The sequence below is a fragment of the Arthrobacter sp. sptzw32 genome (genome assembly GCF_059089735.1).
In genome coordinates, this window is record NZ_JBNHEZ010000006.1 from 230,687 (window position 1) to 313,347 (window position 82,661).

The 82,661-nt window shown below is 63.8% G+C and carries 76 protein-coding genes and 3 pseudogenes (1 of these 79 cut by a window edge); 31 read left to right on the plus strand and 48 right to left on the minus strand.

Going from position 1 to position 82,661, the window contains the following annotated elements:
- On the plus strand, window positions 1-386 hold the 3' portion of the coding sequence (locus AC5RVN_RS13470; protein ID WP_494138282.1) for a hypothetical protein. The gene continues 97 nt to the left of window position 1, outside the view; only the last 386 of its 483 coding nucleotides appear in the window; the start codon falls outside the window, past its left edge; its stop codon occupies window positions 384-386.
- Between the two features lie 1,059 nt (window positions 387-1,445).
- Window positions 1,446-2,507, plus strand: a complete 1,062-nt coding sequence (locus AC5RVN_RS13475) for a serine hydrolase domain-containing protein (RefSeq protein ID WP_494138283.1) — start codon at window positions 1,446-1,448, stop codon at window positions 2,505-2,507.
- A 144-nt stretch (window positions 2,508-2,651) separates the two neighbouring features.
- On the opposite strand, the pseudogene AC5RVN_RS13480 reads toward AC5RVN_RS13475, so the two are convergent.
- Both AC5RVN_RS13480 and AC5RVN_RS13485 read right to left on the minus strand, forming a co-directional pair.
- Window positions 2,652-3,721 (minus strand): annotated as a pseudogene (locus tag AC5RVN_RS13480) (IS110 family RNA-guided transposase).
- An 834-nt stretch (window positions 3,722-4,555) separates the two neighbouring features.
- Window positions 4,556-5,254, minus strand: a complete 699-nt coding sequence (locus AC5RVN_RS13485) for a TetR/AcrR family transcriptional regulator C-terminal domain-containing protein (protein ID WP_494040225.1) — start codon at window positions 5,252-5,254, stop codon at window positions 4,556-4,558.
- A 179-nt stretch (window positions 5,255-5,433) separates the two neighbouring features.
- On the opposite strand from AC5RVN_RS13485, the gene AC5RVN_RS13490 reads away from it, so the two are divergent.
- The 5 genes from AC5RVN_RS13490 (at window position 5,434) to AC5RVN_RS13510 (ending at window position 8,263) form a co-directional block, all read left to right on the plus strand.
- Window positions 5,434-5,709: a hypothetical protein gene (locus AC5RVN_RS13490; protein ID WP_494040226.1), complete on the plus strand. Its 276-nt coding sequence runs from the start codon at window positions 5,434-5,436 to the stop codon at window positions 5,707-5,709.
- 227 nt (window positions 5,710-5,936) lie between these two features.
- Window positions 5,937-6,188, plus strand: a complete 252-nt coding sequence (locus AC5RVN_RS13495; protein ID WP_494106218.1) for a hypothetical protein — start codon at window positions 5,937-5,939, stop codon at window positions 6,186-6,188.
- A gap of 4 nt (window positions 6,189-6,192) precedes the next feature.
- Window positions 6,193-6,405, plus strand: coding sequence for a hypothetical protein (locus AC5RVN_RS13500; protein WP_494106217.1), 213 nt, complete (start codon window positions 6,193-6,195; stop codon window positions 6,403-6,405).
- A 91-nt stretch (window positions 6,406-6,496) separates the two neighbouring features.
- Window positions 6,497-7,396: a diacylglycerol/lipid kinase family protein gene (locus AC5RVN_RS13505; RefSeq protein ID WP_494106216.1), complete on the plus strand. Its 900-nt coding sequence runs from the start codon at window positions 6,497-6,499 to the stop codon at window positions 7,394-7,396.
- Between the two features lie 96 nt (window positions 7,397-7,492).
- Entirely contained in the window at window positions 7,493-8,263 is a 771-nt protein-coding gene (locus AC5RVN_RS13510) for an alpha/beta fold hydrolase (RefSeq protein ID WP_494138284.1), read from the plus strand.
- 767 nt (window positions 8,264-9,030) lie between these two features.
- Here AC5RVN_RS13510 and AC5RVN_RS13515 read toward each other — a convergent pair.
- Entirely contained in the window at window positions 9,031-10,449 is a 1,419-nt protein-coding gene (locus AC5RVN_RS13515) for an amino acid permease (RefSeq protein WP_494138285.1), read from the minus strand.
- Between the two features lie 1,083 nt (window positions 10,450-11,532).
- Window positions 11,533-11,784, minus strand: a pseudogene (locus AC5RVN_RS13520) (transposase); the annotation flags it as partial.
- Window positions 11,785-11,970: 186 nt separating this feature from the next.
- On the opposite strand from AC5RVN_RS13520, the gene AC5RVN_RS13525 reads away from it, so the two are divergent.
- Window positions 11,971-12,795 (plus strand): alpha/beta fold hydrolase, encoded by an 825-nt coding sequence (locus AC5RVN_RS13525; protein WP_494106506.1) that lies wholly within the window; start codon window positions 11,971-11,973, stop codon window positions 12,793-12,795.
- Window positions 12,796-12,965: 170 nt separating this feature from the next.
- On the opposite strand, the gene AC5RVN_RS13530 is transcribed toward AC5RVN_RS13525, so the two are convergent.
- Window positions 12,966-14,885: a fibronectin type III domain-containing protein gene (locus AC5RVN_RS13530; RefSeq protein WP_494138286.1), complete on the minus strand. Its 1,920-nt coding sequence runs from the start codon at window positions 14,883-14,885 to the stop codon at window positions 12,966-12,968.
- A gap of 472 nt (window positions 14,886-15,357) precedes the next feature.
- On the opposite strand from AC5RVN_RS13530, the gene AC5RVN_RS13535 reads away from it, so the two are divergent.
- Window positions 15,358-16,533, plus strand: coding sequence for an aminotransferase class V-fold PLP-dependent enzyme (locus tag AC5RVN_RS13535; RefSeq protein WP_494138287.1), 1,176 nt, complete (start codon window positions 15,358-15,360; stop codon window positions 16,531-16,533).
- A 73-nt stretch (window positions 16,534-16,606) separates the two neighbouring features.
- Here AC5RVN_RS13535 and AC5RVN_RS13540 read toward each other — a convergent pair whose 3' ends face one another.
- Window positions 16,607-17,818: an NAD-dependent epimerase/dehydratase family protein gene (locus AC5RVN_RS13540; protein ID WP_494138288.1), complete on the minus strand. Its 1,212-nt coding sequence runs from the start codon at window positions 17,816-17,818 to the stop codon at window positions 16,607-16,609.
- Between the two features lie 210 nt (window positions 17,819-18,028).
- Entirely contained in the window at window positions 18,029-18,709 is a 681-nt protein-coding gene (locus AC5RVN_RS13545; RefSeq protein WP_494138289.1) for a TetR/AcrR family transcriptional regulator, read from the minus strand.
- Between the two features lie 138 nt (window positions 18,710-18,847).
- Between AC5RVN_RS13545 and AC5RVN_RS13550 the strand changes: the two genes are divergently transcribed.
- The gene (locus tag AC5RVN_RS13550) at window positions 18,848-20,233 is read left to right on the plus strand and encodes a flavin monoamine oxidase family protein (protein ID WP_494138290.1); all 1,386 of its coding nucleotides are present in this window, start codon (window positions 18,848-18,850) and stop codon (window positions 20,231-20,233) included.
- 107 nt (window positions 20,234-20,340) lie between these two features.
- Window positions 20,341-20,823, plus strand: coding sequence for a pyridoxamine 5'-phosphate oxidase family protein (locus AC5RVN_RS13555; RefSeq protein WP_494138291.1), 483 nt, complete (start codon window positions 20,341-20,343; stop codon window positions 20,821-20,823).
- On the opposite strand, the gene AC5RVN_RS13560 is transcribed toward AC5RVN_RS13555, so the two are convergent.
- Window positions 20,824-21,423 carry a DUF6919 domain-containing protein gene (locus AC5RVN_RS13560; protein ID WP_494138292.1) on the minus strand — a complete coding sequence of 200 codons (600 nt, stop codon included), beginning with the start codon at window positions 21,421-21,423 and terminating at the stop codon, window positions 20,824-20,826.
- 73 nt (window positions 21,424-21,496) lie between these two features.
- Window positions 21,497-22,096, minus strand: coding sequence for a hypothetical protein (locus AC5RVN_RS13565; protein ID WP_494138293.1), 600 nt, complete (start codon window positions 22,094-22,096; stop codon window positions 21,497-21,499).
- 153 nt (window positions 22,097-22,249) lie between these two features.
- Between AC5RVN_RS13565 and AC5RVN_RS13570 the strand changes: the two genes are divergently transcribed.
- Complete coding sequence (locus AC5RVN_RS13570) at window positions 22,250-22,630, plus strand: VOC family protein (protein ID WP_494138294.1); 381 nt, start codon at window positions 22,250-22,252, stop codon at window positions 22,628-22,630.
- 12 nt (window positions 22,631-22,642) lie between these two features.
- Here the strand turns inward: AC5RVN_RS13570 and AC5RVN_RS13575 are convergent, their stop codons facing one another.
- Window positions 22,643-23,047 (minus strand): DUF5997 family protein, encoded by a 405-nt coding sequence (locus AC5RVN_RS13575; RefSeq protein ID WP_494138295.1) that lies wholly within the window; start codon window positions 23,045-23,047, stop codon window positions 22,643-22,645.
- On the opposite strand from AC5RVN_RS13575, the gene AC5RVN_RS13580 reads away from it, so the two are divergent.
- Window positions 23,010-23,846, plus strand: coding sequence for a LysR substrate-binding domain-containing protein (locus AC5RVN_RS13580; protein ID WP_494138296.1), 837 nt, complete (start codon window positions 23,010-23,012; stop codon window positions 23,844-23,846). The two genes, AC5RVN_RS13575 and AC5RVN_RS13580, sit on opposite strands and share 38 nt — an antisense overlap.
- Before the next feature lie 67 nt (window positions 23,847-23,913).
- On the opposite strand, the gene AC5RVN_RS13585 is transcribed toward AC5RVN_RS13580, so the two are convergent.
- Genes AC5RVN_RS13585 through AC5RVN_RS13595 form a run of 3 tightly spaced genes read right to left on the minus strand, consistent with a single transcriptional unit; the run spans window position 23,914 to window position 25,867 of the window.
- Complete coding sequence (locus AC5RVN_RS13585) at window positions 23,914-24,621, minus strand: DUF3618 domain-containing protein (protein WP_494138297.1); 708 nt, start codon at window positions 24,619-24,621, stop codon at window positions 23,914-23,916.
- Entirely contained in the window at window positions 24,618-25,049 is a 432-nt protein-coding gene (locus AC5RVN_RS13590) for a phage holin family protein (RefSeq protein WP_494138298.1), read from the minus strand. The genes AC5RVN_RS13585 and AC5RVN_RS13590 overlap by 4 nt, the downstream gene beginning before the upstream one ends.
- Window positions 25,046-25,867, minus strand: a complete 822-nt coding sequence (locus AC5RVN_RS13595; protein ID WP_494138299.1) for a hypothetical protein — start codon at window positions 25,865-25,867, stop codon at window positions 25,046-25,048. Before AC5RVN_RS13595 ends, AC5RVN_RS13590 begins: the two co-directional genes overlap by 4 nt.
- Window positions 25,868-26,137: 270 nt before the next feature.
- On the opposite strand from AC5RVN_RS13595, the gene AC5RVN_RS13600 reads away from it, so the two are divergent.
- A complete protein-coding gene (locus tag AC5RVN_RS13600) occupies window positions 26,138-26,668 on the plus strand; it encodes a MarR family winged helix-turn-helix transcriptional regulator (protein WP_494040247.1) in 531 nt (176 codons plus the stop codon).
- Window positions 26,669-27,051: 383 nt separating this feature from the next.
- Here AC5RVN_RS13600 and AC5RVN_RS13605 read toward each other — a convergent pair whose 3' ends face one another.
- Window positions 27,052-28,188 carry a baeRF2 domain-containing protein gene (locus tag AC5RVN_RS13605; protein WP_494138300.1) on the minus strand — a complete coding sequence of 379 codons (1,137 nt, stop codon included), beginning with the start codon at window positions 28,186-28,188 and terminating at the stop codon, window positions 27,052-27,054.
- A gap of 187 nt (window positions 28,189-28,375) precedes the next feature.
- Window positions 28,376-28,711 (minus strand): hypothetical protein, encoded by a 336-nt coding sequence (locus tag AC5RVN_RS13610; protein ID WP_494138301.1) that lies wholly within the window; start codon window positions 28,709-28,711, stop codon window positions 28,376-28,378.
- 53 nt (window positions 28,712-28,764) lie between these two features.
- Between AC5RVN_RS13610 and AC5RVN_RS13615 the strand changes: the two genes are divergently transcribed.
- Together AC5RVN_RS13615 and AC5RVN_RS13620 are read left to right on the plus strand one after the other, a co-directional pair.
- On the plus strand, window positions 28,765-30,426 hold the full coding sequence (locus tag AC5RVN_RS13615) for a 5-oxoprolinase subunit B/C family protein (RefSeq protein ID WP_494138302.1): 1,662 nt from the start codon (window positions 28,765-28,767) through the stop codon (window positions 30,424-30,426).
- 34 nt (window positions 30,427-30,460) lie between these two features.
- The gene (locus AC5RVN_RS13620) at window positions 30,461-31,297 is read left to right on the plus strand and encodes an alpha/beta fold hydrolase (protein WP_494040252.1); all 837 of its coding nucleotides are present in this window, start codon (window positions 30,461-30,463) and stop codon (window positions 31,295-31,297) included.
- A gap of 49 nt (window positions 31,298-31,346) precedes the next feature.
- Here AC5RVN_RS13620 and AC5RVN_RS13625 read toward each other — a convergent pair whose 3' ends face one another.
- Window positions 31,347-32,603 (minus strand): D-arabinono-1,4-lactone oxidase, encoded by a 1,257-nt coding sequence (locus AC5RVN_RS13625; protein ID WP_494138303.1) that lies wholly within the window; start codon window positions 32,601-32,603, stop codon window positions 31,347-31,349.
- A gap of 373 nt (window positions 32,604-32,976) precedes the next feature.
- Between AC5RVN_RS13625 and treS the strand changes: the two genes are divergently transcribed.
- Complete coding sequence (gene treS, locus AC5RVN_RS13630) at window positions 32,977-35,175, plus strand: maltose alpha-D-glucosyltransferase (RefSeq protein WP_494138329.1); 2,199 nt, start codon at window positions 32,977-32,979, stop codon at window positions 35,173-35,175.
- Window positions 35,176-35,250: 75 nt separating this feature from the next.
- Here the strand turns inward: treS and AC5RVN_RS13635 are convergent, their stop codons facing one another.
- The 3 genes from AC5RVN_RS13635 to AC5RVN_RS13645 form a co-directional block, all read right to left on the minus strand.
- Window positions 35,251-36,549, minus strand: coding sequence for a Y-family DNA polymerase (locus AC5RVN_RS13635; protein ID WP_494040254.1), 1,299 nt, complete (start codon window positions 36,547-36,549; stop codon window positions 35,251-35,253).
- Window positions 36,550-36,558: 9 nt separating this feature from the next.
- Complete coding sequence (locus AC5RVN_RS13640; protein ID WP_494138304.1) at window positions 36,559-36,990, minus strand: LexA family protein; 432 nt, start codon at window positions 36,988-36,990, stop codon at window positions 36,559-36,561.
- A gap of 73 nt (window positions 36,991-37,063) precedes the next feature.
- Window positions 37,064-37,768 (minus strand): alpha/beta fold hydrolase, encoded by a 705-nt coding sequence (locus tag AC5RVN_RS13645; RefSeq protein WP_494040256.1) that lies wholly within the window; start codon window positions 37,766-37,768, stop codon window positions 37,064-37,066.
- A 160-nt stretch (window positions 37,769-37,928) separates the two neighbouring features.
- On the opposite strand from AC5RVN_RS13645, the gene AC5RVN_RS13650 reads away from it, so the two are divergent.
- Window positions 37,929-39,497 carry a sodium-dependent transporter gene (locus tag AC5RVN_RS13650; protein WP_494040257.1) on the plus strand — a complete coding sequence of 523 codons (1,569 nt, stop codon included), beginning with the start codon at window positions 37,929-37,931 and terminating at the stop codon, window positions 39,495-39,497.
- Window positions 39,494-39,631, plus strand: a complete 138-nt coding sequence (locus AC5RVN_RS13655) for a methionine/alanine import family NSS transporter small subunit (protein ID WP_494040258.1) — start codon at window positions 39,494-39,496, stop codon at window positions 39,629-39,631. The genes AC5RVN_RS13650 and AC5RVN_RS13655 overlap by 4 nt, the downstream gene beginning before the upstream one ends.
- A gap of 34 nt (window positions 39,632-39,665) precedes the next feature.
- On the opposite strand, the gene rsgA is transcribed toward AC5RVN_RS13655, so the two are convergent.
- Both rsgA and AC5RVN_RS13665 read right to left on the minus strand, forming a co-directional pair.
- A complete protein-coding gene (rsgA, locus tag AC5RVN_RS13660; protein ID WP_494040259.1) occupies window positions 39,666-40,805 on the minus strand; it encodes a ribosome small subunit-dependent GTPase A in 1,140 nt (379 codons plus the stop codon).
- Between the two features lie 364 nt (window positions 40,806-41,169).
- On the minus strand, window positions 41,170-41,406 hold the full coding sequence (locus AC5RVN_RS13665; protein ID WP_494040260.1) for a zinc-ribbon domain-containing protein: 237 nt from the start codon (window positions 41,404-41,406) through the stop codon (window positions 41,170-41,172).
- Window positions 41,407-41,549: 143 nt separating this feature from the next.
- On the opposite strand from AC5RVN_RS13665, the gene AC5RVN_RS13670 reads away from it, so the two are divergent.
- Window positions 41,550-42,701 (plus strand): GGDEF domain-containing protein, encoded by a 1,152-nt coding sequence (locus AC5RVN_RS13670; protein WP_494040261.1) that lies wholly within the window; start codon window positions 41,550-41,552, stop codon window positions 42,699-42,701.
- 23 nt (window positions 42,702-42,724) lie between these two features.
- On the opposite strand, the gene AC5RVN_RS13675 is transcribed toward AC5RVN_RS13670, so the two are convergent.
- Window positions 42,725-44,257 carry a SulP family inorganic anion transporter gene (locus tag AC5RVN_RS13675; protein ID WP_494040262.1) on the minus strand — a complete coding sequence of 511 codons (1,533 nt, stop codon included), beginning with the start codon at window positions 44,255-44,257 and terminating at the stop codon, window positions 42,725-42,727.
- 319 nt (window positions 44,258-44,576) lie between these two features.
- Here AC5RVN_RS13675 and mptB point away from each other — a divergent pair, with 319 nt between their 5' ends.
- Window positions 44,577-46,199 (plus strand): polyprenol phosphomannose-dependent alpha 1,6 mannosyltransferase MptB, encoded by a 1,623-nt coding sequence (gene mptB, locus AC5RVN_RS13680; protein WP_494040263.1) that lies wholly within the window; start codon window positions 44,577-44,579, stop codon window positions 46,197-46,199.
- Window positions 46,200-46,212: 13 nt separating this feature from the next.
- Here mptB and AC5RVN_RS13685 read toward each other — a convergent pair whose 3' ends face one another.
- Both AC5RVN_RS13685 and AC5RVN_RS13690 read right to left on the minus strand, forming a co-directional pair.
- Complete coding sequence (locus tag AC5RVN_RS13685) at window positions 46,213-47,436, minus strand: glycosyltransferase 87 family protein (protein ID WP_494138305.1); 1,224 nt, start codon at window positions 47,434-47,436, stop codon at window positions 46,213-46,215.
- Window positions 47,437-47,497: 61 nt separating this feature from the next.
- The gene (locus tag AC5RVN_RS13690; RefSeq protein WP_494138306.1) at window positions 47,498-48,832 is read right to left on the minus strand and encodes a glycosyltransferase 87 family protein; all 1,335 of its coding nucleotides are present in this window, start codon (window positions 48,830-48,832) and stop codon (window positions 47,498-47,500) included.
- A 305-nt stretch (window positions 48,833-49,137) separates the two neighbouring features.
- Here AC5RVN_RS13690 and AC5RVN_RS13695 point away from each other — a divergent pair, with 305 nt between their 5' ends.
- Window positions 49,138-49,350: a hypothetical protein gene (locus AC5RVN_RS13695; RefSeq protein ID WP_494040266.1), complete on the plus strand. Its 213-nt coding sequence runs from the start codon at window positions 49,138-49,140 to the stop codon at window positions 49,348-49,350.
- 51 nt (window positions 49,351-49,401) lie between these two features.
- Here AC5RVN_RS13695 and AC5RVN_RS13700 read toward each other — a convergent pair whose 3' ends face one another.
- The 3 genes from AC5RVN_RS13700 to AC5RVN_RS13710 all read right to left on the minus strand — a co-directional run bounded on the left by AC5RVN_RS13700 (window position 49,402) and on the right by AC5RVN_RS13710 (window position 51,063).
- Window positions 49,402-49,659: a DUF3072 domain-containing protein gene (locus AC5RVN_RS13700; protein ID WP_494040267.1), complete on the minus strand. Its 258-nt coding sequence runs from the start codon at window positions 49,657-49,659 to the stop codon at window positions 49,402-49,404.
- Between the two features lie 233 nt (window positions 49,660-49,892).
- Window positions 49,893-50,297, minus strand: coding sequence for a VOC family protein (locus AC5RVN_RS13705; RefSeq protein WP_494040269.1), 405 nt, complete (start codon window positions 50,295-50,297; stop codon window positions 49,893-49,895).
- 118 nt (window positions 50,298-50,415) lie between these two features.
- Window positions 50,416-51,063 (minus strand): class I SAM-dependent methyltransferase, encoded by a 648-nt coding sequence (locus tag AC5RVN_RS13710; RefSeq protein WP_494040270.1) that lies wholly within the window; start codon window positions 51,061-51,063, stop codon window positions 50,416-50,418.
- Between the two features lie 118 nt (window positions 51,064-51,181).
- Here AC5RVN_RS13710 and AC5RVN_RS13715 point away from each other — a divergent pair, with 118 nt between their 5' ends.
- Window positions 51,182-51,670 (plus strand): hypothetical protein, encoded by a 489-nt coding sequence (locus AC5RVN_RS13715; RefSeq protein ID WP_494040271.1) that lies wholly within the window; start codon window positions 51,182-51,184, stop codon window positions 51,668-51,670.
- Between the two features lie 71 nt (window positions 51,671-51,741).
- Here the strand turns inward: AC5RVN_RS13715 and AC5RVN_RS13720 are convergent, their stop codons facing one another.
- From AC5RVN_RS13720 to AC5RVN_RS13790, 15 genes are all read right to left on the minus strand, one after another.
- Window positions 51,742-52,314 (minus strand): MOSC domain-containing protein, encoded by a 573-nt coding sequence (locus AC5RVN_RS13720; protein ID WP_494040272.1) that lies wholly within the window; start codon window positions 52,312-52,314, stop codon window positions 51,742-51,744.
- A gap of 24 nt (window positions 52,315-52,338) precedes the next feature.
- The gene (locus AC5RVN_RS13725) at window positions 52,339-54,741 is read right to left on the minus strand and encodes an ATP-binding cassette domain-containing protein (RefSeq protein ID WP_494138307.1); all 2,403 of its coding nucleotides are present in this window, start codon (window positions 54,739-54,741) and stop codon (window positions 52,339-52,341) included.
- 82 nt (window positions 54,742-54,823) lie between these two features.
- Entirely contained in the window at window positions 54,824-55,243 is a 420-nt protein-coding gene (locus AC5RVN_RS13730) for a VOC family protein (protein ID WP_494138308.1), read from the minus strand.
- Window positions 55,240-55,689, minus strand: coding sequence for a helix-turn-helix transcriptional regulator (locus tag AC5RVN_RS13735; RefSeq protein ID WP_494106534.1), 450 nt, complete (start codon window positions 55,687-55,689; stop codon window positions 55,240-55,242). The genes AC5RVN_RS13730 and AC5RVN_RS13735 overlap by 4 nt, the downstream gene beginning before the upstream one ends.
- Window positions 55,690-55,767: 78 nt before the next feature.
- Entirely contained in the window at window positions 55,768-56,760 is a 993-nt protein-coding gene (locus tag AC5RVN_RS13740; protein WP_494106535.1) for a 3-hydroxyacyl-CoA dehydrogenase family protein, read from the minus strand.
- Window positions 56,757-57,251 (minus strand): ribose-5-phosphate isomerase, encoded by a 495-nt coding sequence (locus tag AC5RVN_RS13745; RefSeq protein WP_494106536.1) that lies wholly within the window; start codon window positions 57,249-57,251, stop codon window positions 56,757-56,759. The genes AC5RVN_RS13740 and AC5RVN_RS13745 overlap by 4 nt, the downstream gene beginning before the upstream one ends.
- Window positions 57,248-59,032, minus strand: coding sequence for a dihydroxyacetone kinase family protein (locus tag AC5RVN_RS13750; RefSeq protein WP_494106537.1), 1,785 nt, complete (start codon window positions 59,030-59,032; stop codon window positions 57,248-57,250). Before AC5RVN_RS13750 ends, AC5RVN_RS13745 begins: the two co-directional genes overlap by 4 nt.
- Before the next feature lie 80 nt (window positions 59,033-59,112).
- Window positions 59,113-60,114 carry a sugar phosphate isomerase/epimerase family protein gene (locus AC5RVN_RS13755; protein WP_494138309.1) on the minus strand — a complete coding sequence of 334 codons (1,002 nt, stop codon included), beginning with the start codon at window positions 60,112-60,114 and terminating at the stop codon, window positions 59,113-59,115.
- A 45-nt stretch (window positions 60,115-60,159) separates the two neighbouring features.
- Window positions 60,160-61,287, minus strand: coding sequence for a Gfo/Idh/MocA family protein (locus tag AC5RVN_RS13760; protein WP_494138310.1), 1,128 nt, complete (start codon window positions 61,285-61,287; stop codon window positions 60,160-60,162).
- Window positions 61,272-61,970, minus strand: coding sequence for a ThuA domain-containing protein (locus tag AC5RVN_RS13765; RefSeq protein WP_494138311.1), 699 nt, complete (start codon window positions 61,968-61,970; stop codon window positions 61,272-61,274). The genes AC5RVN_RS13760 and AC5RVN_RS13765 overlap by 16 nt, the downstream gene beginning before the upstream one ends.
- A 52-nt stretch (window positions 61,971-62,022) precedes the next feature.
- On the minus strand, window positions 62,023-63,027 hold the full coding sequence (locus tag AC5RVN_RS13770) for a sugar phosphate isomerase/epimerase family protein (protein WP_494106541.1): 1,005 nt from the start codon (window positions 63,025-63,027) through the stop codon (window positions 62,023-62,025).
- A 28-nt stretch (window positions 63,028-63,055) separates the two neighbouring features.
- A complete protein-coding gene (locus tag AC5RVN_RS13775; protein ID WP_494040283.1) occupies window positions 63,056-64,249 on the minus strand; it encodes a Gfo/Idh/MocA family protein in 1,194 nt (397 codons plus the stop codon).
- Between the two features lie 29 nt (window positions 64,250-64,278).
- Window positions 64,279-65,184 (minus strand): carbohydrate ABC transporter permease, encoded by a 906-nt coding sequence (locus AC5RVN_RS13780; protein ID WP_494138312.1) that lies wholly within the window; start codon window positions 65,182-65,184, stop codon window positions 64,279-64,281.
- Window position 65,185: 1 nt separating this feature from the next.
- Window positions 65,186-66,124 (minus strand): carbohydrate ABC transporter permease, encoded by a 939-nt coding sequence (locus AC5RVN_RS13785; RefSeq protein WP_494138313.1) that lies wholly within the window; start codon window positions 66,122-66,124, stop codon window positions 65,186-65,188.
- The gene (locus AC5RVN_RS13790) at window positions 66,121-67,449 is read right to left on the minus strand and encodes an extracellular solute-binding protein (protein ID WP_494040286.1); all 1,329 of its coding nucleotides are present in this window, start codon (window positions 67,447-67,449) and stop codon (window positions 66,121-66,123) included. Before AC5RVN_RS13790 ends, AC5RVN_RS13785 begins: the two co-directional genes overlap by 4 nt.
- 244 nt (window positions 67,450-67,693) lie before the next feature.
- On the opposite strand from AC5RVN_RS13790, the gene AC5RVN_RS13795 reads away from it, so the two are divergent.
- From AC5RVN_RS13795 to AC5RVN_RS13805, 3 genes are all read left to right on the plus strand, one after another.
- On the plus strand, window positions 67,694-68,749 hold the full coding sequence (locus AC5RVN_RS13795; protein WP_494040287.1) for a LacI family DNA-binding transcriptional regulator: 1,056 nt from the start codon (window positions 67,694-67,696) through the stop codon (window positions 68,747-68,749).
- 10 nt (window positions 68,750-68,759) lie between these two features.
- Entirely contained in the window at window positions 68,760-69,947 is a 1,188-nt protein-coding gene (locus AC5RVN_RS13800; protein ID WP_494040288.1) for a mandelate racemase/muconate lactonizing enzyme family protein, read from the plus strand.
- Between the two features lie 121 nt (window positions 69,948-70,068).
- Entirely contained in the window at window positions 70,069-71,280 is a 1,212-nt protein-coding gene (locus tag AC5RVN_RS13805; protein WP_494138314.1) for a fumarylacetoacetate hydrolase family protein, read from the plus strand.
- On the opposite strand, the gene AC5RVN_RS13810 is transcribed toward AC5RVN_RS13805, so the two are convergent.
- The 5 genes from AC5RVN_RS13810 to AC5RVN_RS13830 all read right to left on the minus strand — a co-directional run bounded on the left by AC5RVN_RS13810 (window position 71,253) and on the right by AC5RVN_RS13830 (window position 76,963).
- Window positions 71,253-71,456, minus strand: coding sequence for a hypothetical protein (locus AC5RVN_RS13810; protein ID WP_494138315.1), 204 nt, complete (start codon window positions 71,454-71,456; stop codon window positions 71,253-71,255). The two genes, AC5RVN_RS13805 and AC5RVN_RS13810, sit on opposite strands and share 28 nt — an antisense overlap.
- A gap of 63 nt (window positions 71,457-71,519) precedes the next feature.
- Window positions 71,520-73,883, minus strand: coding sequence for a beta-xylosidase/alpha-l-arabinosidase (locus AC5RVN_RS13815; RefSeq protein ID WP_494138316.1), 2,364 nt, complete (start codon window positions 73,881-73,883; stop codon window positions 71,520-71,522).
- 2 nt (window positions 73,884-73,885) lie between these two features.
- Entirely contained in the window at window positions 73,886-74,704 is an 819-nt protein-coding gene (locus AC5RVN_RS13820) for a carbohydrate ABC transporter permease (protein ID WP_494040292.1), read from the minus strand.
- Window positions 74,705-75,658 carry a carbohydrate ABC transporter permease gene (locus AC5RVN_RS13825; protein ID WP_494040293.1) on the minus strand — a complete coding sequence of 318 codons (954 nt, stop codon included), beginning with the start codon at window positions 75,656-75,658 and terminating at the stop codon, window positions 74,705-74,707.
- 6 nt (window positions 75,659-75,664) lie between these two features.
- Window positions 75,665-76,963, minus strand: coding sequence for an extracellular solute-binding protein (locus AC5RVN_RS13830; protein WP_494040294.1), 1,299 nt, complete (start codon window positions 76,961-76,963; stop codon window positions 75,665-75,667).
- Between the two features lie 141 nt (window positions 76,964-77,104).
- On the opposite strand from AC5RVN_RS13830, the gene AC5RVN_RS13835 reads away from it, so the two are divergent.
- Both AC5RVN_RS13835 and AC5RVN_RS13840 read left to right on the plus strand, forming a co-directional pair.
- Window positions 77,105-78,127, plus strand: coding sequence for a LacI family DNA-binding transcriptional regulator (locus tag AC5RVN_RS13835; protein ID WP_494040295.1), 1,023 nt, complete (start codon window positions 77,105-77,107; stop codon window positions 78,125-78,127).
- A gap of 31 nt (window positions 78,128-78,158) precedes the next feature.
- A complete protein-coding gene (locus AC5RVN_RS13840; protein ID WP_494138317.1) occupies window positions 78,159-79,070 on the plus strand; it encodes an aldose-1-epimerase in 912 nt (303 codons plus the stop codon).
- A 66-nt stretch (window positions 79,071-79,136) separates the two neighbouring features.
- Here the strand turns inward: AC5RVN_RS13840 and AC5RVN_RS13845 are convergent, their stop codons facing one another.
- Window positions 79,137-80,303 carry an endo-1,4-beta-xylanase gene (locus AC5RVN_RS13845; RefSeq protein ID WP_494138318.1) on the minus strand — a complete coding sequence of 389 codons (1,167 nt, stop codon included), beginning with the start codon at window positions 80,301-80,303 and terminating at the stop codon, window positions 79,137-79,139.
- A gap of 186 nt (window positions 80,304-80,489) precedes the next feature.
- Here AC5RVN_RS13845 and AC5RVN_RS13850 point away from each other — a divergent pair, with 186 nt between their 5' ends.
- The 3 genes and pseudogenes from AC5RVN_RS13850 to AC5RVN_RS13860 form a co-directional block, all read left to right on the plus strand.
- Window positions 80,490-81,518: a LacI family DNA-binding transcriptional regulator gene (locus AC5RVN_RS13850; protein ID WP_494138319.1), complete on the plus strand. Its 1,029-nt coding sequence runs from the start codon at window positions 80,490-80,492 to the stop codon at window positions 81,516-81,518.
- Between the two features lie 109 nt (window positions 81,519-81,627).
- A complete protein-coding gene (locus tag AC5RVN_RS13855; RefSeq protein ID WP_494138320.1) occupies window positions 81,628-82,359 on the plus strand; it encodes a polysaccharide deacetylase family protein in 732 nt (243 codons plus the stop codon).
- A gap of 118 nt (window positions 82,360-82,477) precedes the next feature.
- Window positions 82,478-82,661: pseudogene (locus tag AC5RVN_RS13860) on the plus strand (xylose isomerase); the annotation flags it as partial.

An 82,661-nucleotide genomic window follows, 5' to 3' on the forward strand; every position in this document is an offset into this window, starting at 1 on the left:
CCAGCATCGGCGAGCTGCACAGCTACCCCGCAGATGAGATCGGGTTTACTCCCGGACGTGGCCAGGTTCAGGTCAGCACCTGGTGGGGCATGGGAATTCTCGCAGTTGTTGCCGCATTCTTGACTGCCCTTTCGGTGCTGATCTTGCTGGCCCCGCTGGGACAGGGCGAAGGTCCGTTCTGGGGTGCGCTGTTCCTCACGGCTCTGTCCGGGGGCTTCACCTTCTATGCATTCATACTGGCCCGAGACGAATACCGCGCGAAGCAGCTGCGCAAGCTGCGCGGCTCCCCGAAGCCGGGCACTTCCGGCGTAGTGGACATCAATCTCCTGGAGCTGGGACAGGAACGTCCCGACCGGCCCGACTCGTCCCGACAGGATCCGCTCTGATGTTCGACCAGGACATGGTCGCCCGGCGGCTGCCTGGAACCTGTCCTTCGCTCTGGCCAAAGTCTTCGGTGCCGCCCGGCTTCGCTGCATGGATCTTTTCTACGACAGTTAGCAATATCTGTCGTAGAAAAGATCCGATTTAAGCACCCCGAGCCTCAGCGGCTGCGCCCGCCGACGTCGTCGTCGTCGGTCGTCGTCGGTGATAATGACGATCACGACGACAACGGCCAGGACGGCCGGCAGTGACGAAGACGGCAAGCGGCGGCGTGGTGCTGACTATGCCATCTCTTCGGATGCTGGTACCGAGAAGGTCAGCCTCTTCTAAGTATTAGTATTCTTACATCAGCCGTGTTGCCTGACATAACATAATTATCGGCGTTTGAAAAACGCCGGGGGAGTGCCTGTAAAGGGCTGTCTCCTGCCGTCAGTTCGAGGGATTTCTGCCCGATTCGAAGTCACAACTGCCCAGCCAGCGCAAAAGTCGTTACCCGTAGAAGCTTCGCCCGAGCCAGCGCGAGCAGCTGATCCACGGAGCAATCCTCTTCAGGCCTGTCGCCACTCAAGTGAATCTTGGACGGCAGGACCGTGCCCTGGCTACGCGAGACGTTGACGTCTTCGTGGTGCCTATCGTCAAGGAAAAGAAGTTAAGCAGCCCGAGGACGGGTCTGCTTAAAGAGCGTTAATCGCGGATGTAAAAGTCAACTGTTGGTTGCCTTGAACAACAGCTTTACTTAACATCGGTTATCGGCTCTTTAAAACGGGCGGGAGAGTGCTTGGAAAGGGGCTGTCCCCCGCAGGAGCGCGAGAACCCGGAGCTATTGTGCAGTTGGGCGGGTGGAGTTGAAGGCTGAAGTGTGGCTGTGATAACGAAGACGGCGAGCAGGACAATTTTGATGCTGCCGGCATAGTTGATGGCATGGAACAAGGTGAGGCTCTGGCGGCCTGTTCTGGTGCTGGCATTCTGCGTTGCGGCAATACCTACCTGCGCCAGGGACACTGCTGCAGCGCCGAGTCCTGAAGCTGCAGAGGCGACCGACCTGGCCTGTCATACTGGTCAACATGGGTGGGGACCGTAAAAGCGAGGCGCTGAACAATCGACACGATGCTCGTTTTTATGGCGACGAGGCAGCCGGGGAGGCTTTGGGGTGGAGTCTGAGGCGCTCCAAATCCTGGCCGCGAACGGGCGCGTCTGCTGTTGCTTTAGTGCAGGACGGTGTGCTGGCAACGGCAAGCGTAGGCGCCCCGCTGGAAGCGGACTACGAAATCGGGTCGGTCTCGAAGGGCATCACCGGGCTCCTCTATGCCGATGCCCTCCAACGTGGGGAGCTCGACGGCGGAACCACTCTAGGCGACCTGCTGCCCCTTGAGGGCTCCGAACCGGCCATGGTTTCGCTGGAATCCATAACCCGGCACGCTTCCGGATTACCGCGTCTGCCCTCATCCCAGGCCACCTTCCGTCAGTCGGTAGCCCTATGGCGCCGCGGGACCAACCCGTACGGCGAGACGCTTGAGGAACTGCTAGCCCAGGCCCGGCAAACGCGGTTACTGTCCCCCAAGCCCCGCTACTCAAATCTCGGCTTCGAACTACTCGGCCACGCCATCGCCGCTGGAGCCCGAACAACGTACCGGGACCTCATGACCCAGCGGATCGCCGGGCCCCTGGGGCTGCATTCACTGTATGCGCCTTCTTTCCCTGACGAACTCCGGCAGACGGCACTGCCGGGCAAGAGCCGGGCCGGACGCACCATGGAGCCATGGACTGGAGAAGCCCTGGCTCCGGCTGGAGGCTGGCGCGCCAGCATTCAGGACATGGGCATCTTAGCCCTGGCACTTCTGCAGGGGAACGCGCCAGGGAGCGCAGCTCTGGACCCGGTGGTACAATTTGCCGGCCCTGCCGCACGAATAGGCATCGCCTGGATCAGCCTTGACGTCAAAGGTCGGACGGTCACTTGGCACAACGGCGCTACCGGGGGTTTCCGCTCATGGGTAGGGCTGGACCGGGAGGCCGGTACCGCCGTCGTACTGCTCTCAGCGACGGCCTCACCGCTGGACCGGCACGGCTTCAGACTCCTCCTCAACCCGCCCAGCCGGGGTAATTACCGACAAAATCGGAAAGCCTAGATTTCTAACTCCGCAGGCAGCCCGGCGATCGTGTCGTTTTGTGGTAACCCTCATGCTAAAAGCCTTAGCATAAACGAGCGAAGCTCGAGGCTGCGCTCGGATCGTAGCTTTACAAAATAGGCGTTATCGACTCTTCTATGGTTGTCAACGTAGCGATGGCTTAAGGCAGTTGGCATTGAGCGTGCGGTAGATCCGTCGGGCGAGGTAGCGTTTCACGCACCGACGGATCTCCTTCTTGGTTAGAGCTTCTGCCTTCCGCCTGGCTACGTATGCGATGGTTTCTGGATCGAATGCCGTCCTTGTTAGAGCAATCATGTGCAGTGCTTTATTGCGGGTCCTGTCGCCTCCGCGGTTGAGCCTGTGACGGACGGTATTACCGGATGAAGCGGGAATGGGGTTGACTCCGGCCAAGGAGGCGAAAGCTGCCTCGGAACGTACTCGGCCTTGATGAGACCAAGCGGTGAGACAAATGGCTGCCGTGACTGGTCCGAAGCCGGCTTCCTGCAGCAGGGGCGCGGCTTCGCTTACCTCAACCAGTTCGGTGATGCGGGAGCCGTTTGCTTTGATTTCAGCATCAAGGTCGCTGATCCGCTTAGCAAGCCTAACGGCTTCGGAACGGGCCACCGACACCGCAAGAGGTTCTTCACGGGCCGCCAGCGCGACACCTCCAGTATCTGACTCCCGGTCAACGAGCTGCGCACATCCAACCCCAAATCATTCGTCCGGAGCAGTTCGGTCAACGCATTCACGGTCCTGGTCCGGTCGGTTGTCATCGACTGACGTGCACAGACCAGGACCCGCAAGGCCGCGCGGACCCCTTCATTCAGCCGTGGCCGGCGCAACTTATCCTCTTCCAAGGCAAGGACCGCAGAAGCGATCCGGTGCGCGTCCAACGGATCCGACTTTCCAACCCCACGACGCGGCAGGGCATCCGTGCGCGTGGCTTCGGCGACCTGGTAACCGGCGGCTGCGACAGCCCCGGCCAGCACGGCACCATAAGAAGCGGCGCCCTCGATCACCCACAGAGTGGCTAGATCGGCTTCGGTGCGACGAGCGACCCAAGCTATAGCGCGACTGATCCCGGCCCCAGTCGCCGGGAAATCCCGGATGTCGATCCATTCGCCGCTTGGCACGGCGATGATGGCGAAGACGTGCTTCCGGGCATGGGTGTCGACACCCACGACAAACGGGTGGGAATAGGCATCGATAGTCATAGCGGTTCTGGCACCTTTCTCATTTCGCGGACATGGTCAGGGCCGTTACGGGCCGGAACCAGTCCGGGTAGAGGTCACTTCGGAACAGCACTGTGACGAGCCACGCCCCGTGCGGAGCGGACAATCTTCTGATCAAGTCACCGAGGTGGGCCGGGCAGGTGCCGGCCGCCCCACCCAGCAGACGGACATGTCGATAACAGGACACCCAGAAAGAGCCGGGGCCAAGCGTTTAATGAGTCACGACCGCCAGGGTGGAACGGCCTGCACTTACTCTGCCAGCCAATCCCAGACCAGCCACCCCAATCCTCACAGGCGTTTGTAAAACGCCGGGGGAGTGCCTGTGAAAGGGCGGGGAAGCGGCTTTCTCATGCGCTCTGATCGCAGATTGGGGGCACTCACTCTGGACAGCTCTGGCTAGCTAGGTGTGTCGTGCCAAGGTTGACGCGCACAGTGTAGGAGCGCCGTGAGCGGCAACCCAATGGTGAAGGAGGTATCCGATGGAGGATCCACGAGGCGTGGCACGAACATTGGCAAAAGGACCCGGGCTGAGTGAAGGATCTGTGGTTAAAGTACTGGGCCCACGGTGGATCTGCAGACATCTTCGAGTTCGATGCCTACCTGCGCGGCCTCACGGAACGAGACCCGTTCGAGCTGAGGATTCTTGCCTGGGCAATTGAGGACTTATCCCACGATGCGCCTGCCCAAGACTTGGTCACTTGAGGCCATTCCCTCAGCTCTGGTTCTTTGGGGAAATGTGGCCGCACACTGTTACCAGAACCTTGGACCGGCCGGGCCGGATAATGCGGGACACCCTGAACCTGGTACCGCCTTGGCTCAGGAATGGTGGGTGGTCAGCTGGTTGCTGAGTCCGGAGAGCAGGACGCTGAGTCCTTGGTCGAGTTCTGCGGCGCCGTCGTACTCGGCCAGGACCGGGCCCAGTGCGCGGAGGTGGGGAAAGTCTTTGGCCGGCAGGCGGTGCAGGCCAAGGCGGAGGATGGCTTCGCTTTCGTCCGGATCCACGATGTATTCCTGCAGTTCGTTCAGGATGTGCCCGTAGAGGAACCCGTAGTAGGCGCGGTAGACGTGAAGGGCTGTTGCCGGGGTGAAGCCGGCCTCTATCAGCAGCGCCAGAATCTGCTCCAGTGGCCGCAACGTCCCCAAGGGCCGCAGGCCAAGGGGTGTGGAGAGGGGCCGGGTGACCAGCAACGGCACCACGTTGGGGTGCCGCAGGGCCAGGAGCCGGAGATCATGGGCGATCTTGCGCAACTGGGCCTGCCAGTCCGGGTCATCGGGAAAGATGGCCAGTTCGTCAAAAACCATTTCGGAGACCCCGTCCAGCAGGGCTGCCCGGTTGGCCGCGTAGCGGTAAAGGCTCATGGGATCGCATTGCAGCTCCTGGCCCAAGCGACGCATCGACAATGCTTCCAGGCCATCTTTGTCCACAAGCGTCAGCGCCGTGGAGAGCACGAGTTCCCTGCTCAGGCGCACTTTGCGGACACCTGCCGGATTATTCGATTCTTTGGGGGAGGCCATGTCGTATCCGTCCTGTTTGTGGAGTCAGGTCCACCCGTCGGGACGATACCTAAGCTTGCTTATTAAGCAGTCTACATGTAAAGTCTACATTGTAGAGAAGTTGTCGACATGGTTTCAGTAAAGGGATCACGGTTTGCATGGCCGCCACGGCCGCTCACATCACCGTCTCAGGAGAACCATTGACTACGCACACCCAGAACGAGCACTCCAGCACTGTCCGCAACGCTAACGACATCAAGATTTCGACCCGGACCCTTGAGTTCGCTGTCTACGTTGCGGCGGTCATAGCCACTATTATCACGGCCACAGTTGTTGGGGACGACGCCAGCGAAAACGGTGTTGACGTGTTCAATGCCAATGACGCAATGCAGTACATCACCTTCCTCACGGTCGGCCTGATGGTGGCCCGCGGCCTGGCGAAGGCCGGCAACCGGGTCAGCAACAACCACGCCTAAACAGGCGCTCTTCCGGCCCCGGGCCGGGAACTGACTGATCCTGGCGCGGCACCACAACGGTGTTGCGCCAGGACTGTCCTGTCTTACCTTTTTTGTTTGGCCTGCTTGGGGTGAAGGACCCGATACTTTGGGCAGTACCGCTTGGTGTCCCGTGCAAGGGCACTGGGTTTGAGGCCGCTGTAGCCGAACGGCGGAAAATTTTGCACCGTGTTTGAAAAGAGCCGTTCATGGCGCATTCACAGTTCGACCAGTTCCTCCAGGAAGCCACTTACCGCGACCAGGATTCCACATCCACTCTTGACGGAGACTCCTTCTACGGCCTATACACCAGCTGGTGCCACGTCTCCCGCCACTCCCCCCGGCCGGAGCACACCTTCTGGGCCGCGATGAAGCACCGAGTCAGTCCCGGGCAGTGCCTGCGCATGACGGGCCCAGCGGCAACGGACTACATCCTGAACAGCTACCGGGCTGTCGTCTAACCCCATGCTGACCAAACGAGAAGACGATACATCCCCCGGAATCTATGCCAGCTACCGGGACAGCGTCCCGGACGCCACTGCACCCGAAGCCACTCCCGCTGACGGGCCAGATACCCCCGCCGCCGTCGAGGACCTCGACCTCACCCCACGCGGCCTCGCCGACGCACCCGCCCTACAGCAGGATCCCGACAGCCTCGTCCACACCGGAAACAGCTAGGCACCACACAGCCGAAGCCAAATCAGGACTGGACCAGGCGCCGGGGGCGCCACTCATCAACCAACAGCGCATAATAACCGCGGAGCGCATCATGACCCCTGCACGGACCTTCGAATCGATCGTAATCATTTTCAACCCCAACAGCACCGGCGACGCACCTGCACTCGCCGAGCAACTGCGGATAGAGCTCGGAGAGCTTCTCCCCTATGCTGCGGACATCAAACTTCAACCCACAGCTCATGCCGGCCACGCCGTCGAGTTGGCAAGGGCCGCTGCCCGCACCGGCCGGGACGTGCTGGTCGTCTCGGTAAGCGGGGACGGGGGCTATAACGAAGTTGTCAACGGCGTGATGCAAGCCGGCAACCCGCACGCGGTATGCGCCGTCTTGGCTGCGGGCAACGCCAACGACCACAGCCGCATCATTGCTACGCAGCCCCTGGAGCACGCCATCGCCGCAGGTGCGGTGCGAAATATTGACCTCCTGCGTATCAGCAAGGGCGCAACAGCAGACGCGCCCGCTGAGTACGCCCACTCCTACATCGGCTTCGGCCTCACCCCGGTCATGGCGATCGATCTGGAAAAGGGCAGCAAGGGCGCGTTGAAGGAAATGTTCTCCGTCATGCGCACCTTTTCCAAGTTCAAGCCGTTCGAAATCCGCCCGACGGAGGGCAAGCGCCGGAAGTTCGACAGCCTTGTCTTCGCCAACATCGCCGAGATGGCGAAGTACGCCACTCTCAGTGAAGCCGATGACCAGATATCGGACGGCAAATTCGAAGTCGTGATCTTCCCCCACAGGTCAAAGTTCCGGATCCTGCTGACGGCACTGCGCGCTGCCACCCAAGGCCTGGGAGACCAGCCCAGCGTCAGTAGCTACGCCTTCACCACCCTTAAACCCATCCCGTATCAAATCGACGGTGAAGTGAAATCCGTTGAAGCGCACACACGGGTCATCATCGAATCGGCCCCGGCTGCCCTCGCCACCTTGGGCTAAAGAACCGATTGAACCACCCCTTTAGGAATAGGACACTCGGTGCACGCCGCAATCGACCAACAACCAGACACTGAATCAACGCGTTACCGTCTGCTCATGCCCGGGAAGGGCCCGCGCCTCACGCCCAGGATTGTCACCACCAGCTCCTTGACCTCCCACGTGCACACCCTGGCTGGCTCGCTGGATTCCACGGGCCACGTCTTTGTGCTGCTGCACGGCATCGGCATGTCCCACCGCTACTACCGGCGGCTCCAGGCCCTTCTGGCCAGGCACGGGAAAGCCCATGCCATCGACCTGCCCGGCTTCGGCGGAACACCGACACCGGCCCGGCAGCTCTCGATTGCCGACTACGCAGCCCACACCGCGGCGACACTGGAAAAAATGGGCGCCTCCCGCGTGGTGGTGATCGGGCACTCGATGGGTACCCAGATCGCGACCGAACTGGCAGTTCAACGCCCCGATCTGGTCTCGCACCTCGTGCTCCTGGGACCTGTGGTGGAACCAACCCGGCGAACAGTCTTCCAGCAAAGCCTGTCCCTGGGTCTTGACTCGCTGCTCGAAAGCCCCGCCGGCAACGCCACAGTCTTCACCGACTACGCCCGCTCCGGCCCGCGCTGGTACCTCACCGAACTCCCCGTCATGATGACCTACGACCTCAACGCCCGACTGGCCCTGGCAAACCAACCCACCCTGGTCATCCGCGGATCACGTGATCCCGTAGCGCCAAGGCTCTGGTGCGAAAAACTGACAGCTACTGCCCCCGACGGGCGCTTCCTGGAAATACCGGGCAAACCCCACATCGTCCAACATGGCGGCGCCGCCGCCACAGCCGCAAGCATACTGGCACTAACCCGCCAGCAGCTCTAACAGTTACGACCAGAGGCCATCGAGGAACACGCAGGGTCAGTTTCGACAGCCCGTGAAGCAGACGCGGAGCTTGGCCTGTTAGGAAACTTCTTTAGCAGCGCGGAAGTCAGCTAAAGTGCGGGTGGTCCTGCTGGCAGTATCAACGTGCTCCGCCAGCGGCGCAGTCGCTATTGACACTGCTGCCACCTTGCACCCGTTTCGCTGCGTCGGAATTGGGCACACCCAAAGCTGACATACGCTTCCTTGCCTGGTCCTCCCGGCAACCGGAAATATCCCACGGTTTGCCGAGAAGTCCGGTGCGCCCGCCCACAGCCGGGGACAATTTTCATAGGTTATCCACCGCTACTGCTGCCAGGGAGCTACCCCAACGGCTCCTGCTTCCAGCCGTGGATAACCCGAATTGACCCCAGCCATGGACAGGTCAGTGTTCGCCGCCAGCTCCGGCCACGTGATCAGCAGGTCCGGGGTGTCCGCCCGAGGCAGGTTGACGGAATATCCATTATCGGCGTTGAAGCGCGGATGCAGAAGTCACTGCGGGGAATCCCGGTAGTTTCTGGCGGATGAGCGGCCTGGCCATTCTTAGGCCTGCACGCCTCGCGGCTCATCAGCTGCGGTATTGTTGCTGGCCCATCCCGTTCGCGCTAGTCATGTGAAGAACCGGCCCGGACGCTGTCAGGCAGTGTCCGGGCCGGTTGGGAGTATCTGTCTCTGCAATGTGCCTTATTATGTTGGCGCCTTGGAGTAGTGAGGTACCCGCGGCAGCGTCGTCATCGTGTGCCGGCGGTAGCTTCGACCTCGAGGTCCTCGGGTGCTGTGAGATCCATGTCGAGCAGTTGCACTACTTTGGATTTGGTGATGAAGCGGTGAGTTAGCCATAGGACGAAGAAGACTGGCACCCCGATGTAGGAGGAAAGGACCTCCATGCCCCTTCCGGCGAGCACTGCTTCGTAGTTCTGTCCTGCAATGACCAGGATCAACAGGGTGAATGCCAGCAGTGGCCCGATGGGAAATAGGGCTGCTTTGTACGGCAGGTCGCTGACTTTGTTTCCCTGGGCCAGGAAGCCGCGCCTGAAGCGGTAGTGGGAGATGGCGATTCCCGCCCACACGATGAAACCGCACAGGCCTGACATGTTGAGTAGCCAGGAGTAGGCCGCGCCCTGACCGATGATTGCGGAGAGGAACCCGAGAAGTCCCACGCATGCGGTAGCCAGCAACGCCGGGATTGGCACGCCACGGGCATTGGTGCGGCCGAAGATCCTGGGGGCCATGCCGTCGTGGGCCATGGCGTACAGCATCCGGGTGGAGGCATAGAGTCCGGAGTTGCCCGCGGAGAGGATGGCGGTGAGTATCACCGCGTTCATCAAGGCCGCAGCGAAGGCAATCCCTGCCCGGGAGAAGACCAGGGTAAATGGTGATCCTGCGATGTCGGCCTCGCCGGAGGCCAGCAGGCTGGGATCGTTGAATGGGATCAGGCATCCGATGATGAAGATGGCGCCGATGTAGAAGAGCATGATGCGCCAAAAGACAGTGCGGATAGCCTTCGGCACTTCGCGGCGTGGGTCCTTGGCTTCGCCTGCAGCCACACCCACGAGCTCGGTGCCTTGGAAGGAGAATCCGGCAATCATGAAGACCGAGATGATCGAGAGCCAACCCCCGTGGAACACGTCATCGCGGTTTTCCCAGTTGCTCAGTCCCGGGGAATTATCTCCGAGGATGCCGAAGATCATTAGCACCCCGGCGATCAGGAAGAGCACCACTGCAGTGACCTTGATAAGTGAGAGCCAGAACTCTGACTCGCCAAACGACTTCGCGGAGAGGGCATTGAGCCCGGTCAATACAAGCAGGAAGATCCCGGCCCACACCCATCCAGGGACCCCGGGGAACCAGAAGTCCATGATGATTCCGGCTGCGACCAGCTCGGCAGCCACTGTAATGGCCCAGTTGAACCAGTAGTTCCAACCGATCGCGAACCCAAAGGAGGGTGAGACAAAACGGGTGGCAAAGGACTGGAAGGATCCAGCGACCGGAATCTTGGCCGACATCTCGCCCAGTGACTGCATCAACAGGAAAACCATCAGCCCGACCAGCGCGTAGGCGGCCAACGCTCCGCCAGGACCCGCCTGGGAAATGGTGCCACCCGAGGCTACGAACAGTCCGGTTCCAATCGCGCCGCCGATCGCTATCATCTGCAGGTGACGGCTGCTCAGCCCACGCTTTAGTTCGTTCGCTGCTTCACCGGAGCTTCCAGCGACCCCTGTCGCAACGGGCAATCCGTGTTGTGTCACTTCATTGGATCTGATTTCTGTGGATGTTCCGCTCATTGGCGTCATACAACACCACCAGCGGGAAGTGGTGCGAACGTGCTCGGGTTCCAGGCGCAGCCCACGGCCCGACCGGTGCAGGCATCTGTGGCTGCGGGATCGATCAGGAGAGCGGAAACAAACCCGGTGGGTGCTGCCTGTGGAGTGGGTCCCGCGCTTAGTAGCAGCCTTGAACCGGGGCGCAGGGGGGTTTCAGGGGTGCCGGGAGCAATGAAGAGTTCATTGGATTGCGTGTGGGAGCTAAGTCCCATGGTGCCTCCGAAAAGGTAGCTGCGGTCGATTTAGGCTTTCCGGCCGCGGGCCGGAAAGAACGGTGATCAAGCTAACACACGCGAAGTACGGGACCTTTGCTGTAGTGAGGATTGCAACCGGGGCACGCGAAGTCCTTATGAATAGTGATGGAATCCTCGGCTGAGAGTAAGACTTGGTGATGCTGGTCTCCTGGTGCATAAGCGCTGCTGAAGGCCTGCTATGGACGCCAGCGACGTCCGCTAAGCACTTCGTGCTCTCCAAGTGCAGCCCCCCACTTCTCGGCGCGCAGGTTGGAACTTAATCCCGATCACTTACCCCTGTGGGCTGTACAGATGCACAGCTTCAAGGTCTTGGACAAGTGGGTTTATCCGTTGAACCGCCATCCTCGTTCCGATTAAATCGATGCAGCGCTTATTCCTGAGCCAGAAATTACCTAGGAGAATTGTGACTTCGAAGATGAGTTCCAAAAAAGGCTCCGGTTGGGACGCTGTACAGGTCGGAGACACTGTGCAGGTAGTTGGTAATGGACGCACAGAGTACGTTGGCAAAGTCGATGCCCGTACATCGGACGGCGACGTCATCTGGGTTCACGATCCAGTCGGGGGTCGCCGGCTTTTTCACATCCACGATGGTTACGCCCTACGGCTGGGCCAGTGAGGATCTAATCTTGCTTCGCGTCTCAAAGGGTGGGCGGATTCAGGTGGTGTCTGCGACACCGGTTTGTTTTGTTGGGGTCGAGATTAGCTCGGCGAGGACTTCTGTGGGCGTTCGGTAGCCGTGTCCGTGTCGTTTGAGTGGCCGGCGGTCGCGTTGCGGCGACATTCCCGAAGATTTCGGGTCCGTGGAAGGACAGGTCAGTGCTTCTCGGGAAGTACATGCGCAGGAAGCCATTGGTGTTTTCGTTGCTGCCGCCTGACAAGGTGAATGTGGGTCGCAGAAGTAGATCGCCCAAGGCGAGCAACAACATCCTGATCCCCATCATGGTTCCTGTTGCAGGAGTCGCAGAATCCATGCCGGACGCAACGGTCTGAATCGACCCACCTTAGAGGTCATAGTGGAAGGAGCCCTAGGATTCTCGATTTCCCGTCGATAGTCTGGAACAGGACGCCACCGTACGCGAGGGTCAGGGAGAACGTGATCGAAGCAGCTGCTGCGGTAATCGGCCGAAACAATGTCACCATACTCGGCCGGGATGATGGGCCTGTGATGATGTTTGCCCACGGTTTCGGCTGTGACCAGGCCATGTGGCGGAAGCTGCTGCCCTACTTCGTTGATGATTACCGGCTGGTGCTTTTTGATCATGTTGGTGCAGGACACTCCGACATCAGCGCCTACGACTGGGAGAAGTACGGTTCCCTGAATGGGTACGCGTCGGACCTGCTGGAGATTTGCGCCGCGCTTGACCTTGAGGACGTCATCCTGGTGGGCCACAGTGTCAGTACGATGATCGCCGTCATCGCCGCGGTGCAGGAACCCAACCGTTTCTCCCATCTGGTCCTCCTTGCTCCTTCACCCCGTCACACGGATGACCCATACGACGGCTACATCGGCGGGTTTTCGCGGGAAGACATCGAGGGCCTGCTGGCATCTCTGGACAGCAACTATTTCGCCTGGGCAGCTGCCTTGGCGCCCCTGGTTATGGGCAACCCGCAGGAACCGGAATTAGCGGAGGACCTGCGCGTGAGCTTCTGCCGGACGAATCCGGCCATCGCACGGCACTTCGCCGGAGTAACGTTCTTTTCCGACACCCGCCCTGAACTGAAAAATTTACACACCCGCTCCCTGATTCTGCAGTGCTCCAATGATCGGCTTGCCCCGCCGGAAGTGGGCGCTTACCTGCACCAGAACCTGGAACACAGCACCCTAGTGCAACTTCAGGCCACCGGGCACTGTCCGCATGTCAGCGCGCCGGAGGAAACAGCCCGGGCGATCCTGCACTACCTCCACACCCGCTCGTAACAGAGCCGCCGGCAGACGCTGCGGCAGCCAGGTTCGGCCGGGATTCGCTGATTTTGGCGAGCCGGCCGGGCGGCCTTCAAACATGGAACTGCTCCCCGTAAGCCTGAACTGAACTTCAGTCCGGCTTTCGGGGAGCAGTTTAACAATGCGGTCCTACTTGGCGGAGTCGCCTACCTTGAACTGGCGGATCCCGTGACGGATCCGCCCGCGGAAGACGTCACCTTGACGGTCGACGTGAATCCCGCGTTCGAGTTACGGCCGCGGATGGTCCAGGTGCCGTCCGCGGCGACCGTTGCGGTGCCGATCACCACACCGCTGGCGTTGGTGGCCGTGATCGTATTGCCGGTGGTGATGCTGGCGCTTCCGGCAACGCGCCATTCCCGCTTGTCAGCGCGGAACTCAGCCGTCGCCGTGAGCTGGTCTGAGGGAGTGACGGTTGCCGAAGCGCCGGTCCCGAAGGTCGCAGGAGCGCTGTCCCCTGCTGCGCTGGCAGCGACCAGCTTGAGGGTGTACGTGGTGCCATTGGCCAGCCCGTTCAGCACTGCGCTGCGCGCTGCCGCGTCTGTCTTTACCTCAACCGGTGTTCCTCCAGCCGGAGTGGCCGTCAGGACGTAACCGGTCACCGGCGTATTGCCTGCGGCTGCACCCTGCCATTCCACAGTCGCGCTGCCGTTGCCCGTAGTCACCCGCACGACGTTCGGGGCGGCCGGGGCAGTCAGTGCCCCTGCCTTCACGGAGAAGACCACCGGTTCGGCTGTGGTCTTACCCGCACTGCTGTTAGCAGTGACGACGAAGCTGTACTCCGCTCCAGGGGTCAGCCTTTCGAGCCTGGCTGAAGTGGCACCGCTTCCTGCCTCAGCCGCAGCGACTGCCACACCTCCGGACAGCGCCTCAACGGTGTACCCGGTTACAGCCGCACCGTTGGCAGCGGCCGCAGTCCAGGTGACATCCGCTGAACCAAGGAGGGAACCGTCTTTTACGGCCACGCTGCCCGGAGCTGTGGGTGCGGTGGCCTGGGGAGGCAGCTCAGCGGACGTCACGGTAACCGTGCCGGCCCCCGCAGGGATGCTTGCCTGTCCGTTCAATGCAACTACTTTGACCGGGTATGCCTGGCCGTCCACCAGGCCGCGGATAGTCGCGCTTGTTGCTTCGGCTCCGACCTTGATGCTTACTTCCTGGCCCAGAACCGTGTCCTCGGCGATTACCTCGTAGCCGGTGATGGCCGGAGCGTCAGCGGGAACAGTGGCGGGTGACCAGGTGGCGGTGACGCTGTTCTTTCCTGCCGTGCTGGCGAAAGCATCAGTGGGCTGGTTGGGTGCCTGCCCGGAGGGCCCCGCGGGGCATCCGCCGAAGCCCGGGCCGTCGATTTCCTTGAACTCGGAGATGGTCAGGCCGAGCTGGGCTTCAACACCAACCGGTTCTGCCTGCCAGCTGGCAACGGACGGGTCACCGGCAAGAGCTTCGTCCCGCTCGGATGCAGAGAAGAACCCGTACGTCACAGTGAACTCGCCGTTCGCCGCGTTGCCATCGACCGTGTAGCCGGCAGTTACCCCATCGTCGGGCCAGCCGATCGCGCGCTCGCCGATGCCCATGTCCCTCATGGCGGGGTTGACGATTTCCACGGCCATGCGGGCGGTGTCGACGTCTGCGCCGTATTTGCCCTTGACCACAATTTTGCCCTCGACGTCACCGGCGGTGTCCGGAGTGTGCGTGCCGTCAACAGCATCAACTGAGGTGATGACGGCCGTGCCTGCCAGCGCTCCGTCGCTGCTGCCGTCCTCAAACTCCACGGTGACCTCGTCGCCTCCGGTGATGTTGGGGGTGACCACATCCCAGCAGGAACCTCCCGGGTGATTGACCTCAAGGAAGCCCGAGGCATCAACCACGCCGCGTGCGACCCCGATGAGGGTTCCGCCCCGGGTTACGCGGATGGTTGCGTCCTGCCCCGCCTGGGCAGCGTATCCCTCAATGGCGACCATGTCGCGCTTGGTAAAAATTTCAATGTTGCCGGGGCCAACGGGAGGGTTCGCCGCCATTACAGCGGACGTACCAACTCCCACCAGTGCCAGCGTGGTGGTTCCTGCGAGCAAGCCCGTGATACGTCTGCGTGAGGACGAGTTACCAGGCGTACCGGGAGAAACGTGCCTTAGAAAGCTCATTCGAGTCCCTTTCCTAAGCGGAGCGCTCAGGCCCCGAAATAGTTCAGCCGCAGATCGGACGCCTGCGAGGTAACAACCACTCTTATGAACCCGAGTTGGAGAAACGCTGGAATCCCAGGTTGCAAAAACCTTGTCGAATGCCTGATCCGGGGGTGCAGAAATTCATCAACACCAGCGGTCGGGGGATACCTTATGGAAAGTTGGGGCAGGCAGGGCGACCCAGGACACCGTTCATGGATGCTGCGGCTATTTTGCAGCCCGCATTGGTTCCGAGTAGCGCGTAAAACTGCGTCCTGCAGTCGCAAGTTTTCGAGTACCCACTACTCGTGACGGTGCCCGTGAGGAATTGGTAGTTTGGCGCCACTTATCGCATTTCGCCAAAGTGCCAGTCCGGGAGGCAGCCATGCCGTACACTACAGCCCACGCCATCACGCCGCCGGTAGTAGAGGTGGACGCGCTCCAGGTCCCGGTCCGCAGCGAGATGACGCCCCTGTCCGAAAAAATCATCTTCAATTATGCGACTGTCGCGCCGATGAGCCGGACCGCTTACGAAGCCGCACGCACTTGCATGGCCGATTTTTACCAGTACGGGCCGCCGGAGGTGCTTTACCGTTACGACTCACTGGCAGACGACGTGGCTACTGAAGCTGCCCGCCTACTCAACTGCGTGCCCGATGAAATCACGTATTTGAAAAATACGAGCGAGGGCATCATTATGGCGAGCGAGGCGCTCCCCCTGATGCGGGGGGACGAGGTGTTGGTGCTCGGAAACGAATATCCTGCCAACCTTCTTCCCTGGCTGCGCAAGCGGCAAGACGGCGTCACGGTCAAGGTCATAACCGGCTGCGACAGTGAAGGGGCCTTTCTGCGGTTGCTCGAAAGCATCGGCCCGCAGACCAAGGCCATAAGCATGTCCTCGGCCCAACGGTACGACGGGTTTATGCCGGACCTGACGTTGCTGTCAGGAGTGTGCCGTGAAATGGGCATCTTCCTGGTCATCGACGCTGTCCAGCACATCGGTGCGCGTACGTTGGATTTAGCCACGACGCCGGTGGACATAGTGGTGTGCGGCGGCCAAAAGTATCTGCGCGCCGGCATGGGCATCGGCTTCATGTACGTCAACAGGAGCCTCATGCCCGCCCTGCGGGACGGCAAGGTGGGCATCCGCAGCACCGAGCATTTCGATGAGGATTCGTATGTGCTGAAAAATACGGCGGCCCGCTTTCAGGACGGTACGCAGAACATCACGGGATTAGCGGCGCTCCACGCGGCGCTCCGGGAGATCAATACCGTTGGCATGGACTGCATCGAGCAGAAAAACCTTGAGATTCTTATGGGGATCAAAGCTATTCTTCACGAGAACATGATTGATTTCATCGACCATGGCACGCGCCAGAGCAACATCGTCTCGATACCCACCCCTGATCCGGACTCCTTATTCAAGTTCCTGATGCATCGCGGCATCTACGTCAAAGCCGTTCAGGACGTGGCCCGGTTGTCATTCATCCATGAGTCCACGCTCGAGGACGTCGGAGTCCTTGCCCGGAGTACCCGTGAATTCCTCAACGGTTGCCGTTAGGGCTAAAGAAGCCGCAATAAAACCAATTCCGCCCGCCAGGTACACCTGAAACGCCGTTCGAACGCGACTCCGGCTAGTGGGTATTTGTCCCCGTTGCCGACCACTGAACCTCAGGCAGAATGATGGACCTATCGATGTTGTCCTTGTAGCGGCGCGTGAACTCGAGCATGTTTGTCATTTCCGCCTGCAGCCGCGCTTCCTTGTTGGTTTGAGCGGCCTTAATGACCTCATGCAATTCCACCTGGGTTTCACGCTTGCCGGCGGGCTCCTGACGGGGGTTAACCAAGTAATCGATCTTGGTTAATGGATCGATATCTGCAAGCTTTCGCGCAATTTCCTCAATGCTGAGGCGGTGCGTGTAATTATGCACAATAGTGTGTTCGCCGGGACTAACGTCGAGATCGGCCAATTCGAGGAACTTCTCGGTTGTATCCGCCAGACTGATCAAACCGGTTTTCTGGCTGCCGTCGCCATAGACCGTGAGAGGGTGGCCTATGGCCATCTGGCAGATGAAGCGGTTGAAGACAGTGCCGAAAACGGCATCGTAGTTGAACCGGGCCGCCAGGCCGCTGGACTCCTTCGGGTGATTCTCCGGAATCGTCGCACCAAAAATTGTCGCTTGCTGGACGGTGATGACCTTTAGGTCCCACATCTGGGAGCAGAGGTCATCAATCAACAGGTCGGCAATTTTCGACTGGTGGTAGAAGTCCGTTGCCTGCATGGGAATGAAGCCCTGCAGGACCTTGTGCTGCTTGCCCTCATGCTCAAAGGTAAAGTCCTGCTTACCAAGGGGGACATAGTCGGTGTCAGTTGCCATGTAGCAACCGCCGGAACCCAGTTTGATGTACTTGGTGGCTTTACTGACGTGCGCTATTGCCCAAATCACGTTGAGGTGGCCGACTATATTGTTCGAAAATGTAGCGGCGGCATTCTTGGCGCTACTCATGGAGAAGGGCGCAGAGGGCTGTTGGGCCGCGTTGATGACAACGGCCGGCCGATACTTGGCAATGACGTTCTCTACAGCATCGGAATCCAGAAGTTCGACCTTCTCAAACGACAGGTTCCGTTTATCGAAAATCCGCTCATACTCGGCGATGCGGGCCTGGGGGCTTTTGAGGGGCACCAGGACCTTGGCCCCCGCTTCTTTTTCCCAACGGCGTTTTATGAGGTTATCCACCAAGACAACGTGCCGGCCGGTACGGCTCGCCATGGCCAGTCCAAGCGTCCAGCCCAGATATCCGTCGCCGCCAAGAATCATGCAGGTATTGCTGTTCAACTCATTCACTGTTCAACCCCATCTAAGACGGAGCTTCTGCATTTATGCCATATATACAGATGCTGTAATCAGCGAATTTAGAGGAGTCATTAGCAGAAGTCAATGCTGACCAAAAGTAGCTTGACTGATAAACGTGCACAGCTTCGCCGTCGCGCCTGGACACTGCCAGTGATAGCCCTCAACCTTGGAAATTACCGGGAGAGGGCGTATCCATTCGAATCACCCCCGCAGCGCGCCCAGTCCGGAGATCAGCGCTTCCAGTCCCAGTTCGAACGCCACGTCCGCCGAACGCGGGCCCCCGGAAGCACTCCGCACCGCCGCTGTGAAGTTCGGAGTTGACTCCGCCATCGACCCCGGGTCAAAGATGTCCTCCGGCGCCGTGACGTCATACGCGGAACCGAAGATGAACGACTCAAGCGCCACGATGGACGAGACGATCCGGGACTCGGGGAACCCGTCGTCGAGGAAGCCTTTGCTCACGGTCTCGTACATTGCCAATGTCTGCGGCGCGTCTGTCACCGGAAGGACGGCGATTACCGGAATCAATGGGGTGTGTTCGGCGAAGACATTGCGGTAGCTCCATGCCCACCGTCGGACGGCGTCCTCCCACGGCGCGGCGCCAAAATCGGAAACGTCCACCAGGGAGGTGAGGTGGTCCTCCACCAAGAGCAGGACGTCCCGTTTCGAGGCTACATGGTTGTAGAGGGCCGACGGCGCCACATCGAGTTCCTTGGCCAGGCCCGCCATGGTCAGTCCGTCATAGCCCTTACGGTTGATCAGCTCCAGTGCGGCCGCGGTGATGCCCGCCTTATCCAGCAGCGCTGCCGAGGGCCGCCCCGCACGCCTTCTTGCGCCGGCTTTTCCGGCGGCGCGTCCCTGTACGGCTGGTACTGCCGGCATTCTTGGCCTTCCTCTGGTGGTCTCCAGCATTATTCCACCCGGCACTTCCGGTCCCGGCCCCCAGAAGCTATAGTTCTAATAAATGAATGCCGTTCATTTATTAGCTCCCGATACGGAAGGGAGCGCAGAGAGGACATCATGCTGAACCTGAACCGCGACGTCGTTGTCGTCGGAGCCGGGCCTTCCGGACTCACCGCAGCCCGGGAACTAAAAAGGGCGGGACTGACCGTCGCCGTCCTCGAAGCGAGGGACCGCGTCGGTGGCCGCACCTGGACCGACACCGTGGACGGCGCCATGCTGGAGATTGGCGGCCAGTGGGTTTCCCCGGACCAGACCCTACTCCTGGACCTCCTCCAGGAACTGGGCCTGGAGACCTACCCGAGGTACCGCCAAGGCGATTCGATGTTTATCGGCAACGACGGCGTCCCCGTCCGTTACTCCGGCGACTCCTTCCCGGTGGACGCGGAGACTCAAGCCGAGATGGACAAGCTCACCGCACTGCTGGACGGACTTGCTGCAGAAATCGGCCCCGCCGAACCCTGGGCCCACCCCAAGGCACGGGAACTGGACACCATCTCCTTCCATCACTGGCTCCGGCAGCACTCCGCCAACGAAGAAGCCTGCAACAACATTGGCCTGTTCATCGCCGGCGGCATGCTCACCAAGCCCGCCCACGCGTTTTCCGCCCTGCAGGCAGTGCTAATGGCCGCCTCCGCCGGTTCCTTTACCCACCTCACGGACGAGGACTTCATCCTCGACCGCCGGGTAGTGGGCGGCATGCAGCAGGTCTCCCTGCTGCTCGGGCAGGAACTGGCTGACGACGTCGTCCTCAACTCCCCGGTGCGCACCATCAACTGGGAACCTGACGCCGACGGCGGGCACCGCGTCAGCGTCATCTCCGATAGGGCCACCGTCAACGCCCGCTTCGTGATCATGGCCGTGCCGCCGAACCTCTATTCGCGTGTGTCGTTCAACCCGCCGCTGCCGCGCCGCCAGCACCAGATGCACCAGCACCAGTCACTTGGCCTGGTCATCAAGGTCCACGCGGTCTACAGCCGCCCGTTCTGGCGGAACTCCGGCCTGTCCGGCACCTGCTTCGGCGCCGGGTCCCTTGTCCAGGAGGTCTACGACAACACCAACTACGGCGACACCCGCGGCACCCTGGTGGGCTTCATTCCGGACGAAAAGGCCGACGCTGTCTTCGAGCTCGGCGCCGAGGAACGCAAGAGCGCCGTCCTGAAGTCAATCGCCGGGTTCCTCGGCGCAGAAGCCCTGGAACCCGAGGTCTACTACGAGTCGGACTGGGGCTCGGAGGAGTGGACCCGCGGAGCCTACGCCGCCAGCTACGACCTCGGCGGACTCCACCGCTACGGCAAGGACCAGCATGCCCCGGTGGGGCCCATCTACTGGTCCTCCTCCGACCTGGCCGCCGAAGGCTACCAGCACGTTGACGGTGCCATTCGGATGGGCCGCCACACGGCTTTCCGCATCCTCGAAGCAGCCAGGGTAGGTGTGCCCGCCTAAGCACTGTGGGACGCAGGAAAAGTCCGGCGGGTGGATTCTAAGCATGCTTACTATTAGGCTGGATTGCATTGGGGAGCGTCCCCGCACGCAGACGAACGAGGTGAAATATGACTGACACCGAGAGCATCAGCAAGGTCACGGACATCATTAACGATTCCCACATCGGAATGCTGACCACCGTCAACGAAGAAGGCGCGCTCGTCAGCCGCCCGCTGGCCGTCCAGGATGTCAAGGACGACGGCGACATGTGGTTCTTCACGGGCCTTGGCACTTCACAGGTTGCCCATGTCCGGGCTGACCCGCGCGTGAACGTCTCCTTCGGAAAAAACACCGAATGGGTGTCGGTGGCAGGGACCGCCGAGGTGGTAACCGACCGGGAAAAGATCCGCGAGCTGTGGAACCAGGCGGTTGAAGCATGGTTCCCCGATGGCCCCGACACCCCTGAGGTATGCCTGCTGCGCATCGATTCCGACTCCGCCGAGTACTGGACCAGCCCGGGCGGCACGGCCGCGACGGTCTTGCAGTGGGTCAAGTCCAGGGTCACCCACAGCCGGATGAGCGTGGGCGAAAGCGGCACCGTCGAACTGTAGTTACGAGCCGTTCAGGGCGCCGAGGACGGCGGGCAGCAGCACGTCATCCCGGCCCCAGAACGGGTCCAGGATTTCCACGTACCAGGAATCGGCCAGCAGCAGCGCCAGGGTTTCGTTGGTTTCGTCGGCCCAGTCTTGGATCTGCTCCTCCGTGACGGGGTTCTCGCTGGACCCTAGGACTGTCACCACCTCGCCGCCATCCACCGTCACCGGGATGGCGGCGTTGCTGGACTCGCCGGGGGAGTGGACCACGGTGACGAGTTCTGACCGGGTGGAGAGGGCCAGAAGTTGGGCAGCCACCTCCGCACTGCAAAAACCGGTCACGTACTGGCGCTGGGCAAGGCCGGCGTAACGGAGTCCAGGTTGCGATTCCTTGGTGAACAGGCCGTTCCGGTTCAGTTCCGCAAGCGCGACGGCGATCGTCACGGTCTCGGCGTCGAAGCTGGCCGTGAAGGTGGCTGGCTGAAATTCACTGTGCCCTTCGAGCCAGCGCGCGGTCAGTTCGCCCGCGGCCGCGAGCGTGGTGGCCTGGCGCCAGGCTCCCCGGTCCTCCAGCCGCCTGCCGAACCGGTCGCGGTCTTCTGTTTCTCCAGGCTCCATCCTCGGATGCTACGGGGGTCCGCCGCCGGACTCCAGCGGCCGCGACACAGCAGTTAACGCGCCGGAGAATAATTTAGGGGCCGGTTGCCGGGATTCCTGCCGCGCGTTCAGCCTCCGCGAGGGCACGGCCAAGACGTTCGACGGCGGGCGGGTACCCCTGCTGTCCCGCAGCCCGCAGCTGCTCCGCCTCCCGCATAGCTTTGATGACGGCGGCCGTCTCCGGCAGCCGGACATCGGTCATCCCCGGGTAATCAATGCAGTACGCAGGATCCAGCTCGTACCGGCGCCAGCGTTCCAGCAGCACGCCGTGTTCAGCCTGCGCGGCTGTGTGCAGGGGCAGGTACTCCCGGCGCTGCCGGCGAACGGACAGCCAGGCCGCCAGCCTTGGGCTTCCCCGGTAGGCGGCGGCGCCGGCGGCCACGGCCGCGCCGGCGAGGAAGAGTCCCGCCCAGGCGGACGTGAGGGCGGGAATGAGCAGCGCGGGCAGGGCAACAGCCGAGCCGAGGAAGAGGTCCCAAAACAACTGGTCCGAACGCCCAGGTTCTGCCTCCGGCGCGGCCAAAGCCCGCCGTCGTACCAGGAAAACGGTGGCCGCGACACTGGTGACCAGCACAGATCCGCATAACAGAAGGATCCACGCCCCTTGGAACAGGGATTCTGCGACCGCCGCCACGTTGCACCTCCACGTCCACAGGCCCGGCGGGAAACGCCGGGCTGGTCCTTCCATTCCAGCGCCTCGCCACGCCACGGTCAATGGCCACGGAAGTCCCAAGCAGGGGAAGCAAAGGGGCTATCCGGCCTGCCCGCCGGGCCGTACCTTGGGACCATGAGACTCAAAATGTGCAGCATCCACGTCCAGGACCCTGCGGCCGCCCATGCCTTCTATACGGAGACTCTCGGCTTTGAGACGCTGATGGCCATGCCCGAGTACAACCTGTTCATCATCAAGGACCCCGGCGCGGACGCAGGATCAGTGGGCCTGCTCCTGGAACCCAGCGACAACCCGATAGCCGCGGACTACATGAACGGGCTGCACAAAGCCGGCCTGCCTGCAATTGTTTTTGGCGTCCCGGACGTTCAGGCGGAGTACGAGCGGCTGGTGAAGTCGGGAGTCAGCTTCAAGAGCGGACCGGCCGAAGACCCCTCCGGAATCAGCGCAGTGTTCGACGACGGCTGCGGCAACTTCATCCAGCTGCACCAGGGCTGAGTTTCCGCTGAATTACTCGGCCTGGGCGCGGGCCCGCTTGGCGTCCTTCTTCGCGGATTCTTCCTTCACGCGCTGTGCTTCGGCCCGGACTGCTGCGTGTGTGGCGCGCTCGCTGACCAGCCACGCGGGGGGAGCCTGGAGCAGCGAGGTGATTTCCGCCGTCGTCAACGCTTCCTCCACGCCGCCGCGGGCCAGGCCGCTGATGGACACGTTCAGCTTCTGGGCCACCACGGGCCGGGGGTGCGGGCCATTGCGGCGCAGCTCGGCCAGCCACTCCGGCGGGTTGGCCTGAAGCTCGGCGAACTCGGCGCGGGTGATGGCTGAATCCTGGAACTCCTGCGGTGTTGCGGGCAGGTAGATGCCAAGTTTCTTGGCAACGGTGGCCGGCTTCATGGACTGGGAGTTTGCAGAGGTCATGCTTCAAGGGTATCCGGGCGGACGGTACTGTGAAGACGTGCCCACCGACAACACTCCCCAGACAGACGCCGGTCCTGCAGGCTCTGCCCACCCGGCTGAACCGGACGCCCCCCGCGTGCTCCGCATCGCCTACGTTGCGGGAGTGACCCCCGGCAAGTGGATCCGCCGGTGGGAAGAACGGGTGCAGGACGTTCCCTTGCAGGCATTTATGTCCGACGACGGCGCGCAGGTTGAGGTGCTGCATGACGGTTCAGCGGACCTCAGCTTCGTCCGCCTCCCGGTAGAGCGCGAAGGCCTGAACGTGATTCCGCTGTATGAGGAGCAACCTGTGGTGGTTGCGCCCAAGGGACACGAGATTTCGGTGTTCGAGGAAGTGGCATTGGAGGACCTGGACCAGGAGGCATTCCTCGATGTTGCCACGCTGGGTGGCCCGGAGGCTGCGCTGCAGGTGGTGGCCACCGGCGCCGGCCTGGTAAGTCTACCCATGTCAGTGGCCCGGCATTTCAACGTCAAGGACACTGTCGCGAGGCGGCTTACGGGCGCACCCGCCACCGGGATAGCTGTTGCCTGGCCTGTTGATTCCACGGATGAGGTCATCGAGGAATTTATTGGAATTGTCCGCGGGCGTACTGCCCAGAGTTCCCGGCAGCCCTCCGCCCAACCTGTTAAGGCGAAGAAGGAGCCGAAGCCGGACCGGCGTGGCAGCGGTACCAAGAAAGCTCCGAAGGTGGCCCAGCGCTACGCGCCCAACCCGGACAAGGGCCGGGGCAAAGGTTCCCGGAAGAAGGGCAAACGTTAGCACCTGCCCAGGAGACGCAGAAAGGCCGGCTCCATACGGAGCCGGCCTTTCTGGTACCTAAACGTTCTTAGGTGTTTTGGACGTTGGTTTTGGCGTCGGTGGCGCGGTCTTTGACGTCGGTGACGGCGCTTTGGCCTTCGTTTTTGACGTTTTGGGCGGCGTCAGTGGCGGTGGCCTTGACGCTTTGCATGGCTTCCTGGGCTGGTTCCTTCAGGTCCTGGACGACGTCTTTGGCGGCGTCGGTGACCTTTCCGGCCAGGGGTTCGGCAGCGGTTTTGAGCTGCTGGGCCGCTTCGCGTTCTTTCTGGCTGGCCGGGATCAGGGAGGAGATGAGCATCCCGGCGCCGAACGCGATCAGCCCGGCGGCCAGCGGGTTGCCCTGGGCCTGGGCTTTGACCTGTGCCGGTGCGTGGGAGATCGCGGTTCCGGCGTCGGAGAGTTTGGCGCTGACGTTGTCCTTGGCCCCGTGCAGGGTATCGCCGGTACTGTGCAGGGCGTTCCCGGTGTGCCCGGTCCCGGAGGAGACCTTGTCCTGGACTGTGGAGGTGGCCGAGGTGACCTTGTCCTGGACGGTGGAGGTGGCCGAGTCTGCTGCTCCCATGATTTTCTCCTTAACCCCGCTGACCGCGTCCTTCACTGTGCTTGTGACTTTGTCGGTCTGGCGCTGGACAACGTTGGCCGGGGTGACCTTGTCCGCGACCGCGTCGACGTTGGTGCCAAGGCGCGCACGGGTTTCTTCGATTTCCTGACGGATTGCATCCGGGTTATCGCTCATCGGTTTACCTCACCTGGTTTTAGGGTTGGGGGAATTTCAGAAAGTGTTTCGCCCGTCTGGGGCAGGCCCTGGATCTGCTTGAGTTCCTTGCGGCCGATCGATGCCAGGACCGCGGCGATGATGCCCCAGATCACGGCGACGATCACAGCGGCCCAGCCCAGCGGCATCAGCGCGCCGAGGGCGAACATCAGGCCCAGAGACAGGAACACCAGGACGAAGTGCCCGGCCACGCCGGCGCCGGCGAGCATCCCGCCGCCCTTGCCTGCCTTCGTGGCGGACTGCTTCAGCTCGGCCTTGGCGAGGGCGACTTCCTGGCGCATCAGGGTGGACAGGTCCCGGGTGACATCACCGAGCAACTCACCCAGGGACGTGTTGTCCGCCTTCACATGCGCCTCACTCGGAGCAGGCTCCGGAATAGAACTACTCACAGGTGGCGTCCTTCCCTCGTCTGGTAGGGGTCATCCTCGAACCGAAGGGGCGTGTCCGCTGCGGTGCCCGAGGGCAGGGAGGCTGTAGAGACCGGCGCTCCGGCACCTACAACGGGCTCGTCGTAGAGGTCTGTGCTGGTTCCTGCGGCGAACACAGTCTCCTGCCGGAGCGGCGCTGCCTGCGGAACCCCGACCGGCCGTTGGGCCGGGAGGGACTGCGCGGACCCGCTCTGGGAGCCGGCAGCTCCGGCGGTGAGCCCACGGGTGAGGCGGCCTGCGAGGATGCCGGCGCCTGCGGCCAGGAGCAGGAAAGTGCCGGGCTTGTTGCGGGCGAAGGTCTGGACCTCGCTCAACAGCGAGGCCGCATCCTTGTTCTCAACCCAGGAAGCAATAGAGGAGGTACGGTCAGCGGCCTGGCGGATCAGGTCACTGGCAATGCCCGGCTGATCCGGGGCATCAGCCATGCTCTGCAGCTGGCTGGAAATGGTGCGGATCCCCTCGGCAGCCTTCTGCTGCTGGGTGCCGGCCTGGCTGGAAAGCCCTGACTTGGCCTGCGACAGCAGATCCTGCGCACTGGACTTCGCCTCGGAAGCGACGTTGGCCACTTCTTCCTTCGCGGTCTGCGCCACACCCTGCGCCGCCGATGCTGCCTGGCCGGCCACATTCGACGCCTCTTCCTTGGCGGCCTGCTTCTTGGAGCTGGTGCCGGAATCCTGAGTGCCTGTGGTGGCGAAGGTGTCTTCAGCGCCAACCTCTGATGCGCCGTACGGATCGGAAACAGCAGGGTTGGGGGTCTGGGGCCATTGGTTCTCTGTCATCATGCTCTCTTTCAGAAAGGCTCAGCTTGCGATCAAGAACCAGCGATGCTGGCTGTCGTTAGTAAGCAGGGTTACTACTTAGATACTAAGCACACTTCCCATTTGGTTTGCAAGGGGTGTGTTTTTGGGCCCGGCATATGGCCTTGCTGGTGGAGGCGATAGTAAGCCTACTTGCGAACCGGATGCTAAGCATGCTTATTGTAGGTAGGTAGCGACGCATGAAGGGGTGATGGCACCCGCACTTCGCCACCTACAGGAAGGCCGCGGCCGATGACCAGCAATCTTGATCCGGATGCCCGGAACAGCTACCGCCTTATTACGCTGGCGGCGCGTCTGGTTCAGCGGCGTCAGGATGATGCTCTGGCGCCCCTAGGTTTGACCCGGGCGGCTGTCATAGCGCTGGAAGGGCTGGCCGCCGGGCCACTGAACCAGGAGCAGCTGGCAGAAGTGGTCCGGGTGCAGAGCCAAACCCTGGGCCGGGTGCTCACCCGGCTGGAGGCGTCCGGGCATATCAGCAGGAACCGCCATGCGGCGGACCGCAGGCAATTTAAGGTCGAACTCACCCAGGCCGGCAAGGCAGCACTTGAGGCCGCGCGACAGGCGGAGATTGATGCCTACCCGGATGATCCGGACATCTCCTGGGCGGTCCTGCAGGAGGAGCTGTCGAAATTTATCCGCGCGCTGCCGGCTGGCCGGGATCCGGAAGTGGTTCCCTTCGTTGCCCCCGAGCACAGGAACATGCGCCGCCCCCACGGCGGACGGGCCGCCGGCGTGCGCGGCCTGGACCAGCCGCGTCAGTGACAGCAACGAGGAGGGCGGAGCTGTTCGGCCCCGCCCTCCTTGCTCTTCTCTATTTGTTGTTCTCCTGGTTCCCAGTGGTATCGTTGTTGTCCAACAGCCCCCGCTGGGCAAGGTCTGCGGCAGCTGATGCTTCGGGCGGCAGCGGATCGGTAGCCGGCGGGACATCCCTGGTGCGTAGTCGGCAAAACCGGCCGCAACGCGCTCCTGGTCCGCTGCTGCTTCGTATACGTCGTCGTCTATGTCTTCCGGCATCTTGCCGTGGCCCGTCCGGGTGGGGTTCGGCAGTGCATCCTCTTGAGGGATGATGACACCACCGGGACAGGGTCCTGGTTTTCATTAGAAGTTGCCATAATTCACCTTCCTCGCGCTTGCGTTATTTGCGTTCAGGATGACGGCACCGTTGGGCCGGTGGGCCACCGGAGCAGGGCGGCCACGTTCACGCCGTCCGGCAGGACGGGGCCGGGGACCAGCAGAATCCGGGCGTCGGTGAGCGCAGCGGCCCGGAGCAGGGCTGCCGGTGCGGGGACGCTGCCCAGGACATTGGCGTTCAGCGATTCTTCCTCGGCAGTGGCAATCCACGGCTCTGCGTCAAGTGCCAGCAAGGTCCGTTCCGAGAGGGCGGCGTCGTCCAGAATCAACACGTCCACCTGTGCCTGCTGCAGTGCGTGCACCACTGCGCCGATTCCGGTGGCGGACTCAGGATTCGCCTGGCCCTCCTGCATGGCCAGCCGCTCCATGATGTCCTGCTGTTCGGCGGCCCACTGTTCTGCCACCCGCTGGTTGACCTGGTCCTCGAGGAGAGTTTGGTCGGCACCCGCTGTATGCGTGTGCGAATCCACCATTGACACCAGGGCCTGGCTCGCCTTGGAAAGTTGCTCCTGCACCAGCCTGCGGGCGTGGATATCTCCTGCGAGGACTATCAGCCGGGCACCGCTGCTGCCCGCCACCCGGTCGATCTCTTCAGCCACCTGGTCGGCATTGCGGCGCCAGACATCCTCGGTGTGGTGCTGGAAGCGGAGGTGGGCCCAGCCCCCGCCCTGGAACTTGCTGACGTGTTCGCTTTCGCCCTGCACCTCCTGGGTGCTGGCAGGAGCACCGGCACCGGCGTAGTGCAGCCGGATCTCCCCGTGTTCGCGGCTCACTTCGGCCACTACATAGGGAAATTCCTCGGGCCGGTGCTTGATAAGGGGCAGGAGGTCCGGGACGGGATCCACCGAAATGCGCTCTGCCCCTATGCGGTCTCCTGCGAGGACCTCGTTAAGCTCCGCCTTGCCCTGGTGGACCAGGACGAACCTGGAAACGGGGGCGGGAACCCCTGGTTCGGGCTGCAGGGCCTGCTCAATGGCGTCGAGGTCCGCTTCGGTTGCACCCGCAGCTTCCAGCGCGGCCCTGGTGTTGCCGGGCCGGACGTCGGCCGCCTCGAGGGTGTCAACGGTGCCGGTTCCCGCGTCCACGTATGCAGTGCACCAGGGGCCTGCCATCCTGTACAGGTCCGCGTACTCCTTCATGCTGCCGGTCATCGTGCCGCCTCCCCTTTACGGGTGAAGCGCGGAGCTGCAGCGGGTTTAAGGATGTTGGGGTGCGGGTCAGCTTGTTCAGCCATGACGATCTCCTTCGCACGTGATTAGTATCACAGGCTTACTAGTTCGTCAGTTCACCGTAGCACCAGGACGCGGCGGCTAAAAGGGGGTGTGGAGGGATCCGCGGTTAGGCTGCGCAGGCATCCTTCAGGGCCTGGACGGACTCCGCCGGCACCTGGTCCCCGGCCTCCGCAATCTGGCCCAGCGGCGTCGTAATTTCTGCCGGGACACCGGCCGTACGGGCAGCTGACACCAGGCCGCCGAGCACCCTCTTGTCCTCCACGCTGACAACACCGTCCTGGATCACCGCGCAAACCTGCCGGTTTACCTCGTCGGCGGCAGCCGTAGCTACCTTTGAGGCGGCGTCGCTGGCAGCATTGCCGGCGGCTTCCTCTACGGCACCGCAGCCGGCAAGCAGCAGCAACAAGGGGACGGCGGACAGGGCGGCAAGGCGGCGGTTCATGCCTCCAGCCTAGCAATCGCCATCGCCGGCGTTCCGCGTACTATGAGGTTCCTATGGAGCCATCGCCGTCTGCTTCCGGTCCGCCGGCTTTCCCCGCCCAGTCCACGGGACTGAAGGTGCTGTCCGTGCGGGCCGTGGGCACGGCCGCGGTCCTCGCCGAGCTTTCCGGACTTCCGGCGGTGCTGGCCCTGCAGGCATTACTGCTGAAGCAGCCGCTGCCAGGCCAGGTGGATGTCCTGGCAGCCGCCGAAACAGTGCTGGTGACGGCGGAATCTGCATGCATGGCCCGGGCTATGCCGGCGCTCCTGCTGGCCTTGGATCTGGCGGTGGAGGCCCGGGCGGAGGGCAGGCTGGTGGACATCGATACAGTGTACGACGGTGAAGACCTCGCCGAGGTGGGCACGCTGACCGGGCTGGGACCGGACGGGGTTGTTGCCGCGCACAGCGGACAGGTATGGACAGTGGCCTTTGGTGGTTTCGCTCCCGGTTTCGGGTACATGGTGGGCGAAAACCAGGTGCTTGAGGTCCCGCGGCAACCCTCGTCCCGGACGGCTGTCCCGGCGGGCTCGGTGGCGCTGGCCGGAATCTATTCCGCGGTGTATCCGCGGCAGTCACCCGGCGGCTGGCAGCTGATCGGCCGAACATCTGCCCGCATGTGGGACCTGGGCCGGGAACAGCCCGCGCTTGCCGCTCCGGGGGACCGGGTCCAGTTCCGGCCCGTCCGGGACCTGATTGAGGTGGCGGCTTGGGCTGCTGCCCCCACCGCTGCTGCCTGGGGCGGGGACGCTGCCGGGAAGGCCACGACCTCAGGGCTGCGCATTCTGTCACCGGGGCTGCAAAGCCTTGTCCAGGACCTCGGCCGCCCCGGGCGTGCCGGCTTGGGGGTTGGTGCTGCCGGCGCCCTGGACCGTTCCTCCTTGCGCCGCGCCAACCGCTTGGTGGGTAACCTGCCGTCGGCCGCGGTGGTGGAAACCGTGGCAGGGGGGTTGGCGGTGCAGGCTGTCGGCGACCTGATCATGGCTGTTACAGGAGCGCCCGGGCAAATCTCTGTCACTGGGCGCCGGGCCAATGAGGACTCCCAGGAAGAGAATTCGTACGTGCAAAGGAATATAACCGTCGCGGAACCTTTTGCGTTGCTTGACGGTGAAGAACTGGTGATCGGCCCACCGGAACGGGGATTCCGAAGCTACCTTGCCGTCCGTGGCGGCATCGAGGTGGAGCAAGTCCTTGGTAGCCGTTCCACCGACACATTGTCCGGCCTCGGTCCCGCTCCGCTGAGGGCGGGAGACGTCGTCCCTGCCGGCAACGCCACCGTGTCCCAGGCCGTCAGCAGTCCGGAGCTGCAACCCGATTTCCCGGGTCAGGGTGTGACCGTGCTCGATGTGGTGCCCGGGCCGCGGGAGGACTGGTTCGACGCCGCCGAGGTGGAATCCTTCTATAGCCAGGAGTGGGAGGTCACTCCGCGGTCCAACAGGGTGGGGATGCGCCTGGCGGGCAATGCGCTTCAACGGAGCCGGGAGGGAGAGCTGCCCAGCGAAGGTACCGTGTCCGGCGCCCTCCAGGTTCCGCCGGAGGGCATGCCGGTCCTGTTCCTTGCCGATCACCCTGTCAGCGGGGGATACCCCGTCATTGGCGTGGTGGTGGACCACCAGCTGGATCTCGCGGGGCAGGTCCCCATCGGTGCCCGCATCCGGTTCCGCCGGGTGGAAACCTGAGGCTGGGATGGCCCGACAACGGACGGAGGACCAGATGTCTGAGCAAGTGACGGCAGCGCCCGATACAGGGTTTGCCCCGGTCAACGGACTGCAGTTGTACTACGAGCTGCACGGGGCCGGCGGCACGCCGCTGCTGCTCCTGCACGGCGGGCTGTTCGACATCGAGCAGCAATTCGGTGCGTTGCTGCCGGGCTTATCGGAAGGCCGCAGGGTTATCGCCACGGACTTTCAGGGTCACGGCCGGACCAACGACATCGACCGTCCACTGAACACCCGCGACCTGGCCTCCGATGTCCTCGGACTCCTGGATTACCTGGACGTCCCGCAGGTGGACGTCTTCGGCTTCAGCGTCGGGGGAGCGGTGGCGCTGCACCTGGCGGTTAACCACCCGGAACGCGTCCGCAAACTTATCGCATCGTCCGTGTCCTTCCGGCCCGAGGGCGACAGGGGGGAAAACGCCGGAGAAGTGTCCTCGATGACGGTCGACATGATCGCCGGCACCCCGATGGAACAACGCTACCTGGCCGTTTCTCCCCATCCGGACCGCGAGCACCTGCAGGGGCTGTTGGACAAGCTCGGTGGCTACGATGCCGGCGCCAGCGGATGGAGTGACGACGAGATCCGCGGCATCACCGCTCCGACCCTGATCACGGTTGGTGATTGCGACATGGTTAAGCTCGAGCACGCTGTGCGGTTCCTGCAGCTGCGCGGGGGAGATGTGAACGGCGACTTTGAGGGCGTGCCGGCGTCCCAGCTGGCGGTTTTTCCCGGTACGACACATTTTTTCGGGCTCTCCAGGACGGCTTTGGTGCTGGACGTAGTCACCACGTTCCTGGACGGGCCGCTGCCTGCGGGCTGGCAGGACCGGTAATTAACCAAAGGGTCCGACGGCGGGTGGACGCCCGCCGTCGGACCCTTTGTCAGCGGGCGCTAGCAGCCGGGACGCTGAGGATCGAATCGAGCAGGCCGTTGCGGAACTTGCCCTCGGGATCATGCCCGGCGGCGATCGTGCGGAAGTCGGCGAAGCGGGGGTACAGCGTCTCCCAGTCGTGGCCGTCGGGGGAGAAGAGCTTGCCCCAGTGCGGACGGGCGCCAAAGGGCTTGAGCAGGTTCTCGAGTTCCGGGAGGACAGCTTCCACCTCGGCCTGCAGGGGCTTCCAGGTGAAGTGCAGGGCAACGCTTTGCTGCTGGTAGAAGGGGCTCAGCCAGAATTCGTCCGCGGCTCCGGTTCGGATTTCCGAGACAAACAGCAGCGGTGCGAGCCGGTCCGCAAGGGTGCGGACCGCCTGCAGGGCTGCCGGCGCGTGCTTCAGCGGCAGGATGAATTCGCTCTGGAGTTCCTCGCCCTTGCTCGGGGTGAACTCGTGCCGGAAGTGCGGCAGCCGGTCCAGCCACTGCCCCGGCTCATCAAGCTGGATGGTGCAGTTCTCGGCTGACATGTCAGGCAGCGGGTGCCTGGCCTGCCGGGCGGCAGTGGCGCCGTACAGTTCTTCCAACGCGGGCTGCGAGTCCAGCGCCTTGAGCCACACCTGGCTGATTGTGTCACCGGCGTAGTCCGTAAAAAGGCTCACGCTGTACGCGCTGGACATGAGTTCCGGGAAGTCCGCCAGCGCCCGGTCCCACGGCAGGTTCTCCAGGACCCGCTGGCGCATGCGAAAACTGGGTTGCACGGCCAATTCGAGCCCGGTAACAATTCCCAACGCGCCCAGTCCCACCACACTGGCCAGGAACTCGTCGCCGTCCCCGCGCGAAAGCGTGACCGATTCGCCCGAGGGCCGGACCAGATCCAGGGACTGCACCGCTTCGGCCAGCGACGGATTGTTTACTCCCGAGCCGTGGGTTCCCGTCTGCACGGCACCTGCCACGGAGATATGAGGCAGTGATGCCAGGTTGTGAATGGCGAACCCCGACTGCTCAAGGGTGCGGCACAGGGTGCCGTAGCTGACGCCTCCACTGACCTTCACGGTGTTGTTCCCGGGATTCAGCCTGATGTCACGGGGCAGGGCATCAAGCAGCACGTGCACGCCGTCAGTGTCGCCCACGCGGTTGAAGGAGTGGCGTGATCCCAAAGCCTTGACCCGGCCCGCCCGCTGCACAATACGTGCCAGCTCCGCCACAGACTCCGGCCGTTCAACGGCGGCGGAGGAGTATTCGAGGTTTCCTGCCCAGTTCTTCAACTAAATCAACTTCCGGTGGGGATGGGTGACGGCCTCCTCAACTGTCAGCGCTCACAACCGGCAAGTCAAGACGCTCGCCGCCGGCTGTGCGCAGGCCCGTGCAACACGTTTGACGGTTCCGTTGCGTCCAGTGCATGTCCATGGGCCTTCCCGGGTACGGACTCCCTAAGCCGCCGCTCACCGAAATTCATCGCCCGCCGCCGTTCGGCCGGGGGTTGAATCATGGCAGAGTGGAATGAAGTCGAGTTGAGGGAGGAACTCAGTGTCTGAACTGGGAAAAGCTACCGCCAGTGTCTCTGAGGGGGATGCAGTGGAGCCAGCGGAGGAGGCCGGCGGTGTGACTGAATTGGAGGCGGCCGAAGCTGCAGAGCTCATGGAGGCCCACGAGGCGCCGGAAATCACCTTCGATGAGAAGTTCTACCCTGCACGTCCCAAGGCGCTGCGGCCTGTGGCCCGCCGCCGGCAGTACTTTGCCAATGCGCCGTCGCTGGAACTCGACGGTCTCAACAAGACGTATGTGGAGTGGCTGCGGAACCAGGCCATGCTTGGCGACGCCAACGTCATGGCGCGGCAGCTGTCAGGGCAGGCGAGCATGTGGCAGCACTCCTTCGCGCACCCCAACCCCCGGTCCGCCGTCGAACGCGCCTCGGTCTGGTTCACAGCCTATCCGCTGTCCTTCATGACGACGCCGGGACAATCCTTCCTGGGGGCGCTCGGCGACCCGGAACTGTGGAAGACCTTCCGTGAGATCGGCATCCGCGCCATCCACACCGGGCCGGTGAAAAAGGCCGGCGGGCTGCAGGGGTGGGCAGAGACGCCCAGCGTAGACGGCCACTTCGACCGCATCAGCATGGCCATCGACCCGCTGTTCGGCTCGGAGGACGAGTTCCGCCGGATGTGCGAGGTGGCCGGCGAACATGACGGCACCATCATCGATGACATCGTTCCGGGACACACCGGCAAGGGCGCAGACTTCCGCCTCGCCGAGATGAACTACCGGGACTATCCCGGGATTTACCACATGATCGACATTCCCGAATCGGACTGGCACCTGCTGCCGGACGTTCCGCCCGGCGAGGACTCGGTGAACATCAGCCCTGACGCTGAGCAGGCCCTGCAGAAGGCCGGGTACATCATCGGGAAGCTGCAGCGTGTCATCTTCTACGAGCCCGGCGTGAAGGAAACCAACTGGAGCGCCACCCGGGCCATCGTGGATACCACCGGGCAGAAGCGCCGGTGGGTATACCTGCACTACTTCAAGGCGGGGCAGCCCTCCATCAACTGGCTGGATCCAACGTTCTCCGGCATGCGCCTGGTGGTGGGCGACGCGCTGCACTCGCTGCTGGACCTGGGCACCGGTGCGCTGCGGCTGGATGCCAACGGCTTCCTTGGCGTGGAGAAGAGCGCCGAGGAACAGCCCGGCTGGTCTGAAGGACACCCGCTCTCCGAGGCAGCCAACCAGCTCATCGGCAGCATGGTGCGCAAGGTGGGAGGGTTCACGTTCCAGGAGCTGAACCTCACCATCGACGACATCAAGGCGACCTCGGAAACCGGCCCGGATCTGTCCTACGACTTCATCACCCGGCCCGGTTACCACTACGCCCTGGTCACGCAGGACACCGAATTCCTGCGCCTGACCCTGAAGCTGGCGATGGAGATCGGCGTGGACCAGGCGTCTTTGGTGCACGCGCTGCAGAACCACGACGAACTGACCTACGAGCTGGTGCACTTTGCTACCCGGCACAAGGATGACGTCTTTGAGCTGGGTGGTTCCGAGTTGACCGGCACGGAGCTGACCGAACACGTCCAGGAGACGCTGCGGAACGCGCTCACGGGGGAGAACGGCCCGTACAACGCCGTGTTCACCACCAACGGCATCGCCTGCACAACCGTCAGCGTCATCACAGCGGCCCTGGGCATCAAGGACATTTCCGCGCTTACCGACGAGCAGATTGAGACGGTGCGGGAAGCCCACCTGCTCCTGGCCATGTATAACGCGCTCCAGCCTGGGGTCTTCGCGCTCTCCGGCTGGGACATGGTGGGCATGACTACGCTTGACCGGGCGCAGGTCGCAGAACTTACGGCCCAGGGCGATACTCGGTGGATCAACCGGGGTGCGCACGACCTGATGGGCACCAACGCCGAAGCCACCGTCTCGGCGTCGGGAATGCCGCGGGCCCGCAGCCTGTACGGCCCGCTTCCGGAGCAGCTTAAGGACGACCAGTCCTTCGCCCGGCGGCTCCAAAAGATCCTCAGAGTGCGTGAGGAGTGGGGGATTGCCACCAGCCTGCTCCTGGATGTTCCGGACGTTTCACACCGCGGTCTGCTGGTGATGGTGCACCGCCTGGCATCCGGGCAGATTCAGGTGACCGTCCTGAACTTCTCCGGCGAAAGCATCACCGGCAGCGTCCACTCCACCCACCTGGAGGCCGGCGCCCAGGTGCAGGACCTCTTCACCGAGGAGACGGTGGGCCAGGTGGATGACCTGCACAGTTTCTTCATCGAACTTGGTGCGTACCAGGGCACCGCCCTGTTGATCGAGGATCCGGTCAGCGCAGAGGACGAAGCGTAGGGTTTATGCGCCACCCGGGGTGGTTCCCGGGTGGCGCGCACCAGGCATCAGCATCAACCGAAGGCGTATGCGCCGCTAGGCAGCCTTAACGAGTGGGAGCTCGTCCCAGTGGGTGGTGTACCTGGGGGAGCGCATGCCCCTCTTCATGGCCCAATCTGGGCCGCCGCGGATTCCGGCGTGGCCCAGCCCGATGGAGCCCCGGCCGTACCGGCGGGTGATGTCCTCCAGTAGTGGCCCGATGTGCCTTTCCTCGTGCGGGTTCTCGAAGGGTTCGAGCGGTTTTTGGTTGCCGCTTGGCCGCAGGTCCGTGACCATGATTCCGGCGCGCGCGTACTTGGTGCCGTCGATGACGGCGGGCAGCAGTGCGTGGGCAGCCTTCGTGAGGATGACGGGATCGGCCGTCGGCATGGGAAGCGGAACGCACACCGAGGGAAAGGACGTACCCTGTGGATTGAACTGGGACGTTCCGGCGAACGCGGTGAGTATCTTCGCCTGCAGACCGTGTTTGGCAAGCCGGCCGCTGGCCATCTGGGCGTAGATGCTGAGCACCTGCCGCAGATCCTGGGCTTTGGTAATGGGAGTTGAGAACGAGCGGGAGAAAATCAGCTGGTCACGGCCCACCCGTGCTTCTTCCATGGGGATGCACGGTGTCCCCTGCAGTTCCAGCACTGTACGCATCATCACCACCGAGAAACGATCGCGGATCAGGACGGGATCGGCGCGCTTGAGGTCCAGGATGGAATGGATGCCCATGGTGTTCAGGCGCCTGGTGATCCGCGCCGCCACACCCCAGATCTCCACCACGGAGAGCCTCGCCATCAGTGCCTCCTGCTGCTCCGCGGGCACTGAATCCCAACGGCAGACGCCGCCGAACGCGGGGTTGTGCTTGGCCCACTGGTTAGCCAGCTTAGCCAGCGTTTTGGTGCGGGCGATGCCTACACAGACGGGGACACCGATATTCCGGGCAACGGCAGCCTTTACGGTCCGGCCAAGCTCCAGCAGGTATTCCGGGGTTCCTTTGACCCCCAGGAAGGCTTCGTCGATGCTGTAAACCTCCAGCCAGGCGGAGTACCGGCCCAGCAGTTCCATGACGCGTGCGCTGATGTCGCCATAGAGCTCGTAATTGCTGGACTTCGCAATCAGGCCCCATTCCTTCGCATGCGGGGCGAGCTTGAACCAGGGCTCGCCGGTCGCGATGCCGAGGGCCTTGGCTTCAGGGGAGCGGGTGACGGCGCAGCCGTCATTGTTGGAGAGTACGATCAGCGGTTTTCCCTCGAGGGAGGGATCAAAGGCGCGCTCGGCGCTGGCGTAAAAGCAGTTCACGTCCACGTGCGCAATCTCCGGCATCTGCCGCATGATGGCTGGCCTGGTCATTGATGCCCCTCAGACATGGTGCAGGCATCGGGTTGCGACGCCCCAGATGGTCAGCTCACTCAGCGCGGAAACCTTGATGTCCGGGTATTTAGGGTTCTCGGCCTGCAGCACCACGCCCGTTGCCGTGACGCGGAGCCGCTTGACCGTCAGTTCCCCGTCAAGGACGGCGATCACCACGCAGCCGTCTTTGGGCTCAAGGGCCCTGTTGACGATGAGTTCGTCGCCGTCGCTGATGCCTGCGCGCTCCATGGAGTCGCCGGTGACCCGGACCACGAAGGTGCTGGTGATGTCCTTGATCAGGTGCTCGTTCAGGTCTATCCGGCCGTCAAAGTAATCCTGGGCGGGCGAGGGATAGCCCGCCGCCACCGGCACCGGGGACACCCATGCCAGCTGCAAAGAAAGGCCCGCATTTATCACGCGGGGACCGACAATAACGCCCACAACACACCCTTATTCGAATATATGTTCGATGCTTCGAGTGTACAGCGGCGGGGCGACAATAACGACGGCGTCGTTACCGGGTCCGCTCCACCGCCGCCAGGATGGCACGGCCCAGTTCCGCCGGTTTTGTGAACTGGGGCCAATGTCCGGTGGGGAGGTCCACATACTCAACGTCCCGCATCCGGGCCAGTTCAGCAACGAAGGGGTGCCCCGCGTCGATCCATTCCTGCAGCATTGAGGAAGGAAACTCGCAGGCGATCACAGTGGCGGGAACGCCGTACCGGCGCTCGTCGCCCAGGTGCTGCTGGTCGCAGGCGACGCCTTTGGGCTGGGGGATGGCACGGGCACGGAAGGCGTCGCGCAGCCCGTCATCAAGGTCCACGAGGTCCGCCTCCTCGAAGCTGTCCCACGGCGGAAGTGGCACGTCGTCGCCGTCGGCAGGCAGTTCGTCGTTGATAACGCCCCCTTCGCCAAGCGGGCCGCTGTCCACGTAGATGGCGCGCGCCACCTTGTCCGGCCGCGCATCAAGGGCACCGTGGATGATGGCACCGCCGCCGGAATGCCCCACGAGGACAACCTTGCCCTCCAGGGCATCGATGGCGGACACCACGGCGTCGATATGGTCCTGCAACCCCACCCCGGCCCGGTTGGCTTCCACGGATTCGAGGCCGGGAAGGGTGAGCGGATGCGTCCGGTGGCCGGCAGCGTCCAGGATCGGCGTTACCTCCTCCCAGGATGAGGCGTCCAACCAGAAACCGGGTACCAGGATGATGTCCATGACGGAACCCTACTCCCCGGGCAGGACCAAGGTCCCGCCGCCGTTTCCCCCCTTCCGGGCGGGACTTGCGCAGGGGCTTCCCGGAGGGAGACATCCGCAGTAAAGTCCCCGCATAGCCCACTGAACCGGACATCCACCTCCACGTGAGAGAGAGCTTTCCATGAACCGGCCAGAAACCTCCGCCGAACCAGCGAAGCGCGAGACCTTTTCAACCCGGAGACTCTTTATCCTCTCTGCCATCGGATCAGCAGTGGGACTAGGCAACATTTGGCGGTTTCCGTATATTGCCTACGACAACGGCGGCGGCGCCTTCCTCATCCCGTACCTTGTGGCCTTGCTGACCGCAGGCATCCCGTTGCTGTTCCTCGACTATGCCGTGGGCCATAAGTTCCGCGGCTCAGCACCCCTTGCCTATCGCCGGCTCCACCGCGTTGCCGAGCCGCTGGGATGGTGGCAGGTTCTGGTGTGCTTTGTCATCGCGGCGTATTACGCGGTGATCATCGCGTGGTCCCTGATGTACACCTTTTTTTCCTTTACGGAGGCATGGGGCGACGACGCCGAGGGTTACTTTTTCGGAAGCTTCCTTCAGGTAGCCGACGCGCCGGGAGTCGGGTTCAGCTACGTGCCGTCCGTGTTCTTCCCGCTGCTGCTGATCTGGATGGCAGTCATCATCATCATGGTGGCCGGAATCCGTAAGGGCATCTCACGTGCGAACTCGATCCTGCTCCCGCTGTTGGTGGTGATGTTTGTACTGCTTGTGGTCCAATCACTGTTTCTCCCGGGCGCCGCACAAGGACTAAACGCATTCTTCACCCCGGACTGGTCTGCCCTGGCCGATCCGTCCGTCTGGGCTGCGGCGTACGGCCACATCTTCTTTTCACTTTCGGTGGGCTACGGCATCATGGTCACCTATTCCTCCTACCTGAAGCGCAGGACGGACCTTACGGGTTCGGGCATGGTGGTTGCCTTCGCAAATTCGGGATTCGAGATTCTGGCAGGCATCGGCGTGTTCGCCGCCCTGGGGTTCATGGCCCAGGCCGCCGGGGCGGGGGTCAACGACGTCGTGACCCAAGGCATCGGCCTGGCATTTGTCGCCTTTCCAACCATTGTTTCCCAGGCTCCTTTCGGCGCTGCCATGGGCGTGCTGTTCTTCGGATCTTTGGTGTTCGCGGGAGTTACGTCGCTCATTTCGGTGCTGGAGGTTATTGTCGCAGCGGTTCAGGACAAGCTCGGGTGGGGGCGGGTCAAAGCTTCAGTGGTTGTCAGCGGCCTCGTAGCTGCCGTTTCCCTGGCGCTTTTCCCCACCGCAACGGGCCTGTACCTCCTCGACACCTCCGATGCGTTCGTCAACAGCTTCGGCATCACACTCGGCGCGTTGGTGACCGTGGTGGTACTGGCATGGTTCCTGCGAAAGTTGCCGCTGCTGTCAGCCCACCTCAACACTGTATCAACCATCAAGATGCGCCGGACGTGGATGGGACTGGTGGCCGGTGTGGTGCCGCTCGCGTTGATCTACATGGTGTCAAACGAATTCATCAGCAAGATATCGGCCACCTATGAGGGTTATCCCGAGTGGTTCGTGGGCTTGTTCGGCTGGGGCATGGCCGGTGGACTGGTGGTCTTGGCGCTGGTCCTGACCTTCATTCCCTGGAGCCGGAGTTCGAAAGCGCACCACGACCCGGAGTACCAATCCATGGTGGCCGAGGAGAAGGAGGAGACGTCACGATGACTCCCATCGCCATCACAATGATGATCATCGCCATCCTCACGGTATGGGGCGGCCTGGCGCTGGCGCTGCTGAACCTGAAGCGGCACCCGGAAGACGAGGGCGCGCTGCCCGGGGAGCATGCCCCGGAGCTGTAACTGCCCGGCGGACGGCACCTTACCGGCCGGCTGTTCAGCGGCGTTTGCGTCCCGACCTGTCCTTCCGCTCGGCCGTCTCACGTTCCGCCCACCGTTGGGACTTGCCCGCCGTCACCACCTTTTGATGCCACTCCCGCTGATGGGCGCGCTGGGCGGCGGCGTCGCTGCGGCGGGCCAGGGCGGCCAGCTCGCGCTGCAGCTTCAGGTAGTTGTGCCAGCGGCGTTCATCCAGCCCGCCGTCGGCAAGGGCTTGCTGCACCGCGCAGCCGGGCTCGCTTTGGTGGGCGCAGTCCGCAAACCTGCACTGGCCCGCCAGTACTTCCACGTCGCCGAACATCTCGCCAATGCCGTCCTCGGCGTCGAACAATCCGAAGCCCCGCACCCCTGGAGTGTCCATCAGGACCCTTCCGTTCGGCAGCGGCACGAGTTCCCGCGCCGTGGTGGTGTGCTTCCCCTTGAAGTCGCCGGAGCGCACCTCACCGGTGTGTTGGACGTCGCGGCCCACCATGGCGTTGATGAGCGTGGATTTTCCGGCGCCGGAGGGGCCAAGCAGGACGATGGTGCCGCCTGCCGGAATGTGCGCCAGCACCGCGTCGATGCCGTCACCGTTCCCGGCCGACGTGGTGACCACGTCCACGCCCGCCGCCTGCAAAATGACTTTGCCGACGACGTCGTCCGCCACCTGGGCGAGGTCCGCCTTGGTGATGATGACCAGGGGAGTGGCACCTGAGTCCCACGCCGCGACGAGGGTGCGCTCCAGGCGGTTGTGCGTGAGCGGCCGGTCCACCGGCACCACCACCCCCACCATGTCCATGTTCGCGGCCAGGACCTGCGCCGCCGAGGAGTCCTCGAAAGCCCGCTTGCGGCTGAGCTCCGAACGGCGTGGAAGGACGCCCAGGATCTGGCGTTCACCGGCGCGGTTGGGTCCGATCCAGACCCAGTCACCCGTGACTGCCGTTTCCCCCGTCAACGGATAGGGCAGGTGCAGCAGGTCCGTGCCGGCCGCCACGAGCAGCAGGTTGCGGTCCACGCGGACCACCCGGCCCGCTTCAGTTGCGTCCGGGAGGGGATGGTTTTGAAAGTGCCGGGCGACGGCGGGGGTGTAGCCGTAGAGGAGCGGGCCGTTGACTGGGGTGCAGGTGCTGTCCAGGGCGGTGCCTGAAGATATGTTCACTGTGGTACCTCGGGGAAAGCCCCTGCCCACTGCCGGTCCAGGCCTGGGTGTTGCGCGCTCCGCCGAGGTCAGGCGGGGCCGGTGCGGTACAGGGGAAGCGTTTGGATGATGGTCGCGGAGCGCAATGGGCGCACGGCTGTGACAGTCATCAAAAACACCTCCCTTCCCGCATGGCGCCGGTTCAGGTCCGAGGTTTGCGGCCCCATGGCTTCCGGCTCTGTCCGGCACCTCCCGTTTCGGGGTGCGGATCCGGTCCTACTGTAATTGCAGGCGGCGGCTTCCACCAGAGCTTTGGGACATTCCGCTGGCACCGGGAACTCTGGAAACCAGTGCCCGGCCGCCTGCGGCCCGGCGTCCCGGTTGGTCAGCGCTGCAGCTCCAGCGCCCGCTTTTCCCGCGCGGAGATCTTCGAAACATAGCCGCAGTTTGTGCACGTGATCTGGTAGGACCGCGACGTGGTGAACACCGGAATAAAGAACAGCGTGAACTTGGTGGCACGCTCCTCAAGGTGGTGGTGCACGAACGAGCGGCAGTACTGGCAGGTGGCCGCCTTGCCGGGGAGGGCCTTAAGCATTGTCTTGAAACCAAAAAGAAGGAGCATGTGGTGTGCCTTTCGGGGTTGTCCTGCGGGCTGTCTGGCAACTGTAGGCCCTGCACATGCCGATGCCGTTACCCTGACAGGCACCCTGACCGGTGCAATACTGGGGATCGGCATGACTTCGGCATCGGGGGGACGACGGTTACATGGTTCTGGATACCGCGACTCTAAGAATCGCGTTTGGCCTGATGGCCTTGGTTCTGGTCCTCCTTTTCTACTTTTCCGCCTACCGGATCACACGCTCGCCGTACAGCGGATGGTGGTGCCTGGCGCTGATATTCTTCCTCGCCGGCTCCGCGTGCTTCCTGCTGGACCGTACCCCGCATCAGGTATGGGCAAACCCGCTGGGCAACGTGCTGCTCGTTCACGGCGGCGTTGCGGTCTGGGCAGGTGCACGTTCCTTGCGGACCATACCGCCGCCGAAGTGGGCCTTCACAGGCATACCGCTGGTCACCCTGGTCGCCTCGGCCCTGGACAGCCCGGCCACCAACACGTGGTCCGGCGGGCCGGTGTTCCTGGGAGCCATGACCCTGACCATCGGCTTGGCCTCCCACGAGCTCTGGCGGCTGGAGCCGGGTTATTCGCGCGTGCGGATTCCGATGGCCGTGGCTGCCGGCGGCATGTCGGTCTTCTACTTCCTGCGCTGGGTTGCCTTCCTGCTGGAGGGCCAGGACGGACCCACGTTCGTCACCGTTTTCGGGTCTGCCGTCACCACTATGGTGACAATGGTGCTCTTGGTAGTGGTCTCATTCAGCATGGCCGCGCTCAGCAGCGAACAGCAGACCAGGGCCCTCCGGGTGGTGGCTTCCCGGGACGACCTCACCGGTCTGCTCAACCGCAAGGCGTTCCTTGAACTGGCGGCGGAGCAGTTGGCGGACCGGGCCATCACCCGTGGCTCCGGCGCCCTGATCCTGGCCGACCTGGACCACTTCAAATCCGTGAATGATACCTACGGCCACGCAGCAGGGGACCGCGCCCTGCAGGCCTTCGCCGAGGCCTGCACCGGTACCGTCCGCTCCACCGATTTAGTAGGACGGTACGGCGGGGAGGAATTTGTCCTGCTTTTGCCCGGTACCAGTGTTGAGCGGGCAGAGATGATCGCTGAAGAAATCAGCAGGCGGCTGGCGGCAGCGCCGGCGGGGGAGGCAATGGAAATGCCGACAGTCAGTTACGGGATCTCCACGTACGACACCGGCACAACCGATGTGGACAGCCTCATCGCCGCGGCGGACGCTGCTTTGTACACAGCGAAGTCGTTGGGCCGGAACCGTGTGGCCCGCAGCGACCGGATGCTTTAGCACTGCCGGCCGGCTGCAGGGTTTCAGCTGCCGGCGGTGAGCTTTCCGGCCAGCCGTTCCCGCATCTGGACGCTGGCCGAGTTCAGGCCCAGCAGCTCCACCTCGCGGCCGTGCCGGCGGTACTTCTCCGTCACGGCGTCCAGCACGGCGATGGTGGAGGCGTCCCACAGGTGCGAGGCGTGCAGGTCCACCACCACGCGGCTGATCCCGGGCTCGGCGTCCAGGGCGTACTCGAACTGCATGTACAGATCGTTGGACGAGGCAAAAAACAGCTCGCCGTCCACGGTGTACGTGGCAACGTTTTTACCATTGACCTCGAGGACCGTCCTCTCAACGGTGACGAAGTGGGCCACCCGCCGGGCAAACATGGCCATCGCCGCCAGTACTCCGACGCCGACGCCGATGGCCAGGTTGTGCGTCGCCACCACTACGCCCACCGTGATCAGCATGACGGCGGTTTCAGACTTGGGCATCCGCCGCAGCGTCCGGGGGGCAATGGAGTGCCATTCGAAGGTGATGGCGGAGACGAAAATCATGACGGCGACGAGCGCTGCCATGGGGATGAGGCCAACCACGTCACCGAGCACCACCACGAGGAGCAGCAGGAAGACGCCGGCCAGGAAGGTGGAGACGCGGCTGCGCGCCCCGGATCCCTTGACGTTGATCATGGTCTGGCCGATCACCGCGCAGCCACCCATGCCGCCGAGAAAGCCGGTGACGATGTTGGCAACGCCCTGCCCCCATGATTCCCGGGTTTTATTGGAACGGGTGTCAGTGATGTCGTCCACCAGCTTGGCGGTCATCAGGGATTCGAGCAGGCCCACCAGCGCCATGGAGAGCGAAAACGGGGCCAGGACCTCAAAGGTCTCCCAGGTCAGGGGAACATTGGGAAGGAAGAAGTTCGGCAGGCTCTCCGGCAACTGGCCCTTGTCATTGACGGTGGGCACGTCCAGTCCTGCCAGGACGGCAACCACGGTGAGGACCACGATGGCAACCAGAGGCGAGGGCACCGCCGTCGTAATCCTCGGCAGTCCCACCACTATCACCAGACCGGCAACCACGAGGGGGTAGACCAGCCAGGGAACGCCGATCAGTTCCGGGAGCTGGGCCATAAAAACCAGGATGGCCAGGGCGTTGACGAAGCCCACCATGACGGACCGCGGGATGAACCGCATCAGGCGGGTGACACCGGCCAGGGCCAGGAGGATCTGGAAGACGCCGGCAAGGATGACGGCCGCAATCAGGTGGTCCAGCCCGTGGCTGCGCATCAGGGGAGCAATGACCAGCGCCACGGCCCCCGTGGCGGCGGAGATCATGGCGGGCCGGCCGCCCACGAAGGAGATGGTCACCGCCATGGTGAACGAGGCAAAGAGGCCAATCCGCGGATCCACGCCCGCTATGACGGAGAAGGCGATGGCCTCGGGAATGAGGGCCAGTGCCACCACCAGCCCGGCCAGGGCTTCCGTCTTCAGCCTGCGTGGGGAACGCAGGGTGGCCCGCACGGACTGCAGTTGCAGGGGTGACGGCGCCTTGTTTTCGGCGGTGGAAACAGCCATGGTCCGGCTCCAATCGGGCGTCGAAGGGGCGGCAGCAGGAAGGTGCGCGCCTTCGCAGGAAAGTGCGTGGTCAGGAAGAAGGGCGCTTCCTTGCGCCGGAGTAAAAGGCCGGCCGGGTGCGGGCGAACTGCCGCGGGCGGATTCTCCAACATTACCCGCAGCCCCACGTGAATCCACACCGGCGCCTGTTGCGAAACCGTGCCTTCCGGTGGTCCGTCATCCGGGAGTGGCAGGAAGGCCTGCTGGTAAAATAGCCGGGTTGCAGGGCGGCTTTTCGCTGGTGCAACCAGCGCCGTAACGAAGTAGGGGACCAACAATCATGACGGCAGGCGGTGCACACCTTGGAACGTCGGAAAGCCGGCTTGGCCGGCAGGTAGCCGCTGCCGCCGAACCCGCAAAACGCCGCGCCTATGTAGCAATCGTTGAGGGGTTCGTCGGTGCCCTCATGATGTTCGTCGGCTCCATCGGCACCGGCTGGATCGCCAATGGCTCGCCCATGATCCGCCAGCCAGTGGTCATCGCCCTCCGCACCGAAGGCTGGGGTGTTGCCATTTCCACGGTGCTGCTGACAGTGGGCGCCATGGTGCTGATGCGTTCATGGCTGCGCTTGGGGCAGCGGCTGGCTGATTGGGGAAAATCCTCACTTCGGTCCGTTGTCATCGCGATCTCCGCCTGGTCCCTGCCGCTGCTTTTCTGCGTGCCGGTCTTTTCCCGCGACGTCTATGCGTACACCGGCCAGGGCCGTCTGGTCCAGGAGGGCCAGAACCCCTACGAGGTGGGCATCTCCACCCTCAGCAACTGGTTCTCCCTGGGCGCAGACCCTGCCTGGGCGGAGAACAGGACCCCGTACGGCCCATACTTTCTGTGGCTGGCGCGGGCAGTGGTAGGCGTAACCGGGGCCCAGCCCGACATCTCCGTGCTGCTCTTCCGCCTCCTGGCCGGGGCCGGGGTGCTGCTCTGCGTCATCTACGTGCCAAAACTGGCCGAGCTGCACGGCATCAACGGAGCACGGGCGCTTTGGGTCTCCGTGGCCAACCCCCTGTTCCTGATCAGCTTCATCGCCAGCGCCCACAATGACGCCCTCATGGTGGGGCTCGCCGTCGCCGGCGTCTATTTCGCCGCTACCCGCCGTTACATCCTCGGGATCCTCCTGGTCACCGCGTCCATCGGCATCAAACCCATCACCGTGCTCCTGCTGCCGTTCATCGGTGTCATGTGGGCGGGCCCCTCGGCGTCCTGGCCACGCAGGTTCCTGATCTGGGGTGCGACGGCGGGCATCAGTTTCGCCACGCTGGCCCTCAGCGGCATCCCGTACAACCTCCGCATCGGCTGGACCTGGGCCATCATGGACCCCACGCCCGGTTACACAGGCTATTCGCCGTCCGGCTTCCTGGGCCAGCAGGTGGAGATGCTTGCCAACGCGCTGGGACTCCCGGGCGGGACGCTCGCCACCTGGCTTCGGGCCGGCATGAAATATGCCGCCATCGGACTGGTCCTGCTGCTGATGTTCCGCGGCGATTACTCCCGCGCGGTGCGCCGGATGGCGCTGGCGTTCACCGCCGTCGTGATGCTCTCGCCCATCATCCAGCCCTGGTACATCCTGTGGTTCCTGCCGTTCCTGGCCGTCACCGGCATCCGGGACGACTGGCAGATCCGGTCACTGTACGTGGGCGTGACGTTCTTTGTGGTGTTCGGGGCGCAGGATCAGCTCTCGGTATGGTCCTTTGTGGAGCTGCCCATCGATGCGTCCTCCCTGGCGTTCGTGACCGCACTGGCGTTTACGTTCTACCTTTTATTCCTCGATGTGCATACACGGAAGCTGCTCTTTGAAGGCAAGCCTGTGGACCTGGCTAAGCAGGGTTGGAACTGGGTGCTCGCCCGGCGGAAAGCCCGCCGCCTTCGCGCGGAAGAACCCGGCCGCCAGCAGCTGGGCAGCCGCTGAGGCAGTTGTCGGACTAGGCGCCGGCCGGTACCGCAGCAGGGGCTTTCCGGCCCAGTTCTGCCGTCCGCTTCACGGACCACCAGAGCAGCACCACCAGGAGCACATTGCGGGTGGTGAGGATCGCCGCCATTACCGGATGGGCATGGATCAGCGGCGTGTAGAACAGCGGATAGATCACGAACGTGGTGATGGCGATCCCCATCAGCAGTGCTGCCGGGACCTTCCACCGGTTCCAGTCGTGCGTGAGGCCGGCGATGATCACCGGGGCCAGCCAGATGATGAACTGCGGCGAACCCACCTTGTTGAACACGATAAAGGCGGTGGTCATCATCAGGGCACCCTCGAGGAATAGTTCCTCCCGCTCCGCGCCGCGGTTCAGCGCGCGCACCAGCAGGGCTGCAGCGCCCACCGCGGCCAGGATCAGCAGCGGCTGCATCAGGAACGCCGCCACGCTGGCTCCCGGACCGTACACCTCGGTGGAGTTGATGGCCGTGTTGTCCGCCATCTTGGAGCCCGCGATGTTGAAGACGCTCAGCCACACCCACGGCGTGGAGAAGGTTGCCTCGAGCTGCATGCCGCGCTCGCCCTGGTTGGTGAGGAAGTCCATGATGTGCGGCAGCCCGCCGGACAGCCACGTTCCCAGCGCGACAACCGCCGTCACGGCAACGCCGGACAGGACCACCTGGATGCGCTTCCGGCTGGCGATCACGATCGGGGCCAGCACGGCGGCCGGCCACACCTTGATCCAGGTGGCGATGCTGAGGAGGACCCCCGCCACCACCGGCCGCTGCGCCGCATACAGCAGCGCGATCAGCACGATGGGAGCGGTGATGCCTTCAACCCGGGCGAAACTGAGGTAGCCCATGAATACTGTGAAAAACAGCCACCACCAGGCAGGGGCGACGCCGCTGGCTTTCCGCGGACCCCGGGTGAGGAAGAGCAGGCCGACGGCGTTGAGGGCAGTGATGATCAGGAACCAGACCAGCAGGTACAGGCCTGGGCCGGCAATGTTCGCAAGGAAGATGGGAAGTTGGGCGAGCACGGGATAGACCCACGGACTGATTTTCCCGTCGAGGTCCTGGGGGTTGTAGCCGTCCATCGCCCATTGGCGGTACTGCTCGGTATCGCTGAAGGTATCGCCGTGCAGGAAGAAGGAGGCCATCCAGCCCAGGAAGTAGAGATGCACGACGGCGAAGCCCCACCACACGCTGGAAGGGCGCGCGAACCAATCCACCACCTTCGCCGGTAGGACTTTGGTGCGGATGCTGACCAGCCGGTCGAAGAAGCTCGTGGAAATCTTAGGACTCCTTCAGCGCGGGAGCGGGTGCGGCCGTCTTCCTGCCCAGCAGGTAGAGCCGGCGGACACTCCACAGGAACAGGACCACCAGGAGGACGTTGCGGAGGGTCAGCACCAGCGCCATCCAGGGATTGTTGTGGCTAAGGGCGTCGTAGAACAGCGGATAGACGAAGTACGTGGCCACTGCGATCACGATCAGCATGGCGGCCGGGACCCGCCACTCACGCCAGCTGTGGGCCAATCCGACGGCGACGGCCGGGGCCAGCCACACCATGAACTGTGGTGAGCCCACCTTGTTGAACACCACAAACGCGGTTGCCAGGGTCAGGGCGCCTGCCAGGAGCAGCTCGGTGCGGTCCACGCCGCCGCTGATTTTTCCGTTGTGCAGTGCCCAGAACGTCAGGCCGGCCACGAGCAGGGCAGCCAGGATCAGGAGGGGCTGCATCAGCACGGACATCACGGCCGTGCCGGGGCCGTCCACCTGCATCGAGTTGATCTCCGTGTTCATGTACATCCGGGAATCGCCGATGTTCAGGACGGACAGCCAAAGCCAGGGGGTGGTGAAGGTGGCTTCGAGCTGCATGCCGCGGTCGCCCTGCTGGGTGAGGAAATTCAGGAGTTTCGGGAGGCTGCCCACCGCAGCGGCCAGCGCAACCACGCCCGCCGACGTCACGATTCCGGCGAGCACCACCAGCATCCGGTTTTTCACCACCGCGAACAGGGCCAGCATGACGGCGGCGGGCCAGACCTTCACCCAGGTGCCGATGGCCAGGAGGACGGAGGCGATGAACGGCCGGCCCACTCCGTACGCAAGGGCTACGAGGACCAGCGGGGCGGTGAGGCCGTCCACCCGCGCGAACCCGAGCCAGCCCATCAGGAAGGTGAAGACCAGCCACCACCAGGCGGCGGGGATGGCGGCGCGGTTGCGGCCCCGTTCGGTGAGCTTCAGGAGGGCCCAGGCGTTAAGCAGGGTGGTCATCAGGACCCACAGGAAGAAGAAGGGCGCGGGACCGGCGATGCCGGCAAGCGCGATGGGGACCAGCGCGAGGATTGGGTAGACCCAGGGACTGACGCGGCCCGCGAGGATGCCTTCGTCGAAGCCGGCCACGGCCCACTCACGGTAAATGAACGTGTCGCTGAACGCGTCACCGCGCATTGAGAGCGAGGCGGCGAAGATGAGGAAGACCAGGTGCACCACGATGAACCCGGCCAGCAGCCCACGCCCGCTGTTCAGGCGGGTCCGGGCGGCGGCGGGAAGAATGCCGTTGCGGATCCGGGTGAGATTGCCGAAAATAGCGTCCGTGGAAATGGCGGGATCCTTGTCGGGTCGTGGCATACGAAGTGTCGTTGCGCTGTGGTGCGGGTTATGCCGGGGCGGGCGTGCATGCGCATTGCAGCGCCTGGAAACGGCTTTCGCCCGGGCTTAACTCTAAGTGTTGCGGATCAGGCTCCGTAATTATGGTCAGCTGCGGCGGCGGCCCTCCCCGCTGACCTGCGGCTACTTCCCAGTAGGTTTCTCAAGTTGCTGGCGGTTCAGTGTTGGGGGACCATGATCCAGGCACTAAGATGTCCGGCGGGCTTTCCAATCGGAAATTAGGGCCGCCTACCCACCACCTGAACTGAAATTCTCGAGGCTTTACCATGACCGCTGCTAACTTCCCCTTGACGTTGACCGTCGCCGACCGCCACAGCATGGACAGCGCTATCGATGCCGCCGTCACCGCCGCGAAGGCCCATGCGCTCGCGGAAAAGCGCCACGGCATCCTGGTCACGCGGCACAGCATGGACAAGTTCACCGTGGATCTGAGTGAAACCGTGCCCTTCGGGCTGACACGCGAACACCAGGCCTGGTAGCGCACCTACCCCTGTTTCGGTTCAGCGCCGCTCACTGCCCGTGGCGGCGCTTCAGCCTTCGGTGTTGCCGGAGTCGTTTCCTGAAACCCTGCCGCTGCGCTGCTGCAGCCGGTCGATGTGCTTTGAAGCCTCCGCCTTGCTGAGGTCTGCCGGGAGCTCTTCTCCTGCTTCCCGGGCAAGGGTGTCAAGATAGCTGCGCTGCGCTGCCGTCATGGGCTCGTCGCCCGTTACCCAGTCTTCGGGATCCCGGTTGAGGCCGGCATCCGGCTCAGGAGTGGGGCTGCCAAGTGTTTCCTGGTTGTTGTCCATGCCAGAAAGTCTAGGTGCAGGGACTGACAGGATGAACCACCCGCTCAGATGCCGCCGATCCAGGCATTCCTGAAGCGCCGCCTGGTTGGGAGGGGTTTCCGCCGGCCGGCACCTTCGGGGGAGTCAGGCCAGGTGCTCGCCGGTAAGGGTAGCCAGGCGGTTCAGGAGCTCGTCCTGGAACCGCTCGTCCGCTGAGCCCGTGATGAAGATCCGCGCCACTGCCGGCCCCGGAGCTACGCGGGCTGCCCATCCTGATGTGACTGCCTCACACTGGACGGCGTAGCACCCTGCAGAACCCAGCGGTTGCCATCCGGGTCCGCAAAGAAGGCAAACTCCACGCCTCCCAGATCCTGGACGTCACTGACCTCAGCGCCGCGCCGGAGGAGCTCAGCGCGCGCGACGCCCATATCTGGGACCACGAGCTGCAGGCCTTCCAGGCTTCCGGGCGCCATGGAGGTCATCCCCGTTCCGATGACGATTGAAGCGGCAGAGCCCGGCGGTGTCAGCTGCACGACCCTCATTCCCGGGATGTGCTCAACATCATGGTCAAGCACGAACCCGAGCCTCTCCGTGTAAAAGGACTTCGACCTGTCCACATCGGACACAGGTACCTGCACAACTTCAAGGCGCATCTCCATGCGCCCACAGTACCTTCATCTGGCCCGCCCGCAACGGCCGTGATCTGCTGCCGGGGAACGCCGCGGAACGGCCTGCACCGAAGTCATCCGCGCTGGCCTCGGCCGCCACCAGAAACTCTCACTGGTTTCCGTCAGAGCCGTGCTTGCGGGCAAGTATCCGAAAAATGATGCCCCCCGGGCCTTCCCGGTGCACTTCGGTAATGCTGAAGCCCGCGCCGGTCAGGTATGGCACAGGATCGCGGGTGATGTGGTCTGCGCTGAGGCGGACGCACAGTGGTTCAAGTGCGCGCATGACAGCCCGCGCCGCCGGGTGCGTGGAGCGCCCGTGTTCAGCCAGGACGAATACCCCGCCGGGCCGGAGGACGCGGTAGGCCTCGCGGCTGGCCGCCGCCGGGTCCGGGATGGTGCAGAACGTGAACGTGGAGACTACCGTGTCGGCGCTTTGGGTCGGCAGGTCCAAAGCCTGTGCGTCGCCGTAACGCAACTCGACGCTTTCGATCCGTTGTTCGGCTACCCGCCTGCGGGCGATGGCGAGCATCTCCTCGGAAAGTTCTATCCCGGTCACGTGTTCCACGTCCGGGCCGTACAGCGGCAGGTTGAGCCCCGAACCCACACCTATCTCCGTCACAGCCCCGCGTGCCATCGACACGGCCCAGTCGCGGGCGCCGACGGCGACATGGCGCTCAAAGAGGCCCATCCAGCGGTCATAGATGCCGGCGTTCTTATTGAACGCCTTTTTGATGTCTTCGTTGCTGGTTCCGCGCATGTCGACCTCCCGGAAAACCTGTTCGTTGATCGTAACCGTAGACAGACGGCAAAGTGCGGCCTATTGCTGAGGTGCTGCCCGCCGTAGGCTATGAGCACCATCACACCAAGGAGGCACCATGCGCACGGCAGGATCCACCACCGAAACCGAGCAGGTCCACCGTTTTTCCGAAAACCTCACGGCACATTTTGCCCGGGGTAAGGAATGGGCAACACCTGGCGTACAGGCCGCGCTGCAAAGAGCGGTGGCCGGACTGGATACCGGAAAAGAAACCGCCTCCCCACGGCTACAGGCGGTCCTGCGCCGGCTTGCCGACGAGGTTGCCGGTGGTGTGGAAACACTATCTCCACGGGTCCAGGAGCAATTGAAGCGTGTTGCACCGAAAGCCGCCGCGGCAGGGACCCTGGATCGGGTGGAAGCCCCGCGCCCGGCCCCACGGAAATGGTGGTGGGCAGGCGCGCTGCTGGGCATCCTTGCAGCAGGAGTTGCGGTTCGGCGCTCGTTGCAGGCGGCCGTCGAAGAGCCGGCGCCGTCGGTATCGGCACCGGAACGTGCCGGCGCCGATCCCGCAGCCGACGCAGCAGACCTTGCCGCAGGCCGGATATAGGCGCACGCAAAAGGCGTAACCCACAACCGGCTTGTTGCCCTGAGAAGCCATTCATGTCACCGTACCTCCGCTTACGGCAGCCTGCCCGGCCTTAGCAGGGTTGGCACGCCCGCCTGCGCGGGATCCAGTGCAACGGGACTGACCAGCACTGCCGGGCCGCGGTGAAGGATGCCGCCGGAGACTGCCCGGCAGCGGATTCCGCCCCTGCCCCGCATCGCGGCGTGGCCTCCCGGGGCGAGCACCTCGTTCATCCACGCACATGGGTGTGCGGGGCGCCCGCCGTGGAACTCCACCCGCGAGCCGCCGGATTCCAGCACGAAGTCCTGGCCCAGCAGCGGAGCCAGGTGTGCTCCCCGAAGGATGACATTCCGCCGGGTCGCCAACGGATCAAACGGTCCGGCACCCAGTTCCGCAGCCATCGCCTCTAAAGCCTCGACGGCGAACAGGGTCACCGCAGCGTCCATGTGGGCGGCTTTGCCGAAGAAGCGGTCGCCCGCAATGCCCTTGCCCGCCACCACTTCCGCCGTTTCGGCATCGGAAGTGGGCACATCAGCAGCACCGTCCCGTGCCCGGCCAAAGTAGGCGTGCGCCGGGGATACGAGCAGGTGCAGGATCTCGACGTCGTAGCGGTAGCTGTCGCTCATACCCCCACCGTAGGGCAGGCAGGCTCAGGCACTGACGTAGGCACCAAGGTGCTTGCCGGTGAGGGTTGAGGCGCCGGCCACAAGATCAGCCGGTGTGCCCTCGAAAACGATCCGCCCGCCGTCGTGCCCTGCTCCCGGACCCAGGTCGATGACCCAGTCGGCGTGCGCCATCACCGCCTGGTGGTGCTCGATGACGATCACTGACTTGCCCGAGTCCACCAGCCGGTCCAGCAGGCCCAGCAGGTTCTCCACGTCCGCCAGGTGCAGGCCGGTGGTGGGCTCATCGAGGACGTACACGTCGCCCTTCTCGGCCATCTGGGTGGCGAGCTTGAGGCGTTGGCGCTCGCCGCCCGAAAGCGTGGTCAGTGGCTGGCCCAGGCTCAGGTAGCCCAAACCCACGTCCTCAAGCCGGTCCAGGACAGTCCGGGCAGCCGGTGTCCTGGCATCGCCGTCGGCGAAGAAGGCGGCCGCCTCCGTGACGGACATTGCCAGCACGTCGGCGATGTTCTTGCCGCCAAGGGTGTATTCCAGCACTGACGCCTGGAAGCGGCGGCCCTCGCAGTCCTCGCACGGGGACTCCACGGTGGCCATCACGCCCAGTTCCGTGAAGATGACGCCGGCACCGTTGCAGGTGGGGCAGGCGCCCTCGGAGTTCGAGCTGAACAGCGCCGGCTTGACGCCGTTGGCCTTGGCGAATGCCTTGCGGATGGGCTCCAGCAGGCCGGTGTAGGTGGCGGGGTTGCTGCGGCGGGATCCACGGATGGCGCCCTGGTCGATCACCACCACACCGTCGCGCTGGGCCACCGAGCCGTGGATCAGGGAGCTCTTGCCCGAGCCGGCCACCCCGGTGACCACCGTGACGACACCCAAGGGAATGTCGACGTCGACCCCCTGCAGGTTGTGCGTGGCCGCGCCCCGGACCTCCAGCGCGCTGGAGGCCTTCCTAACCGAGTCCTTCAGAGCTGCACGGTCGCCGAGGTGGCGTCCGGTGATGGTGTCACTGGCGCGAAGGCCTTCGACGCTGCCTTCGTAGCAGACCGTGCCACCCGCGCTGCCCGCCCCGGGACCGAGGTCAACGACGTGGTCGGCAATGGCGATGGTTTCCGGCTTGTGCTCCACCACGAGAACGGTGTTGCCCTTGTCCCGCAGCTGCAGCAGCAACTGGTTCATCCGCTCGATGTCGTGCGGGTGCAGCCCAATGGTCGGTTCGTCAAAGACGTAGGTGACGTCGGTGAGGGAGGACCCGAGGTGGCGGATCATCTTGGTGCGCTGGGCCTCGCCGCCGGAGAGGGTGCCGGCGGGCCGGTCGAGGCTGAGGTAGCCGAGGCCGATGTCCGAGAACGAGTCCAGCAGGTGCTGGAGGCCCTTGAGCAGGGGAGCCACGGACGGGTCCTTGAGGTCCCGTACCCACCCGGCGAGGTCGCTGATCTGCATCTGGCACAGCTCCGCGATGTTCTTGCCGTTGATCCGGGAGGACAGGGCCTGCCGGGTCAACCGGGTACCTGCGCATTCGGGGCAGGTCTGGAAGGTCACGGCCCGCTCCACGAACCGGCGCACGTGCGGCTGCATCGCCTCGGGGTCCTTGGACAGCATGGATTTCTGGATTTTCGGGATGATCCCCTCGAAGGTCAGGTTGACGCCCTCCACCTTGATCTTGGTGGGCTCCGCGTACAGCATCGTGTCCAATTGCTTCGCGGTGAACTTCGAAATTGGCTTGTCCATGGGCAGCCCCATGCCCTCGAACAGCCGCCCGTACCAGCCGTCCATGGAGTAGCCCGGTACAAGCAGCGCACCCTCGCCAAGGGACTTGCCGTCGTCGTACAGCGCTGTCCGGTCGATGTCGCTGACGGCACCCATGCCCTCGCACCGCGGGCACATCCCGCCTAGATAGACGGCCTGCTGGACAACGGCCTTCTCCACCCGCCCGCCCTTTTCCGTGGACATGACGCCGCTGGCCTTGCGGGTGGGAACGTTGAAGGAGTATGCCGTGGGCGGGCCGACGTAGGGGGAGCCCAGGCGGCTGAAGAGGATGCGGAGCATGGCGTTCGCGTCAGTGGCGGTGCCCACGGTGGAGCGCGGGTTGGCTCCCATGCGCTCCTGGTCCACGATGATCGCGGTCGTCAGCCCTTCCAGGAAGTCCACCTCGGGACGGGCCAGCGAGGGCATGAACCCCTGGACGAACGCGCTGTAGGTCTCGTTGATCATCCGCTGTGACTCTGCGGCGATGGTGGCGAATACCAGCGAGCTCTTGCCCGAGCCTGACACGCCCGTAAACACGGTAAGCCGGCGCTTCGGCAGCTCAACGCTGACGTCCTTGAGGTTGTTCTCCCGAGCACCCTGCACGCGGATGAGGTCGTGCGTGTCGGCAGGGTGCAACCCGTTGGCCCGGGGGCCGGTGCTCGTGGCGGTGCTGGTGTCCGTGCTCATCGGGTCTCCATCTGTTGGGCTTCCTTGCCCGGGGGACCACGCTCGCAGCCTCCCGGGCGTCGCTGGCTTACATCCTCCCAGTTCAGGGCTGCTGGTTGATCCGGACGGTGTTGCCTGCCGGGTCCCGGAAGGCGCAGTTGCGGATACCGTAGGGCTGGTCCACCGGTTCCTGGACGACGTCGGCCCCCGACGCTTCCACGTGGGCGAAGGCGGCGTCGACGTCCGGGGCGGAGAGGATGACGGTGGCGTAGGTGCCCTTGGCCATCATTTCGGCAATGACGCGGCGTTCGTCGTCGGTGATTCCGGGATCCACGGCCGGCGGGTACAGGACGATGGAGACGTCCGGCTGTCCGGCGGGACCTACGGTGATCCAGCGCATGGTGCCGCGGCCAACATCGTTGCGGACCTCGAAGCCAAGGGCGTCGCGGTAGAACGCCAGGGAGGCGTCAGGATCGGTGTGCGGGAGGAAACTTGAGCTGATGCTGATGTCCATGGCAGTCATGCTAGTTGCGGTTCCGGAACCGGTGCTTCTCGATTCCTGACCGGTCTTGTCACCTGTTTGGCTACACAGGCGGGAATGCCCGCCGTCGACACCGCCGCCTCCTGTTTGTAGGTGCTGGGCGGCATGCCCACCAGCTCGGTGAAGCGGGTGCTGAACGTCCCCAGGGAGGAGCAGCCGACGGCGAAGCACACCTCCGTGACGGAAAGGTCGCCGCGGCGAAGCAGCGCCATGGCCCTTTCAATGCGCCGGGTCATGAGGTAGCTGTAGGGCGATTCCTGGTAGGCGAGCCGGAACCTGCGGCTGAGGTGCCCGGCGGACATGTGGACGCCCCGGGCCAGGGACTCGACGTCCAGCGGCTGCGCGTAGTCCCGGTCGATCCGGTCCTTGACCCGGCGAAGTTCCTTCAACTCGCGCAGGCGCGCATCGGAGACGGGGCTGGAGGTCACCTTTCCGATGGTGCTACTTGGCGGGGAAGTTGTCCAGAGGCGGGTATCCCGTCTCTGGAAGCATCGGTGGAAGCGTCCTCAGCTGATCGGCGCGGGGCCGAGCTCATCGAGGAGTTTCTGCATGGCCACGTAGGCCTTGTTGCGGTAGGCGATCAGCTCGGGTGTGCGGTCGGCCGGGACGTTGAGGAAGCCGGCGCCCGTCTTGGTGCCGAGCTTTCCGGCATCCACCAGGTCGCTGAGGATCTTCGGGGTGGCGAACCTTTCGGGGAAATCCTTTTGCAGGGACGTGTAGCAGAAGTTGTACACGTCCAGCCCGGCCATGTCCGCGATGGCGAACGGCCCGAAGAACGGCAGCCGGAAGCCAAAGGTGGTGCGGACCAGGGTGTCCACGTCGTCCGCCGTCACGATTCCCTGCTCCACAAGCTGCGCGGCTTCGTGGAAGAGCGCGTACTGCAGGCGGTTGAGCACGAACCCGGTGACGTCCTTCACCACGGCGGTTTGTTTGCCTGCCGCGTGGACCAGTTCGCGGACAGTGCCCACGGTGGCGGCCGATGTGCCGGCGTGGGGAATGATTTCCACGCCGGGGATGAACGGCGAGGGGTTGGAGAAGTGGACACCGAGGAACCGTTCAGGGTTGGAGACCGGCCCGGACAATTCTGCGATGGAGATGGTGGAGGTGTTGGAGCCGATGATGGCGCCCGGCCGGGCGGCGGCGCTGATGCGGGCCAGCGTCTGGTGCTTGATGGTGATGACCTCGGGAACGGCCTCCTCGATGAAGTCCGCGTCTGCCACAGCTTCCTCGATGTCCTTGGCGGCCCAGAGGTTCTGCTTCAGGATTTCCGTGGAGCCGGCGGGAAACAGGCCGTCGGCCACGAACTGGTCGGACTCCACGAGGAGGCGGTCATAGTTGCTTTCGGCTACCTCCGCGGACACGTCGGCGAGAGCCACGCGCGCTCCGCCCAGGGCGAGGACCTGGGCGATCCCGCCGCCCATGTAGCCGGAGCCGACGACGGCAATCTTCCTGCCGCCGTTGGCGTCCACAGGGTTGGAGGTGCTTGCTGGTCCGGTCATGATGAGGCTGCCTTCGTGTAGTCGGGCTCGTAGGAGCAGATGGCGTCCACCTTCGCGGCGGACGCCGAGTTTTCGTCAAACCGGTAGCCGAGCCAGTCGCCCACCAGTTTCTTGGCCAGTTCCAGGCCGATGACGCGCTGGCCCAGGGTGAGGACCTGCGCGTTGTTGCTCAGCACCGAGCGCTCCACGGAGTAGGCGTCGTGGGCTGTGACTGCACGGATGCCGGGGACCTTGTTGGCCGCGATGGCCACGCCCAGTCCCGTGCCGCAGATCAGCAGGGCCCGGTCGGCCTGGCCCTCGGCTACTTTGCGGGCGGCGTCGACGGCGACGTGCGGGTAGGCGGTAGTGTCGCCGGCACCAACACCGACATCCACAACGGATACAACGCGGCTGTCAGCTTCGAGCAGCGCCTTGAGCGCTTCCTTGTATTCGACGCCGGCCTCGTCGTTTCCGATGACGATGCGCCATCCTGCTCCGGTAACCGTGGTCATGACTGTGCTCCATTTCCGGCCACCAATGCAGCCACCCTGGGATAGGGCAGGGGCCCTGAGGAATCGAAGTAATCAGAAACCCGCGTCGCGATGAGGGCAAAGGACACCGCTCCGGGATCCGGGTGGCCCAGGCTCTTTTCGGCCAGCGGCCGAGCCCTCCCCTTCCGCGGGCGCAGGGATGCGGTGGCATCGGCTGCCTGGCGGGCGGCGGTCACGGCGGAGGCCATGGCCCCGGTCGCCGTTGCCCCGTCGTCCACTGCCGCCACGAAGGCGTCCCGGAAGGGAAGCAACGCATCCACCATTGTCTTGTCGCCCATATCAGCCTTGCCCAGGCTGGTGACGGCGTCCACGAAGGCGGTCACGGCGGCCGCCGCGTCCCCACCGTTGTATGCGTGTTTGTTGCCGAGCGCCCGCCCGGCTGCCTGCAGCGCGGATCCCCAGAGTGCCCCGGACGTTCCGCCTGCGCGTTCGCTCCAGGCTTCCCCGGCTGCGGCCAGCACCCGCTGCACGGAAGCGTCGGCAGCCGTGGCGTCCCGGGCGGCTGCCGCTGCCGCTTCCGCGCCGCGCCGCATGCCGATGCCGTGGTCGCCGTCGCCGGCTATGGCGTCCAGCCTGCCCAACTCGGTTTCGTGATGGACGACGGCGCCCCGCACCTGGGCGAGGACCGCGGCTGCCAGCCGGCCCAAATCAGCCGCTGCCGCCGTCGTTTCTTCCGCTTCAGCAGGCGGCGCGCCCTCGGGTTCTGCCGGATCCAGGGCCCGTCGTGCCCGGCGTTCACGCCCGGCCATGCTGCCTTTGCGGTATCCGGGAGCATCCGCCGGGGCGCACCAGTACCGTTCCAGTTCGGTGTCCAGCCACAGCAGCGTGAGGGACAGACCGGACATGTCCAGGCTGGTGACCAGTTCCCCGCATTCCGGTTCCACGATGGTCAGGCCAGCTGCGGTGAGGAGCTTCTCCACCTTGCCGAACAGCAGGAACAGTTCTTCATACTTCACCCTCCCCAGGCCGTTGAGGATTACCGCCACCCGGTCCCCGGCATCATCGGGCTTGTCCTTCAGCAGGCGGGAGACGAGCAGATCGGCGAGTTCGGACGCCGTGGGCAGAGGATGCATGGAAATTCCCGGCTCGCCATGGATGCCCAGTCCCAGGGACATCTGGCCGGCCGGGACGTGGAACAGCGGCTCGGCGGCGCCGGGAAGGGTGCAGCCGTCGAAGGCCACACCGAGGGTGCGGGTCCGGTAGTTGGCGAGGACAGCCAGCCGTTCGACGTCGTCCAGTTCCAGTCCCGCTTCGGCCGCTGCGCCGGCGACCTTGAAGACCGTCAGGTCGCCGGCAATCCCGCGGCGCTTATCGATTTCATCGAGGGGAGCGCTCGCGATGTCGTCCGTGGCCAGGACAGTGCGGGTCTGTATGCCTTCGGCGTTGAGCCGCTGCTGTGCCTCGCCGAAATGGATTACGTCCCCGGCGTAGTTGCCGTAGCTCAGCAGGACCCCGCCGCCGGCGCTCGCGGCCTTGGCCACCCGGTACACCTGCCCGGCGGACGGCGAGGTGAAGATGTTGCCGCAGACGGCACCGGCAGCCAGGCCCGGACCCACCAGGCCGGCGAAGGCGGGATAGTGGCCGGAGCCGCCACCCACCACCACCGCCACCTGGCCTGCGGGCAACTCGGTGGAACGGACTACCCCGCCGTCCACCCGGGCAACGTGGGCGCGGTTGACGGCCACAAAGCCGTCCAGCGCCTCGTCCACGAAGTCGGCCGGATTGTCGAAGATCTGGGTCATGGTTTCCTCAATGCATCCTTGCTGCTGGAAAAGTCGTGCCCTCAGCGGGCGCGCCCTGTTGCCTGACGCCGTTGGCGCCGTTACACCCTGGCGAGATCCGCCGTCGGCTGTTGCCGCCCCTGTGCAACCTGGCTCTCGCCGAGCGCGTAGCCCTCCCTCTTGGGAAGGACGTGCCGGCGAAGGTAATCCTGGTTGCCGGCTGCAACGCTCAGCCCGTCTCCGCCGTAGTGCTCGGTGCAAAGAATGCCCTGGAAGCCCACTGACAGGGCCACTTTGAACGCCTCCCGGTAATTGATGAGGCCGCTTTGCATCGGAGCCGGCATGGTGGCGTACATATCCCGGGCCACGTCCTCGTCGCGGTAGTAGTTCTTCATGTGCCAGTAGTTGGAGAAGGGCAGGGTCCTGGCTACGAGCTCACGCCAGTCCTCAACTGGCCGGTGGAGCCGGATCAGGTTCCCGAGATCCGGGTTGAGTCCCACGTTCGACAGTCCAATGTCCTGGACCAGCCTCACCGAGGAGTCAGCGGTGCCGAGGTAGGTGTCCTCGTACATTTCGAGCGAGAGCAGGACCCCCACCTCTGCGGCATGCCTGCCGAGTTCACGCAGGCGGGCCACGGCGTTGCCCCACGTTTCCTTGTCAGCCGCCGGGTCCTTGTGGCCCTCGACAGTCCAGAACCACAGCTGTTGTTGCTGCTCGTGCGTGATGGCCTGGTGCAGGCCGACGGAGACGACCTCGCAGCCGAGCTCTGCAGCCGCGTCAATGGTGCGGTGGCTGTAGGCCAGGTTGGCTTCCCAGTTGGCTTCATCGATGACGCTGCGGCGAATGGCGGAGATGGCCGGAAGGCCAATTCCAACGTCCTCCGCGGTCTGCTTGAATTCGGCGAGGCGATACTTGCTGAGGTCACCGGGACGAACCCAGCTGTCCGTCAGGTCCGCGTTCGCGAAACCGGCGTCCCTGACCTCGGTAAGTGCCTCGGCCCAGGCGGACGGTTCCGCGTCATTGATGTGCGTTCCTTGGCCGGTGGTGCCCGGGAATGGCAGCATCGCCGCAGCGATGGGCCAATTGGCGGCTGTGTAGGCCATAGATGCTCCGATGTCTGAAGAGGGAAACGCCTTATGCAGCGGCGCCTAGGACGCGGCTTCCTGGGCCTGGAGCTCGTCCAGGTCGCCGGTCAGGACGGTCAGCTCCACGCTCTCCGGCCGCTCTGCCGTGCTGCTGATTGCCACCGCAGCGCCTGTGCGTGCCGATTCGAGGACTGATTCCATGACCTCAAGCGCGTGGTAGGCCAGGGTGCCGCCCGCGCGCGGCTCGGCGCCCGGGGCGGTGGAGGCAAGGTCGGCGATGCCGAAACCGCGGCCGGCGTCGACATAACCGGCCGACACGGGAAGGGTCTCCCAGTCGTCCGCACCCAGGGAGAACAGCTGGACCTCGCCGTCGAAGTGGTTGGGGTCCGGCACTACCAGTGACCCGCGTTCGCCGTGGATCTCGATGTTGGGGGACTTGGACTTGACGGCGTCGAAGCTCATGAAGAGGGTGGAGAACGCGCCGGAGGCGTGGACAAGGACGCCGGTGACGTGGGAATCGATGCCTACGGGAACCTTTTCGCCTTGCCGGGGTCCGGAGCCGATGGTGCGTTCGCTACGGGTGTGGCTGGCGGCGCCGATGACCGAGACCACCGGGCCCAGCAGGGTAACGAGGGCGGTGACGTAATAAGGGCCCATGTCCAGGAGCGGGCCCCCGCCGGGCTGGTAGTAGAAGTCCGGATTCGGGTGCCAGCGCTCGTGTCCGGGCGTCACCATGGTGGCGGAGGCAGAGATTGGTGCCCCGATCAGTCCGTCGTCAATGGCTTTGCGGGCGGTTTGAATGCCGGTGCCCAGGACAGTGTCGGGCGCGCAGCCGACGGCGACTCCTGCCTCCCGTGCTGCCTCCAGCACCTGGCGTGCCTCGGCAGTTGTGGCGGCAAGGGGCTTCTCGCCGTAGACGCTTTTGCCCGCGGCGATTGCCTTAAGCGCCACTTCGGCGTGTGCGGCCGGGATAGTGAGGTTCAGGACCAGTTCGACGTCGTCGGCGGTAAGGAGTTCTTCTACACTGACGGCGCGGACGCCCTCGTACTGCTCGGCGATGGCCTGGGCACGTGCCGGGTCGAGGTCCGCCACGGCCACCAGTTCGATGTCGTTGAGCTTGCGGAAATTGGTGAGGTACTGCGCAATGATGGCTCCGCAGCCAACGATGCCTGCTTTCAACGGCTTGCCCACAGCAGGCCCCTTTCGATGATGGTGCGGACGTTCCCGTCCTGGAGGATTTCGACCCGGTGGCCAGGGGTCGCGACGAAGATGCGGCCTTTGCCCCACTGGCGGGTCCAAATGGCGGGAGAGGTGACTTCGCGGTTCCACGGGTCCCACTCGCGGACCTTCTGGGTGGTGGTGGCCAGCACGTCGATGTAGTCGTCAGAAAGCACCCAGTACTGCTCGGTTACGAGGTCAAAGTCGGAGAGGCCCTTGGTGATGGGATGCCCGGCCGCGGCAGGGAGCATGTTCACCGTGTAAGGCACGTAGTTATCCGACTGTTCGCCGGTGCACTCGTCCGGGTGCTTGCCCGGGTGGCAGGCGAACTGGCCGCCGATCAGGTGCAGGTAGTCAGAGTTGTTCCGATAGGAATCGGCGATGCCCCCGTGCCAGCCCGCCAGGCCGGTACCGTTTTCAACTGCGGTGCGCAGCCCGGCGAATTCGTCCTTTTCAATGGTGGTCATGGTCATGCACTGCATGATCAGGTCCACCCCTGCCATGTATTCGGCGTCGGCGTACACCTTGGGGGACTCCTCCACGCGGACGTCGTAGCCGTTGTCCTTGAGGTAGGGGATGAAGAGTTCGGTGGCCTCGTACGGTTGGTGCCCGTCCCAGCCGCCGCGGACCACCAGGGCGTTCTTGCGTTCTGTCATGTGAGCTTTCCTTTTGTTTGGCTGCCGGCCGGTAGAGGCCGGAAAATCTGGGTCAGTGGCTGGCGAAGGCCGCATCGAAGGCGGCTGCGGGCGGGGCGATCCGGGCAAGTTCCTGCACCATCGCCAGAGCCTGCGGTGCGCCAATGAGGCGGTCCATTCCGGCGTCCTCCCACTCAATGCTGGTGGGGCCGCTGTAGCCGATGGCGTTCAGGGTCCGGAAGATGCGGTTCCACTGCACGTCGCCGTGCCCTGCGGTGACGAAGTCCCAGCCGCGGCGGGGATCTGCCCAGGCAAGGTGGGAACCCAGGCGTCCGTTGCGGCCGTCAAGCTGCCGGACGGATTCCTTTACGTGGACGTGGAGGATGTGCTCCGCGAAGTCCTGCAGGAACATCACCGGGTCCAGGTCCTGCCAAATGAAGTGGGACGGGTCGAAGTTCAGGCCAAAACTCTTTCGGTGCCCGATGGCCTCCAGGGTGCGCTTGGCAGTCCAGTAGTCGTAAGCGATTTCGGACGGGTGGACCTCCAGGGCGAAACGGACGCCTTCCTGCTCAAAGACGTCCAGAATCGGGTTCCAGCGGTCGGCGAAGTCCTGGTAGCCGGCGTCGATCATTGACTCGGGGGCGGGCGGGAACATGGCGACCGCCTTCCAGATGGAAGAGCCGGTAAAACCTGTCACGGTCTTCACCCCGAGGCGGGCCGCAGCCCGCGCGGTGTCCTTCATCGATTCGGCGGCCCGGCGGCGCACTCCTTCTGCTTCACCGTCGCCCCAGATTTCCGCTGACAGGATGCCCTGGTGGCGTTCGTCGATGGGGTCATCGCACACAGCCTGCCCGGTGAGGTGGTTGGCGATCGCGAAGACCTGGAGGTGGTTCTTTTCCAGGATGTCCAGCCGGCCCTGGAGGTAGTTATCGTCCTCCGCGGCGCGGCGCGGGTCCAGGTGGTCGCCCCAGCAGGCGATCTCCAGCCCGTCGAAGCCCCACTCTCCGGCGAGCCGGGCCACCTCCTCAAAGGGAAGGTCTGCCCACTGGCCGGTAAAAAGGGTGATGGGTCGTGTCATTGGGGTTCCTTGTCCTGTGCGCACGTTCCTAGACCTTCTGCCATTGGCTGGAGTTCGAGGCACTGGACTCCACGGCGGCCAGTACCCGCTGGACCTGCAGTGCGTCCGCGAAGGAAGGTTCCGGCTGGCGGCCTTCGCCGATCGCGGTCACGAGGTCCACTACCTGGTGGGTGAAGCCGTGCTCGTAGCCCAGGCCGTGGCCGGTTGGCCACCAGTTGCCGACGTAAGGGTGCTCCGGCTCGGTGACAAAGATCCGGCGGAAGCCGGCGTCGGGGGACTCGGCTGCGTCGTAGAAGGACAGGACGTTCATGTCTTCGAAGTCGAAGGCGAGGGAGCCTTTGGTGCCGTTGATTTCCAGGCGCATGGCGTTTTTCCGGCCCAGCGCGTAGCGGGTGGCCTCGAAGACTCCGACGGCGCCGCTGGAGGTACCGCCGCCGTCGAACTTTGCGCTGAAGATCGCCGCGTCGTCAACTGTGACCGTACCGCGGGGTGCGTCGCTGCTGAGGTCACCGTGTCCACCGAGGCCGATCATGTCACCGGCCAGCGGGCGTTCCGGGACAAAGGTTTCGAGCAGCGCGGAGACGCCGGTGATGCTCTGCCCGGTGACCCACTGGGCGGCATCGATGCTGTGCGCCCCGATGTCGCCAAGGGAGCCGGACCCGGACTTGTCCTTGTCCAGCCGCCAGGTCATGGGGGCGTTCTCGTCGGAGAGCCAGTCCTGCAGATACTGTGCCCGGACGTGCCGGAGGTTGCCCAGCCGGCCCTGTTCCACGAACCGCTTGGCCAGGGCGAGGGCCGGAGTCCGGCGGTAACTGAAGCCGCACATCGAGAAGACGCCCTGCTTGGCGGCGGTATCCGCGGCGAGGGTCATCCGTTCCGCTTCCTCCACGGAATTCGCGAGGGGTTTTTCGCACAGCACATGCTTTCCGGCCTCAAGGGCGGCGATCGCGATGTCGGCGTGGGTGTCGCCCGGGGTGCAAATGTCGATCAGGTCGATGTCGTCGCGCTCAATCAGCCGGCGCCAGTCGGTCTCTGTCGAATCCCAGCCAAATTTGGCTGCTGCGGCCTGCACGCCGTCGGCGTTCCGGCCGGCGACGGCGGTGAGCAGGGGTTGCAGCGGCAGGTCGAAGAACCGTGGTGCGGTGCGCCAGGCGTGGGAGTGGGCGGCGCCCATAAATGCGTAGCCGACCATGCCGACCCGCAGGGGTTTTGCGGTGGTCATGCGAGTGTCCTTTCGTGGAGATCCTGGCGTTACTTGCTGAAGCCCGCGGTGAGGCCGGCAAGCAACTGGCGTCGGCCGATGACGTAGAGCACGAGGATCGGCAGGGTGCTGAGCACCACCGAGGCGAGAACGGCAGGGATGTTGACGCTGTATTCGCCCTGGAAGGTCCACAGAGCCAGGGGCAGTACGCGCAGGCCGGGGCTCTGGGTGAGGACCAGCGGAAGCAGGAACCCGTTCCAGACGTGCAGGCCGTTATAGATGGCAACGGTCACGATCGCAGGGCGGGTCAGCGGCAAGGCAAGCCGCCACATTGTTTGCCACTCGCTGCAGCCGTCCAGCCGCATCGACTCAAACAACTCGTTTGGAACGTCCCGAATGAAGTTGGACAGGATCAGTACGGTCAGCGGGATGGCAAAGGCAATGGACGGCAGCATGAGCGCCAGCAGGCTGTCATACAGGTTGAGGCGGATGATCATCAGGTAGATCGGGATGATCGTCGCCTGGAGCGGGATCGCCAGCCCCATCAGGAACATGCCGTTGACCAGCTTGAGGAACCTGCCCTGGCCCCGGACAATGGCGAATGCGGCCATGAAGGAAACCAGTACCGTGGGGATGACAGCACCGAGGGTGACGATAGTGCTGTTCATGAAGTACTTCGTAAAGTCGGCCTCAAGGACCAGTTGATAGTTTTCCAGCGTGGGTGAGGTGGGAAGCGCCAGCGGATTCTGGCCGAAGTAGCCTTCCTGCGTCTTCAGGCTGGTAATGACCACGTAGTAGACCGGAATGATGATAACGGCGAGCCAGATCCAGCCGCCCAGCCCTGCGGGGACGTTCAGCCGCCTCATCCGGGAACCGAAGCCGCGCTTGGCAGGGGCGGGGTTGGCCGGGGAGCCGGCGGGAGTTTCCTCCGTGCTGCTTTTCAGGACGGTGCTCACCCTACATACCTTCCAATTGGCTGCCCTGCTTGTCCTTGCCTCCAAGGCGCTGGAGGAGCAAGGCAAGAGCAAGGCCGATGAGTACGAGAATGACGGCGATCACGCTTGCCGGACCCATCAGGTTGGCCCGGAACCCCCGCAGATACATGTCAAGGGCCAGGATCCGGGTGGAGTTTCCCGGACCGCCGCCGGTCAGGACGAAGATCAGGTCGAAGTACGTCAGCGATCCAACCACCATCAGGGTGGAGGACGTGATGATGGTGTACTTCAGCTGGGGGAGCGTGATGTGGAAGAACTGCTTGATGGTTCCTGCTCCGTCGATCTCTGCCGCTTCATAGAGCGATTTGGGGATCTGGCGAACGCCGCCCTGGTAAATGAGCGTATGGAACGGCACGAACTGCCAGGCAATGACGAAGATGACCAAACCGAGGGCCAGATGCGGTACACCGAGCCAGTCCTGGGCAAGGAAAGGCAGTCCCAGCCCGGTGGCCAGCCCGAAGTTGGGGTCCAGCAGGGCCTTGAAGGCGATGGCGACTGCTGCCGAGGAGAGCAGCAGAGGCAGGAAGTACAGCACCGCGAGGGCGGCCCGGTAGCGCTGGCTTCCCGCCGTGAAGACTCCGAGGAGGAGGCTGATCGGAGTCTGGACGAGCCAGGAGGCGATCATGATCAGGAAGGTCAGTCCCAGAGCGTTGTACAGGCCCGGGTCGGCGAGCACGGAGAACCAGTTGTCAGTGCCCGCTGCCCCGATGGCGCCGATGCCGTCCCAGCTGGAGAAGCTGAGGATGAGGACACCCGCCAGGGGCACAACAGCGAAGACGAGGAAGAAGACCAGAGCCGGCAGAGTCAGCCACGCGAGTGCGGCATTCCGCTGCCCGCTTTGCCCGCCTTCGACCTTGCCGCGGGCGGCAGTCTTGGGAGCGGTGGAGACGGGGTTACTCATTTTCCGAGGGTGGCATTCATGTTCTCGGCGAACTGCTGCGGCGTGATCGACTTCAGGAACAGCTGGTCGATGTTGTTCAACAGTGCTTCGGCGGCGGTGGGGCTCAGCGCCTGGTCCCAGGACTGCTGGAAGTTCGGGGCGTTCTTGGCCAGGTCGTAGACGAAGTTCAGGAAGTCCTTGTCAGGAGAGGCGTCGAGCTTGTCCTCGATGCCGTTGACGATGGGAACCGACCCGGAATTGATATAGGTGTCAATCACCGTTTCGGTCAGGATGCCGTCCTTGAAGAACTTCTTAGCGGTCTCCTTTTCCTGGTCCGTGGCTTTTGAGGAGATCGACATGTACTGGGCGGGGTTTCCCACGCCGTTCTTGGGGTCGCCCTTGCCGCCGGCAACGGTGGGGAACTGGATGAAGCCGAGTTTGCCGTCCTGGACGAAGTTCTGGCCGCCCTTCTTCATGGCGCCGTAAGTCCAGGAACCATGCAGCATCATGGCTGCCTTGCCCGTGAACAGGAGCGCCTGGTCCGCGTTGGAGTCCGCGGCAATGGAGGAGAAACCCTTGATGAAGCCCTCTGCGGAGACGAGCTCCTGGATCTTTGTGCCGGTCTCGATGACTGCCGGGTCCATCCACGCATTGGGTTTGCCTTCGAAGATGGCCGTGAACACCTCGGATCCGCCGATCCGGTCGAGCAGGTATTCCAGCCACATCATGGAGGTCCAGCGGGACTGTCCACCGAGGGCGAAGGGTGCCACGCCCATGTCGTTGAACGTCTTCACCAGCGACATAACGTCGTCCCAGGTCTTCGGCGGCTGGGCGCCTGCCTTCTCGAACAGTTCCTTGTTGTAAAACAGGACAATCGGGGCGACGTACTGGTTGGGCAGGGCATAGATCTTGTCATTGACCGTGGCTGCACCGAATACCGACGGGAAGAACTTGTCCTTCAGTTCCGGATTCTCTTCAAACCAGCTGGTCAGATCCTCCACCTGGTTTGCCTCTGCATACGTCTTCAAGGTGCCGCCGCCCCAGCCGTAGATGATGGTGGGTGCCTGGCCGGCGCCGATGGCGGTTTTGATCTTTGTTTTGTAGGCGTCGTTCTGGAAATACGTGACTGCGATCTTGTTGTCCGGGTTCGCCGAACCGAAGGCGTCGACAGCTTTCTGCATGGTGGTCTGGTTCGGTTCACCCGACAGGTACCACATGCTGGCGCCCCCGCCTCCGCTGGAGGTACCTGGTCCCGACGTCCCGCAGGCAGTGGCCGTCATGGCCGCGAAGGGGGTCAGGGCAGCAAGGGCGAGGAAAGAACGGCGGGAGGTCTGGGGCTGCTTCATTGCTTCTCCATCTGGAAATTTGCTTCTTTGCAAGTATCGGAGCCACTGCTCCGCTCCACGTTTCGAAATGTTTCGAACTTGTGGTTTAGATCACTTTCTAAACTAAAGCGGCTTAATCCTGTGCGGTCAAGAGGTACCTTGCACGATTTTTTGTCAACCTTCGCGCTTCAAAACCTTTCCTTGACGTTGGATGGGGGTGCCGACAGAATGAGATTTCCGAAACATTCGAAAGATTGCGATCGCCATGACAACGAAAACGCCTCCGCGGACCAAGCCCACGCTCGCCTCCGTGGCGCGGCAGGCCGGCGTCTCGGCGCCCACAGTGTCCAAAGTGGTGAACGGCCGTGAAGATGTTGCCCCGGAAACCCGGGCCCGGATCCTCGCAGTGCTGGAGCAGTCCGGATACCAGTCGCCCCAGCTGCGGCGCTCCGCTGCGGAGGCCGGGACTGTTGTCGAAGTGGTGATCGATGTACTCGATTCCGCCTACATGATCGAGGTCCTCAACGGAATACTTCAGTTCGCTGCCGCTGCCGACGTGGAGATCCTGGTCAGCGTCACTGGCCCTGGACCCTCCAGCCTTCCCAGCCCCGAGCGGCGCGCACAGCGCATGCTGGACGAGGGGCGGGCGGGGATGATCGTGGTGACTTCCGCGTTCAGCGAAGCACAGCTGCAGGCCTTCCGGCGCCGAAAAATCCCCGTCGTCGTCATCGATCCACTCAACCCGCCGTCCGCGGATGTGGTCAGCGTAGGGGCCACGAACTGGGCCGGCGGTAAGGCCGCCACCGAACACCTGCTGGACCTGGGGCACCGCCGGATCGCGTACATCGGCGGAATCGAGAACGCGGAGTGCAACCAGGCGCGGCTCCATGGGTACATGGCGGCCCTGATGGCCCGCGGCGTCGCGGTGGAACCCCGGTTCATCGTTTCAGGAGGCAGGTTCCGGCGGGAGAGCGGTATTGCCGGGTTCCAGGAGCTGCTCAAGCTCGACCCGCTTCCCACGGCGATTTTTGCCGGGAGCGACACCATCGCATTGGGAGTGCTCAGCGAAGCGGGCCGCCATGGCGTCAGGATTCCGGAGGACATCAGCCTGATCGGCTTTGACGGAACCAAGCAGGGCGCCGAATCCGTCCCCTCGCTCAGTTCCGTGGCCCAGCCCCTGGAGGAAATGGGGCGCGCGGCGCTGCGGTCAGTCCTGCGCCAGGCCGATGGCGAATTCCCCGATTCCCATCGGGTGGAACTTGCTACCCACCTCATTGTCCGCGACTCCACGGCTCCCCCCGCAGTCGCTGAAGAGAAATGAAGCCGCAGCGATGAAAATCACCAACCTGGACACCGTCGTCGTCGATTTCTACCGGACAAACCTCATTTTCGTCCGGCTCAGCACGGATGCCGGCATCACCGGCGTCGCTGAGGCAACCCTCGAAGGCCAGGAGCACGCGGTCCGCGGCGCCGTCGAAATCCTTGCCGGCGCTGTTCGCGGCAAGGATCCCACACGGATCGCCCGGAACATCTACGAACTTAACCGCGACGCCTACTGGCGGGGCGGGCCCGTGACCACGACCGCGCTCAGTGCCCTGGAAATGGCCATGTGGGACGTTTCGGCGCGGGCTCTCGGCGTCCCGGTCCACCGCATGCTCGGCGGCCAGGTCCGCGACAGAGTCCGCGCCTACGCAAATGGCTGGTTCTCGGGCGCCAATACACCCGAGGACTTCGCGGACGCCGCCGTCCGGACAGTCGCCCAGGGCTTCCGCGGGCTCAAATGGGACCCGTTTGAAGCAGCCGACCTCACACTTGAGCCGAGGGACCTGCGGCGCATGCTCGAGCCCGTCGCTGCCGTCCGCGAAGCAGTAGGCGACGATATCGAGCTGTTCATCGAAGGACACGGCCGCTTCGATGTCCCCACAGCCATCCGGGTGGCCCGTGAAATCGAGCAGTTCCAGCCCGTGTTCTTCGAAGAACCCTGCCCGCCGGACGGAATCGATGCCCTCATCGAGGTGCGCTCCAAATCGCCGGTACCGATCGCAGCGGGGGAGCGCTGGTTCGGGCGTAACACCTTCGTCCCGGTCCTGGCACGGAACGCCGTTGACTACATCCAGCCGGACGTCACGCACGCCGGCGGCCTGCTGGAACTGTCGTTCATCTCCACGCTCGCCGCGGCACACTACATCCCATTCGCCCCACACAACCCGAGCGGACCCCTCAGTACCGCGGCAACGCTCCAGCTCGGAGCGATGCTGCCCAACTTCCGGTACCTGGAAATCATGGCCTCGGACGTGCCGTGGCGGAGCGAGATCTCCAACGAGCGCCTCCAGTTGACCGAGGACGGCGACATCCTCATTCCCGACGGCGTCGGGCTGGGCATCGAACTCGACTACGACGCGATCGCCGAGCACCCCTACACGCCGCATCCGATGCGCATTTTTCACGACGCAGTGGCAGACATTCGACCGCCGGATGCCCGCTCCTACTTCAACCTGGACACGGTGCCCGCAATCTGAGCGAAGGGAGGTCCGGGGCCGCCTTGGCGCCCCCCCCGGCGCTCCTTGGCCACAATCCGTGGAGGTTTCGACGGCAGCTCTGTGCAGGCTGGAAAGCAGCCACTGAAGATGAGGACCAGGAATGACAAAAACCCCGTTACCGCAAATCCTTCCGGCCGACTCGGCAGGCGCGATCCTCGTCGGCCGGGTCTGGGATCCGGTCTCCCAAGGCCCAAGGGTGGTCTCTGTCCGGAATGGGATGGTGTCCGATCTGACCCCAGAGGTCCGGACTGTTGCTGGGCTTATGGACCACAAAGACCCCTTGGAATTGGTGCTGCACCGAACTGGCAATCCCGGCTGGGACCTTGCCGAACTGGTGGAAGCGTCACGCGCGGGGGACCGTAACCGGCCCCACCTGCTGTCCCCGATAGACCTTCAGGTGATTAAGGCCTGCGGTGTCACTTTTGTGGAGAGCATGATTGAGCGGGTGATCGAGGAGCGGTGCGCCGGTGATGTGCACCGGGCGGCGGAGGTCCGCGCAACGGTTGCCGGCGCTATGGGTGGCAGCCTGAACGCGTTGCGCCCGGGATCGGAACAGGCCCGGCAAGTCAAGAGTGTCCTGTCAGCCCAGGGTATGTGGTCGCAGTACCTTGAGGTTGGGCTTGGCCCGGACCCTGAGGTGTTCACCAAAGCTCCGGTGCTCTCCTCCGTAGGCTTTGGTTCCGGAGTCGGGATCCCCGGCTTCTCCTCGTGGAACAACCCTGAGCCTGAACTTGTCCTGATCGCCGACTCTGCAGGACGGGTCCGGGGTGCCACGCTGGGAAACGACGTGAACCTTCGGGATGTCGAAGGCCGCAGCGCACTCCTGCTCGGCCTGGCGAAGGACAACAACGCATCCTGTGCCATTGGCCCGTTCATCCGGCTGTTCCACCAGGACTTCACCCTGGACGCCCTGCGGATCGAGGAGATCACCCTTACCGTGGAAGGGGCAGACGGCTACCGGCTGGAGGGCCGGAACAGCCTGGCCCGGATCAGCCGGCCCTTCGAGGAGCTCGTGGACGCCGCGTACGGCCGGCACCACCAGTATCCCGACGGCTTCGCTCTCTTCACAGGAACGCTGTTCGCTCCGACTCAGGACCGGCATGCCGAGGGGCTCGGCTTCACGCACCAGCCCGGGGACGTCGTCACCATCAGCAGCCCTCTGCTCGGCTCTCTCATCAACCGGACGGACAGGACCGAGGACATGGAGCCGTGGACCTTCGGGATCACAGTTTTGTTCAACTACCTGTCCCAGCTGGAGCGGGGGGCGCCGGCCTCGACCGGAAACTATACGGATTCCCACGTCTCCCCGTAAGGGACCTGATCGTTCAGTTCCACGGTGAAGCGGCCGGCGCCGTGTTTCGTCACCAGGATGCCCTGGACAGGGTTTTCCTGGGCCAGGGCACGGAGCTGGTGGATGGAGGCATCGAGCTTCTCATCAGCCTCGGATGTCGTGGTGGCAAGGATGCTTAGGCGATGCGGCGTTCCCATGGGATTCCTTTCAGCGTAAAGGCAGGCGGCCGTGCCAAGGGGCACGGCCGCCTGCCTGTCCAATTACTTGTTCGGTGTCACCGTCACGCCGCAGTGCAGGCTGCGGGTGTGGTCAACAACGCGCGTTTCACCGCTCAGCGCGATACTGGCGTGCAGACGGATGTCTCCGCTTGATGCTCCGAAGCGAAGTTCAAGGTCGCCGGCCTCTACGATCCGGCGGCCATCGCGTCCTGTGAATGACGCGACGTCGGCGGGGACCGTGAAGGAAACCCGGGCCGAAGCGCCCGGCTCCAGCGGCACCCGGGCGTAACCCACCAGTTTCTGCACAGGGCGGACCACGGAGGCCACGGGGTCGTGCAGGTACAGCTGGACGAGTTCGACGCCGGCCCTGTCACCTGTGTTGGTGACAGAAATGCTTGCTTCGGCGACGCCGTCCACTGCCACGGTTGAGGGGCCCTCGAGCTCCAGCCCGGTCCATTCAAAGGTGGTGTAGCTCAGGCCGTGCCCGAAGGGGAAGGCCGCGGAAGGATCGATGTTGGAGACACCGCTGGCCTGCGCAAGCGGGGCTGCCAGGTACGTTGACGGCTGGGCGCCCGGCCGGGCGGGAATGCTCACCGGCAGCCGCCCGCTGGGGTTGACGCTGCCGCTGAGGATCCTGGCAACAGCCGGACCGCCTTCTTCACCGGGGAAGAACGCCTGCACGATCGCCGCAGCATCCTCGACGGCGGAGCCAACGGCGTACGGCCGGCCGGTGAGGAGCACCAGCACTACGGGCACACCCGTTTCGATCAGGCGGTCCAGTAGTTGCTGCTGGACGCCAGGGAGCACGAGGGACTCCACGTCGCAGCCCTCACCGCTGGTTCCCCGGCCGAACAGACCGGCGCGGTCGCCCAGAACGGCGATGACAACGTCGGCGCCGGTGGCGGCAGCAACGGCGTCGTCAAATCCCTCTGTGGACGTTCCGTCCACGGAGCAGCCCTCTGTTACCGTGATGGCGCTGTCCGGGAATTCGGCCCCGAGGGCCTGCGCCACGGTGGGCAGTTCGATGCCGACCGGGACGTCCGGATGCTGGCCGCCGACGTGTGCCGGGAACGAGTAGCAGCCAAGGAACGCCTGGGTGTTGTCCGCATTGGGTCCGATAACGGCGATGCGGCCCGGGTTGCCCAGCGGCAGGATCCCGTTGTTGCTGGCCAGGACGATCGACTGTTCGGCTATCCGGGCTGCAAGCTTCCGGTTGGCCTCGGTGTCCAGGGTGATGCTTCCTTCGAGCCCGGCAGGATTCTGCAGATCCGCCTCCTGCAGCGCAGGGGGAACGGGGGACCAGTCCTCATCGAGCAGGCCCAGCTCAATCTTCTGCACCAGCACCCGGTGCAGGGCCCGGTCAATGAGGCTGACGGGGACACGGCCGGCGTCAACCTCGGCGATGAGGTGCTCACCGAAGGCGTGCACGGTGGGAAGTTCGACGTCGACGCCCGCGGCCAGGGCGGCTGCTGCCGCTTCCCCAAACGTCCCGGCTATCCCGTGCAGGTTCTTCAGGAAGGCGACACCGAAGTAGTCCGCCACCACAGTGCCATCGAATCCCCAGGTGTCCCTCAGGAGATCGGTGAGCAGCGAGGAGTCAGCAGCGGTGGGGACCCCGTCAAGGTCCGTGTAGGCGTGCATCACGGAGCGGACGCCGGATTCACGGACGGCCATTTCGAAGGGTGGCAGCAGGACGTCTGCCATCTCACGGGCCCCTACGGAGACGGGGGCGAGGTTCCGGCCTGCCTTTGATGCCGAGTAGCCCACGAAGTGCTTGAGGGTGGCCACTACCCCACTGCTTTCCACACCCTGGATGTAGGCGGTGGCCAACGTTCCGATCAGGTAGGGGTCTTCACCGATGGTTTCTTCCACCCTGCCCCAGCGCGCGTCGCGGACCACGTCCAGGACGGGGGCGAGGCCCTGGTGCACGCCAAGTGAACGCATGTCTGCGCCGATCGCGGCGCCCATGGTGCGGATGAGCCCGGCGTTGAAGGTGGCGCCCCAGGCCAGGGGCACCGGGTACGCGGTTGCCTGCCAGGTGGCAAAGCCGGCCAAGCACTCTTCATGGACCAGCGCCGGGATCCCGAAGCGGTTGGCGGCAGCAATGCGCTGCTGGGTCCGCTGAAGGGACAGCGCACCCAGTGCCGGATCCACCGGTGCAGTGCCAAAGGGCCGCGTCAGTTGGCCCAGGCCGCTGGGCAGGATCTCGTCCAGGTCAACGGGCGGGTTCATTTCATTCTGGTGCGGCGCCACTTCACCGCCTTCGCTGGAAGCGCCCACCCAGACTCCGTAGAGCTGGGCCGTCTTTTCCTTGAGCGTCATGGCGGCGATGAGGCTGTCCGCGCGCTCCTGCGGGCTGGCGGCGGTGTCGCGCCACGGCGCGCTGTGCGTTTTGGTTTCTGTCATGATTACTTTCCGCCAGCGCCCATGAGGCCCTGGACAAGCGCGCGGCGCGCGAAGAGGTAGGCGAGCAGTACCGGCACCATGGAAAGGGTTACAGCCGCCAGGAGTCCTGGGATGTTGATGCCGAACTGCGTCTGGAAGTTGAACAGGCCGAGGGTGACCACCCGGGTGGATTCGGACTGCGTCAGGATCAGCGGGAAAAGGAATCCGTTCCATGCCTGGAGTGCCGAGAACACCGCGATGGTGGACAATCCACCCTTGGACAGCGGCAGTACCAGGCGAAGGAAGGAACGGGCGGGGGTGGCCCCGTCCATGGCCATGGCCTCGTAAAGCTCGGGAGTGATGTCCCGCATGGTTCCGCTGAGGATGATGGTGCAGATCGGAAGGGCGAAGGCCGCCGTCGGAAGAATGACACCGAGCAGGTTGTCATAAAGGCCCACGGTGTTGATCAGGTAGAACACCGGAACGATCACAGCCTGGGCGGGGATCGCCAGGCCCAGCAGGAACATGCGGAAAATGACCGAGGCGGCACGGCTCTGGCTCCGGACGATGGCATAGCTCAGCGGGGGCACCAGAAGCAGGACCAGGCCAACGACGCCGACCGTAACGATGACGGTATTGAAGAAGTACCGGCCGAAGCCACTGGAGATGGCATCAACGTAGTTCTGCAGTGTGAAGCTGGTAGGAAAGGACAGCGGCCCGTTGTCGCCAAACTCGGCACGGGTCTGGAAAGTCGCGGAGAGCATCACGTACAGCGGCACAGCAACGATGGCCAGCCAGATGAAGGCACCGATGCCGGCTAGGTAATTTGGACGCGTTTTCATTTAGAGCCCCTCCAGGGAACTGCGCATCTTGTCGTATCCGGAGACACGGACCACGGCGAAGGAAATTGCCGTGGAGATGATGACCAGTACGAGTGCGATGGCGCTGCCGGCACCGAAATCGAACCGGCGGAACGCTTCCTGGTACATGTGGAAAGCGGTGATGGTGGTACTGGTGCCCGGTCCGCCATTGGTCAGGATAAGGACTGTTTCGAAGGTGGTCAGGCCACCCACCACCATCAGGATCACGGACGTGATGATGCTGTTTTTCAGTTGGGGCAGGGTGATGCTGAAGAACTGCCTGACTGTGCCGGCGCCGTCGATGGACGCGGCCTGGTACAGCACCGGCGGGATCTGCTTGGCTGCGCCTTGGTAGATAAGTGTGTGGAACGGCGTGAACTGCCACATGCCCACGAAGATCAGCACTGCGATGGCACCCGTCTGGGTACCCAGGACGTTTCCGTCTCCAAACAGCCAGGACATCTGCCCCGGAATGCCGAAGTTAGGGTCAAGCAGGGCACGCCACAGGACTGAGATTGCAGCCGAGGACAACAGCAGCGGAACGAAGTAGATGGCGCTCAGGATGGCGCGGTTTCTCTGGTTGCCGGCCGCCCAGACGCCCAGCAAAATGCTCAGCGGAGTTTGGGTCACAATGCCAAGCACAATGAACACCAGGCTCAGCCAGAGGCTCTGGAGCATGACGGGGTCCTGGAAGAGGGCTTCCCAGTTCTTGAGCCCTACGAATTTGGGATCGCCGAGGCCCTTCCAGGTGGTGAAGGACAGCACCGCCACCGCGATAAGCGGTACCAGCGCGAAAAGTGCGAAGAAGATAGTGGCAGGAAGGGCCCAGACAAAGCCGGGGCGGCTCGAGGAAGAGCCGCCCCGTCGCGCCGGGCGGCCCTCTTCGGGGCCGCCCGCGCCTGTCGGGCGCCTGCGGTTTGCAAGCGTCGTGGTCATGATTTCCTAGAGGCTCTGCATTGCCTTGATAAAGCCGTCTTCGTCAATCTGTCCACTGAAGAACTGTGAGACGGCGGTGAGGATGGTGACTGTTGCTTCCGGCGGGTATGCCTGGTCCCACGAAAGCTGGAACGACGGGGCTTCCTTGACCAGGCTGAACTGGTACTTGGCGTATTCGGGATCCGCTGCCTTGTCGAGGAATTTCTCCGTGTTGGTGGTGGTGGGGAGGTTACCGATGGCAACCTGCTCCTGCACGAACTGATCGGAGTACATGAGCTTCAGGAAATCGCGGGCAGCTTCCGGGTAGCGCGTGTTCTTGTGGATCGAGTAGAAGTTGTTGGTGTTGCCCACCAGGTTGTTCTCGTCGCCCTTTCCACCTTCGATCTTCGGGAACTCGCTGTAACCGAGGACCTCCGCGGCGAACTTGGCGTCGTTGCTCTGCTGGGTGGAGTACTCCCATGACCCCATCAGTTCGAAGCCGGCCTTGCCGCTCGCCAGCAGTGCGGGGGACCCGCCGTCGGTGAACTTCACTGAGTCGAAGTTGGTGCCGAACGCTCCGGCATCAACGAGCTCCCGGAGCATGCCGAGGGCTTTGCGGCTTTCTTCCGATTCCCAGACGCTGGTGTCCCCTTCCAGTGCCTTCTGGAAAAGGCCTTCACCCGCCACACGGTCGTAGAGGTACTCGAACCACATCAGGGTGGGCCACCGGTCGCCGGCACCCAGGGCGATGGGGGTGATGCCCTTGTCCTTGAGGATCTTTACATCCTCCAGCAGCTCTTCCCAGGTGGCCGGGGGGTTGCTGATCCCGGCGTCCGCGAGGACTTTCGAGTTGTTGAAGAGCATGACCGGCTGCGTGCCGCGCATCGGCACGCCGTAGGACTTGCCTTCAATGACAGCGGTTTGGAACACGGACGGCAGGAAAGCGTCCTTCAGCTGTGCGTCCTCCTTGATGAAATCGTCAAGGGGGAGCACCAGGTCGGCATCAACGAAACTCTTGATGCTGCCGCCACCCCAGTTGAAGAAGATATCGGGTGCGGTTGGCGTGTCCATAATGGTCTGCAGCTTCGACTGGTACTCGGCGCCGGGGATTTTGTCGAGGACAACCTTCACCTCAGAGGTAGCGTTAAAGGCGTCGATCATTTTCTGTTCCACTACGTTGCCTGCATCGCCGTACATGGCGACGTGGATCTCGTTCTCGGGCCGGCTCGACGCGCCGGACCCTCCGGAGCAGCCGGCCATTGTCAGGCCCAGGGCAAGAGCCGCACTGCCTGCAAGGCTGCGTGCGACCCATCCATGCTTGTTCATCTTCGAACGCCTCTCGAAAGTTTCGATGCTTTCATCGAAAGTTATGTGATGCCTGCAAGTGTAAGTTGCGTTACATCCATGGCGCAAGGCGCGAAAGTTTCATGAGGCCAAAAGGGCCACACTCCCGCTATGCTGGTCCTCATGTCCAGCCCTGTATCTTCCGACGCGCGCGTTACCCTCGCCCAACTGGCCGAGGAGGCGGGTGTTTCGCTGTCCACAATTTCGAAGGTTCTCAACGGCCGAACGGACGTTTCTCGTAAAACACGTTCGAAAGTTGAGGAGCTCCTCGAGGAGCACGGCTATAAGCGTCGTAAAACGACTGCGTCAAAGTCCGCCCTGCTGGAGTTGGTCTTCCATGAGCTGGAAAGCGCCTGGGCGCTGGAAATCATCCGCGGCGTCGAAAACGTCGCAAAGGCGAACGGGATGAGCGTTATCCTCACTGAGAGCGGCACCAGGCATGCGCCTGGCGCGGACTGGATTGAAGGCGTGATGGCCCGCCGGCCGGCCGGGGTTGTCCTCGTCTTTTCGGATCTGCCGCAGGAGTACCGGCAGCAGCTGGATGCCCGCTCCATTCCGTTTGTGATCATCGACCCCGCTGGTGACCCTGCCCCGGACGTTCCTTCCGTTGGTTCGGCAAACTGGGCCGGGGGCATGATGGCCACACGGCACCTCATTGAACTTGGCCATACCCGCATTGCCGCCATTTCCGGCCCCGAGGACATGATGTGCTCCCTGGCCCGGATCGACGGCTACAACTCGGCCCTGAACACCGCAGGCATTCCCATTGACCGTACCCTCATCCGCTACGGTGACTTCCATGTCGACGGCGGCCGGCACCATGCCCGAGAGCTGTTGCAGATGGAACAGCGGCCCACCGCCATATTCGCCGGCAGTGACCTGCAGGCCCTCGGCGTGCTGGACGCAGCCCGCCAGTTGGGAATTTCCGTCCCGGCCCAGCTGTCCATCGTGGGCTACGACGACCTTCAGGTGGCGCGCTGGTCCAGCCCTGCGCTGACCACCGTGCACCAGCCCCTGATAGAAATGGCTGAAGAGGCGGCCCGGATGGTCCTGCGCCTCCGCGAAGGCGAGCGGCCCAACAACCTGCGCCTGGACCTTGCAACATCCCTTGTTGTCCGCCAAAGCACCGCAACCTGCCCCGACTGAACCTCGGCAGCACCTTCCTGAAAGGAACGCAATGTCACCCAGCGCCACTCCCAACGGAGAGTTAATAATCCTGGAGGCGGGTGACTACAGGGCGACTGTCGCAACCGTGGGAGCCGGGCTCATCAGCCTTTCCTTCCAGGGCAACGACATCGTGCTGCCCTTCCCTGCCGACACCCTATCGCCGGCCTATGCCGGAAAGGTGCTCATGCCGTGGCCCAACCGCGTGGCCGGCGGCGCCTACAGCTTCGACGGGCAGCGCTATGAGCTGCCGGTGAACGAGGCGGCTACCGGCAGCGCGTTGCACGGGCTGGCGCTGTGGAACGCATGGCAGCTGGAGCAGCGCTCACATAATGAAGTGGTCCTCACGCACCTGCTGCACGGCGAACCCGGCTACCCATTCCAGCTCGCACTCACCGCCCGCTATGCCCTGGACGCAGACACCGGGCTCCATGTGGAGCTCCGCGCCGCCAACTGCGGGACAGCACCGGCACCGTACGGCTGCGGCTCCCACCCCTACATCACCGTGGGAGGCGAGGACGTTTCAAAGTGTGAACTGAGGTTCCGGGCCGGCAAGGTGCTCCTGACGAACGAAAGACTGCAGCCGACCGGGCTTCTGGAAACCCCGGGGACCGAGTTCGATTTCTCCGAGCTCCGGATGCTGGCCTCCCAGTCGCTCGATCACGCTTTCACCGCCCTCCCTGAGGGGACGTGGGACGTAACCCTGCGCAACCCCGCCCTGCAGCTGTCGTCAGTGGTGGAAGCCATCGGAGCCGACACGCCCTGGCTGCAGCTCTACTCCGGAGAGCTGCGGGGCCGGAAGGGGCTGGCCGTTGAGCCTATGACCTGCCCGCCCGACGCATTGAATTCGGGGCAGGACCTTGTTGTTCTTGAGCCAGGCCAGTCACATTCCCTCGCGTTCCGGATCCACGCAGTGGCGGGTTAGCGGCAACACAAAACGGCCCGGAACTACATGGTTCCGGGCCGTTTTGTCAGGAGTTCTGCCGCCGCGCTACTGCTGGTAGGCGGGGTGGCGGTCCAGGCGCTGTTCTCCGCCCGGGCTGGCCTTGAGCAGTGTGGACTGCAGAGCGTAGTAGGAAGGCTTACGGGTGTAGTCCTCCCACATCACCGTAGCTTCACCCTGGCCGCTAAAGAAGACCGGGACCCACGAGTACTTGTCGTTGAAGCCCCAGATGGTGAAGGACTTGCAGTCTTCAACACTCAGGCAGGCTTCGAGCGCGCGCTGGTAGTAGCTGGACTGCTTTGCCAGCTGCTCGGCCGTCGGCTTGGTCCCGGCGGCGATGTTCATACGGACGTCGATCTCGGTGACGGCGGTCTCGAGGCCCAGGTCATCGAAGCGCTGAAGGTTAGCCTGCATGTCGCCGGGGAAGCCGTACTGTGTGCTGAGGTGGCCCTGGACCGCGAAGCCATCGACCTTGACGCCCTGGGCCTGGAGCTTCGGGATCAGCTGGACGTAGGCCGTGCTCTTGGCGTTGATGCTTTCCACACCGTAGTCGTTGAAGAAGAGCTTGGCCTTCGGGTCGGCTTCATGGGCCCAGCGGAAGGCGTCGGCGATGATCTCGGGACCAAGTTCGCGGATCCAGATGTTGTCGGTCGTGCGGAGGGTGCCGTTCTCATGGAAAATTTCATTGGCGACATCCCACTGCTGGATCTTGCCGGCGTACCGTCCAACAACCGTGGTGATGTGGTCCTTCAGGATGGAGCGGAGCTCGTCCTTGCTGAAATTGCCCTGCTCCAGCCAGGCCGGGTTCTGGCTGTGCCAGAACAGCGTGTGGCCGCGGACCACTTGGCCGTTCTGCTGGGCGAACTCCACGATGGCGTCCATCTCGGCAAAGCGGTACTGATCGCGCTGGGGGTGGATAAACTCCCACTTGGCCTGGTTCTCCGGCGAGAGGGAGCTAAACTCCGAAGCCAGGACCTCTCGGTACTGCTGGTCCGAGGTGAACGGGTTGGCATACGGCATCGTTTCGTGGTGGCCTCCGCCGGCAACTGCAGTGCCGATCCGGACATCCTTGGGTGCGGCCCAGCGCAGGGTGTCCTGCTTGGCATGGCCGGGGGGCTGCGGCTTGTCATTCCCGCCGGCAACTGCAGGCAGTGCCGTTGGGAGGACAAACGCTGACGCCATGACAGCGGCAGCGACCAGTTTTGCAACCTTCATTGAGAGCTCTCCTTTGAGTACGTTCGATCGGCACTCGAATTCCGACCGGACGCTTTCCGGAAACTTCCGGAAAGCAGTGGTTGTAGATTAGGAGTGTTTCGAAGAGCACGTCAAGGGTTTGCAGAAAAGTCTTAGCCGGCGTGGTGGCGCAAAGGCCTATACTTGCAGCGAAACCAGGAGGAATGCGTGCCCGAGACCCAGCGCCCGGCTGTAACAATTTCGGCCATCGCAGCCGAAGCGGGCGTTTCAGTGCCCACCGTCTCCCGTGTACTTAACGGGCGCGGCGATGTTTCCGCGCGGACGCGTGAGCGGGTGGAAACCCTGCTCAGGGACCACGGCTACCAGCGGCGGGGGAACCGCCCGGAGGTGCGGTCCGGCCTCATTGACCTGGTTTTTAATGATCTGGACAGTCCCTGGGCCGTGGAAATCATCCGCGGGGTGGAGGAAGCCGCAAATGAAGCCGGCGCCTCCACCGTGGTTTCCGCTATCCACCGCAAGACAAGTCCAACCTCCACGCGGCAGTGGCTGGACAATGTCAGCGCCCGGGCGAGTGACGGCGCCATCCTCGTCACTACGGACCTTGATACCTTCCTGCGGGCCGAACTGCAGCGGCTTCGCGTTCCCGCCGTGGTGGTTGACCCCGCAGGCGTGCCGGACCTTGACGTCCCCACCATTGGCGCCACGAACTGGACCGGGGCGGTGGGAGCAACCGAGCATCTCACCGGAATCGGCCACCGGCGCATCGGATTTGTTGCCGGCACACCCGGCCTGTGGTGCAGCAGGGCGCGGCTCGACGGGTACCGCGCGGGGCTCGATGCTGCCGCCATACCCTTCGATCCTGCCCTGGTGGTTGAGGGCGACTTTGACTACCAGTCCGGGTTCCGTGCCGGTGTCAGGTTGCTCGAGCTGGCCGATCCGCCGTCGGCAGTCTTTGCCGCCAGTGACCAAATGGCCCTTGGAGTGTATGAAGCAGTGCGCAAAAAGGGGCTGCGGGTCCCGGAGGACATCAGCGTCGTCGGCTTCGACGACCTTCCCGAAGCCCGCTGGGCCTCTCCTCCGCTGACCACCGTACGGCAGCCCCTGGCGGAGATGGGCAAACTTGCCGCCCGCACAGTGCTCCGGATGCTGCAGGGCGAAGGCGTCGAAAGCCCCCGTGTAGAGCTCTCCACCAGACTGGTGCTCAGGGAGAGCACGGGAGCGCCCCGCCAGGCCTGACAGCGGTTCCCGTCTGCTGCCTGCACCCTTGACGCCGTTCTTGGGGTGAGCTTACGCTGAGCGCGTTCCGGAACTTACCGGAACTTTCTGCGACTCCAATGAGGTAGCCATGAGTTTCCCCTTGCACCGCTCAAAAATTCTGCGCCAAGCGGCGTTGCCCCTCGCTGCAACCGCGCTGGCAATCGTCGCCGCCATTCCCGCCGGCCTTGCCGGCGCTGTTCCTGCCAAGGCGGACCAGGCAACTCCCGCAATCGTCGATTCCACGCGGCATGAAGGCAAGTACATAAGCCTCACGTTCGATGACGGCCCCGACCCTGTCAACACCCCCAAATTGCTGGCGGTGCTTGAGAAGCACCACGTCAAGGCGACCTTCTGCCTGTGGGGGGACCACGCAAAGCAGCACCCGGAGATCGTCCGCCAGATCGCCGAGGCAGGCCATCTGCTCTGCAACCACACGATGCACCACGACAACATGGGCACATGGAGTGCCGACGCCATCAGGGCAGACCTCGAAGCGACCAGCGCGGTTATCCGCGAGGCCGTTCCCGGAGCAAAGATTAACTACTTCCGCGCGCCCTATGGGAGCTGGGGCGGGACTCCGCAGGTGGCTGCGGACATGGGCATGCAGCCGCTCGGCTGGGCCACTGTTGTGGGCGACTGGGATCCGCCGGGAACCGCCGAGCTGGTCCGCCGGATCAGGGAGGGCATACGGCCAGGGGGAGTGGTGCTCCTGCACGACGGCGGCGGCGACAGGAGCCAGACGGTGGAAACCGTAGACCAGATCATCCCGGAGTTGAAGTCCGAGGGCTGGCGTTTCGACCGGCCGGCCCGCCGCGGCTGATCCCCCTGGCGGCCGGGTCGCTGGCACTCTTGACGCCAGCGAGCTGGCCGCAATATAGTTTATTGCATAAACTAATTGGCCGCTCCGGCCTGACTCCTCCCAAGTGCAAGGACGCATCATGACTCTTTCCCCTACCCCTGCTGATAAGTTCACTTTTGGTCTGTGGACTGTGGGCTGGACCGGCGCTGACCCGTTTGGTGTGGCTACCCGTGCGGCGCTGGATCCGGTAGAGGCGGTGCACCGGCTCGCTGAGCTGGGCGCGTATGGCATCACGTTCCACGACAATGACCTGGTTCCCTTTG

Bases quoted from the DNA above. Each gene is read 5' to 3' on its own strand.
- AC5RVN_RS13475 (WP_494138283.1), top strand. From the start codon at position 1,446: ATGGGTGGGGACCGTAAAAGCGAGGCGCTGAACAATCGACACGATGCT.
- AC5RVN_RS13485 (WP_494040225.1), bottom strand. From the start codon at position 5,254: ATGGCCTCCCCCAAAGAATCGAATAATCCGGCAGGTGTCCGCAAAGTG.
- AC5RVN_RS13495 (WP_494106218.1), top strand. From the start codon at position 5,937: ATGGCGCATTCACAGTTCGACCAGTTCCTCCAGGAAGCCACTTACCGC.
- AC5RVN_RS13500 (WP_494106217.1), top strand. From the start codon at position 6,193: ATGCTGACCAAACGAGAAGACGATACATCCCCCGGAATCTATGCCAGC.
- AC5RVN_RS13505 (WP_494106216.1), top strand. From the start codon at position 6,497: ATGACCCCTGCACGGACCTTCGAATCGATCGTAATCATTTTCAACCCC.
- AC5RVN_RS13510 (WP_494138284.1), top strand. From the start codon at position 7,493: ATGCCCGGGAAGGGCCCGCGCCTCACGCCCAGGATTGTCACCACCAGC.
- AC5RVN_RS13515 (WP_494138285.1), bottom strand. From the start codon at position 10,449: ATGATAGCGATCGGCGGCGCGATTGGAACCGGACTGTTCGTAGCCTCG.
- AC5RVN_RS13535 (WP_494138287.1), top strand. From the start codon at position 15,358: ATGCCGTACACTACAGCCCACGCCATCACGCCGCCGGTAGTAGAGGTG.
- AC5RVN_RS13545 (WP_494138289.1), bottom strand. From the start codon at position 18,709: ATGCCGGCAGTACCAGCCGTACAGGGACGCGCCGCCGGAAAAGCCGGC.
- AC5RVN_RS13550 (WP_494138290.1), top strand. From the start codon at position 18,848: ATGCTGAACCTGAACCGCGACGTCGTTGTCGTCGGAGCCGGGCCTTCC.
- AC5RVN_RS13555 (WP_494138291.1), top strand. From the start codon at position 20,341: ATGACTGACACCGAGAGCATCAGCAAGGTCACGGACATCATTAACGAT.
- AC5RVN_RS13560 (WP_494138292.1), bottom strand. From the start codon at position 21,423: ATGGAGCCTGGAGAAACAGAAGACCGCGACCGGTTCGGCAGGCGGCTG.
- AC5RVN_RS13570 (WP_494138294.1), top strand. From the start codon at position 22,250: ATGAGACTCAAAATGTGCAGCATCCACGTCCAGGACCCTGCGGCCGCC.
- AC5RVN_RS13575 (WP_494138295.1), bottom strand. From the start codon at position 23,047: ATGACCTCTGCAAACTCCCAGTCCATGAAGCCGGCCACCGTTGCCAAG.
- AC5RVN_RS13585 (WP_494138297.1), bottom strand. From the start codon at position 24,621: ATGAGCGATAACCCGGATGCAATCCGTCAGGAAATCGAAGAAACCCGT.
- AC5RVN_RS13595 (WP_494138299.1), bottom strand. From the start codon at position 25,867: ATGACAGAGAACCAATGGCCCCAGACCCCCAACCCTGCTGTTTCCGAT.
- AC5RVN_RS13600 (WP_494040247.1), top strand. From the start codon at position 26,138: ATGACCAGCAATCTTGATCCGGATGCCCGGAACAGCTACCGCCTTATT.
- AC5RVN_RS13605 (WP_494138300.1), bottom strand. From the start codon at position 28,188: ATGACCGGCAGCATGAAGGAGTACGCGGACCTGTACAGGATGGCAGGC.
- AC5RVN_RS13610 (WP_494138301.1), bottom strand. From the start codon at position 28,711: ATGAACCGCCGCCTTGCCGCCCTGTCCGCCGTCCCCTTGTTGCTGCTG.
- AC5RVN_RS13615 (WP_494138302.1), top strand. From the start codon at position 28,765: ATGGAGCCATCGCCGTCTGCTTCCGGTCCGCCGGCTTTCCCCGCCCAG.
- AC5RVN_RS13620 (WP_494040252.1), top strand. From the start codon at position 30,461: ATGTCTGAGCAAGTGACGGCAGCGCCCGATACAGGGTTTGCCCCGGTC.
- treS (WP_494138329.1), top strand. From the start codon at position 32,977: ATGGAGGCCCACGAGGCGCCGGAAATCACCTTCGATGAGAAGTTCTAC.
- AC5RVN_RS13635 (WP_494040254.1), bottom strand. From the start codon at position 36,549: ATGACCAGGCCAGCCATCATGCGGCAGATGCCGGAGATTGCGCACGTG.
- AC5RVN_RS13645 (WP_494040256.1), bottom strand. From the start codon at position 37,768: ATGGACATCATCCTGGTACCCGGTTTCTGGTTGGACGCCTCATCCTGG.
- AC5RVN_RS13650 (WP_494040257.1), top strand. From the start codon at position 37,929: ATGAACCGGCCAGAAACCTCCGCCGAACCAGCGAAGCGCGAGACCTTT.
- AC5RVN_RS13655 (WP_494040258.1), top strand. From the start codon at position 39,494: ATGACTCCCATCGCCATCACAATGATGATCATCGCCATCCTCACGGTA.
- AC5RVN_RS13665 (WP_494040260.1), bottom strand. From the start codon at position 41,406: ATGCTCCTTCTTTTTGGTTTCAAGACAATGCTTAAGGCCCTCCCCGGC.
- AC5RVN_RS13670 (WP_494040261.1), top strand. From the start codon at position 41,550: ATGGTTCTGGATACCGCGACTCTAAGAATCGCGTTTGGCCTGATGGCC.
- AC5RVN_RS13675 (WP_494040262.1), bottom strand. From the start codon at position 44,257: ATGGCTGTTTCCACCGCCGAAAACAAGGCGCCGTCACCCCTGCAACTG.
- mptB (WP_494040263.1), top strand. From the start codon at position 44,577: ATGACGGCAGGCGGTGCACACCTTGGAACGTCGGAAAGCCGGCTTGGC.
- AC5RVN_RS13690 (WP_494138306.1), bottom strand. From the start codon at position 48,832: ATGCCACGACCCGACAAGGATCCCGCCATTTCCACGGACGCTATTTTC.
- AC5RVN_RS13695 (WP_494040266.1), top strand. From the start codon at position 49,138: ATGACCGCTGCTAACTTCCCCTTGACGTTGACCGTCGCCGACCGCCAC.
- AC5RVN_RS13700 (WP_494040267.1), bottom strand. From the start codon at position 49,659: ATGGACAACAACCAGGAAACACTTGGCAGCCCCACTCCTGAGCCGGAT.
- AC5RVN_RS13705 (WP_494040269.1), bottom strand. From the start codon at position 50,297: ATGGAGATGCGCCTTGAAGTTGTGCAGGTACCTGTGTCCGATGTGGAC.
- AC5RVN_RS13710 (WP_494040270.1), bottom strand. From the start codon at position 51,063: ATGCGCGGAACCAGCAACGAAGACATCAAAAAGGCGTTCAATAAGAAC.
- AC5RVN_RS13715 (WP_494040271.1), top strand. From the start codon at position 51,182: ATGCGCACGGCAGGATCCACCACCGAAACCGAGCAGGTCCACCGTTTT.
- AC5RVN_RS13720 (WP_494040272.1), bottom strand. From the start codon at position 52,314: ATGAGCGACAGCTACCGCTACGACGTCGAGATCCTGCACCTGCTCGTA.
- AC5RVN_RS13725 (WP_494138307.1), bottom strand. From the start codon at position 54,741: ATGAGCACGGACACCAGCACCGCCACGAGCACCGGCCCCCGGGCCAAC.
- AC5RVN_RS13730 (WP_494138308.1), bottom strand. From the start codon at position 55,243: ATGACTGCCATGGACATCAGCATCAGCTCAAGTTTCCTCCCGCACACC.
- AC5RVN_RS13740 (WP_494106535.1), bottom strand. From the start codon at position 56,760: ATGACCGGACCAGCAAGCACCTCCAACCCTGTGGACGCCAACGGCGGC.
- AC5RVN_RS13745 (WP_494106536.1), bottom strand. From the start codon at position 57,251: ATGACCACGGTTACCGGAGCAGGATGGCGCATCGTCATCGGAAACGAC.
- AC5RVN_RS13750 (WP_494106537.1), bottom strand. From the start codon at position 59,032: ATGACCCAGATCTTCGACAATCCGGCCGACTTCGTGGACGAGGCGCTG.
- AC5RVN_RS13755 (WP_494138309.1), bottom strand. From the start codon at position 60,114: ATGGCCTACACAGCCGCCAATTGGCCCATCGCTGCGGCGATGCTGCCA.
- AC5RVN_RS13765 (WP_494138311.1), bottom strand. From the start codon at position 61,970: ATGACAGAACGCAAGAACGCCCTGGTGGTCCGCGGCGGCTGGGACGGG.
- AC5RVN_RS13770 (WP_494106541.1), bottom strand. From the start codon at position 63,027: ATGACACGACCCATCACCCTTTTTACCGGCCAGTGGGCAGACCTTCCC.
- AC5RVN_RS13775 (WP_494040283.1), bottom strand. From the start codon at position 64,249: ATGACCACCGCAAAACCCCTGCGGGTCGGCATGGTCGGCTACGCATTT.
- AC5RVN_RS13785 (WP_494138313.1), bottom strand. From the start codon at position 66,124: ATGAGTAACCCCGTCTCCACCGCTCCCAAGACTGCCGCCCGCGGCAAG.
- AC5RVN_RS13790 (WP_494040286.1), bottom strand. From the start codon at position 67,449: ATGAAGCAGCCCCAGACCTCCCGCCGTTCTTTCCTCGCCCTTGCTGCC.
- AC5RVN_RS13795 (WP_494040287.1), top strand. From the start codon at position 67,694: ATGACAACGAAAACGCCTCCGCGGACCAAGCCCACGCTCGCCTCCGTG.
- AC5RVN_RS13800 (WP_494040288.1), top strand. From the start codon at position 68,760: ATGAAAATCACCAACCTGGACACCGTCGTCGTCGATTTCTACCGGACA.
- AC5RVN_RS13805 (WP_494138314.1), top strand. From the start codon at position 70,069: ATGACAAAAACCCCGTTACCGCAAATCCTTCCGGCCGACTCGGCAGGC.
- AC5RVN_RS13810 (WP_494138315.1), bottom strand. From the start codon at position 71,456: ATGGGAACGCCGCATCGCCTAAGCATCCTTGCCACCACGACATCCGAG.
- AC5RVN_RS13815 (WP_494138316.1), bottom strand. From the start codon at position 73,883: ATGACAGAAACCAAAACGCACAGCGCGCCGTGGCGCGACACCGCCGCC.
- AC5RVN_RS13820 (WP_494040292.1), bottom strand. From the start codon at position 74,704: ATGAAAACGCGTCCAAATTACCTAGCCGGCATCGGTGCCTTCATCTGG.
- AC5RVN_RS13825 (WP_494040293.1), bottom strand. From the start codon at position 75,658: ATGACCACGACGCTTGCAAACCGCAGGCGCCCGACAGGCGCGGGCGGC.
- AC5RVN_RS13830 (WP_494040294.1), bottom strand. From the start codon at position 76,963: ATGAACAAGCATGGATGGGTCGCACGCAGCCTTGCAGGCAGTGCGGCT.
- AC5RVN_RS13835 (WP_494040295.1), top strand. From the start codon at position 77,105: ATGTCCAGCCCTGTATCTTCCGACGCGCGCGTTACCCTCGCCCAACTG.
- AC5RVN_RS13840 (WP_494138317.1), top strand. From the start codon at position 78,159: ATGTCACCCAGCGCCACTCCCAACGGAGAGTTAATAATCCTGGAGGCG.
- AC5RVN_RS13845 (WP_494138318.1), bottom strand. From the start codon at position 80,303: ATGAAGGTTGCAAAACTGGTCGCTGCCGCTGTCATGGCGTCAGCGTTT.
- AC5RVN_RS13855 (WP_494138320.1), top strand. From the start codon at position 81,628: ATGAGTTTCCCCTTGCACCGCTCAAAAATTCTGCGCCAAGCGGCGTTG.